Source organism: Ottowia sp. (assembly GCF_016703145.1).
Lineage (GTDB): Bacteria > Pseudomonadota > Gammaproteobacteria > Burkholderiales > Burkholderiaceae_C > Ottowia.
Genome location: NZ_JADJCO010000005.1, coordinates 668,996 through 784,338 on the forward strand (window position 1 = coordinate 668,996; position 115,343 = coordinate 784,338).

At 66.4% G+C, this 115,343-nt stretch carries 91 protein-coding genes and 9 pseudogenes (1 of these 100 cut by a window edge); 47 read left to right on the forward strand and 53 right to left on the reverse strand.

Annotated features, from left to right (window positions below; translation table 11 throughout):
- Nucleotides 1-146 precede the first annotated feature (146 nt).
- The 14 genes and pseudogenes from IPG65_RS16270 to IPG65_RS16335 all read left to right on the forward strand — a co-directional run.
- Nucleotides 147-473 (forward strand): annotated as a pseudogene (locus tag IPG65_RS16270) (type IV secretory system conjugative DNA transfer family protein); the annotation flags it as partial.
- Nucleotides 474-696: 223 nt separating this feature from the next.
- Nucleotides 697-1,779 carry a type IV secretory system conjugative DNA transfer family protein gene (locus IPG65_RS16275; protein ID WP_293191807.1) on the forward strand — a complete coding sequence of 361 codons (1,083 nt, stop codon included), beginning with the start codon at nt 697-699 and terminating at the stop codon, nt 1,777-1,779.
- An 18-nt stretch (nt 1,780-1,797) separates the two neighbouring features.
- Nucleotides 1,798-2,442, forward strand: a complete 645-nt coding sequence (locus tag IPG65_RS16280) for an OmpA family protein (protein WP_293191810.1) — start codon at nt 1,798-1,800, stop codon at nt 2,440-2,442.
- Nucleotides 2,443-2,473: 31 nt separating this feature from the next.
- A complete protein-coding gene (locus tag IPG65_RS16285; RefSeq protein WP_293191813.1) occupies nt 2,474-3,616 on the forward strand; it encodes an LPD7 domain-containing protein in 1,143 nt (380 codons plus the stop codon).
- Nucleotides 3,617-3,626: 10 nt separating this feature from the next.
- Nucleotides 3,627-4,931 (forward strand): DUF1173 domain-containing protein, encoded by a 1,305-nt coding sequence (locus tag IPG65_RS16290; RefSeq protein WP_293191816.1) that lies wholly within the window; start codon nt 3,627-3,629, stop codon nt 4,929-4,931.
- A 46-nt stretch (nt 4,932-4,977) separates the two neighbouring features.
- Nucleotides 4,978-5,586, forward strand: coding sequence for a type IV toxin-antitoxin system AbiEi family antitoxin domain-containing protein (locus IPG65_RS16295; RefSeq protein WP_293191818.1), 609 nt, complete (start codon nt 4,978-4,980; stop codon nt 5,584-5,586).
- Nucleotides 5,583-6,485 carry a nucleotidyl transferase AbiEii/AbiGii toxin family protein gene (locus tag IPG65_RS16300; protein ID WP_293191820.1) on the forward strand — a complete coding sequence of 301 codons (903 nt, stop codon included), beginning with the start codon at nt 5,583-5,585 and terminating at the stop codon, nt 6,483-6,485. Before IPG65_RS16295 ends, IPG65_RS16300 begins: the two co-directional genes overlap by 4 nt.
- A 264-nt stretch (nt 6,486-6,749) precedes the next feature.
- Nucleotides 6,750-7,097 (forward strand): type II toxin-antitoxin system Phd/YefM family antitoxin, encoded by a 348-nt coding sequence (locus IPG65_RS16305; protein WP_293191822.1) that lies wholly within the window; start codon nt 6,750-6,752, stop codon nt 7,095-7,097.
- Complete coding sequence (locus tag IPG65_RS16310; protein WP_293191825.1) at nt 7,090-7,491, forward strand: type II toxin-antitoxin system RelE/ParE family toxin; 402 nt, start codon at nt 7,090-7,092, stop codon at nt 7,489-7,491. The genes IPG65_RS16305 and IPG65_RS16310 overlap by 8 nt, the downstream gene beginning before the upstream one ends.
- A complete protein-coding gene (locus tag IPG65_RS16315) occupies nt 7,488-8,135 on the forward strand; it encodes an SAM-dependent DNA methyltransferase (protein ID WP_293191827.1) in 648 nt (215 codons plus the stop codon). The genes IPG65_RS16310 and IPG65_RS16315 overlap by 4 nt, the downstream gene beginning before the upstream one ends.
- Entirely contained in the window at nt 8,132-9,739 is a 1,608-nt protein-coding gene (locus IPG65_RS16320) for an Eco57I restriction-modification methylase domain-containing protein (RefSeq protein WP_293191830.1), read from the forward strand. The genes IPG65_RS16315 and IPG65_RS16320 overlap by 4 nt, the downstream gene beginning before the upstream one ends.
- Nucleotides 9,732-12,293 (forward strand): DEAD/DEAH box helicase family protein, encoded by a 2,562-nt coding sequence (locus tag IPG65_RS16325; RefSeq protein ID WP_293191832.1) that lies wholly within the window; start codon nt 9,732-9,734, stop codon nt 12,291-12,293. Before IPG65_RS16320 ends, IPG65_RS16325 begins: the two co-directional genes overlap by 8 nt.
- 237 nt (nt 12,294-12,530) lie before the next feature.
- Complete coding sequence (locus tag IPG65_RS16330) at nt 12,531-14,465, forward strand: AAA family ATPase (protein WP_293191835.1); 1,935 nt, start codon at nt 12,531-12,533, stop codon at nt 14,463-14,465.
- Nucleotides 14,466-14,469: 4 nt separating this feature from the next.
- Complete coding sequence (locus tag IPG65_RS16335; protein WP_293191837.1) at nt 14,470-15,798, forward strand: restriction endonuclease; 1,329 nt, start codon at nt 14,470-14,472, stop codon at nt 15,796-15,798.
- Between the two features lie 113 nt (nt 15,799-15,911).
- Here IPG65_RS16335 and IPG65_RS16340 read toward each other — a convergent pair whose 3' ends face one another.
- The 10 genes from IPG65_RS16340 to IPG65_RS16385 form a co-directional block, all read right to left on the reverse strand.
- Nucleotides 15,912-16,877 (reverse strand): relaxase/mobilization nuclease domain-containing protein, encoded by a 966-nt coding sequence (locus IPG65_RS16340; protein ID WP_293191839.1) that lies wholly within the window; start codon nt 16,875-16,877, stop codon nt 15,912-15,914.
- Entirely contained in the window at nt 16,874-17,467 is a 594-nt protein-coding gene (locus IPG65_RS16345) for a hypothetical protein (RefSeq protein ID WP_293191841.1), read from the reverse strand. The genes IPG65_RS16340 and IPG65_RS16345 overlap by 4 nt, the downstream gene beginning before the upstream one ends.
- Before the next feature lie 316 nt (nt 17,468-17,783).
- Entirely contained in the window at nt 17,784-18,029 is a 246-nt protein-coding gene (locus IPG65_RS16350; protein ID WP_293191843.1) for a YlcI/YnfO family protein, read from the reverse strand.
- 146 nt (nt 18,030-18,175) lie between these two features.
- On the reverse strand, nt 18,176-19,159 hold the full coding sequence (locus tag IPG65_RS16355) for a ParB/RepB/Spo0J family partition protein (RefSeq protein WP_293191846.1): 984 nt from the start codon (nt 19,157-19,159) through the stop codon (nt 18,176-18,178).
- Complete coding sequence (locus tag IPG65_RS16360; RefSeq protein WP_293191849.1) at nt 19,143-19,973, reverse strand: ParA family protein; 831 nt, start codon at nt 19,971-19,973, stop codon at nt 19,143-19,145. Before IPG65_RS16360 ends, IPG65_RS16355 begins: the two co-directional genes overlap by 17 nt.
- Nucleotides 19,974-20,257: 284 nt before the next feature.
- Nucleotides 20,258-20,611 carry a hypothetical protein gene (locus IPG65_RS16365; RefSeq protein WP_293191851.1) on the reverse strand — a complete coding sequence of 118 codons (354 nt, stop codon included), beginning with the start codon at nt 20,609-20,611 and terminating at the stop codon, nt 20,258-20,260.
- A 100-nt stretch (nt 20,612-20,711) separates the two neighbouring features.
- Entirely contained in the window at nt 20,712-21,575 is an 864-nt protein-coding gene (locus tag IPG65_RS16370; protein WP_293191853.1) for a DUF932 domain-containing protein, read from the reverse strand.
- Nucleotides 21,576-21,652: 77 nt separating this feature from the next.
- Nucleotides 21,653-22,117 (reverse strand): single-stranded DNA-binding protein, encoded by a 465-nt coding sequence (locus IPG65_RS16375; RefSeq protein WP_293191855.1) that lies wholly within the window; start codon nt 22,115-22,117, stop codon nt 21,653-21,655.
- Between the two features lie 490 nt (nt 22,118-22,607).
- Nucleotides 22,608-23,846 carry a hypothetical protein gene (locus IPG65_RS16380; RefSeq protein ID WP_293191858.1) on the reverse strand — a complete coding sequence of 413 codons (1,239 nt, stop codon included), beginning with the start codon at nt 23,844-23,846 and terminating at the stop codon, nt 22,608-22,610.
- 465 nt (nt 23,847-24,311) lie between these two features.
- Nucleotides 24,312-25,541, reverse strand: coding sequence for a nucleotide pyrophosphohydrolase (locus tag IPG65_RS16385; RefSeq protein WP_366932142.1), 1,230 nt, complete (start codon nt 25,539-25,541; stop codon nt 24,312-24,314).
- A gap of 69 nt (nt 25,542-25,610) precedes the next feature.
- On the opposite strand from IPG65_RS16385, the gene IPG65_RS16395 reads away from it, so the two are divergent.
- Nucleotides 25,611-26,120, forward strand: coding sequence for a CIA30 family protein (locus IPG65_RS16395; protein WP_293191861.1), 510 nt, complete (start codon nt 25,611-25,613; stop codon nt 26,118-26,120).
- Nucleotides 26,121-26,159: 39 nt separating this feature from the next.
- On the opposite strand, the gene radC is transcribed toward IPG65_RS16395, so the two are convergent.
- The 10 genes and pseudogenes from radC to IPG65_RS16445 form a co-directional block, all read right to left on the reverse strand.
- Nucleotides 26,160-26,669, reverse strand: a complete 510-nt coding sequence (radC, locus tag IPG65_RS16400; RefSeq protein ID WP_293191863.1) for a DNA repair protein RadC — start codon at nt 26,667-26,669, stop codon at nt 26,160-26,162.
- Between the two features lie 215 nt (nt 26,670-26,884).
- Nucleotides 26,885-27,982, reverse strand: coding sequence for a Wadjet anti-phage system protein JetD domain-containing protein (locus IPG65_RS16405; RefSeq protein WP_293191865.1), 1,098 nt, complete (start codon nt 27,980-27,982; stop codon nt 26,885-26,887).
- 41 nt (nt 27,983-28,023) lie between these two features.
- Complete coding sequence (locus IPG65_RS16410) at nt 28,024-31,668, reverse strand: SbcC/MukB-like Walker B domain-containing protein (RefSeq protein WP_293191867.1); 3,645 nt, start codon at nt 31,666-31,668, stop codon at nt 28,024-28,026.
- Nucleotides 31,665-32,333: a DUF4194 domain-containing protein gene (locus tag IPG65_RS16415; protein WP_293191869.1), complete on the reverse strand. Its 669-nt coding sequence runs from the start codon at nt 32,331-32,333 to the stop codon at nt 31,665-31,667. Before IPG65_RS16415 ends, IPG65_RS16410 begins: the two co-directional genes overlap by 4 nt.
- Nucleotides 32,330-33,790, reverse strand: coding sequence for a Wadjet anti-phage system protein JetA family protein (locus IPG65_RS16420; RefSeq protein ID WP_293191871.1), 1,461 nt, complete (start codon nt 33,788-33,790; stop codon nt 32,330-32,332). Before IPG65_RS16420 ends, IPG65_RS16415 begins: the two co-directional genes overlap by 4 nt.
- 123 nt (nt 33,791-33,913) lie before the next feature.
- Nucleotides 33,914-39,865, reverse strand: coding sequence for a DEAD/DEAH box helicase (locus IPG65_RS16425; RefSeq protein ID WP_293191873.1), 5,952 nt, complete (start codon nt 39,863-39,865; stop codon nt 33,914-33,916).
- The gene (locus tag IPG65_RS16430) at nt 39,858-43,283 is read right to left on the reverse strand and encodes a hypothetical protein (RefSeq protein ID WP_293191875.1); all 3,426 of its coding nucleotides are present in this window, start codon (nt 43,281-43,283) and stop codon (nt 39,858-39,860) included. The genes IPG65_RS16425 and IPG65_RS16430 overlap by 8 nt, the downstream gene beginning before the upstream one ends.
- Nucleotides 43,284-43,314: 31 nt before the next feature.
- The gene (locus tag IPG65_RS16435) at nt 43,315-43,578 is read right to left on the reverse strand and encodes a hypothetical protein (protein WP_293193092.1); all 264 of its coding nucleotides are present in this window, start codon (nt 43,576-43,578) and stop codon (nt 43,315-43,317) included.
- A 60-nt stretch (nt 43,579-43,638) separates the two neighbouring features.
- Nucleotides 43,639-43,755, reverse strand: a pseudogene (locus IPG65_RS16440) (WYL domain-containing protein); the annotation flags it as partial.
- Nucleotides 43,700-44,221: a hypothetical protein gene (locus IPG65_RS16445; protein ID WP_293193094.1), complete on the reverse strand. Its 522-nt coding sequence runs from the start codon at nt 44,219-44,221 to the stop codon at nt 43,700-43,702. The gene IPG65_RS16445 and the pseudogene IPG65_RS16440, both read right to left, overlap by 56 nt.
- Before the next feature lie 125 nt (nt 44,222-44,346).
- Between IPG65_RS16445 and IPG65_RS16450 the strand changes: the two genes are divergently transcribed.
- The 3 genes from IPG65_RS16450 to IPG65_RS16460 all read left to right on the forward strand — a co-directional run bounded on the left by IPG65_RS16450 (nt 44,347) and on the right by IPG65_RS16460 (nt 48,208).
- On the forward strand, nt 44,347-45,108 hold the full coding sequence (locus IPG65_RS16450) for a hypothetical protein (protein ID WP_293191877.1): 762 nt from the start codon (nt 44,347-44,349) through the stop codon (nt 45,106-45,108).
- A gap of 193 nt (nt 45,109-45,301) precedes the next feature.
- Nucleotides 45,302-46,933 carry a hypothetical protein gene (locus IPG65_RS16455; RefSeq protein WP_293191879.1) on the forward strand — a complete coding sequence of 544 codons (1,632 nt, stop codon included), beginning with the start codon at nt 45,302-45,304 and terminating at the stop codon, nt 46,931-46,933.
- Nucleotides 46,934-47,569: 636 nt separating this feature from the next.
- Nucleotides 47,570-48,208 (forward strand): hypothetical protein, encoded by a 639-nt coding sequence (locus IPG65_RS16460; protein WP_293191881.1) that lies wholly within the window; start codon nt 47,570-47,572, stop codon nt 48,206-48,208.
- A gap of 156 nt (nt 48,209-48,364) precedes the next feature.
- Here IPG65_RS16460 and IPG65_RS16465 read toward each other — a convergent pair whose 3' ends face one another.
- A complete protein-coding gene (locus IPG65_RS16465; protein ID WP_293191883.1) occupies nt 48,365-49,246 on the reverse strand; it encodes a hypothetical protein in 882 nt (293 codons plus the stop codon).
- A gap of 1,362 nt (nt 49,247-50,608) precedes the next feature.
- Between IPG65_RS16465 and IPG65_RS16470 the strand changes: the two genes are divergently transcribed.
- On the forward strand, nt 50,609-51,955 hold the full coding sequence (locus IPG65_RS16470) for a hypothetical protein (protein WP_293191886.1): 1,347 nt from the start codon (nt 50,609-50,611) through the stop codon (nt 51,953-51,955).
- 283 nt (nt 51,956-52,238) lie between these two features.
- Here IPG65_RS16470 and IPG65_RS16475 read toward each other — a convergent pair whose 3' ends face one another.
- The 5 genes from IPG65_RS16475 to surE form a co-directional block, all read right to left on the reverse strand.
- Nucleotides 52,239-53,549, reverse strand: a complete 1,311-nt coding sequence (locus IPG65_RS16475; RefSeq protein ID WP_293191888.1) for an integrase — start codon at nt 53,547-53,549, stop codon at nt 52,239-52,241.
- A 266-nt stretch (nt 53,550-53,815) separates the two neighbouring features.
- Nucleotides 53,816-55,261, reverse strand: coding sequence for a 23S rRNA (uracil(1939)-C(5))-methyltransferase RlmD (rlmD, locus tag IPG65_RS16480; protein WP_293191891.1), 1,446 nt, complete (start codon nt 55,259-55,261; stop codon nt 53,816-53,818).
- 137 nt (nt 55,262-55,398) lie between these two features.
- A complete protein-coding gene (locus tag IPG65_RS16485; RefSeq protein ID WP_366819608.1) occupies nt 55,399-56,277 on the reverse strand; it encodes a peptidoglycan DD-metalloendopeptidase family protein in 879 nt (292 codons plus the stop codon).
- Nucleotides 56,278-56,295: 18 nt separating this feature from the next.
- Nucleotides 56,296-56,964 carry a protein-L-isoaspartate(D-aspartate) O-methyltransferase gene (locus IPG65_RS16490; RefSeq protein WP_293193041.1) on the reverse strand — a complete coding sequence of 223 codons (669 nt, stop codon included), beginning with the start codon at nt 56,962-56,964 and terminating at the stop codon, nt 56,296-56,298.
- Between the two features lie 133 nt (nt 56,965-57,097).
- On the reverse strand, nt 57,098-57,868 hold the full coding sequence (gene surE, locus IPG65_RS16495; protein ID WP_293191897.1) for a 5'/3'-nucleotidase SurE: 771 nt from the start codon (nt 57,866-57,868) through the stop codon (nt 57,098-57,100).
- Nucleotides 57,869-58,022: 154 nt separating this feature from the next.
- Here surE and IPG65_RS16500 point away from each other — a divergent pair, with 154 nt between their 5' ends.
- Nucleotides 58,023-59,000, forward strand: a complete 978-nt coding sequence (locus IPG65_RS16500; RefSeq protein ID WP_293191900.1) for an NADPH:quinone oxidoreductase family protein — start codon at nt 58,023-58,025, stop codon at nt 58,998-59,000.
- Between the two features lie 23 nt (nt 59,001-59,023).
- Here the strand turns inward: IPG65_RS16500 and IPG65_RS16505 are convergent, their stop codons facing one another.
- From IPG65_RS16505 to IPG65_RS16520, 4 genes and pseudogenes are all read right to left on the reverse strand, one after another.
- Nucleotides 59,024-59,209, reverse strand: a complete 186-nt coding sequence (locus tag IPG65_RS16505; RefSeq protein ID WP_293191903.1) for a hypothetical protein — start codon at nt 59,207-59,209, stop codon at nt 59,024-59,026.
- Nucleotides 59,210-59,444: 235 nt separating this feature from the next.
- Nucleotides 59,445-61,838 (reverse strand): annotated as a pseudogene (parC, locus tag IPG65_RS16510) (DNA topoisomerase IV subunit A).
- Nucleotides 61,839-61,863: 25 nt separating this feature from the next.
- Entirely contained in the window at nt 61,864-62,736 is an 873-nt protein-coding gene (locus IPG65_RS16515) for a lytic transglycosylase domain-containing protein (protein ID WP_293191906.1), read from the reverse strand.
- 5 nt (nt 62,737-62,741) lie between these two features.
- Nucleotides 62,742-64,718, reverse strand: a complete 1,977-nt coding sequence (locus IPG65_RS16520; RefSeq protein WP_293191908.1) for a DNA topoisomerase IV subunit B — start codon at nt 64,716-64,718, stop codon at nt 62,742-62,744.
- Between the two features lie 132 nt (nt 64,719-64,850).
- On the opposite strand from IPG65_RS16520, the gene IPG65_RS16525 reads away from it, so the two are divergent.
- On the forward strand, nt 64,851-65,099 hold the full coding sequence (locus IPG65_RS16525) for a Uma2 family endonuclease (protein WP_293191910.1): 249 nt from the start codon (nt 64,851-64,853) through the stop codon (nt 65,097-65,099).
- A 7-nt stretch (nt 65,100-65,106) separates the two neighbouring features.
- On the forward strand, nt 65,107-65,322 hold the full coding sequence (locus IPG65_RS16530) for a hypothetical protein (protein ID WP_293191912.1): 216 nt from the start codon (nt 65,107-65,109) through the stop codon (nt 65,320-65,322).
- Nucleotides 65,323-65,501: 179 nt separating this feature from the next.
- Here IPG65_RS16530 and tcuB read toward each other — a convergent pair.
- From tcuB to IPG65_RS16545, 3 genes and pseudogenes are all read right to left on the reverse strand, one after another.
- Nucleotides 65,502-66,699, reverse strand: a pseudogene (gene tcuB / locus IPG65_RS16535) (tricarballylate utilization 4Fe-4S protein TcuB).
- Nucleotides 66,686-68,155, reverse strand: coding sequence for an FAD-dependent tricarballylate dehydrogenase TcuA (gene tcuA, locus IPG65_RS16540; RefSeq protein ID WP_293191915.1), 1,470 nt, complete (start codon nt 68,153-68,155; stop codon nt 66,686-66,688). The pseudogene tcuB and the gene tcuA overlap by 14 nt, the downstream one beginning before the upstream one ends.
- A 53-nt stretch (nt 68,156-68,208) precedes the next feature.
- Nucleotides 68,209-68,732: pseudogene (locus tag IPG65_RS16545) on the reverse strand (LysR family transcriptional regulator); the annotation flags it as partial.
- Nucleotides 68,733-68,923: 191 nt separating this feature from the next.
- Between IPG65_RS16545 and IPG65_RS16550 the strand changes: the two are divergent.
- The 5 genes from IPG65_RS16550 to IPG65_RS16570 all read left to right on the forward strand — a co-directional run bounded on the left by IPG65_RS16550 (nt 68,924) and on the right by IPG65_RS16570 (nt 72,986).
- The gene (locus IPG65_RS16550) at nt 68,924-69,514 is read left to right on the forward strand and encodes a bifunctional 2-polyprenyl-6-hydroxyphenol methylase/3-demethylubiquinol 3-O-methyltransferase UbiG (RefSeq protein WP_293191918.1); all 591 of its coding nucleotides are present in this window, start codon (nt 68,924-68,926) and stop codon (nt 69,512-69,514) included.
- A 53-nt stretch (nt 69,515-69,567) separates the two neighbouring features.
- Complete coding sequence (dapA, locus tag IPG65_RS16555) at nt 69,568-70,452, forward strand: 4-hydroxy-tetrahydrodipicolinate synthase (protein ID WP_293191921.1); 885 nt, start codon at nt 69,568-69,570, stop codon at nt 70,450-70,452.
- Nucleotides 70,453-70,529: 77 nt separating this feature from the next.
- A complete protein-coding gene (gene bamC / locus IPG65_RS16560) occupies nt 70,530-71,645 on the forward strand; it encodes an outer membrane protein assembly factor BamC (RefSeq protein ID WP_293191924.1) in 1,116 nt (371 codons plus the stop codon).
- A 97-nt stretch (nt 71,646-71,742) separates the two neighbouring features.
- Nucleotides 71,743-72,516: an MBL fold metallo-hydrolase gene (locus tag IPG65_RS16565; protein ID WP_293191926.1), complete on the forward strand. Its 774-nt coding sequence runs from the start codon at nt 71,743-71,745 to the stop codon at nt 72,514-72,516.
- 155 nt (nt 72,517-72,671) lie between these two features.
- The gene (locus IPG65_RS16570) at nt 72,672-72,986 is read left to right on the forward strand and encodes an SWIB/MDM2 domain-containing protein (RefSeq protein WP_293191928.1); all 315 of its coding nucleotides are present in this window, start codon (nt 72,672-72,674) and stop codon (nt 72,984-72,986) included.
- 129 nt (nt 72,987-73,115) lie between these two features.
- On the opposite strand, the gene IPG65_RS16575 is transcribed toward IPG65_RS16570, so the two are convergent.
- Nucleotides 73,116-74,360, reverse strand: coding sequence for an MFS transporter (locus IPG65_RS16575; RefSeq protein WP_293191930.1), 1,245 nt, complete (start codon nt 74,358-74,360; stop codon nt 73,116-73,118).
- 127 nt (nt 74,361-74,487) lie between these two features.
- On the opposite strand from IPG65_RS16575, the gene IPG65_RS16580 reads away from it, so the two are divergent.
- Nucleotides 74,488-75,360, forward strand: coding sequence for a helix-turn-helix transcriptional regulator (locus tag IPG65_RS16580; protein WP_293191932.1), 873 nt, complete (start codon nt 74,488-74,490; stop codon nt 75,358-75,360).
- Nucleotides 75,361-75,433: 73 nt separating this feature from the next.
- Here IPG65_RS16580 and IPG65_RS16585 read toward each other — a convergent pair whose 3' ends face one another.
- The gene (locus IPG65_RS16585; protein ID WP_293191934.1) at nt 75,434-76,891 is read right to left on the reverse strand and encodes a coniferyl aldehyde dehydrogenase; all 1,458 of its coding nucleotides are present in this window, start codon (nt 76,889-76,891) and stop codon (nt 75,434-75,436) included.
- A complete protein-coding gene (locus IPG65_RS16590) occupies nt 76,888-77,850 on the reverse strand; it encodes a LysR family transcriptional regulator (RefSeq protein WP_293191936.1) in 963 nt (320 codons plus the stop codon). Before IPG65_RS16590 ends, IPG65_RS16585 begins: the two co-directional genes overlap by 4 nt.
- A gap of 111 nt (nt 77,851-77,961) precedes the next feature.
- On the opposite strand from IPG65_RS16590, the gene IPG65_RS16595 reads away from it, so the two are divergent.
- From IPG65_RS16595 to IPG65_RS16605, 3 genes are read left to right on the forward strand one after another with little or no spacing between them, the layout of a single operon-like run.
- Complete coding sequence (locus IPG65_RS16595) at nt 77,962-78,735, forward strand: SDR family oxidoreductase (protein ID WP_293191938.1); 774 nt, start codon at nt 77,962-77,964, stop codon at nt 78,733-78,735.
- Nucleotides 78,736-78,762: 27 nt separating this feature from the next.
- Entirely contained in the window at nt 78,763-79,032 is a 270-nt protein-coding gene (locus IPG65_RS16600) for a hypothetical protein (RefSeq protein WP_293191940.1), read from the forward strand.
- Nucleotides 79,033-79,037: 5 nt separating this feature from the next.
- Nucleotides 79,038-79,619, forward strand: a complete 582-nt coding sequence (locus IPG65_RS16605) for a DUF924 family protein (protein WP_293191943.1) — start codon at nt 79,038-79,040, stop codon at nt 79,617-79,619.
- A 72-nt stretch (nt 79,620-79,691) separates the two neighbouring features.
- On the opposite strand, the gene clpB is transcribed toward IPG65_RS16605, so the two are convergent.
- Entirely contained in the window at nt 79,692-82,295 is a 2,604-nt protein-coding gene (gene clpB / locus IPG65_RS16610) for an ATP-dependent chaperone ClpB (protein WP_293191946.1), read from the reverse strand.
- A 185-nt stretch (nt 82,296-82,480) separates the two neighbouring features.
- On the opposite strand from clpB, the gene IPG65_RS16615 reads away from it, so the two are divergent.
- Entirely contained in the window at nt 82,481-83,332 is an 852-nt protein-coding gene (locus tag IPG65_RS16615; protein ID WP_293191948.1) for a phosphatase PAP2 family protein, read from the forward strand.
- 8 nt (nt 83,333-83,340) lie between these two features.
- On the opposite strand, the gene IPG65_RS16620 is transcribed toward IPG65_RS16615, so the two are convergent.
- From IPG65_RS16620 to IPG65_RS16660, 9 genes and pseudogenes are all read right to left on the reverse strand, one after another.
- Complete coding sequence (locus IPG65_RS16620) at nt 83,341-83,820, reverse strand: molybdenum cofactor biosynthesis protein MoaE (protein WP_293191950.1); 480 nt, start codon at nt 83,818-83,820, stop codon at nt 83,341-83,343.
- Nucleotides 83,821-83,929: 109 nt separating this feature from the next.
- The gene (locus IPG65_RS16625; protein WP_293191953.1) at nt 83,930-84,184 is read right to left on the reverse strand and encodes a MoaD/ThiS family protein; all 255 of its coding nucleotides are present in this window, start codon (nt 84,182-84,184) and stop codon (nt 83,930-83,932) included.
- Complete coding sequence (gene glp, locus IPG65_RS16630; RefSeq protein WP_293193817.1) at nt 84,181-85,404, reverse strand: gephyrin-like molybdotransferase Glp; 1,224 nt, start codon at nt 85,402-85,404, stop codon at nt 84,181-84,183. Before glp ends, IPG65_RS16625 begins: the two co-directional genes overlap by 4 nt.
- A gap of 41 nt (nt 85,405-85,445) precedes the next feature.
- Nucleotides 85,446-88,631 (reverse strand): cytochrome P450, encoded by a 3,186-nt coding sequence (locus tag IPG65_RS16635; RefSeq protein WP_293191958.1) that lies wholly within the window; start codon nt 88,629-88,631, stop codon nt 85,446-85,448.
- Between the two features lie 187 nt (nt 88,632-88,818).
- A pseudogene (mobB, locus tag IPG65_RS16640) lies at nt 88,819-89,358 on the reverse strand (molybdopterin-guanine dinucleotide biosynthesis protein B); the annotation flags it as partial.
- 67 nt (nt 89,359-89,425) lie between these two features.
- A complete protein-coding gene (gene thrC / locus IPG65_RS16645) occupies nt 89,426-90,853 on the reverse strand; it encodes a threonine synthase (RefSeq protein WP_293191960.1) in 1,428 nt (475 codons plus the stop codon).
- A 7-nt stretch (nt 90,854-90,860) separates the two neighbouring features.
- A complete protein-coding gene (locus IPG65_RS16650; protein WP_293191962.1) occupies nt 90,861-91,508 on the reverse strand; it encodes an SGNH/GDSL hydrolase family protein in 648 nt (215 codons plus the stop codon).
- Nucleotides 91,509-91,533: 25 nt separating this feature from the next.
- Complete coding sequence (locus IPG65_RS16655) at nt 91,534-92,859, reverse strand: homoserine dehydrogenase (protein ID WP_293191964.1); 1,326 nt, start codon at nt 92,857-92,859, stop codon at nt 91,534-91,536.
- A 38-nt stretch (nt 92,860-92,897) separates the two neighbouring features.
- On the reverse strand, nt 92,898-94,172 hold the full coding sequence (locus IPG65_RS16660) for a pyridoxal phosphate-dependent aminotransferase (protein ID WP_293191966.1): 1,275 nt from the start codon (nt 94,170-94,172) through the stop codon (nt 92,898-92,900).
- An 81-nt stretch (nt 94,173-94,253) separates the two neighbouring features.
- On the opposite strand from IPG65_RS16660, the gene IPG65_RS16665 reads away from it, so the two are divergent.
- The 3 genes from IPG65_RS16665 (at nt 94,254) to IPG65_RS16675 (ending at nt 97,072) form a co-directional block, all read left to right on the forward strand.
- Nucleotides 94,254-94,649 carry an Mth938-like domain-containing protein gene (locus tag IPG65_RS16665; RefSeq protein WP_293191968.1) on the forward strand — a complete coding sequence of 132 codons (396 nt, stop codon included), beginning with the start codon at nt 94,254-94,256 and terminating at the stop codon, nt 94,647-94,649.
- Nucleotides 94,650-94,775: 126 nt separating this feature from the next.
- Nucleotides 94,776-95,252 (forward strand): peroxiredoxin, encoded by a 477-nt coding sequence (locus tag IPG65_RS16670; RefSeq protein ID WP_293191970.1) that lies wholly within the window; start codon nt 94,776-94,778, stop codon nt 95,250-95,252.
- A gap of 146 nt (nt 95,253-95,398) precedes the next feature.
- Entirely contained in the window at nt 95,399-97,072 is a 1,674-nt protein-coding gene (locus IPG65_RS16675) for a PhoH family protein (protein WP_293191972.1), read from the forward strand.
- A gap of 71 nt (nt 97,073-97,143) precedes the next feature.
- Here the strand turns inward: IPG65_RS16675 and IPG65_RS16680 are convergent, their stop codons facing one another.
- The gene (locus IPG65_RS16680; RefSeq protein WP_293191974.1) at nt 97,144-97,356 is read right to left on the reverse strand and encodes a dodecin family protein; all 213 of its coding nucleotides are present in this window, start codon (nt 97,354-97,356) and stop codon (nt 97,144-97,146) included.
- A gap of 237 nt (nt 97,357-97,593) precedes the next feature.
- Here IPG65_RS16680 and IPG65_RS16685 point away from each other — a divergent pair.
- From IPG65_RS16685 to IPG65_RS16715, 7 genes and pseudogenes are all read left to right on the forward strand, one after another.
- Nucleotides 97,594-99,402: pseudogene (locus IPG65_RS16685) on the forward strand (nitrite/sulfite reductase).
- 23 nt (nt 99,403-99,425) lie between these two features.
- Nucleotides 99,426-99,833, forward strand: a complete 408-nt coding sequence (locus tag IPG65_RS16690) for a DUF934 domain-containing protein (RefSeq protein WP_293191976.1) — start codon at nt 99,426-99,428, stop codon at nt 99,831-99,833.
- 101 nt (nt 99,834-99,934) lie between these two features.
- Nucleotides 99,935-100,708, forward strand: coding sequence for a phosphoadenylyl-sulfate reductase (locus IPG65_RS16695; protein ID WP_293193043.1), 774 nt, complete (start codon nt 99,935-99,937; stop codon nt 100,706-100,708).
- Nucleotides 100,705-101,661, forward strand: coding sequence for a sulfate adenylyltransferase subunit CysD (gene cysD / locus IPG65_RS16700; protein WP_293191978.1), 957 nt, complete (start codon nt 100,705-100,707; stop codon nt 101,659-101,661). The genes IPG65_RS16695 and cysD overlap by 4 nt, the downstream gene beginning before the upstream one ends.
- 2 nt (nt 101,662-101,663) lie before the next feature.
- Entirely contained in the window at nt 101,664-103,052 is a 1,389-nt protein-coding gene (locus tag IPG65_RS16705) for a GTP-binding protein (RefSeq protein ID WP_293191980.1), read from the forward strand.
- A 147-nt stretch (nt 103,053-103,199) separates the two neighbouring features.
- The gene (fdxA, locus tag IPG65_RS16710; RefSeq protein WP_293191982.1) at nt 103,200-103,529 is read left to right on the forward strand and encodes a ferredoxin FdxA; all 330 of its coding nucleotides are present in this window, start codon (nt 103,200-103,202) and stop codon (nt 103,527-103,529) included.
- Nucleotides 103,487-104,593, forward strand: a complete 1,107-nt coding sequence (locus IPG65_RS16715) for an NAD(P)/FAD-dependent oxidoreductase (RefSeq protein ID WP_293191984.1) — start codon at nt 103,487-103,489, stop codon at nt 104,591-104,593. Before fdxA ends, IPG65_RS16715 begins: the two co-directional genes overlap by 43 nt.
- Before the next feature lie 129 nt (nt 104,594-104,722).
- Here IPG65_RS16715 and IPG65_RS16720 read toward each other — a convergent pair whose 3' ends face one another.
- The gene (locus IPG65_RS16720) at nt 104,723-105,421 is read right to left on the reverse strand and encodes a GntR family transcriptional regulator (protein WP_293191986.1); all 699 of its coding nucleotides are present in this window, start codon (nt 105,419-105,421) and stop codon (nt 104,723-104,725) included.
- A 38-nt stretch (nt 105,422-105,459) separates the two neighbouring features.
- Here IPG65_RS16720 and araD point away from each other — a divergent pair, with 38 nt between their 5' ends.
- Together araD and IPG65_RS16730 are read left to right on the forward strand one after the other, a co-directional pair.
- Nucleotides 105,460-107,187: an L-arabinonate dehydratase gene (gene araD / locus IPG65_RS16725; RefSeq protein WP_293193044.1), complete on the forward strand. Its 1,728-nt coding sequence runs from the start codon at nt 105,460-105,462 to the stop codon at nt 107,185-107,187.
- Nucleotides 107,188-107,198: 11 nt separating this feature from the next.
- Nucleotides 107,199-107,909, forward strand: a complete 711-nt coding sequence (locus IPG65_RS16730) for a ribonuclease activity regulator RraA (protein ID WP_293191988.1) — start codon at nt 107,199-107,201, stop codon at nt 107,907-107,909.
- Nucleotides 107,910-107,961: 52 nt separating this feature from the next.
- On the opposite strand, the pseudogene IPG65_RS16735 reads toward IPG65_RS16730, so the two are convergent.
- Nucleotides 107,962-108,911: pseudogene (locus IPG65_RS16735) on the reverse strand (IS110 family transposase).
- Between the two features lie 228 nt (nt 108,912-109,139).
- On the opposite strand from IPG65_RS16735, the gene IPG65_RS16740 reads away from it, so the two are divergent.
- Together IPG65_RS16740 and IPG65_RS16745 are read left to right on the forward strand one after the other, a co-directional pair.
- The gene (locus IPG65_RS16740; protein WP_293191990.1) at nt 109,140-110,117 is read left to right on the forward strand and encodes a tripartite tricarboxylate transporter substrate binding protein; all 978 of its coding nucleotides are present in this window, start codon (nt 109,140-109,142) and stop codon (nt 110,115-110,117) included.
- An 80-nt stretch (nt 110,118-110,197) separates the two neighbouring features.
- Nucleotides 110,198-111,654: pseudogene (locus IPG65_RS16745) on the forward strand (aldehyde dehydrogenase family protein).
- A gap of 21 nt (nt 111,655-111,675) precedes the next feature.
- On the opposite strand, the gene IPG65_RS16750 reads toward IPG65_RS16745, so the two are convergent.
- From IPG65_RS16750 to IPG65_RS16765, 4 genes are all read right to left on the reverse strand, one after another.
- On the reverse strand, nt 111,676-112,575 hold the full coding sequence (locus IPG65_RS16750; RefSeq protein ID WP_293191992.1) for an SMP-30/gluconolactonase/LRE family protein: 900 nt from the start codon (nt 112,573-112,575) through the stop codon (nt 111,676-111,678).
- Between the two features lie 167 nt (nt 112,576-112,742).
- Complete coding sequence (locus IPG65_RS16755) at nt 112,743-113,186, reverse strand: hypothetical protein (protein ID WP_293191993.1); 444 nt, start codon at nt 113,184-113,186, stop codon at nt 112,743-112,745.
- Nucleotides 113,156-113,479, reverse strand: a complete 324-nt coding sequence (locus tag IPG65_RS16760; RefSeq protein ID WP_293191994.1) for a hypothetical protein — start codon at nt 113,477-113,479, stop codon at nt 113,156-113,158. The genes IPG65_RS16755 and IPG65_RS16760 overlap by 31 nt, the downstream gene beginning before the upstream one ends.
- Nucleotides 113,480-113,578: 99 nt before the next feature.
- Entirely contained in the window at nt 113,579-114,493 is a 915-nt protein-coding gene (locus IPG65_RS16765; RefSeq protein WP_293191996.1) for a LysR family transcriptional regulator, read from the reverse strand.
- 149 nt (nt 114,494-114,642) lie between these two features.
- On the opposite strand from IPG65_RS16765, the gene metC reads away from it, so the two are divergent.
- A protein-coding gene (metC, locus tag IPG65_RS16770) for a cystathionine beta-lyase (protein WP_293191998.1) crosses the window boundary here: on the forward strand, nt 114,643-115,343 show its 5' portion. It continues 487 nt past the right edge of the window; the window shows 701 of its 1,188 coding nt (coding positions 1-701); its start codon is at nt 114,643-114,645; its stop codon lies off the right edge, out of view.

A 115,343-nucleotide genomic window follows, 5' to 3' on the forward strand; every position in this document is an offset into this window, starting at 1 on the left:
CGCGGCGGGCGCTGCATGGCGATGCCAGGTTCGCCAGCCCGGCCGAGGTTGATCGCGCGGGCCTCACGGGCGGCGACGGGCAGCCGGGCATCCTCATCGGCCGCCACCGGGGCAAGTTCCTGTCGCTGCCGGGTCAGCTCTCGGTGATGCTGTCCGCGCCGACTCGCAGCGGCAAGGGCGTGGGTGTCGTCATCCCCAACCTGCTGAACTGGCCCGACTCGGTCGTGGTGCTCGACATCAAGGGCGAGAACTACGACATCACGGCCGGCTACCGCGCTGCGCACGGCCAGGCGGTCTATGCCTTCTCGCCCTTCGACGAGGACGCGCGCAGCCATCGCTGGAACCCGCTGACCGCCGTGCGCTCCAGCCCGCTGCACCGCGTGGGCGACCTGCTCACCATCGGCCAGGTCTTCTTCCCCAACGACGGCGGCGGCACCTCGTCGGAAGCCTTCTTCAACGACCAGGCGCGCAACCTGTTCCTGGGCCTGGGCCTCGTCCTCCTCGAAACCCCCTCACTCCCCCGCACCATCGGCGAGATGCTGCGCCAGTCCTCGGGCAAGGGCCGGTCGCTCAAGGACCACCTGAGCGGCCTGATCACCCAGCGCCGCGAGGAAGCTTCATCCAAACCCGCTGTCGGACGAGTGCACCGACGCCCTGCAGCGCCTGCTGTCGAACTCGGAGAACACGCTGTCCAGCGTGGTCGCCACCTTCAACGCGCCGCTGACGATCTTTGCGGACGCGGTGGTCGATGCGGCAACCAGCGCCGACGACTTCAAGCTCGACGACGTGCGTCGCCGCCGCATGTCGGTCTATGTGCGCATCCCGCCGAACCGGCTGGCCAACGCCCGCCCGCTGCTGAACCTGTTCTTCTCGCAGCTCGTCAGCCTCAACACGCAGGCCCTGCCCGAGCAGGAACCGACGCTGAAGGTGCAGTGCCTGCTGGTCAATGACGAGTTCACGGCCATGGGCCGTGTCGGCGTCATCACCAACGCTGCCGCCTTCCTGGCCGGCTACAACCTGCGCCTGCTGACCGTGGTGCAGGCGATGTCGCAGCTCGATGCCGTCTATGGCGACAAGGAAGCCCGCACCTTCGCCACCAACCACGGGCTGCAGATCCTCTACGCGCCGCGCGAACAGCGCGACGCCGACGAGTACAGCGCCATGCTCGGCCACTTCACCGAGCGCGCCACGTCGCGCGGGCGCAGCCGGTCCTTCAGCGGCCACGGGCACAGCACCGTCAGCCGCAACGAGAGCGAGCAGCGCCGCGCGCTGCTGCTGCCGCAGGAGTTCAAGGAACTGGGCAGTGAGCGCCTGGTGGTGATCTTCGAGAACTGCAAGCCGATCCTCGGCGAGAAGATCCGCTACTACCGCGACAAGGCCTTCACCTCGCGCCTGCTGAGAGCGCCGGACGTGCCGCTCATGGACATGGACCTCCACCTGGCGCGGGTCCAGCAACGCTGGCGCTATGCCGACGACGAACTGCCGGCCGGGCAGACCTTGAGCCTGGAGGCGCTGGCCCACGACCACACGCTGTTGCCGGACTCGTTCGAGGGTCCACCGGACAAAGTCGCCGACGAATTGCTGACCTTCTTCGACAAGGGCGCGCCGGGTATCCCGGGCATCGGCGGATCGATCGAGCCCGTTGCCGACGAGGACGGCGTCCTGCTCGCCGATAGCGACGCGACGGTGATGACGCTAGACGTGGCCGCACTCGACGCCGACATCGACGCGCCGCCAGGCGGTGAACCCAGCGTGTCAGAGGCCCAGATCAATCCTTGAGAACACGGGAGAACTGCTGTGCGCAACGCCACCCCATTCGTCCCCTGGCTGCTCGTCCTTGCTTCCTGCAGCTCGCCCCCGAAACCACCGACAGTGGACGAGTCGCAGAAGCGGCCCGTCAACTCCCAGATGGCCGTCGAACTGCAGGTCTGCAAGAACGACCTCCAGAACACGCGCATCCTGGCCACCGAGTCCAGCCGCATCGCGGAGACCACCGCGGCCACGCTGGCGAACCTGGCGGCGCGCCAGCAGCTTCTGGCCGCCATGCAGGCGCCGACCGCCCAGCAGGTCAAGGCCAACAGCGTCTTCACCGTGCGGTTCGACCTCGGCAGCACGCGCGTCGCCATCCCGCCGGACATCGCCGCTGCCCTGGTGGAAGAGGCCAAGGCGTCGCCGCTGGTGCTGCTGCGCGGGCGTACCGATGGGACCAGCGACGCGCCGGCCGAGAGCCGCATTGCGCGGGAACGGGCGGCTGCTGTGCGTGACTACCTGGTGGCGGCGGGCGTGGACCCGGCGCGCATCCGCGCCACCTACCAGCCGGCCGGCGACCACGTGGCTGACAACGCCAGCGCCGGCGGGCGCGGCCTGAACCGCCGCGTCGAGATCGAGCTGTACCGCGCGCTGCCCGTCGCACTGAGCGCCACCGCCGTCGCCCAGCCCTGAGCTTCCACCCACCCATCATCGCGAGGTCGCCATGGATGCAGACAACTCCCCCGTCCGCCAGGCAGCACCAGCCCAGGGCGGCACCGTCGAGCCCGCCAATCGCGCCCCGGTGGCCATCGAGCGATTCCAGACGCCCAGTGACAGCACCGGCGAGCGCTACGAGATGCGCGATCCTTTCGCGGAGGTCACGTACCGCGCGAACACCCTCCCGGAGATGGTGGCCAAGGCCGATCAACTCGGCAGCACGCGCTTCGTCGCGGTGGCCGAAGACGGCAAGCGCACGTCGATCCAGAAGGTCGATGGCGAATGGCAACGCGGGCAACAGCGTCCGGCTGCGCCCGAGCGGCCCCTGGACGCGGGGCCGGCGCGCGACGAGGTGCCCGAGGCCACGAATGTGGTACCGATGCCAGGGGCCGCCACGACGCCCGCGCAGCCAGAGCAAGTTGATGCCCAGGCCATCGCGAAAATCGATGCCCAGGCCGAGCGCGCCGCGCTCGTCGCACGCCTCGAAGCCGCGCTGATGGACCGCAACATCATCAAGCGGGCTCCGGTGACGATGGGTGACGTGACCATCGGCCGCACCGAGTACCGCTTCCGCGGCGACACCTCGCGGGTGGCGTTCACCGAGTCGACCTTCCGCCTGGCCACCGACACCAACAGCCCGTCGGTCGCCCGCTCGATGGTCGACGTGGCCGAAGCGCGCAACTGGAAGGCGCTGCGCGTGTCGGGCAACGAAGACTTCAAGCGCATGGTCTGGCTCGAAGCCTCGGTGCGCGGCGTGAAGACCCTGGGCTACGAGCCGAACCCCGGCGACCTGGAAGTGCTGAAGCGCGAACGCGAGGCGCGCCTGGTCAACCGCATCGAGCCGGCCCGGGACGCGAGCAACAGCGCAGTTGCAGCGCCGGCCGAGAAGGCATCGGCCCGCGGCGGCGGTGGCCGCAAGGCCGTGCTGGCCGCCATCGAGGCGGTGCTGGTCGCCAAGAAGGTGCCCGAGAAGCAGCGCGCGGCCGTGATGGCCGCCGCGACCGAGAAGCTGGCCCAGCGCATCCGCGACGGCCAGGTGCCCAAGGTGAAGGTCTACGACAAGGCGGCGCCGTCGCAGCGCCCGGTCGTCGTCCCCACGCCCGAGATGCAGCGCTCGCGCGAACGCGCCGCGCCGGCGCCCGTGCGGTGAGGCCACGCCGGTGGACACGTCGACCCATAGCATCACGGCGCCATCCGCGATCTACAAGATTGCCGGCCGGCGTTTCGAGATCGGATCGCGTGGGTATGCAGATGCCATTGCCGAAGCCCATGCCTCGCACCAGCGCCCTCGCTGCATGTGCCTGGTGGATGGCGTGGAGATGTACGTCGCCCGCCTCGCGGGTTCGGATCGGGGCTACATCGTCAAGCGCATGCCCGACACGGGCAGCCATCACGCGCCCGACTGCCCGTCCTACGAACCGCCAGCCGAGTTCTCCGGCCTGGGGCAGGTGCTGGGCAGCGCGATCACCGAAGACCCGGCCACCGGCGAGACGACGCTGAAGCTGGACTTCCCGCTGGCCAAGATGCCGGGACGATCGACGATGCCACCGGCCGGCGGCGAGAGTGACAGCGTCTCCTCCTCGGGCACGAAGCTCTCGTTGCGCGGCCTGCTGCACTACCTGTGGGACCAGGCCGAGCTGACACGCTGGCATCCGGGATTCGCGGGCAAGCGGACCTGGGCTACGGTGCGAAGGCATCTACTCCAAGCCGCGGAGCACAAGCTCGCGCGCGGCGACTCGCTGCGCGCCCGGCTCTACGTGCCGGAGCCCTTCTCCATCGACGAGCGCGACGCGATCAACGTCCGGCGGCTTGCTCAGTGGCAGCACGCAGTGGCCGCTCCTGGGAAGGCGCAGCACCTGATGCTGCTGATTGGCGAGGTCAAGGAGATCGTGCCGGCACGCTACGGCTTCAAGGCAATCGTGAAGCACATGCCCGACCAGGCCTTCGCGATCGACGAGCAGCTCTACCGGCGGCTCGGCCGTCGCTTCGAACCCGAACTGGCGCTGTGGGGTGCCAGCGACGACATCCACATGGTGATGATCGCCACCTTCGGCGTGAGCAGTGCCGGCGTTCCGGCGATCCACGAGCTGAGCCTGATGCCGGTGACGCGGCAATGGCTGCCGGTCGAGGACGGGTTCGAAAAGCAGCTCCTGGACCGGCTCGTCGGCGAGAACCGCGCGTTCGTGAAAGGCCTGCACTACAACCTCGGGCGGGATAACGGGATCGCCAGCGCCGTGCTCACCGACTGCGAAGGGTTGGCGCCGATGCTGTTCATCGTTCCCGCAGGCCTCGACGAAGCGACTCCGGGTCGCACGACTGGCGACCCAGGCCCGGCGGTGTGGATGTGGCGTCGAACCGGTGAGCCGATACCTCCCTTCCCGCAGAGGTGCACCCAATCGCCCAGGCCGACGGGGCCCGCGCATGCACAGCGCCCGCCCCAGCCGGCCCATGCTGAACGTCCATAGAATGCATTACTTGCAAATAAGTAGTGCACTTTGCTACCATGCTGGCATGCCTGCCCAAAGCCATGCCGACAAGCTGCTGCGCCTTGCCGCGAAGCAGCCCGCCGTGTCCGCGCGCGAGCTGTCCGCGCACGGTATTCCTGCGCGCACGGTCTCGCGCATGGCTGCGCGTGGCCAAGTCCACCGCGTCGGCCGCGGGCTGTACACCGGCGCCGAGGGATCACCGAGCGCGCACCAGTCGGCGATCGAGGTGACACGGCAGGCTCCCAAGGCCGTGGTGTGCCTTCTCTCTGCCCTGGAGATCCACGGCATCGGTGTGCAGGCTCCATTCGAGGTCTGGATCGCGCTGCCGGCTGGTACGCACGCACCGAAAGGCGCCCAAGTTGCCCTGCGCGTCACCCGCCTGTCTGGCGAGGCTTTCACCGAGGGCATCGAAACCGTCGTGCTCGACGGCGCACCGGTCCGCGTCTACAGCCTGGCCAAGACCATCACCGACTGCTTCAAGCTGCGCAGCAAGGTGGGCCTCGACGTGGCGCTCGAAGCCCTTCGCGAGGCGTGGCGACAGCGCAAGGTGACGATAGACGACCTGTGGCGCTACGCCAAGGTCAACCGGATGACCAACGTGATGCGCCCGTACCTCGAGGCAATGACCGGATGAGCGCAGACCGGTCGGCTTCGGTGCTCGCACGCCTTCTGAATCGATCGCGCAGCACCGGCGAGAACTACAACCTCCTGCTCTCGCGCTTCGCGATCGAGCGGCTGCTGTACCGGCTCTCAGTGTCCCCACATGCCGGCACCTTCGTGCTGAAGGGCGCGCTGCTGTTTGCACTGTGGTTCGACTCGCCGCACCGTCCAACGAAAGACGCCGACCTGCTGGGCTTCGGCGCGGATGACGCGGACACACTGCGCAGCACATTCACCGCGATCTGCGCGATCGACGCCGACGACGGCGTCCGATACGAAACTGCGGGCATGCGGATCGCGCCGATCCGCGAAGACAACGTCTACGGCGGACTGCGCCTGACGATTCCGGCGTTCATCGGCAGCGCGCGCCTGCCGGTGCAGGTGGACATCGGATTTGGCGACGCGATCACGCCCGCGCCAGAGACGGTCACCTACCCCACGTTGCTCGACGACCTGGCAGCGCCTTCGCTGAGGGCGTATCCCGTCTACACGGTCATCGCGGAGAAGCTGCACGCGATGGTCGTGCTGGGGATGAACAATAGTCGCATGAAGGACTTCTTCGACCTCGCGGTGATCGCCAGGACAACGGAACTCGAAGGTCGCACGCTGGTGGACGCCATCCGCGCGACGTTTGCGAGGCGGAACACATCGCTGCCGACGTCAACTCCCACTGCGCTGACCACCGAGTTCTCGTCGAACCCGCTCAAAGCCCAGCAGTGGCGGGCATTCGTGACGAAGGCGGGTCTGCAGCGGACCAGCCTGGAGGAGTTGGTTGACGCGCTCGCCGCGTTCCTCAATCCGGCGATCGCCGCGTGCACCCTCAACAGTGGCTTCCAGTCGAAGTGGAACCCTGCGGCGAGCGAGTGGGAGTAGGTGACTAGCCACGCAATAGATTGCGGGAACGACTAGCTTTCTAGGAGTAGCCGACTCCGGCGTCCTTGGGTGTCGTTGCGGGTTTGGTGCAGCCGGTACCTGCAGCCCTACATTGAACCTCCCGCAGCATGTAGCGGTCAGCAGCGGCAGAGCGGTTTCCTACCTGCGCGCGCCCCTCGCCATCAGGCCACCTAGAGTTCCTAAATCCGCCCAATGGCGTAGACTGCACAGGATTCTGTCATCTACCCCCTTTAGGAGCCGGCCATGGGCTTTTCAGCCAGTGATGTGGTGCCCTTCACCCAGGCACGCGCGAACCTGTCCGAGCTGGCCGATCAAGCAAAGGCCGGCGCCGAAAAGATCATCACCAAGAACGGTGAGAGCTACGTCGCACTGATTGACGCAGAACGGCTGGACTACTACCACCGGCTGGAGCGGGAACGCATCCACCTGCTGCTTATCGACGATGCCAAGCGCGGCCTCGCCGACATCGCAGCCGGCCGCACATTTGAGGCGGACGAAGCCATCGGCCAGCTACAGCAGCGCCGCAAGGCTGCCGCCAAGGCGGCCAGCACGGCGGGCCAGGGCAAGCCTGCGAGCAAGAAGCGTGGCTGACACGTCATACCGGGTCGAGCTGACCGCAAGTTTCCTGGAGCGCCTGGACGCCGTCGAGGCGTTCTTGGTAGAGGCGGACGCCGGTCTTGCATTTGATGACCTGCTGGCAGAGCTGCGCGCCGCTGTCATCCCTAACCTGCGGCGCTTCCCGCGCATCGGTCGGCGCTACCTCGCCAATCCGCCTCAGTCGGCCGAGGCACTGGCGCAACTAGCTGTGCTGCCGGCCGGCGCACCGGATGCGCTTCGTGAATACCTGCATGGCGACTACTTGATGCTTTACACGGTGGTGGATGCTTCCACAGAGGCCAAGTCCTCCATGTACTTGCTGTCCATTCGGCATCACCGCCAACTCTCGTTCGACTTCGCTCGCCTTTGGCCAGCAACGAAACAATGAACCTCGTCAAGTCAAAACAACGTGTCGCCGACCATGGCGAGGTCTTCACTCCCGCATGGATGGTTGAAGCCATGCTGGACCTTGTGAAGGACGAAACTGAGCGCATTGATGCGCGGTTTCTTGAGCCCGCCTGCGGCAGTGGCAATTTCATCAGCCGCATCCTGCAGCGCAAGCTTGCAGCCGTAGAACTCAAATACGGTCGATCTGAATTCGAGCGACAGCACTACGCACTACTCGGTCTGATGTGCATTTATGGCATCGAACTGTTGGCTGACAACGTCGCGGAGTGTCGGGCAAATGCCTTGGACATCTTTGTCGAGTACACGAGTGTTGGAGAGGGCGACGATCTGTACCGGGCGGCCTCGAATGTTCTGATCAGCAACATTCTCCACGGCGATGCGCTGACCATGCGCTCGCGCGCTGGCGAGCCCATCGCCTTCGCCGAATGGGGCTATTTGGGAAAGGGCAAGTACCAGCGTCGCGACTTCCGCCTCGATGTACTCACTGGGTCCTCCAACTTCAGCGCAGAGGGCTCACTGTTTGGCAAGCATGAGATCTTCACACCCATCAGGACCTACCCGCCCATGACGGTGCGCGAACTCGCGGCCAACGGAAACGGCAAGACCCCTATGGAGGTTTCGTGAGCGAGCAAGTTAGTTTCACCCTCCGCGGGCGCAATCCCGATGTTCTGACCTGCATTGCGAACCTGTCGAACGATGAGGTATTCACCCCGCCCGAACTTGCCAACCGCATGCTTGACATGCTGGCGAAGGCATGGGCGGACGACCACGGTGGGGCCAATCTCTGGTCAGACCGATCCGTGAAGTTTCTCGACCCGTTCACCAAGTCGGGCGTCTTTCTTCGCGAAATCACCAGTCGCCTCGTCCAAGGATTGGCTGGGCAAATTCCGGATCTGCAAGAGCGAGTGGATCACGTCTTGATGGAACAAGTCTTCGGTATCGGGATTACCCGTCTAACGAGCCTCCTGGCCCGGCGAAGCTTGTACTGCTCCAAGCGAGCCAACGGACCGCACTCGGTAGCGAAGCGATTCACCAATGAAACTGGAAACGTCTGGTTTGAGCGCACTGAGCACTCCTGGGTCCAAGACAAGTGCTCGTTTTGCGGTGCCAGTCGGGCAACGCTGGACCGCGGCGCCGGCATGGAAACTCATGCCTACGCCTTCATTCACACGGACAACATCAAAACTCGCATCGCCGAGTTGTTTGGAGACGATATGCAGTTCGACGTGATCATCGGCAACCCGCCGTACCAGCTGAGCGATGGTGGCCATGGTGCGAGTGCAGCGCCAATCTATCAGCTGTTCGTAGAAAACGCACTCAACCTGGAGCCGCGCTACGCCGTCTTCGTCACGCCTTCGCGCTGGATGGCTGGGGGCAAAGGTCTTGATGCCTATAGGGCGCGCATGCTAGCGGACAAGCGAATGCGAAACATCGTTGACTACCCGAAGCTATACGAGGGCTTCCCTGGCGTGAAGATTCGGGGCGGCATTTCGTACTTCATGTGGGACCGAGAGCACAACGGACCTTGCTCGGTCCAGACGATCTGGGACGGCCAGCCCACAGGGCCTGCGGTGGCGCGACATCTTGACAGCTACGACGTTCTGATCCGCCGCAATGAAGCGGTCCCGATTCTGGAAAAGGTACGCGCAAAGAGCGAGCCGACGCTGAGCGGCCGGGTATCCAGCCAAAAACCCTTCGGCCTGCGAACGTTCTTCCACGGTAGGCCAAGCCCTAAAGGCCTGAAGGACCCGATCAAACTGTTCGGATCGCAGAAGGTTACTTGGATTGAGCGATCAGATGTTCCAACGAACGCCCCATGGATTGACAAATGGAAAGTCTTGATGACACGAGTTCAGGGAACGAGCGCAGCAGTCGAAACGAAATTTCTCAGCAAACCGATCATTGCTGAACCAGGAACTGCCTGCACTGAAAGCTATATCGTCGCGGGCGGCTTCGATTCAGAAGCTGAGGCGCAGAGCTTGGCCAGTTGCCTGCGCACCCGCTTCGCCCGGTTTCTAGTGTCGCTCCGCAAGCCAACCCAGGATGCTGCGCGAGGGGTCTACGGTTTCATCCCGGAACTGCCACTCGATCGGGAATGGACCGATGCGAAGCTGTACCGGCGCTATGGCCTAACCAAGGACGAAATCGCGTTCATCGAGTCGCAAGTCGCTGACCATGAGGCCACGCTCTTCGACGACGGCGTGCTGGACGAAGCTGAAGATGACTAAGCCAAGTGTCGAGGACATCCTCGCTCCCAAACCCGTCGCCCGCCCCCGCATCTACGCCTATGCCATTTCAGACGCCGCGCACCAAGGCTTGCTGAAGATTGGTCAGTCCACGCGCGTTGTCGCTCAGCGGGTCGCGGAGCAGTTAAGGACCGCGGCCATTAAGAACTACACCATCGTGCTCGACGAGTTGGCCGAGCGCGAAGATGGCTCGATCTTCTCCGACCACGAGGTCCGTGCGGCGTTGATCAGGAAGGGGCTGGAAAAGCATGAACTGGAGTGGGTGCGGTGTACGACCGAGGACGTCAGAACCGTGCTTGCCGAGCTTCGCACGGGTCAGCGTTTCAGCGGTACGCACAACGAAACCTTTGGCATGCGAGCAGAGCAGGCCGATGCGGTGAGCAAGACGTTTGACTATTACCAGTCAATTTGGGCCGAAGATGCCAATGCCGCACCGCGATTCTTGTGGAACGCCAAGATGCGGTTCGGAAAGACCTTCACCGCCTACCAATTGGCCAAGAAGCTGCAGGCCAAGCGGGTGCTGGTGTTGACGTTCAAGCCAGCTGTTGAAGACGCCTGGCAGACCGATCTAGAGAGCCATGTTGACTTTGATGGCTGGCAGTACCTGTCGAGATCCTCGGGCAGCGACCCCACGCAGATCGACAAGGACAAGCCCGTCGTCTACTTCGGGTCATTTCAAGACTTGCTGGGCCGCGACGCCATGGGCAATATCAAGCCCCGCAATACTTGGCTGCACACGGTGAACTGGGACTTGGTAGTGTTCGACGAATACCACTTCGGCGCCTGGCGCGACACCGCCAAAGAGCTGTTCGAGGGTGAAGACGACGCGGTAGCCAAGAAGGAGACCAAGCTCGAATACGCCGGCGATTTGGACGGAATCAACGAAGACCTGACGATGCTGGCCGTCAAGGAAACAGAGTTCTTGCCCATCACGACGCGGGCATACTTGTACCTCTCTGGTACGCCATTCAAAGCTCTCGCGACAGGTGAGTTCATTGAAGAGCAGATCTTCAACTGGACCTACACGGATGAGCAGCGGGCCAAGGCTGCGTACCCCGCTGATCACCCGGGTGAGCGCAACCCCTACGGCGCATTGCCACAGATGCGGCTGTTGACCTACCAGATGCCTGATGAACTTCTGGCAGTGGCCAGCGGCGGCGAGTTCGATGAGTTCGATCTCAATGCATTCTTCGAAGCCGCAGGGTCTGGTGCCGGCGCAACTTTCAAGCACAAGAATGACGTGCAGAAATGGTTGGACATCATCCGCGGCGGGCACACAGCGCAGTCCGCTGAGTTGCTGAAGGCTGGCACACGGCCGCCCTTCCCGTATTCGGATGTACGCCTGTTGCCGTACCTGCAACATTCGTTCTGGTTCTTGCCCAGCGTGGCTGCGTGTTACGCGATGGCCAATCTGCTGTCCGAGAAGCAAAACACGTTCTGGCACGGCTACAAGGTCCTCGTGGCTGCCGGCACCGCTGCAGGCCTTGGGCTGGCAGCGCTGCCGCCTGTGCGCAAGGCCATTGGCAGTGGGTTTGATAGCCAGACCATCACACTGTCGTGCGGCAAGCTGACGACAGGTATCACTGTCGCGCAATGGTCGTCGATCCTGATGCTGCGCAACTTGAAATCGCCAGAGACCTACTTCCAGGCGGCGTTCCGAGTGCAATCACCTTGGTCTATCAAGAACCCCAACGGCGACAACCCGAACGAGGAGGAGATCCTCAAGCCTGTGTGCTTTGTGTTTGACTTCGCACCCACACGGGCACTACGCCAGCTTTGCGAATACGGCATTGGGTTGTCCCCGAACGAAGCTAATCCGGAAGCCGCAGTCAAGGATCTGGTCGCATTCTTGCCAGTCCTCGCTTACGACGGCGCGAACATGACGCAGGTGGACGCGGGCGGCATTCTGGACATCGCCATGGCGGGCACTTCGGCGACGCTCTTAGCACGCAAGTGGGAGAGCGCCCTCTTGGTGAACGTGGACAACGGAACCCTCCAACGCATTCTCAACAACCCCGAGGCCATGGCCGCCATAGAGCAGATCGAAGGCTGGCGCACCTTGGGGGACAACGTCATCGAAACCGTCATCAACAAGAGCGAAAAGGTCAAGGAACTCAAGAACAAGGCCAAGGAGAAGAACCTGACGGCCAAGGAGAAGAAGCAGCTTTCAGACGCGGAGAAGGAATACAAGTCAAAGCGCAAGCTGATACAAGAGAAGCTGATCAAGTTTGCGACACGAATCCCTGCCTTTATGTACCTCACGGACTTCCGCGAGAACACACTGCAGGACGTCATCACGAAGCTGGAATCGGATCTGTTCCTGACGGTGACCGGCCTGACAGTGCAGGACTTTCATCTGCTGGTTCGACTTAAGGTGTTCAACACCGAGCAAATGAACCAGGCTGTATTCGCCTTCAGGCGCTATGAGGATGCATCGCTGCGGTACACGGGGATTGAGAGTCATGTTGGTCTGACGCACTACGGGCTCTACGACACGGTCGTGGCGAAGGAAGCAGACCCCGCGCCATACGTCTGAACTACGGCCAAGCCTCGGGGGGATAGATCGCCGAAATCGCCCGCCGCAGCATCAGCGACGCTATGCACCCGCTGACCAGCCGCTTCGTTCACTTGATTTGTCACGATGGTCAGCCTGGCTCGTTCCGTCTGCCGCCTTCCCATCAGCAAGGAAATGATCGTCCCCTTGGCCACCTAGGCCCCAACGCGCCAGCAGCGGTAGGTCAAGGACACCTGAACTTTCTCCACGGAAGCCGACATGAGCCGATTCAACCCGCACTTCCCTAACTCCGCTCAGGTCTTCGACGCGGCCGACAAGTTCAAGCAACGCTGCCTGCTGAGCCAAGAGTCGCTATTCCTGGACGGCCAGACCCTGTGGACGGCCGAGCACTTTCAGGCCCTGATCGACAACTACGTCAAGCAGCCTGACGTTGGCGACGGTGGTTTCTACGACAAGCTGGCCAGCCAGTTGGCCACCTGCCAGGCGCTGGACGTGGCGCTGATGGCAGAGGTGTTCTGGATCGTGCAGCTTGGCCCCACCAACCTGCGTGCGCCGACGAAGGCGAAGACCCTGGAACGGATCTGGAACATGAAGCCGGCAGCGCCGTTTCCTTCAACCTCGCCGTTCTTGGCAACGCCGGTGTTGTCGGGCTTGGGCAGTGCTGGCCCCGGCTACAACCAGTACTTGTGGATGGAAATCGTCTTCGCCGTGGAGGCGTTCGCCGCCTTCGTTGCCAAGCCACGCAGCGAGCGCGAGGCATTGTTGAACGACGCTCAGGGCTTCGCCTTGTGGCTGGACAGCGTCCCCGCGGGCAAGGGGCGGCAGCTTTACCACACGCTTTGCCATGTGCTGTTCCCCGATGCTTTTGAACGCATCTTCAGCCAGGGCAACAAGTACCAGGTGGCGCGGGCGCACAAGATTTGGACTCCAGCGCTGGGCGAAAGTCGCCCGGCCATGGACACCGTCCTGCTAGACCTGCGCAGGCGCCTGGAGGTACAGCACCCCGGTTCGGTGGACTACTACGAGTTGCCAGTCGGCACGCTCATCAAGCAACAGGGCATCCACCCGGGCAAAGTCTGGGACAAAGCTGCCGGTGGCGATGGCGAGTCGACCAGTGCTGCCCCGCTGTCCGCGCACGAGCCAGACCCGGAGTACGACGTTGAAGCCGCAACCAACGCCAAGCCGACGCTGCGCCTGGCCGACAACCTGATCCTGTACGGTCCGCCCGGCACCGGCAAGACCTATGAGATGCAGGCCCGCATGAAGGCGGCCTTCGACAGGGGCGAGGATTTCGAGTTCGTGGCGTTCCATCCCAGCTACGCCTACGAGGACTTTATCGGCGGCCTGCGGCCGGTGGCCGGCAAGGATGGCTCGGGCGTGGCGGTTGTCTTTCAGAAGGGTCCGTTCCTCACACTCTGTGAAAGGGCCCATGCCAACCCGACACAGCAGTTCACCCTGTTCATAGACGAGATCAACCGCGCCAACGTGGCCAAGGTCTTTGGCGAGCTGATCACGCTGATCGAGCCCACCAAGCGTGTGATTGCCGGAAGCAAGGCCAACGACGCAGGTGCCTGGGTCACGCTGCCAGGCCTGTCGGCACGCTTTGGCGTGCCCGACAATCTGAACCTGGTGGCCACGATGAATACGGCCGACCGATCCATTGCGATGATGGACATCGCTCTTCGGCGGCGCTTCCGCTTCCAGGAATGCCCACCCGAGCCGAAGCACATCGAGCCAGCGATGGTGGGGACCATCGACCTACCTGCGTTGCTCCAGCGTATGAACGACCGGCTTGAGTACCTGCTGGATCGCGACCACGCCATCGGCCATGCCGTTTTCATGGGCATCACGTCGCTGGCCGAGTTGCAACAGGTGCTTGCGCAGCGCGTGATCCCTTTGCTCCAGGAATACTTCTTCGAGGACATGGAAAGGGTGCGCCTCGTCTTGACTGGCAACGGCAAGGAAAGCGTGTTCTTCAAATCCCGGTCGCTCTCGCCATCAGAGCTGTTTCCTGGTGCAAAACAGGCGGTAGGGACCGAGGCGCGGCCGACCTTCTCGGTAGGAGAGCCCAGCACCTGGAGCGAGGCCGACATCATGGGCCTGTACGGCGCGGTGCCGATCGTTGCGCCGCCGCCAGATTCCGCCGGCGATACCCCAGCAGAAGGTGCCGGCACCATGCAGAACGCCGGGTGATTTGATGGGCGGCCTGCGCACCGTCACCGTCCTTGAGCATGAAGTCATCCCCATCATCGATGGTGACCAGGCGCCGGGCATGGTGGCGGACGCCGACCCGTGGCTTTCGGAATCCGAAGCGCAGGCGCTTCTCCGACTGAACGACCTACGCAGGGGTTTTTGCCAACGGCTGTCGGGCGGCATCAAGCTCGCGCAACACTGCGGCATTGTTCGCTTGCCGACCTGCGTGGTTGAGGTGCTGCCCAAAGTCGGCATGGCGGACGCTCGAACGCCCGATGAACTGGAACGCTCGCGCGGTGCCCTACTGGCCATGCTGCACAGTGCCCGGCAGGTCGCCATCACCAAGATCGGCTCGGTACCGCAGCAGGCCGTGCACGCGCCTCTGCTGGACATCTTCATCGAGGCCTTCCTGCATTGCGCGCGCGACCAAGCCAGGCACGGGCTGCTGAGCCGCTATGTGACCCATGCGGACGACCTTCCCGTCATCAAGGGGCGCTTCCAGGCCCACGGACACGTCCGGTGCAACCTCGCTCGACCGCACCTTCTGCACTGCGAATACGACGAGTTCACTGCCGACAACGCCTACAACCGCGCCGTCCGTGCCACGCTGGAAGCGTGCCGCACGTGGGTCAGCAGAGCCAGCACCCAGCGCATGTGGTTCGAGACCCATGCCCGGTACGCCAGCATTTCGGCCTTGAGAATGTCGGCGGCCGATGTGGCACGCTTACCGCGCGACCGCACGACACACCGCTACGGCCCCTTGCTGACTTGGTGCGAGTGGCTGCTGGCCATGGCCAGCCCGGCATTGAGCGCCGGGGCATCGCAGGCGCCAGGGTTGCTGTTCGACATGAACAAGCTCTTCGAGGCCCACGCTGCCAGGCTGGAGGAAGCCAGTGCGGGGATCGACCGCATCGTGCATACCCAGGGGCCGCCCCTGCACCTGGCAACTCACGACCAGGCCGATGCGTTCCTGTTGAAGCCAGACATCACGGTCTGGCACGTCGGCCTCGACGGCGCTGCCGCCGACATAGACCGTGTAGTCGATGCGAAGTGGAAACGGTTGGACCCTCACGCTTCGGATTTCGGCGTGGATGAAGCTGATGTTTACCAACTGCTGGCCTACGCGGCGCGCTACGGGTGCACTTCGCTTGAGCTGGCTTACCCGCAGCCGGTCGGCACCGACGACTTCACGCAACCTCCCGTGTTCAAGCTCCAGGCTGCAGGTCCGCTGGGAACCGTCGCGATCACCATAAAGCTCGTTCCCCTGTGGTCGGCAGCAGCATCGGGCTCCGCCCGTGAAGCCGCCCACTTCACTGACGCGAAGGCCGCGTGACCGGACATCCTTAGCCCAGCTGAGGCCCTGCGTGATGCTGAGTCTGCGGTGGCATCCGATCGCCACTGTGGCATGTTCGCAGGAAGGGTGCGTGAGTTTGTGCTGTCGGTATCTCACCGTTGGGGGCCGATGTCGATCGGCTTGGGTGTTGACGCCCGTTCAGGCGCAACCCGTTGCGGAGCAGCTGCCTGACTGATCGGCATCTCCTTGATGAACGCCGCGATGGCGCCAGCCAATATTCGGTCCGCCGGATCCCCGGACGTAGCCAGCGCCCTGCCCACATGCATCCAGGCTTCGACGGCCTGGGCTCGCGTCGCCTGCGCCGCCGCACTTGCCTTGGACCCCGGGCGCGTGGCTCTCAGGCGGCCATCCTGCCGAGCCTTCAGCCGCCACAGGGTGTCGTAGTTCCTATCGCGCCCGCGCGTCGCCTGACGAGTCGCTTCGGCTTCGATGCCCTGATCGCGCAGCTTCTCGGCGAAGGTCTCGCGCCACCGGTGCAGGTCCGCCTTGCGCGGATTGAGGCGCTTGCCGTGCCGTGATTCGGCCCGCACGCTGATGTGCACGTGCGGGTTGGCCTGGTGGTCGTGCAGCACCATCACGTACTTGTGATCCGCCAGCTCGACCATGGCGAACTCGCGCGCCGCACGCTGTACCGCCAGGGGATCGGTACCCCTCGGCATGGACAGCATGATGTTGTAGGCCTCGCGCCGGTCGCCAATGTCGTTGATGAAGGTGCCTCCATAGCGCCAGTCGTCAGCCAGTCCCTGAAGTACTGCCTTGCCGCGCGAGGTATCGCCGCGGTCGTCTTCGATGTCCAGGCGGCCGTTCTTGCTGATGTAGCGGAAGTGCGCGGCGATGGCCTTCATGCCGCGCCCACCGCCCGTGACCTTCACCATCACCTGGGGCGCCCGGCGCACCACGGTCGCCTCGATGCGCTCGCGCAAAGCGGCGGCCCGCTGCCTCGCGGCGAGCGCGCTGAGCTTGGGTTGCGGGCGGGTGTGCACGATCCGGTTGCCCGGATAGAAGAGCCTGTCTCCCCACTGCAGCAGGACACCGTCGATGTTCTGACCCTGCGTCATGGCAGTGCTCCCGTGCGCGTGGTGCCGGTGCGGTGCTGATGCATGCCACTTCCCCGACGTGGCTGCAGTTCCGCCATCGCCCGAGTGAAGTAGTCCAGGTGCTCGCGCACGTCCGTGCCCAGCGTGGCCAGCATCGGCCTGTACTCCTCGGCCGGCCTGAAGGCACCTTGCCGAAGCAGCAAGACCAGGTGGCTCAGGTTGCGGCTGAAGGTGGCCAGCTCGGCACAGGACGCGATCAGCGCTCTGACAGCTTCGGCGCGGTCGCTGGCCGGCATGGGAGCGGGCTGCCCGGTCAACAGGTCGGCGACGAAGTCGCCCGGAGCTTGGCCTGCCAAACGAGCTGCAGCCAACACCGCTGAAGCATCGTCGCGGGCCATCCGCAGCGTGAGCCGCACGCGGCCCGCAGCGCGGGCTTCGAGCTGCGGAGGAGGTGCGCCGTCGATCGGCCCAGCAGGGCCCCCCAGAGCCACTGCAAGCGTCGCCCGGACCCAACCCGAGGGCGACGTACCAGCCAGCCGGGCGCGCTCGAACAGCGCGGCTTTCAGACCATGCAGATCGACGCTGAGTCGATCACGTGACGAGGGTGCCATACCCGAGCCTCCTGACATGCCGTGCGTGTCAGACAACGGCGCCACCGCGCCTATCTCTGCACTCACCTACGCATTCAGTATTGGCTCGGATAGAGGCTTCAGTGCCGATGATTCCGAAGCCAGAATCATCGCGGGCCGGGCGAAGCGAGGGCCCCGTGTCAATCGGATTGACAAGTCGAAAGGCGAAGCGAGACCAGGCATTCGAGCCGGCCGCGAGACCCGGGGATGAAGACAGGCGGCGGGCGCCCGGTCGACGTTGTCAATCGGATTGACAACTCGGCGCGGGCCAGGCTGCCGCATCAATGCCGGCCGAGGGTCACTCGCGCGTTTTGAGCGGCTTCGACAGGCGGGATCGCGCGTCGTCCAGCTTGCTCTGCAGACCGGCGACGACCACATCGGCATCGACGTAGTCACCCCTGCGCTTGGCCTCGTCTCGCGAGCGCAGGCCACGGGCAATGAAGTCGGCCTGCACTCGCCGACGCTCGACGGCGGCGCGCACCGCAGCCTCGACGAACTCCGACAGGCTCTCGCCGTCGCCGAGCACCGATTCGACCTCGGCCAAGAACTCGGTTCGACAGGAAAGGATGGGATGCTGGCGCTCTTCATGGCTACAAGGTATCGCAGCTACGCCACACGGTCTAGCCAGGAAACGACACGGCGGACCATGCCGATCTTGTCAATCCGATTGACAAGATCGGCGCCCACGCGTCACCCACCGACGAACCCCAGCAGCTTCAGCGAGGCCACGGGAGCTAGCCGTCGGGGGCCGCCCGTCAACGGGCGCACGTACATGCAGCCTGCGTGGTCGGGGACCACCGACACCACCAGCTGGTAGTCATGACCCTCGAACTCCACGTGGACGCGTTGATCGGACCTGATGGGAGCATCGGGGGATACCGGGCGGGTAGAGACGCCGCGAGGGTCAGCCGGTGATGCATGGCCCCTCGGCGGCGCCTGCGTGGCTGCATCTGCCCCTGGAGCGTCGTCGGCCGCGCCGGTCGGCTGCGCGGCGGTGCCCGCAGGCGCAGGCACGAGTGCCGTGCGGCGTTCCAGCGTTGTACGAAACTCTGCCAGCCGGTCTCGGGTGATCGTGGGTTGCTGAGCTGCCCAGGCCTCCACCGCATCGCCATGCTCGCCATGCAGGCGCCGAAGGTCGTAGAGCTCGTTGGTTCCTCGGCACCGGCCCTCTCGGTAGGCCTGGAGCAGCCAGTCCGGCGGCTCGATCAGTGCCGTGGCAAGGGTTACCCACTGCCGGCTCTTGCCGAGCCGCTTGGCGATCTCGGCCTGGTTGTCGCCCAGCGCGATCCGCTTCTGGACGAAGAGCGCCAGCTCGAGCGGCCTTAGGCCTTCGCGCTGCTCGTTCTCGATCACCTGGTCGTAGCTGTCGGCCGTGGTGTCGATGAAGGCCGGGATCTCTGCCATGCCAGCCATCTTCGACGCGCGCAGTCGGCGGGCGCCGAAGTTGAGCATCCAGCGCCCCGGCGCCTGCAGGCTCGGCCGCACTGAGATCGGCTGACGCACACCTCGGGCTCGGATGGTCTCGGCCAGGTCTTCGAGACGGTTGTCCTCGAACTCACGGCGCGGTTGCTCCGGGTCCTCGTCGATCGATGCCACGGGCAACATCAGCGGCTGGCCTGTGTTCTCCAGGGTCGGCGCGTCGAGCGCCGCCAGGTCGTCAAGCTGCAGCGGCATGGTTCGCCTCCGCGGTCTTTGCGGGCGCCATCACGATGTCGCCAATACGCTGCAGGCTCGGCTCGATCTCACGCCAGGCATCACGTGCCGCCGTCTTCTTCATCTCCCACAGCACGGCACCCTCGGCCTGAGCCTCGGCGATGCACGAACGGCGCGGCATCGAGGCGAAGTCGCCCGGCCCGTCGCCAATGCGGATCATCAGCGGGTGGTACTGCTGGACGACCTGCAGGAAGTTCGCCTTCTGGAACGGTGTCGGCTCGACCAGCGTCGGCAACAAGCCGATCAGCACGAGCTTCGAGTTCAGAACCGCCTTGATCTTGCGAAGGCCGACCCGCTCGTGGTTGAGCAGTCCGCTGACGCCGTCCATCGCCTCCTGGTTCAGCTGGATCGGCGAGAGTACGAAGTCAGCCGAGGCCAGCGCCGCGATCACGCGGATGTCGGGGTTTGGGTTGGTGTCGACCACGCACACGTCGAACGCGCCGTCCACAGCCGCGAGAAAACTGCGGAAGTTTCGAGCGAACGGCGTGTGCTGGGCGGGCTGCCGCTCCAGCCCGAGCAGCGCCCGGTCGCCTGGCACCAGCACGAAGGGCTGGGCCGGCACTGCCGGCGCGGTTCCGGTCATCAGCGCATCGGCGCCGAAGGCCGCAGGCGCAGCGCGGCCGGACAGGCGCAGCGGCTTGGTGAAGTTGCCCTGGTGGTCCAGGTCGATGGCCAACACCCGCTGACCACGGTGTGCCAGGTGGTGGGCGAGCAGCGTGGCGACGGCGCTCTTGCCGACACCGCCCTTCTGATTGCACAGCACCAGTGTCTTCATCGGGATACCTCCTGCCCATGCGTTTGGGAATGCGGGCACAGGGCACCGGCCCGCCAGGTGGGCGCGCCTTGGCAGTAGGTGGTGCCAGGTCAGCCCGGCTGCCGGCCCTCGATGGGCCGCCGCCGGGCCGCGCGAGCCGGCCGAAACGAAGTGGAGGCCGGCGAGCGCGCGGCTTGTTGCAGACACGCACCGACGCGAACGCGCCAGGCCCATGGTCGGGCCACTGCAGGGCTGCAGCAGCGATGAATCTCAGCGAAGAATCATCGATCTCGAGCGGCGCTGGATCATTCGCCTTCAGGCCAGTGCAGGCCCCAGCGGTCGATGACGGCGCGCACGCGGGAGTCACCGTCCTGGATCAGCGTGTGCAGGTCGGCACGGCCCCAGCGCAGCGCGTCGAGGCAGCACAGCATGTCGTTGCTGATGGAGATGTCGACGGCGCGCAGTTCGAAGAGGTCGAATTGGAAGGCCTGGCCGTTGTACGTCGCGGCCAGGAAGCGCGCGATGCGCGGGATCTGGCCGGAGTCACGCTCCTCGGCCAGCATCAGCAGGCGCGCGAATGCCTGGGCACCTGCCTGCGTCGCTTGACGCGACAGCGCATCGCACGCGGCAATCTCGGCATCGATGGTGTCGTGGCCCATGTGAGGCTCCTCGGGTGCGTGTGGGACAGCCGGCCCGATCGTCGGGCCGGCCGACGGCGCCGGAGGCGATGACTTTCAAGCAAAAGTCATCACCCGCCGGTCAGCCCTTCAGCTTGCGCATCTCCTCGGCCAGCATCCACAGCGCACGGTTAAGGCTCACGCCGCGGTCGATGCTGCCCACCGGCCGGGTCTGCAGCCGGCGCCCCTGGGCGCTGCGGCCGGGCTGGCCACCACGAATCACGTTCTCCTGCACGCGCTGGAAAGTGGTCCACAGGCTGTGCCCGATGTCCTCGGGCCGGCGCGCTTCGATCAGCTGCTCGGCCGTAACCGGCGCGGGCTTGTGGCCTCCGGTCTCCTCCACGCCACGCTCACCGAAGCGCAGCGCCAGGGCGGCCGTCGCAAAGGCGATCTCCTCGGGCGGCTGGAGCTGCAGCGCCTTCATCGCCTCGGTGTGTTCGTTCACGGCCTCGAACTCGTCGAGCACGCGGAACGCGCCTTCGATCACCTCACCCTGGATGTTGCCCTTGTGCGGGATGCGGATGTCCTCCACGACCTCGCCCACCACCAGGCCGTTGCAGCAGACGAAGCGGAACATACCGGCCAGCATCTGGTACGAGCTCGCGCCGTCGTGGCTGTTGATCAGGATGATCTCGTTGGCTTCAGGCCGGGTCTGCACCTGGCCGGCGTGGCGCATGCGGATCATGTGCTTGGTGAACTCCGCCTTGCCTTCGACGCGGCTGGCGCCCTGGGCGACCATGAAGGGCTCGAAGCCCTCCTTGCGCAGGCCGCGCAGGACATCGATGGTGGGGATGTAGGTGTAGCGCTCGGAGCGGCTCGCGTGCTTGCCCTCGGCGAAGATGGACGGCGCCGCGGCGCGCATCTGGTCTTCGCTCAGGGGTTGATCGCCGCGCATCACGCGGGTGTTGCGGGCAAAGCGGGTCGCCAGGGTCGGGGTCGAGTACATGATGGTTTCCTTCGATCGTTGGGTGTAGGTCGAAGGGCGGGCGCGGCTCGATGGCTTCACGCCCACCCGATGAGGGTTCAGGCGTCGGCGTGCGCCGGCTGGCGCGCGTTGCGGGGCTTGCGGGTGCTGGCGGCCGGTGCCGGGCGCTCGGCGCTGCTGGTGCCGCTATCGACACCGGGGCCACCGTTGCGGCGGGCTTCGCTCTCGGCGCGGCTGTCGAGGTAGTCGATCTCCTCGGCCGTGAACGCCATGCCGTAGACGGTCTCGCCGTCCTTCTCGTAGTTGTTGTTGCGCAGGCGGCCGACGATGTTGACGTGCGAGCCCTTGCCCAAGTACTCGGCCGCGTTCTCGGCCTGCTTTCCCCACAGCGTCCACTGAATCGCGGTGGACTCCTCCTCGCGGGCTTCACCCGAACCGCGCCGCGTGTTGCTGATCGCGGTCAGCACGGCCTTTGCGATCTTGCCTTCGCGGCCGTTGACGAACTCGAGCTTGACGGCCCCGGCCAGGTGCGCGTGGCGCTGGATGACAGAAACGTTTGCCATGAAGATCTCCAATCGAGAGCAACCAGCCGGGTCCCGGGTCCGGGTTCCCTGAAAACTGATCCTCTCGCTCGGACTCCCTTGCTCCCGCCCACGGGCGGGCGGGGGGTGGGCATAGCCCCTTCCCTCACGGGAAGGGGTTGGGGATGGGTGGTGTCATCAGCAGCCGAAGCAGTGAGCCGGTTTCCCGGCCCACCGCTTGAAGATCCCCCCACAAGTCCCCCTCGCAATTCGACGGGGGCGCGTGGGGGGAGCGCGGTGGGACGACTGGCGCACGGGCTGCCCCCTCCTCACGGGCGGCGCAGCGTCGCGGCCGATGTGCCAGCTTGCCTGGCGCAGCGGTTGCAGCGCAGCGGGCCGATGGACCTGAGCCAACGGCGTCTCTGCGGCGGGCGTGCCACCAAGGGAGCGCAGCGGACGACTGGCGCGACGGCCGAGCCGTGGCGATCGATCAGATTTCCGGGATCGCCGGCAGTTGCACCGCGAGGGTCGCCTAAGCGAAGCGCTGTCGCTCTATCCGAAACCGGATGCCGGATGAAACGGAAATGCTAGCTGTCTCGAACTCGCCTTCGGCCGACGACATGGTCCACGCGCTGGTCACGGAACGCCGCCTGGCGATGAGCTTTCCATCCGCCGTCGTCCGGGAAGCGAGAGTGCGGATGTTGACGGTGCGCTCCCGGACGAGTCTTTCGGCGAGCCACGCATCTAGATCTTCGAAGCCCACCGCACCTGTTTGCCCTACAAGGCTTCCCACTCGGCGGACAACATCATCGGGAATGTCGATCACGAGGCGCGTAACGTAGGCCACTCGATCGGCCTCATCCTTGAGATCGGTTTCGAGGGACCGATACTCGATGGTCTTGCGCCACGTCTCTTCTTCCGTCTTGTCGAAGTTGTTGAATCGAAGTTCACCCGATTCGAGATCGCGCACAAAGTCTGCCTCAGCCGGACCAACGCGGCCTGACGCTACGCCGCCTGCCGCAGCCCACAGGCCCGCCGTACCGAGCGCCTTGGCAAAGGACTGCCGCCTTACTGCGCGTTCAATGACCTTCGGGTCCAGGGCTTGAAGACGTTTGAGCGCTGGATCCGGATCGGGATCAATGAAAACAAGCTGTGCTTCCTCGGCGCTGCGGTCTTGGGGCACAAATATCCCACCGACCATGCAAGAGGCAAAGATGGAGCCATTGCTGAGGTTGCTCTTTTGAGCAATGCCCCTGCCGAGTGCATCATCAAGCGCTGCCCTGGATGTCTGGCTTCCCTTGCACTCGAGGACGTGGAGTCGTCCCAGCGAGTCCACGCCGATGAGATCCGGGGTCTTCGACGGCCCGCGCTTCGATCGCGACGCATGCGATACAACGCCTGCCAGCAAGGAGTCGAGGAGATAGGCCGTGTCCGCAAAGTCCTCGAATCCGTGCTGTTCCACTAGGTAGTGGCATGGGAACCCTAATCCGAAGTCGTCGGAAAGGATCGTCTTCTGATGCGGATCGAGCTCATTCCAAATGGGCCGCAGCCTCAGTGACGAACGTCTCGTGGAGATTGCCGCGCCATAGCGCAGCCAAGCCCAGTATGTTGAGAGACTGATGCCACGATAACGAGGTGGGGTCGTCAGGTAGCCGACCACCAAGAGTGCTTGAAGCACGTCGCAGTCCCACTGAGCTGCTGCCGGGAGACCCGGAAGAAGTCCCACAGTCCCATGGCTCATGTCGACCGACATCTGGATTCGCTTCTTCAATCGTCCTCCTCGAGCTTCTTCTTCACCATCTATCGATTCTCAACGAGTTGGCGTTGGGCCTGTTCCATCGCGAGGTCTTCAGCGGCCCGGCTCCGGGCCTGGCGGGTGACCGGGATGGCGTTCGGGACGCGCGAGCACCGAGCGGAGCGCGGCGCAGCGAACTGCGAGCCGGCCCGATCGCCAAGCGGGCGTCGGTCCTGCGCAGCAGGACGGACGATGAAGCCCGCGATCCCCGGGCACGGGAAAGGGCCGCCGCGTGTCTCAGCCGGCTCCGCCGGCCTGACCGTGTTGCGTCAGGGATGGAAGCCCGTACAAGGGGCGAGACGCCGGTACTCCGGTGGCTCGACGCGCAGCGCGACAGCCCGGCCACGCGCAGCGGGGAGACGCCCAGGCCCACAGAGACCTGGCATCAACGGCGCCACTGCACGCATCACCACAGCCCGCAGCATCAACTGCACCAACGATTCAAACCTTGGAAACAGTGGACCCGGTCGCAGCATCAAACATCGGATACGACGCGCCCTTCACCGAATCCACCTTCACCACGCCTGCCTCGATAAGCCGGGCCAACGCCACCTCCGCCGCCTCCTCGGTTGCACCGACCCCCAGGAACGACTTCAGGGACCGCCACAGCGACGCCGGTTTCGTCGGCCGCTTGTCGGCCATCTTCCGCAGGCTGTCCGTCAGCTTCTTGAGGGTGGCGGCAGAGTCCGGCACCAGCACCGCAGGCCTGGCTGCCGCCCCACTCATAACAGGAGGCGGCGCAGCCACCGCCGCCTTGACAGCGGGCACAGGAACCTTGGCAGCAACCTTCTTCGCCGGCGCGGGCGTCTTGACTGGGATCGCCTTCTTGGCAGACGCGGCCTTCGCGGCCACCTTCTTAGCGGCCGGTTGCTTGGCCGCCGCGGGTTTCGCCACCGACTTCTTCGCGGCGACCTTCTTCGCTGGCTCCTTCTTCGCGGCCACCTGCTTCGCCGCGGCCTTCTTTGCCGGCGGCTTCACCTCGCCATGCGACTGCCGGCGTACCACGAAGCCCATCGCCTTCGCATGCTCCAGCATGGGCTCGTAGCCCTTGTCGTTAGCGACCACGACCATCTTCGAGTCGGGGTTGCGCGACGCGATGTAGCCCATGTAGAAGGAGAGATGGAAGTCGAGCGCGTTCTTGCCGCTCTTGCTGATCGGCACGGCGGTGGCACCCGTACCGAACGACGCGAAGCGCTTCTCGACCTCCCGTTGGTGCGGCCCATGGAACACCCACACCTGGCCCACGTCGGGTACCAAAGCCCGCAGCTCGGCATCGCTCGGCTGAACGTTCTCGTAGTCCAGCAGCACATGCGTACCCGGCACTGACGCACGAGTCGGCGACATCCGCGGGATCGCGCGCTTCGCCGGGTACTTGAACGCGTTCTTCACCAGCTTGTCCCGGACTGCCTGAGAGACATCGACCTGGCAGTGGTCCGCCACCTGTAGCAGGTAGAGCAGCACATCAGCCACTTCCTCGCCGATGCGTTGTTTGACTGTGGCATCCCCATGCGCATGCCGAGAATCCTCGGGCGTCTGCCACTGGAAGATTTTCGCCAGCTCGCCCGCCTCGACCATGAGGGCCGTGGTCAGGTTCTTGGGCGTATGAAACGGCTGCCAATCGCGTTCCGCCGCGAAGTGCCGCAACTCAGCCTGTAATTCACCAAGGTTCATCCCTGCCTCCCTTCTTTGAACGCATCTTGCCACCCGCGGCGGCGGCCCCCCACGCCGCATAATCGCGCCATGAGCGACCCGGACACGACATGGCTCCTGTTCGACTTCGGTGACCCGGCAGCGGTCACCGAATGGAATGCGATCGACGACCGCGTCATGGGCGGCGTCTCGGGCAGCCGGCTGCGGCACGACCCGACCGGCCACGCGGTCTTCGAAGGCAGCGTCTCGCTCGAACGCAACGGCGGCTTCGCGTCGATCCGATCAAGGCCCGCCGACCGAGGCAAACCTGGCGCGCAGACCTGCTTCATCGAGGCGCGCGCCACGGGTAGGCGCTTCAAGCTGAACCTCTTGACCGACGACGCCTTCGACAGCATTAACTACCAGGCCAGCTTCGCCCCCGAACCCACCTGGCAGACGCTGCACATCCCCCTGGCCACTTTCCGTGCCACATTCCGCGGCCGTGAGGTCACCGGCGCGCCAGCACTCGACCCTGCACGCATCCGCCAGGTCGGCCTCATGATCGCCGAACGCCAGGCCGGCGCCTTCGCGCTCGAGGTCCGGCGGATCGGTCTGGTGTGACCGGAAAGTAGCGCCGCAGGGCGGCGCTCCGTGCCGGAGCTACACAAGCCCGCGCTCCGCAAACGAGCACACGTCGGCGCCGGCCACCACAAGATGGTCGAGGACCCGGACATCGACCAACGCCAGCGCTGTCTTCAGCGTCTGCGTCAGGAACTCGTCCGCACGGCTCGGTTCGACCGAACCGGAGGGGTGGTTGTGAGCCAGTACGACAGCGGCCGAATTGCAGGCCAGCGCGGCCTTGACCACCTCACGCGGATACACCGAGGTCTGCGTCACCGTACCGCGGAACATCTGCTTCAGCTCGATGATCCGGTGCTGCGCATCCAGGAACAGCACGCAGAACACCTCGTGCTCCAGCACACCGATCTCCAGTAGCAGGTAGTCCTTCACCGCCTGCGGCGACGACATCGTGGCACCGCGTCGCACTTGCTGCGACAGCACGCGCCGCGCCTGCGACAGCACCTCCTCGGCACGCGCCGGACGGTACTGCCCATCGACATCGCGCACCAGCAGCGCATCGACAGCGGAAGAAGTGGAAGACAGCGACATGGCGAACTCCAGTCTGAATCGGGCGGGATTGCCCGAGACCGGAGCACCACGGCGCAGCGCAGCTGTCAGGGTTCGCAGACGGCCGCAGGCCGCAAGCGCTCGCCCCGCGAGCGCGCAGACCTTGACAGCGAGAACGGCGTGGTAGCGTGGGTCGACACCGCAAGCCCCCCGCACTCCGCAACGCCCACTGTTGACATGCGGCGAGTTGACGCCGACTAGAGCGCGAACAGCTCCTGGTCAACGTACCGCCCTGTCATCGCCAGAGCCGGGATGAGATGGGCATCTGCGAAGGCGCAACCCGTCGCGGCGAGCGGGCGCTGCCCTTGCTTGTCCGCGGCTTCCGGCGAGTGCCCTTGGCCGGCAAGCAGCACCGAAAGCATCGGGGCGTAACCCGGCTCCCACGCTGCCAAGCTGGGGAAGTTGGATCGCAAGGCGGCAAGGATCCGCATGCCCGCGTAGTCCAAGTCGCCCCAGAAATACACAGGTGCGACACCACGGCCGAACAACCACGCCTCGAAGGCATCTTTGATGCCGCCACCGAGGGCGCCCGTACTGCCGTAGAAGAGCGAGCACCCCTCAGGACTACGAAGCCGCTGAGCACTACCTTTGAATCCTGACGCGTATACGAGAGCCAAGCCGTCGAAGGCGCCGCTGGTTGAGCGCAGCGCCCGCTCAAAGCTCATTAGGTTTTCGATGAACAGCACCTCGCGGTAGCCTGCTGGCGGCAGGTGTACCTGCAGCTGAATCGGCGACTCGAGGAATGGGCACTCGTCCAGACCCAAGATGGCCGCGACCAGTCCTTGGCGCTTGTCCAAAACCTTCGACATGCCCCAGAAGAGCTGCGCCGACACCTCGCGCAGCAGCATGGGCTTGCTTGCCAGCGAAGGCAGCAAATTGAGCTGCTCGACGACCTCAGCCATCGTGTGATCCGGCGTGTCGATGCAGTAGTCACCTACAGCCCGTTTGACCTCATCGGAGGCCGTCAGACCCTGGGCCACCGCCTCGCGCCAGCGTTCGACCGAGCTCTTCACCCGCTCGGGACGGCCCGCAGCCGCCCGAAGCGCAGCCTCGTCGACAACCGTGACCCGCGGCGACTGGTCGTAGCCGGAGCGTGCCCGGGCCGCTCCGTCAGGCCTGATCTGAATCCGGCCCAAGCGGCACATCTCGCCGAGTTGCTCCCACAGCGCTTCCTTGCGGGACTCGAAGGCTGCCGTGTAGAGCGCCGGCCAGGTCTTCTCGGTGAGTGCGACCGACTGAGGCCTGGTGCCGCGCAGGTCGGCGGCGTCCAGCCGGTCGACCAATAGTCCCAGCAACTGCAGAACCTCAGGTGACTCGAGCCACAGCGGTCTCGCTGTCACTGCTTGACCTCAACGACATGGGTGGGCTCTTCCGGAGGCTCGCGTGCCTCGAATTCGAGGCGTGCCTGCTCGCGTGCCAGGGCCCGCTCGGCCTCCCAGAGGTCACGCATCTTGTCCTTGCGGAAGATGCGGTCGTCGGGTTCGAGAATGAAGTCCAGCTCGCCGTTGCCGTCGACGCCCACACGGCTGAAGCTGTACTCGCGGTCGAATTCAGGCCGAAGTGCGCCGGCGTTGCGGGTGGGCATCGCGCTGACCAACTGCAGGTCCAGGTTGTCGCGCAAATAGCGCAGCACGGCACGAGCGCGGGTCTCGTCCATCTTTGAGAACGACTCGTCGCTCATCAGCAGCCGAAGGCTCGCTCCCTTGTCGAACAACTTCATCCGGTTGGTCACGACTGCGGCGCGGACGATGTAGGCCGGTGTCTCGAGCTGGCCACCGGAGCCGGTGCCCCACGTCGACAGCGCGATGCGGCCGCCACTGTCCGATTCGTTCCAGATTTCGTACCGGCGGTAGTTGCGATAGTCGGCGATGCGCAAGAGATCGCGACCCGCACGCTCCTGGTCCTTGTCCAGCAGCAGCGCTGCCAGCCGGTCGCGCACTTGGACGTGCTTCGTCGACAGCTCGGTCTCACCAAACAGATCCACAGTTTCCGGAGAGTCCGCCATCTCTGCGACGGCCCTGAAGAACCCGTAGTACTCCTCAAACTCCGGCTCCCACTTCGACCAGTCAATGGAAAAGCGGTCCGTGCCGAACTTCAGGTTCTGCAGCTCGCCGTTGAGCTGGCGCAGCGTGCGAACACCGTCATCGACCTTGGTCTTGATTTCGACGCAGAACTGTTTGGTGAACACGTCATGGAACGAACGCTCTGCCTTCTCGACCTCGTTGCGGTTGTTGTAGAGGCCGATGCCCTCGAAGTCGGCATGCAGCGTACTGACGAACCGGCCTAGCAAGACCAGGGGGCCGTAGCAGGCGTCGAAGGCTTGGTCATCGTATAGGTGCGGCAACGCTGACTGGAAGCGTTCCTCGGGCTTCGCCTTCGAGTTGTAGTCGGCCAGCAGCTCACGTACCGCGCCTAAGCGGTTTGCCGGCAAGGTCTTCAGCTTGTCACGGCGGCTCGCGACGTCGGTTGCCGTCAGCGTGCCGGAACCCAGCAAGTCGTCGACCTGCTCGGACATCACCGTGTACGTGCGCTCAGCGTTCACCTCGCACAGCCTTTTCAAGCGCTGAATCTGCGACTCAAGCTCAAGTAGACGGTCCCCGCGCTTGGCCTCGACGCCCTTGATGACTTTCTCGGATTCCTCCGTGCGTTTGTCCGCAAGCGCGATGGCCTTGGCAGCCGACTCGATGTTGGCGTCATGCTCGACCAGCTGTTTCTTGAGTTGCTCGAGCCGCGCCTCGAGCGCACGGACCTCTGTCAGATCAAGTTGGTCCAACGAACGACGCGCGTGGTCAATATCAGTCGCGGCGGCTTGCAGCGGCTGAGCGTTGAAGCTCGGTTCGTGCAACTGCGTCAAGCCGCCACGCAGGGTCTCCAGCGCCTTCTTCAGCTCGCGCAAGCGGCCGAACGAAGCTTCCGCAGCTTCGAGCTGCGCCGTCACCTCCCTCAGCGCCCTTTCTCGGGCCGCGCGACCGAACACGAGCTCACGCTTCTCGCCGACGAACATCGTCCGCGAGCCACTGCCCTTGCCATCCTTGGTCAGTCCCCGGGCGGTCGTTCGGAGCTGCTGCGAGTTCTCCACCTTGATCACGGTGCCGTACTGCTCGATAAGGTAGGCCTTGGCAATCGGGTGGTCGGTATGCAGTTCATGAATGATGGATTCACGCGGCACACGACTCGCGTCGGCTCGATCCAGGCACTGCTTCCCCTGGATGACCTTGGCCCGCGAGCTCGCGCGGTGAAGAAGATCGATGGTGGCAGCCTCCCACTCCGGCTTCACGATGAGATTGAAGCGGGCGTTGTCGAGGTAGCCCTCAATGGCCTGCTGCCATTCCTCCGAGCGAGGTTCGACCAGGTCACACAATACCTGGACGTTGGCTTCGGGCAGTTCCTCCCGGATGCGATCGACGGCAAGGGCCGTGTCGCGGCTGTAGTTGCCACCGCCAGCTGCCAGGCGTCGCTTCCGTTCGGCCAGCTCGCTGACTGCTCGCTGCTCGGCCAGCAGTCGGTCGTCCAGCGTAGATTGCTCAGCGGCGATGGCCATCGAGACGCTGTCTGTGGGGCCTATGAGTGCGGCATGCAGCTCGGCCAACCCGATATGGGCGCCCTCGAACGCCGGCACCAGCTGCAACAGCTTGGTAGGTACCAATTCGTGGCCGCTTGAGGCGTCAACCACTGCGGTGTGAAGCCGTCCAAGTCGCTCAAGCTCCGTGGCTGTGAGAGCCTGAGCAAGCATCTGCACCGACTTCTTCAGACGCGGAAACTGCTCAGGAACCGGCTTCCCGATGAAAGTCCGCGCAGCGTTCTCCAGCCGGCCTGCAGCCAGCAGCCCGAGGAGGAGCGCTTCCAAAGTTCCTTTGGCAGTGGAAGTCGCCGACCTGAGCTTGTCCTCCAGACGCTCCTTCACGCCGTGGGCTTCGATACCACTCAGCTTGGCGGCCAGCTCAATTCGGCTGCGATCAACCCCCTCCCGCAGGGCCTTCTCGGTGTTGCGCAGCGCGGTGTTGCGCTCGACGATGTCGGTGTCGTCGGCAATCTTCTGACGCTCGCCGGCAATCCTGGCAGCGTCATCGCGCAGGTGCATTCGCGCTGCCAGCAAGTCGTACTGCACCTGTTCCTCGAATGCCGTGGTCGTGTCCGTGATCGCCGACTTCAAGGTGCGCAGCCGCTCCACGGTGGCGGCGATTCGGGCACCTTCCTCGCGCAGATTGGTCACTTGCCGCATCAGGTCGCTGATGCGCGTGATGCTCTCTTGCAGTTGCTTGCCGTCAAACTCCAGAATGTCGTCGCGCACCAGGTCGTTAACGGAGCCGATGGGCTTGTAGGCGATCGACTGGCTCCACGCCTTGGCGGCGTTCTGGGTCTCATCCCAATTCACACTCGTTCGGCCACGAAACCGACCGTACAGGGCGCACAGGTAGTCCTTCTTGTGGCTCTCATAGCTGGTGACCTTGCGGTACTTCGCCTTCAGGCGTTTGACAATGTCCTCGACGGCGACCCACTCGCTGTTGGCCGCGTCCTTGAGGAAGTCACCGAGAGTCAGCGCATCCTCATCGACGATGATGAGCTCTAGACGTTCCAGCTTGGCCATGCGCCGTTCGCCGGAGCCGTCCACGCGGGCTGCGGCGGCGACCACAGCAGTGAATGGTTTTGCCGGGCCCTCATTGGGACCCGGTCGGAACACCGCGGCCACGTAGCCATGAGCACCGTCAGGGCGCGAGAACATGGCGTACTCGGCGCCGCAGACAAACGACTCGAGTGTTCGTTTGGACTTGCCGCGCCGCTGGCCGGCCTGCACTTCTTCCTGGCCAGGGTTGTAGGCAACGATACCTTGGTAGGCCGCCGTCATGATCGTCTGAAGACCGTCAAGCATCGTGGACTTACCGGCGCCCGTCGGGCCGGTCAGCACGGTCATGTTGCTGAATTCGTAGTCACCTGGGGGCAACTGCCCCCAGTTCGCAAGCACAAGCTTGTCCAGCTTCATTGGTCGGCCCCAACCGTGGCTTCTTGCTCGATGACACCGTCCGCGTCGAGCGCAGCAGCCAGAGCATCATTGCTCACGATGCCCAGGATGGTCGGCCGGATGGCGAGCAGGGCATCCTCATCTGCGATCGTGAAGCCTGCGGCGTAGCGCAGCAGACGGTGGCGCTTGAGCTCAGCCAGGAGTGCCATCTTGTCGGTGGAGCCGACGGGCAACGAGCGCTTGAGCTGGGTCTGCATGGTCGCTGCAAGTTCCTCGAAGCTGATGAGCGCCTCGCCCTGCGACTGAATGTCACCATTGTTGAGCTTGTTCTGGTACAGAAATCGCAACGCCAGCGCGGTCGCCACGAAGTCGGGCGAGACACGAGCGCGCAGGGACGGCACGGGCTCCAGGGTGTCTTGCGGAAGACCGTCGACCGCCGCACCCGGCGCGTAGAGCCGGTAGAACTGGTTCGTCGAGTCGTGGTGCAGCAGAAAGCCTGCGACTTCGAAGTAGTCCTCCAGGAGGGCTTCGACACGCCGGGCGTCGTCGTATAGAAGCTGTTCCGTGCGGTCTTCGTCCCGCACGATGACCCCGTATGAAAGCAGCCGGACGACGACTTCTCGGAAGCGGTCGGTCTTAATGTTGGCGACGGCAAGCTGGTCGCGCACTGCAGCAGAGATGCTCATTTTTTGAGGTCGATTTCGTAGTCGTTTCCGCTGTAGACCATGTTGTCCATGCGAGTGGTCAACTTGCGGACTGTGAGATCGCTGCCGGCGGCGCCACGCGCAGCTTCGACGGCTTGCATTGCACGCAGGACATCCCGCGCACTTTCAGCGGGCAGCGCTGAAAGGCGGATGGGATGACGGAAGAGCCGCAGGTCGGATCGCAGCTTCTCAGCGACCATCTCGTTTGGAATAGAGAACACTTCGGATTCGGCGCGCGCCATCGCCGCTGCCAGGCGCTCTTCACGAGTTGCCCGTGGCCGAATGGTCACCGTCACCGCCTTGCGACGTTGTGTGGCGGAGCGCAGCTTGAAACTCGACGGATCGAGGACACGAACTTCGGAAGTGGCCAGCTGTTCCCCGATTCGCGCCAGCAGCGCTTCCTGTTCCGTATCGGACGACTCGGCCAGCTTCTGGATGGCCGCGAGGTACGAGTGCCGCGTCTGGCCGGAACGCAGCATCATCGATTGCAGCGCCAGGCCTGTGAGGCGCTTGAGGTAGCTCTCCATCGCCTTCAAGAAACCGGGCTGCTTGGACTCGCATGCCGCGTCGACGATGTCTTCGATGCGCCCGAGCAGCCAGTCATAGACCGACGGACCGGTGAACTCCTTGACGGCCCAATGGGCGACATCGTGAAGCTGCTCGTCGATCCGCTTGAACTTCTGCTCGGTGACGGCGCGCAACTTCTCGAGGTTCTGCCGGATGGCCTGCCGGTTCAGGTTGGCGTCGTCCGCCGTGAGCTGCTTGGAGTACTCGCGTTGAAAGCGATCCAGGAATTCGACGAACTCGCTCCACTGCGTGTGCACTGACGCGTTCTGCATGAGGTGGCGCACTAGCTGCTGGAAGTAGTCGATGCCTTCTGTCAGGTCCTCGATGACCTTTTCGGCGTACTCATAGGCGTCCATCAGGTCGTGCGCGTCGCCACGCGCCGAGAGCGCCGCATCCAAGGCGTTGCGGCAGCCGCGCATGTTTCGCTGACGGCTCCGGCTAGGGCGGTCCAGAGCCCACAGAGCTTCTGAAAACAGCTTTCCCGGGCGCGAGAACCGGAAGGCGGTGACAAGGCCGTGACGGTCAGCGAACTGCTCCAGCCAGCCATCGGCCAGCAGCGTGCGCATGAGCAGCGACGTGAGTTGCTGCGGGTCGTTGGCTTCAGGCTCGTTGAACTCGTCCTGTTCGGCCTCCGGAGCAGCGCGGTCGAGGTAGTCGCGCACGACCGGGAACAGAAGCTCCCGCAACGCATCGCGGGTCATGTTGTGCGAGTAATCGGCGGTCGGCCCATGCAGTCGCTCATAGAGCGCGCGCAGGCACGCGACCACCAGCTCACGACGCGTGCCGTTCAGTGGCCGAAAGAACCGACTGCGGTCGCCTTCAAAGAAGACGCTCGCACTCATTCGTCTACCGCCCTTGAGTTCGAGCTGCATTCGGTCGGGATGCGAAGCTTCTTGGCATCGGTGCAGACCATGACCTCCAAACTTTTGGTCACCCTTAAGCCGCCACTTGAGTTCACGATCCCTCCAGCACAGAGCCTGTACCTCATTCGCGGCTCAGTTCGTGACGACGGCATGGAAGACGCGCGTATCGCTGCGCTCATCAAGCAGATAGTCGATGCCTCCTGTCAGGAAGTAGCGGTGCGTTGTCCCGCACCCGCTCTGGTCAACAGCGTCAAATGTGAGCTCGCGGTCATGGAATGTGCGGTTGCGACCCAGCTCCTTGACGAACGCCTCCCCCTTGAGGACTCCTGATTCGTCTAAGACTCGCTCGATTTGGTATGCGACCTCCAGGCGATTCGCCACGTAGTCTGTGCCGTCGCGCTGCCGCTCCTTGACCTCCGAGCAATAAACGTCGGCGCGCTCCATCTCTGACAGGTGACCCTTGAGGAACGTCAGCAGTTGCTTGAGACGTTGGCGATTTCGCTCAGTGCCGCAGTAGGGGTCCCGAACGACCAGACTCTTGACATGCAGTCCCTTGATGGCCGCAAAGACATCATCCAAGGGGCGTGGCGCACCCACGGCAAACTCCCACATACCCATCTTCTGCCCCTCAGCGAAATGCTCGGGGGCATAGGGGACTGCCGAGGCAAGCGAAGTCTTCAGCAGCTCGCGCGTACCGGCATCCATGGCTCCAAGCTCGGCAGGCGAACTGACCAGCCCGTCGAGCAGTGCTTGCACGGGGAAGGCTTGCCTCACCAGCAACGAGCCGTCTTCAATCCCGGCAAACACCCGCGGAATCTGACCTGCGATACGGCCATCAAGCTCTGCCAGCTCATGGATGCGCAGCTTGCCGGCCTGCATCCAGGGATACAGGTGCCGATAGAGCATCAAGGTCTGGTAGTCCGAGGGATGCCGGATGAGCTTGTTGACGATGTACAGCTCCATCTCTTTCCCGGACTGCAACCACGTCAGCAGCTGATTGAGCTCCGTCTCACGGTAACCAGCGGCCCCGGAGAGCGAGGTAGCGATGATGGAGATTGACGACGATGGCGCGAGGCGCTCAGAAAGTCCACTCAAGCTCGGCTTGGGCCAAGGCACGTAGTTTCCCGGTCCATCGGCGGTCGGACGTCCATCGAGCAGCGCCTTTAACCAGGTCAGGGTCTCCTTCCGGCGAAAGCTGTCCCAGTGCCGCTGGTTGCCGTAGTCGCAGAGGCATGCTCTGCATGCAGACTCGCAGTCTTGGGGGCAATCTAGTCGGCGCAACGCGCCCGCCATGAGCTCTCGGAAGCTGAACTGAGGCGTACCCAATCGGGCGCTGTATCCAGCCCCCCCAGGAACGCCGTCATAGAGGACGACCTCCGCGATACAGCCTGCGTTGGCGTACAAGCGATAGGTCGAGCGCAGCTCTCCGGCGTAGAGATGGAGCATGTCCGAAGCCGCCAGGCGGCATGCCTCGGCAACCGTTCGGGCTACATGCTCTTGAAAGCGCCGCTCGCCGGAAACGTCCTCCGAAGCCTCAGGCAGCGGCGCGAGGAACCGCAGGAGCCGTACGTCGGTGTTGAACATGTGCGCAAAGTCGACGCCCATCTTTGGCATGACTTCGGACTTACATGTCGATCCGGTGCTCGGATCTTTGTGAACAAACTTCCGGGTCGCAGCATCGCCAGACTTGGGGCCTTTCTTTGCCGCGTCCTTGGTCTTCTTCGGCTTGGATGCCGGCTGGCAGTAGTTGCAAAAGAGGCATCTGTAGTACCCCTCCCCGTAGGTTCCGCGGTTGGTCACAAACAGGCTGCCCCGGAGGTCGTTGTCTTCCGAGCCGCGAGCCAACAAAAGGGCCGTGCTCAAGAACGGAAGATCTGTCTCTTGGAAGCTCTCCGGCCTGGGAGCTGCAATCAGCCTCGCTTCGTCGGCAGGCTTCACCCGGCGACGCGACGTCCCGGGGTCCTTGCCCTTGCTATCCGCGACGCTGGTGACGAATCCCTTTGGCTCCAAGAACATGCGCTTTCGCCGTGTCGGCTCAGCGTAGCCACAGTTGCTGCAGCCGTCCGGGAGATCCTGATGGGCATCGGCGACGTCAACGTGGAAGCACTCCGGGCATGCGGCATACCAGCGAGTTGGCATAAAGGCCTTGGGGTAGCTGGCCAACCCAGCACTCTCCCAGATTCGGCCGTTGGCCACCACTTCTGCGCCAGGCGCGTACTCGCTGATGCCAAGGCTCGCGTCTCGGTTCAACGAGACTTCTGCTTGGTTCTGGAAGCGGTTGAACGTGCTGCCGTCTTGCACTTCCAGCGTTAAGGAGTGCACCGGAAAACTGTATGTCGGGATGAGGCCGCGTCGAGAGAGCTCGTTGACCAGGAACTGGTCCATGTACTTCTCAAGCTGTTCCTTCCAGTAGAGAGCCTTCTTCAGCTCATCGCTTTCCGCAGCTGAAGTCTTCTTGGCGACGTAGGACTTGCAACGCTCACTGACGTCCTCAGCGAACTCCTTCAGCCGGCCGACGATCGAACTCCTCAGGTAGGGCCCGCGACAAACGATCGAGCGGAAGTCGGCCGGCAGCGTGTCTCCCAGCGCCTCTGCCTCTGCGAACGCCTTCGAGCCAGACTCTCCCTCGACCCATGCGTTCAGCTTGTCGTAGAACTCCTCCTTGGCTTTGTCATGCAACACTTCGCCGAAGAGGTGTTTCAGCGACGGGGCATTCACATCAGTCTTGCTAAGGGCATGCCGCAAGAATGAAGACAGGACGACGGACATTTGATGCCGAAGGAACAACTCCGCATTGCCAAGGTTGATGAATGGCGTCGTAGGCGAAGAAGTCAGGTACTCCTTCAGCTCTCGGAAGACAATCTGGTCGTAGTTCGTGTTCCTAGCGACAGTGACACAGAACGGTGCAGCCTGAGCCCGGCGTCCGGCGCGGCCGGTTCGCTGCTGGTAGTTGGCGATGCCGGGCGGGACGTTCAGGTTCACAACCGCCTCAAGGTCTCCAAGGTCGACCCCCATCTCCATGGTGGTGGTGCAACTCAGCAGGTTGATGCGTCGCTCTGCAAACTCACGCTCAATTTCTTCGCGGAGCTCGGTCGACAGGGAAGCTGTGTGCTCTCTCGCACGCAGCGTCAAGTGGTTGGTCTCCTCGTAGGAAGCTAGGTCGTGGTTCTCGCGTTGAAGCCTCGCGCGCTGGTCGCCATCCAGCATTAAGACGTCGCCCCGGCATCCGAAAGCGGTGCACTTGTCGGCGACGACGTGCCTCTGCAGGAGGCCACAGCTCTTGCATTGGTACAGAGTTACATTCAGTCCACTGCGGACACGGATGAGACCGCCATCCATAGCGAAGCCAGGTGGAAACTTCTTTAGGATGGTCGAAGGCGGCTTCGTCATCGCGCCCCAGAAGTTGCGCAGGAAGTCAGCCGCCTCGCCCTTGCTGAGACCGAGCCGCTCTACGAGGTACCAAGACCGGCGGTTGTGGCGGTTGACCTGCTGGCTGGGCAGCCACTTAAAGCGAACGCCGGTATCGCCGGTTTCGATGTCGAAGGTCCGATGCTGGTTGTAGTCGCCCCAGACCGCCTGATCGTTCATCGCGAGACCGGACAAGCTCTCCAGCGCACGCTCTCGGCGCACTGTCTCCAGAAGGATGTGGCAAAGCGCCTCAACCGCCGCCGGTTCGTTCGGCAACTGCGGAGGCCAGAAGTTCTTGACCTGCTGGTGCAGCGCCCTGAGCTTGGCCTCGTCATAGGTGACCAGGGCTACACCCAGACTCTCCAGAGAGTTTCGGCGACCTCCCGGAGTACAGAACTCATAGCCCAGGGCACCAAGGAGCAGCTGAGACACATCCTGCTTGTCGGTCCGAATCTCACCAGCCTCGTTGAGGAGCAGCGGCTGACCTCCATTTCGTCGCCAGTGCTCGAAGACGCGCTCGGCGAGTTGGGTCATACCCATCGGCGCCGAGGACTCAACCAGTACAGCGCGAACAGCCGCTCGTAGGGCAACGTTCGCGGAAGTGCGCTCGAAGTACGGGGCGAAGAATGCGGCGTCTTGTCGGTTGTCGGAAAAGGTCAGCAGATTGCGACCATAAGATGGCCGCGGGTCAGAGTGGTCAATGACACCTGGGGGCAGTGCCTCCAGGACCCGCTGAGCAACGACGGCGCCGAGCGCCTCGTTGCCGGGGTGCATGCGGGTCACAACTTCAGCGTCGGCACCAGTCGACCGGCCACCGCACGCCGGACAGCGCTTGACATAGCGAGCCCTCTCCACGTCGTCCTGCTCTGTGTGAACTGGATACAGCGGAACGGCATCCTCGGAGGCAACGATCTCGCCAGTCTTTAGCTGGACAAAGATGCGTTCGTGCGCGGACTGCCCCGCATCGCCGTCGCCACCCTCGTCCTCTTCGTCCTCGGTTCCAACAAATGGAGTCCCGAGCCAAAACACGACTCGCTCAGCCCCGTTCTCACCAGTATCAGGGCGGTGCGGATGTACATGCGACTGGTCCTTCCATCCCTCCAGGAAGGGCTGACCGCACTTACGGCACGTCAGCAAGGGGTAGTAGTGGCCGGCGTCATCCTTAAAGCTGCGACCGACTTTGACCCTCGCCCAACCCTCGTCGCTGGTATCTGGCCGGACAACAACGCCTTCGATGCTGTTCACAGCAAGGTGGTACCGACCTGGCAACAGTGGGAAGTCACCGTGCCCTCGACGGGCCACCATCCCACACTGAATCACAGTGCTCAAGGCGCCCAGCGCCTCCACCGGCGCAAGCTCGTAGGTTTCGAAGACCTGTTGCGCCAGCTGAGCGTATCCCACCACACGCCCCCCCTCGAGCGCCTCGGCGACTCGGCGCACCTGGGTGCTGCGAGCAAAGGTTTCGACCAAGGCCTCGCTCGCCGGGCTATCCGGCTTGCCCTGGAGGACGAGCTCTGGGTGCAGGCCGTCCTGGGACTGCACGAAGCGATTCCAGCAGTCAACCGTCTGCTCGTCACGGTCAAGCTGGAGGAGTTCACGGAGCATTCCCCCGAGAGTGACCCACTGGCCTGGATTCATGGAGAAGGTCTTGCTGACCGGTCGCGACAATGCCCCGTGGGGAATTCGCTTGCCTCGGATGACTCGGTTTACGGGCTCACCCAAGAGGTCGGTGGCGAACTTCTTGAGCTCATCGTCGGCCGTCTCGGAGTCCGATAGGCTCGCGCTCGTCCCAAAGACTCGGAGTCCACTTTCGACACCAAGGCGAGTCTTCAGCTTGCGAAGGAGGAATGCAACCTCGGTGGCTTGGGCACCGTGATACGTATGGATCTCATCGAGGACGATGAAGCGCAAAGAGTTGGTGGCAAACAAGCCGGCGTTGCGCGGTAGCAGGAGCATGTGCTCCAGCATGGCGTAGTTGGTGATGAGTACCTTCGGCGGGTCAGCCAGCATCTCATCGCGCGTGAGCAGCCAGTTCTTCGGGATGCTTGAAGGGTTCCCCAGAGCCTCCATCAACTTGGGGTTGTTCCAGATGCGAGCTTCTTCTTCGTCTCGCTTGGCTGTGGACTTCACCTGTCCGGTGTATCGCCCAAAGGTGATGCCGTAGTCCTTCAGGTAGCGAGCAAACAGCGGCGCCACTCGGTAGTAGAGCTGGTCATTGGCCAGCGCGTTCATTGGGTACACCAGCAGCGCTCGAACGCCTGGTCGCTTGGGGTCAGGATCGGACAGAAGGTCGTGAGCGATAGGGAACAGGAAAGTCTCGGTCTTGCCGCTGCCGGTGCCCGTCGCGGTCAGAAAGCTCTCTTGGTCGACGATGGCATGACGAAGCGCCATCTCTTGATGAAGGTGCAACGGCCGATTGGCAGTCGGCAGCAAGCCGAGTCCGTCGTGCAGAAAGCCACCAGCCTTCTTGAGCAGTTGAGCGAGGGGCTTGCCCTTCTCGAAGTCGGGAAGCGCCTCGACATAGGGTCCCTGGACCAACTGCTCCTGCTCCAGAAGGAGACGGAACTCACGACCAAGCTTGGAGTACCGACGCGAGATGGGCAGCGTAGTCGCGATATACCTGGCGAGGACCGCCTTAAGGTCCTGTGAGAAGGAAATCGGGTTCGTGTCAGGCATGCTGGACCACCGGGTCAAGTTCTACGGTCTGTACCAACTCCCACAGGAGCAGGTAGAAGGCAAACATCGCGGGGGCCACCTGGAGGTAGTAGGCGATGCAGTCGGCGATGGTTCCTCCAGGGACTTCAACCTGCTTGCGCAAATTCCCGAGCAGACCGTGGAAGCCACTCAGTACCCCGGGCTGACGATGCTCAAGGCGACAGAACCAGGCAAGCCAGGCACTCGCGAGCGCGACGTGCTCCATGTGCTCCCACTTGAGCTGCTCGCTATCGTCCAGCTGGTCGTCAATAGGCTTCCCGAGCCGTAGAAGCAGGGGCTGGCCCCTCAAGCCGTTGAAGGCGGTTTGGTCAAAATCACTTCGATGGAGTGCAAGCTTCTTGGCAAGCGCCAAGGCAGCGCTCTTGCGGTTGTTCGGCATGAGTTGGCTGGATACAAAACCACGCTCAAGGTCTCTCCAGCAGTGCGCCAGGTGCAGCGGCCCGAGTAGCTCGCCCTCTTTCGGCAGGAACAGTTCGTCCTCAAGCTGATACGCCCCTTCAAGCTTGGTTTGCTGCAGTGCCGCCCGATAAGTAGCAAGGTTGAAGCCTTTGGGGCGTCGGCCCTGCATGACCTCCGCAATGTTCGCGAATGGCATCGCAGCACTCGGATGCAGGACGGTCCCAAATGCAGGGGAAACCGCGCCCTTCAGCTCGACCGTTGCCCGAAGGGCAATCGACAAGGGATGTGGCTTGACGTTGACCCGCTTGTAGGTCGACCGCTGTTGACTGAAGGCGTGATTGAGCCAGGCAGGTGCGAACTGCATCGACAGGTAGCCAGGCCGCCCATCTTCCGGCGGCCGGCACATGGCCATATCGACGAGCTCGGTCACGTAGTCAGTTTCCTTGTCCCTGAGCCTGTCAACCAGCGCTGAAAAGTAGGGCGTCAGCCACTGCTGCTGCTCCCAACAGACAGGCGACCAGCATTGACGGAAGTGCTCGTTCAGTCGAACCAGCTGCGCGGCGACTTCGGGTAGCGGTAGTGCGTCAGTCGCAGCGACGACCTCTTTCCCGGGAATCTCCTTGCCCAAGACGTCGACTGCAAACGCAACTGCGATGCGTCCTTCGTCTCCGTCCTGCAGGCGGCCCCACACGCCCCCAATGCGCGCACCGAATCCGAGAAGCCATGTGCCCGGCTTCAGTGTCTCGACGTCAATGAGGACATGAACCACATGGCTGTTGCCTGCAGGGGCAGCGTAGACCTGCATACGCGCAAGATCGTTGGTGTGCCAAGTCCCGGCCATCAGTTCATGTTCAGCACGCGCCTCGCGGCCCGATGACAGCTCACGTCCTGTCACAGCGACTTCAGTCGGTTCGCCACTGACCACCACCCGAACCTCGAACAGGTTTGCCAGCCGTTCTGTCTTGACCTGAGTTGCCACATGGGGCTGAGAGAGAACCAGCAGGTCGACGGCGGCTTTGCCAGAGGCCGTCTCGTACTTCAGAGTTCGCGCCCCGGGCTCGAGGCGGCTTGCCAAGAAGCTCGCTGGGAACGCCTTGCTGGCCTTCTGTGAGAAGTCGACGAAGGTCCGCATGCTCCCCAAGGAGATGTACCCGGGCTCGGATGCGCTGACCACAATCGTCTTTGGGCTGGTCAGCGACACCGTCTCGGCTACACCCAGTGGGCGAGCGATGGAGGCAGTCGAGCCGTCGGCTCCTGGCACTTGGACCTCGACAAACACTCCGGGCCTATGCCAGCTGAAGTGGACGAGCCTACCGCCACCCACGTCAAAGGCCATCCGGATGAGACGGCTGTGATCATCTGTCGGGTCCATCTGGATCGCACCCAACTTGAGGCCCGCGCAGGATGATGCAATCAGGTTCTTAGGTGGGCTGTCGTACGAGAACTTGAGCCCATAGGAAACACTCTTCAGTCCGCTCCAGTAAAGAACGGATTGCCGCTGTGCTGCCCGAGCGTCGCCGGCGCGTCCGAGTTCCAGAACCAACCGCCAGAGCCCGCTCCCCAGGCCGAGGTGTGCGATAGCTTCCGAGAGCATCTGAACCGCGCGACGGTTCTCGTCAAGATTCACTGAGAGCGCGGCTCTTCGGTCACCGTGAACCACCCGAACCTCAAACTGGCCCGTGGTGTTCTGGAGCCAGTCGGCTGGCACCTCGATGTGGGCCTCAACGTCGCCGTACCAGAACTCCAGTCCCTCGAGACTGCCCTTGGAAGGCCCAATGAGCGACAGTGATGGTTGGTTCTGTCCTACCAAGGCAACGGCTGCCGGCCCATTCTTGATGAGCACCTCGGCGCCTGGCCTGATCTCCAGTGGCACCTCTACCAGCAGAGGCGACTCATTGACCTCATACCAGTCTTCGAGATTGCTCGGCTCGAATCGACAGAGCGCAAGGTATCGGCCGGGGGCGAGCTCGACCGGGTCCTCCTGCGCTAGCTGCGCAGACGCTCGTAGACGCCCTTCAGCGTTGAAGATCAACAGTCTGTTGGACAGCGAGTCAGGCCAAAGACGCACAGAGAGAACTCGCTCCCCGTCATCACGTTGGACTACAAGCTCACGATGAAGACCGCCAGGCAGGGGCCGGAAGCCCCCCGCTGCATCGAGGCGCAGTGACGCAACATGCCCTCCACACTCAACCTTGTAGCCGATCGCTCTATCGGCGGGCGGGAAGAGAACCCCAAGCGCGCCATCGCGGTAGAGCAGCTGCGGTATCGCAGCCCTCCGGAGATGTGACGAGCCACCAGCTGCGAACGCCTTTGCGAGAGCCTGCTCTAGCGGGTCCTTGCCAGCAGCCTGACCTCCATTCAGATGAACGCGCACAAAGGCGCGCGTGTAGTAGCCGAGGGAGTCGCGCTCCACCGCTTTGCGTGCCGTCACGCTGAACGGCGGTACGAGCTTGTTCAGGAGGGTGGACTGCCATGTGAGCAACCCCTCCTGGTCGTCCTCATCAGGTAGACCAACCCGCTTGGCCGCCTGGAGCATTCGTAGCGCAAGGTCGTCGGCGAAGGCAATTGGCACGCCAGCTTGCCGGACGTACTCGTCCGCCATGAAGTGAGAGCCGGAGACCCGGGATAGCGGCTGGATGCCAAGCTTGAACATCGCGCGGCGGAACGCCCTCCAAAGGAGTTCCTTCTCCCCCGGTGTCAGCTCAGTCGATACGCCGATGGCCTTTAGAAGATGCGGGTACAGGCTGAAGTGCCCGTCTTGACCGAGACCCAGCATGACGTGCTCGGCGAGCCAAACCCCGAACAATGCGGGGTACTTCTCAAGCCGCTGGGAATATGCCTTGGCACTGGGCATGACGGCCAAGTCCATGCGAATGGCCTCTCGCGCGTCCGCCGGCAGCAGAGTTCCGAGAAGGCCGAGCACAGGCGTCTCGGCGCGCTTCACTCGCGCCTGCAGGCGCTCTTCGTGTGCTTCGAACATGGGTCTCCCTGCTTCATCTTGTTCTTCTCTTTTAGTCATAGCTCTTAGCCAGCCCCTCCAAGATTGCTTTGACCTCGGATGCGTTCTTGAGCTGGATTTGCTGCGCCTCTGGGCGGACTTCGCCGTCCCGGCTAAGGCCTAGACGCTGCAGCACGTAGTAAAGCATTGCTTGCCTAGTCTCAAGAGTGACCTGACCGTTGGTCATGGCGTAATCCAGCTCAACGACCTTTCTCTTCGACGCGCTCAAGCCGGTGTTGGGCTCCAGAATCAATTCGACCGGGGTGTGCCACGCCACGTCGTTCTCGGATTGAACAGTCGTTGGACCTGCCTCGCGCACCTCCAAGGCCCTAGCGAAGACGAAGTCACGAAAGGCGCCTCGCGCGTGGCAGAACGCTCGAACGTGCCAGCGGAAGCCGTCATGACCCAAAGCGTGCGGCGAAACCTCTCGCCACGATGACTCCGGTCTCGACATGGACTGGTAGAGGAGCTGAACCGCACTGCGCCCACGTATCGCCCGCACGACGCTCACCAGGATTGAAGGAGGAACGGACCTCGCAGGAGACACCGCCATCGCGACCGACGGCGCCCAACCAACGAAGCTCCTCCGGTGGCAGAACCTTGGCGTTCAGGGCCAGCAGGTCGTTGAGATAGTGCTCCGCAGTGGTTGTGGGGAACACGGCCGCGAAGCCCGACGAGGCCACGTACACGCGGGCGCTGCGGTCATAGACCAGGTTGTCAGGTGCCAGTTCGGCATAGGCAGCTATGTCCGCTGACGCTTGGGGCACCGAGATGCCGAAGTGCTCCATCAAGTCTGACCGGTTCAGCCGACCGTCCCACTGGAGCCGGAAATCTATGAACTCCAATCGGCGCTCTGGACCCCACGGACCAGAACCGCGACGGCGCTCGCTGGCCGTTGGCTTGAGGGAGTCGCGGGTCATGGGCTTGGTCTCGATTTCATGCGTACAGAAAGTTTACTAGAATAGTTTATAGACGCGCAAGCCCCCCAACCGCAGCATTCGAAAACGCGCGGCGGTGTCCAACCAAACGCTCCAGGAGTGCCTCTTTGACGAGTTCAACCTTCACCAAGTACCAGTCCGCCATCAAGTCGTATGCGGGGGACCCCTGCGCGACAGACCTCCTGATGGCCAAGGACGGCACCGTGTCGGTCTACTACGCGCCCTTCGAATGGGTCAACCCGCAAGCTCGGGTCGTTCTGGTCGGCATCACACCAGGGAGAACCCAGGCGGCGAACGCACTCGGCGAGGCGAAGCGCGCCATGCTCGATGGCGCTGCGGACTCGGAGGTGCTCAGGCGAGCGAAGGCGACTGGCGCTTTCTCCGGCGCCATGCGCCCGAACTTGGTCTCTCTGCTCGATGCGGTGGGACTTCAGAAGTGGCTTGGGCTTGCGTCTTGCGGCGAGCTCTTCGGTAGCGCGTCGGCACTACTTCAGACGGCCTCCGTCCTACAGTTCCCGGTCTTCGTGAACGGCGAAAACTACAACGGGACACCTGAACCGACGAAGCACCCATTGCTTCGGGACATGGTTCTTGAGCACTTCGGAAAGACGTGCGCGCAAGTTCAAGATGCTGCCTTCGTTCCGCTCGGACCCGTTCCCTCAAAGGTCTTGGCGTGGTTGTCTACCCAAGGGGCTGTCGACCAAGGTCGGGTTCTTGAGGGGCTGCCGCATCCCAGTGGCGCGAATGCCGAGCGCATCAAGTACTTTCTCGGCCAGAAGCGGCGCTCTGAGCTGTCCGTCAAGACTGACCCAAACAAGCTCGACGCAGCAAGGGCAGCACTCACTGAAGCTGTGGAAAGACTGGGGTAAACGCCTTCGGGGCACTCCGCGGGTTCTTGAAGCGCTTGCAACGGGCAAGAGGCCGGCCACTGAGGCTCCCGAGAGTTGACCTTCATCGTAGTGCACCACAATCACTCATACAGTCGCCTTGAAGGCTCTAGCGGCGGCCCCGGCTAGTCCACGCCTACCTTTCGTGACGGAGGTCGCCGCTCACCGCTTGCATATGCTGAAGCATTATCACGACTCGTCCAATGGGGATTGGGAGGCATCTGTGACAGGCACATTGTTCTTTGGGCTACGGCTGCTGGCTATCGTGTCGGTGTGTGTAGGCTGCGCAGACATCGGAACTCCAGTGCAATCGCGCCGCGAAGACAAGGAGTCTATTCTCCGAGCTGCACAGTTCATCCGCGCGGGGCTCGAATCGAATCTACGGGAATGGATCGAAGTCGAGTTGCCATTCCGCCCGCAGGCGGAAGCAGACTCCAATGTGCAATACGTGACCGCAAGCAGAGTACTGGCAATCGCGCAGTCGTCCCAAACATCACCCGACGAGAAACGCGAAATTGAACTCTTTCTGCAGAATTCTCTCCTGGAATTGGACGCCGGCCTATATGAACTCCAGCGCTTCGAACTGCTACAACTCTACCTATTTCCTGGCGAAACCGAGGAAAGGTTGGTTCGAATGAACCGGAACACCACACCCGATCCCTGGGAGATCTCAACGCGCATTAGGTGGGACAAGCTTGCTACTTACGCCAGGGCCCAGTCACTTGCCAAGCAAAGAGGGCTACCTTCGCTTAACGAGTTGAAGAAGCGCTTGGGTGATCTCGACAAGGCCGTTGCTCTTAAAGTCCCAGTCCTTACACTCCCGCAAGCAAGGTTCTGCGAAGCCCTCGGACTTGGACCGGTAAGTCGCGTACCCTCGCATTTACGTCCGGGAACCAAAGTTGAACTGGAGTGGCGAACGAAGTGTTTCGATCACTCGGCAATGGTAGGCGCTCGCGAGATGACGTTCGGTCGAAATCAAATAGAACTAATGAGCGGCCCGGATGTTGTGGCTCGAGTTGATTCCGCGCTGTACAAAGCCGAATCTCGTCGTTTGAGTCCAACTGACGTTGCAAGAGACGAAGCCGACCGCCTCGCCGATCTTCTGCAACGCCTGATCAAAACGCTTCCAGCACACGAACAAGCGAAGGTTGCAAAAGCGAAGCTGGTAATTGCGGCAGATGCTTTCGATCCAAAAATCACTGTCAACACTCCGAGAACGCTTGGAATGGTGACAATGAATGATTGGACGATTCAAGTTTCTGCAACTCTCGTTCGGGCGGGGTTCGCGAGTTGCGCCAATCTGGCGTACCTTGTATCAATGATGCATGCTTCACTCGAAGGTAGGAATCGGGGTTCAGACCCTTTCGAAGGCTTCGACACTCAAGCCCGCCAGGCAAAGGAATCCCAACGTTCGGCCGCCCCCGCTCCCACGGTCCTCGCGAGCAGACCGCCCTTGATCACCCCCAATGCAAGGAACGTTCAGCTAGACGAGCTACAGAGCTTCATCCACGACTACTCGAAGTGCATTGAGAACACCTTTGCATTTGGGCTGGCTCATGAACTCGCGCACATGTACAAGGGCCAAGATCAGGGCAGCTATGCAACGCTGTTCTTGGACGAGCTTGCGTGCGATTGCGCGGCGTATAGACACTTAGCATCGTTCGGACTGAACCCTCTCAACGACACACTCTTTGAAGGTACGTTGGCGGCTGCGATCGAGCAGGGACATCGAGACTATCTACGTAGCGACTTCAACGCGAGCGACTTCCGACGCCGAATCGACGTTGTCAAGAACGGTGGTTGTTGACGGGATCCTTGACGAAAGCCTGCTGTCCTCCGGCGGGATGTCGCGAGCCGTGCTTCGAGGCTTCATGCGCAAGTGGCCGAAAGCGGTGCATCGCGTTGGTGCGAAGCCCGTGCGAAACTGGTAGCTTGGCTTTTGACTCGCCCGACGCATTCCGCCAACACTTGCGCTCGCATATCGGGGACTGCTCCGAAACGCTTCGGTGGGACAGCCACCATCAACTCCCACGGCGTCGATCGGCCGACGCACGTCTAGAGATGGAGTCCTGGGTGCAAGAACTTCGGGCCGGTCTGGCCCGCCTGGCGTTGTCCTCGCGTAGGAGGTGTGCGGAATCGGTACGGCTGTTTCGGCATTTCAATCCCCAACTCACCGACCGGGGAAAACCAGTACATCAACTTTGTGGACCAAGGGATTCTCGCGGTCCGTGCTAGCCAGTAACATCGAAAGCAAGAGGTCCAGACTATGACACCACTTGATTTGACGGGGCAGACGATGACACTACCGAGCCTTGGCCTAGTTCGTTGGAGGTTCTGCCCCCGAAGGAGCGTATGGGCCGTCGCAGTGTTGACTCTCATGTCTGGCTGTTCGTGGCTTCAGCCGTCTCCCCCAGCGCCCCCACCGATTGCTGGTTTTCAGTGCTTGCCAACCCCCTCCGAATGGAACGCCGCAGGCAGCGTGTTTGGCATCGATCGAAATGGAACGCCATTCCAACTTGGGGCTGTTCCCAACGTTGTCCCGCAGTACGGGGCGGGGGTGATCGGGGCATACACCAAGGACTCGAAGGTCGAGGCTGGCTTTGTGCTCAAGACCCTAGAAGACTTCACAGAGCGAAAGGGCTGGTCTGGGAACGTCGGGGCCAACCTCAAGTCCGTGGTGACGATCGGCACATCCTATGGTGGTGAAACGCGCATGGCCATAACTGTTGGCCAGCCAGAAGACGCGGCTCAAGTTTGGTTCAAGACATCGGGCTTTCGAGTTGAGGATGGGTTCAAGTATTTCTTGGTGCGAGAGGCCTACCAAGCCAAGGAAGTCATCTTTGAGGTGAAGCGAGACGACCTTGCGAAGCTTGGAGGAGACGCCGTCGTCAAGGCTGTAGAAGGCAAGTTCAACATATTCGACGGTTCAAACAAGGACAGCTATCTCCTCAAGGCCAAACTTCCAACGTTCGTTAACGTGTGCATCAAGCCGCGTGAGATTGTCGTCACCGGCGCCGGCGCCACTGGGCAGCAAACTTTTGGGTTTAGGGACCCAATCGGGCCTATCTTGCCGGTGAAGTAGCGTGCTGGCGGACCGTTCTCAGGCACTGCCGCAGAAGGTTCTCTGTTGGCCTTTCGCCGAACACAGAGGGCGGCGGAGAAGGACTTGGTTTCTTGAACTTGATGCCAGACCGCTCTGATTCACTCAAGGTCGAAAATGCATGGCCGGTCGTGTCATCTATGGCACTTGGCGGCCGGGCCAAAGCACGAGTCCAAACGCATTCATCAAGTCTTCGTACTTAGAACACTGATCGATGGTTCCAAGTGCGGTGAACCGCGCCAGAAGCAACTTGGATGTCTGAGATCCTTCAGGAAGGATCTTCTCTGGGAAGAAGACAACAGCGTCGGCGAATGTCTTTGCGAAGAGCTTGTAGTAGTCATTAGCTCTCCAGCCCACACGCCCTACGCGAATGGTTTCCACGTGCGCTGCCGCGGCACAGTCGCAGCCTCGCTCATCCAAGTAGAGTTGGATTCGGTCATCGGACTGGCGGCCCAAGTAGACGTGCGCCAGTTCGTGCGCCATCGGCATGGCAAAAACCATCACGACACACTCATCGTACGCAGCGATAGCGTCGCGAAGATTCTTCTTGACATATTCCTTTGTCATGGTCGGCTCGAAGCTCGTAGACCAAGCCCGAACTCTTGCGATCCGTTCAGCCCGCACCACCAGCTCGTGGTTGCGTCGGAGGGTGTCTGCGACCCTAGTACTTGCTACGCGCTCATCGCCAGAAGTGGCGAGGAGGGTTTCGCTCATACTCGAGATCTGAGCCGCAAGAGACGAACAGTAGGAGTACCCGGCGCGCAAAACCATTGGACTAACGATGATATGACCTGCATCGTTGGTCGCCATCATGATTCGATGAGCTGACCTTCCACCCTCCAGCAGAGACGGGTCTCCTACCGAAATGGTGGTACGCATCGCAAGATTTCTGTACTTGGCAGGCAGTCGAGAAACGAGCAACTCGTGGACCCTGTTGAGCCTTTCAATCTGAGTTGGAGAAGGATCAATGGCCGAGAAGAATACCGACTGAAGTTGTGCCTCAACCTTGCCCTCAGCCAAGTTACCAAGTTCTCTTCTGAACGAAGAGTCTTCTACGTCAAAGGGTTCTGGCTGCCTGCATGCCTGATATTCAGCCAAACGTCGGCTCTCAAGAACGTCTTCACCAGCGAGGAGGTCGTCAGTCCACCTTTTTCGGATCTCGGCGCATCGCATCGCTTCCTTTCTAGTACGGTTCCGGAAACCGGACGTGAACTCGATGCATAAGTGGCTGCCACGCTAGGACGTTCGTCGCGCCGTCGGAACTTAGCCGCATTCTTCGTGAGACATAATCTAGTAGTTGAAGTGTCTCGGCAGAATTGAGTCTTGGAAATGCAGGTTTGTGCGATGAATCCTCGAGGGAACTGGAGATCGCAGCTCTTGTTTCGGCAGGAAAATCATAAAGCTGCGTCAACTGCCTTGAGTTAAGATCAAAAAGGCCAAGCTCCCCTTCTGTGATGATTTCGCGAATGAGAGATTTCAAGTCGTCGCGCTCATTCTCCGGTAGATCAGTAGCCTCACTGAGCGCCGCGATCTGCTGTAGATTTAATACTTCGGTACGAGAATCCAGTGACTTCGTATCTGGTCGAAACGGTGAAATAATCTCGTAGGTTCTACCAAACGTCCCGAGATAGTCTTCTCGAATCTTTACTGCCTGAGATTCGAAATCAGTTTCAAGTATGATTTTTTCGTTCTGTCGCCAAGGAATCTGCTCGGTAGTGGAGCAAGCGCACAAAAGGATTGCCAAGCTGATTGAGGCACTGCAATGCTTCATTGGCTCTTGACGTAGTGGGTTCGGGGAAGGCCTGAATGCAAGCACTCAGCTGAAGTGGGGCGAACAGTCGTGGAAAGGAGATTGACGAAACTTCACGACGGACTTCTACCGCTCGGCCAGAGTAGTCGAGCATTGCCCCGCCCCCGGCATGGCCATCCTAGCCTCAGTTTGACGAGGTCACTATGGCAAGATTCGACGAGGCGACGAGTGCACCATCTCCGACAACGGCTGCAGAAACCGCGAAGATGGGGCTCAACCGGCGGCTCCAGGCGCGCTCCTCCAAGCGGTGTTGGCGCGAAGACCTCGCCGACCGGGGCCAAGCTAGTTGCGGTGCCCGAGAGGCAGCGCGCTCCAAGTGCAGCCCCCCCCCGGATGGACGCAAAGGAGCGAGCAAACCGCGACAAGACTGCAAGAACTTCAACGCGACATGAGCGTTGCCAGTCACTATCCCCACCTCGCCTAAGAGGCTCTTCGCCTGGCGCTCCTCCGCGCTGGGTCAACCATTCCTCAGCATCGTGGAATTGCGCGCGCTGATCACTGATGACGGAAGCTTGAAGCCTGCGACATCGCGTCGCGTGGCATGTGATCGCCTGCGATGGATATGGCCTCTGGTGATGACACTTGCCCTCGGGGCTTGTGCTTCCGAGAGGACTAAGCCATCCGACGGTGAAGCGTACGACGCCGCAGTCGCGGACTTCGAGGCGATGCTTGACAAGGTGGAGCGCTTAGCCGGCACCCTGAATGCAGTTCTCGTCCGGCGCACCCACGTCATTCAAGTTCAAGGCACACCCGACTGGGGAATGAGTGCGTCCAAGCCAGTCCGACCGTCCGAGCTCTACGCCAAATTGGCGGGTACGGGCCCCGCTCGGGAGAGCAGGGCCTTTGCGTCCCTGCTTGATCGAGCCGCCGCGCGAGAGGCGACAGGAACGCTAAGTAGTCTTGACTGCGTCGAAGATGCGTTCTCGGACTCTCACCCGTCAATACAACTTGAGCCATCGCCATTGCGTGAACGTACAGCGCGCCGTCTCGATGCGGTGCTACGAGTCAAGATCGCACGTTGTCCACCAAAGGGCATTCAAATCAACAGTCCCGCGGCAAACCAACCATCTCGTACCGACTCGGTCGCGATGAAGGCCGAAACGGATCTGCGCGCACTGCAATCGCTCGACGAGCCGCTAACATTGGGGCTCTCCGACGTCCCCGCCGTGCTGCTGGGGCAAGCGTACTACTTTGACCAAACAGAGGACGGCAGGGTCCCACTTGGCACATTCCTCCAACGCGCGGTTGAACAAGCCTTCGGTCAGGTTAATGCTGCCTTTGACAGAGCCGAACTCCCCAGGGGGCCGTCAACCATCGTGTTTGACCGCGTTAAGACCAGCGTTGGGTCGAGTTTGAATTCGGATCGGCGTGGGTGGTTTAACGCTGTTGCTTCTGAGTCCGAAATCTATGTATCACCGACGATTGCCCGAGCGGCCGTTGTAACGTGCGCGAAGCGCATCTCGATCACGCCTTCGTATGCACTTCGACTCAAGGAGATGCACCGGGATCTAAAGCGTCGCTACTTGACACCTAGTGATGTGCGCAAGCAAGTGGCGCTTGGCGTTTCCCTGTACGAATCAGCTCTGCTCTGCGTAGCAGAGCAACTGACCTTCCTCCTTGCACACGAAGTGGCGCACCGACGACTGCCCACGACATCCGAGTCGGTGGCGGACTGCGTGGGGGCTGCGATCACTGCCAGCCTACAGAGGCCAGTCCCGGGGCTGTTTGGGACGCTCATCTTCAACTTGGTCGAAACTGAAGATGAGGAATTGCTCGGTGCCGGGCGTCCCGCGTTGACAGAACTCGCCTGCCGCAGGTCGGCCCCATGGATCGTCCGAGGAGTAGACCAGCAAGATCTGCGTGCACAGATTGCAGCCTGTCGCGCGGAAGTCCAGCGTTGCGGTGCCGTAGGTAAATAAGGGCGACTCAACCCGAGCAGTTCTCGGGTTGTCGACTGGCACGATCGCCACAGTGCCGTTATGCCGTCCAACTTGGTTCCGAGTCGCCTCGCATACTGCGACCGCGGACAGCCTACGCTTCAGTGCCTTGTCCGCGCACCACCAGAACGAATGGACTTGGCGACATCACCTAGCCCATGACTCTTCCACCGTGTTTGGTGGGCGAGAGAGGGCTTGACCCTCCGACCCCACCATGTCAAGGTGGTGTAGGCGTGGCTTCGACGGGGACGACTGGTGACCCCGCTCAAGGCAAAGTAGAGTCGTCGCGGCAAACTCCCCCAATGAGGATCTCGAGAGCCCTGCGCTTCTCATGCATGTAGTCATGCCCATCATAGTGTCGAGCCTGAACACCGGTCAGACCGTGTGACTGGAGATGCCCTCGCACCTCTCGGCTGACGCCGTGCGCTGCGAGTAGAGTCTCGATGCCCGACCGAATACGCTTCAGCTGGAAACCATCGATCTTGTCGCCGACAACATCACGGGCCCAACCCGCAAGTGTCCGCACGCTGATGTGCTTCTTGCCGCCGGTCGTCGAAACCGCGAACTCGCCCTGTCGCTTGAGCTGCGCGAGGTCCGCGCGGGCCAGCGTCACCAAGGGAATCTGATGCGGCCGAGGCCCTTGGCTCGGTCTTCCCTTGGCATCGAAGATCGTCGCCGCGTCGTCGCTCACGTCTGACCACTTCAAGCGAACGAACTGCTCGATGCGCTGACCACCCGTCAGAAGGTGCAGCCGCAGGGTCGCCGCCTCGGGACCTGGCCGATCGGCAAGCAGCTTCCAATAGGCCTGCAGTTCGGCCTTGGAGAACGGCCGCTTGTCGGCCCGATCGAACTGCGGGGAGCGACGGGTTTGCGCCGCCGGGTTGAAGACCACCTCGAAGGACTTGAAGACCACCGGGATGGAAGCAGTGGTCCGCACGTCAAGCGCGCACTGGTAGGCCGCACGCAGGTAGGACCGCAGCTTGTTGGCAGTACGCCCTTTGCCGGCCTCGATCAGCCTGCGCAGCATGTCAAGCACCTGGTCGGGCGTGAGGTCAACCGCGGGTGCCGCCGCAACGGTCGGCCAGGCTTCAGTGATGTGGCGCTTGAAGATCTGGTCGGCATCGACGTGGCTGCGGCGTTCCTGCGTCTTCAGGTGCGCCACGTAGGCATCAAGAAGCTTTTGCAGCGTGCGCTCAGACTTCGCAGCCTCGGCCACCTTCTGCGCGATGAAGGTCTTGCGCTTCTCGGCATTCGCCTCCCGAAGCCCGCCCGTCTGCGCACGCTCTGCATGCACGTCGGCGAGTTCACGACACCTCTCGAGCGCAGCAGCAAGGCCATAGCCGCGAGGCGTCGGCTGCAGCTTCTTCGGTGGGGCCGAAGGGTCGTAGACGCCGATCGGCTCGCGGCTCGTCTTGCCGCCGAGCGAATAGCGCCAGTAGAGCTGGACCGCGCCATTCGCGAGCTTGCGAGCCTGCAGTGCACCACCTCGATCGAGTCGACTGTGCAGCGTCACGAATGCGCCGCTGTCGAGCGTTCGGATGGCCGCGGTGGCCGCTGAAACTTGATCTCTTGCCATAGTCCGTAGCTGATCTGGTGCCAGTCTGGTGCCAGTCTTGGCGGGAATGGTCCGAGACGACCTGAAACGACTATGGACGTAAGCTGTTGATCTGTAAAGGGTATTCGGAAGGCGACTTGTATCAGGAGATCCCAGGAAATCCCATCCCCAGGGACTGTTAATCCGTAGGTCCCTGGTTCGAGCCCAGGTCGGGGAGCCAAAATCGAAAGCCCTGCACATCGCGAGATGTGCAGGGCTTTTTCGTGCCGCTGCTGCTGCGGCGCTCGTCAGGCCTCCAGGTCGAACACCGCCAGGCTTTCCACGTGCGCCGTGTGCGGGAACATGTTGACCACGCCGGCCGCCGTGCAACGGTAGCCGGCCTGGTGCACCAGCAGCCCGGCGTCGCGGGCCAGGGTGGCGGGGTTGCAGCTGACGTAGACGATGCGGCGTGGCGGGCGCCAGCCGTCGCTGCCGGCGGGCAACGCTTCGGCACCCTCGGCGCCGATGCGGGTCTGGTGGATGGCGGCCAGGGCCTTGACCAGGGCGAAGGCGCCCTCGCGCGGCGGATCGACCAGCCAGCAGTCGGCGCTGCCGTCGGCCACCAGTTGCGCGGCGCTCATGTCGAATAGGTTTCTTGCTGCGAATTCAGTAGCTGCCAGCGCTTGTCCGGCGCGAGCTGAAGCCTGATTTCGTTCAAAATTCTGGCGCGCGCGCGCGACCAGGGCCGCGCTGCCTTCCACGCCCAGCACCTGCCCGGCCTGGGTGGCGATGGGCAGGGTGAAGTTGCCCAGGCCGCAGAACCAGTCGATGACGCGCTCGTGCGGCCGGGCCTGCAGCAGGCGCAGCGCGCGCGTGACGAGGACGCGGTTGATGTGCGGGTTGACCTGGGTGAAGTCGGTCGGCCGGAAGGGCATGGTGATGCCGAACTCGGGCAGCGCGTAGGCCAGCTCCGGCCCGCCCTCGTCCAGCCGGTGCACGGTGTCGGGGCCCTTGGGCTGCAGCCACCACTGCACGCCGTGCGCGGCGGCGAAGTCGCGCAGCTTCTGCTGGTCGCCGCCCGACAGCGGCTCCAGGTGGCGCAGCACCAGGGCGGTCACGTCGTCGCCGCAGGCCAGCTCGATCTGCGGGCAGGTCTCGCGCGCCTGCAGGCCGAAGACCAGCGCGCGCAGCGGCAGCAGCAGGCGGCTGACGTGCGGCGGCAGCACGGTGCATTCGCGCATGTCGGCGACGTAGCGGCTCTTGCGCTCGTGAAAGCCGATGAGCACCTCCCCCTTCTTGTGCACGTGGCGCACCGACAGGCGCGCGCGGTAGCGGTAGCCCCAAGCGGGGCCTTCGATGGGGCGCAGGACGATGTCGGGCCTGACCTTGGCCAGGTGCCATAGGCCGTCCTCCAGCGCGCGCTGCTTCACGGCGACCTGGGCGGCGGGGTCCAGGTGCTGCATCTTGCAGCCGCCGCAGGCGCCGGCGTGCAGGCCGAAGTGCGGGCAGCGCGGGCGCACGCGCAGGCTGGAGGGGCGGTGCACCTCGGTCAGCGTGGCGGCTTCCCAGTTGTTCTTGCGGCGGTGGACGCTGGCGCTGACCAGTTCGCCGGGCAGCGCGCCGTCGATGAACACCACCTTGCCGTCGGGCCGGCGGGCGATGCCCTGCGCATCGATGTCGAGCGCATCGACGTGCAGCCAGCCGTCGGGCAGCGGCGCGGCGGGCATCGTCGGGTCTGCAAGGTCGTCATTCATGGTCAAAACAGGCAAATGCTGGCGTCCCATCTTCGCTGCCAGCTGTCAAAACAGTAGTCATCGCCCCGCTCTCCCCAGCGCCGAAAGCACAACGGGCGCTGCGAGAGCGCCCGTTGCCGGCCCGTGCGGCGCCGCCGTCAGCGCGACGGCAGGTAGCGCGCCGGATCGACCGGCTTGCCGGAGCGGCGGATCTCGAAATGCAGCTTGACGCGGTCGGCGTCGGTGGAGCCCATCTCGGCGATCTTCTGGCCCTTCTTGACGTTCTGGTCTTCCTTGACCAGCAGCGTGCGGTTGTGCGCGTAGGCCGTCAGGAAGGTGTTGTTGTGCTTCAGGATGACCAGGTTGCCGTAGCCGCGCAGGCCCGCGCCGGCATAGACCACGCGGCCGTCGGCGGCGGCCAGCACCGGGTCGCCCGCCTTGCCGGCGATGCCCAGGCCCTTGTTCTTGGCCTCGTCGAAGCCGGCGATCAGCGCGCCGCTGGCGGGCCAGATGAAATCGACGTCGTCGGCGCCAGCCGTAGGCGGCGGCGGTGGCGAAGCCGGCAATGGCGCCGGCGCCGGCGAGGCAGCGCCCCCCGGCGTGGTCTGCGTGGCCACGGGCACGGGCGGCTTGTTGCCGGGCGCGGGAGCCGCCGGCGTGCCAGGAGCGCGCCCGTCGGTAATGATGGCCGGCGCCGCGGCCACGGCGCCCGTCGGCGGCACCACGCGCAGCACCTGGCCCACCTCGATCACGTTGGGGTTGTCCAGGGTGTTCCAGCGCACGATCTCGCGCCAAGGCTGGTTCACCTCGGTGGCGATCTTCATGATCGTGTCGCCCGCCCGGACGGTGTAGTAGCCCGGCTTGCCCGCGTTCTCGGCGCCGGGCAGCGTGGCAGGGTCCACGGTGCCGACGATGGCGGGGGTGCCCAGGCCTCGGTCCTCGACCGGCGCGCGCGTGACGGACGTGGAGGAACACCCAGCCAGCACGGCGGCCGCCAGGGTCATCGAAATCCAAGTCTTGCGACCTGACAACTGCATAGATACCTTCCTTTTGCCCTAGGCAATACCGGATTTTAGTGGCACGAAGTTGACGGTCTCCAGAATGGTCTGCTGAATCCCCTGGCGCGACTTGTCCACCACCACCAGCGCCTGCTGCGACGGCCCGTGGACGATGGGCGCCACGATGCGTCCGCCGTAGGCCAGTTGCTCGATCCATGCCTCGGGCACGGCCTCCCCGCCCGCGGCGGCGATGATGCCGGCGTAGGGCGCGCCTTTGGCGAAGCCGGCCATGCCGTCGCCCAGGATCAGGTGCACGTTGGCCACGCGCAGCGGGCGCAGGTTGGCGCGGGCCTTCTCGTGCAGCTCGCGCAGGCGCTCGATGCTGTAGACCTCGCTGGCGAGCTGGCCCAGCACCAGCGCCTGGTAGCCGCAGCCGGTGCCGATGTCGAGCACGCGGCCCAGCCGGCCACCTTCGCCGCGCAAGCCGCCCTGCATCAGCAGCTCGGCCATGCGTGCCACCACGCTGGGCTTGGAGATGGTCTGGCCCAGGCCGATCGGCAGCGCGGTGTCTTCGTAGGCCTGCGGCACCAGCGCGCCGTCGACGAAGTGGTGCCGGTCCACCGCGCCCATGGCGCCCAGCACCTGCGCATCGCGGATGCCCTCGGCCGCCAGCAGCTGCACCATGCGCGCGCGCGCCGGGATGGGGTCGCGCGACTGCGAGGGCAGCGGCGCGGCGGCGCCCGGGCCGGATGCGGACGCGGGCGGTGGCGGCGGACGGACAGCGGCGCCGACGGGCGGCTTGGCGCCCGATCCCAGGTCGATGCGGGCCGGAAGCCCGGGCGCGGCGGCGGCGCGGCCATCAGCCCTGCCCTCCGGCCAGCATGTGGTTCAGGCCCTGCGCCCAGTAGGCCAGCGCGTCGTGGTCGGTCAAGTCCACCTTGAGCGGCGTGATGGCCACGTGTCCCTGCGCGGTGGCGTGGAAGTCCGTGCCCTCGCTGGCGTCCAGCGCCGCGCCGGCGCCGCCGATCCAGTACATCGTGTCGCCGCGCGGGCTGGGCATGGTGATCACCTTCTCGGCCGCGTGGCGGCGGCCCAAGCGGCAGACCTTGGGCGGCTTGACCTGATCGACCGGCAGGTTCGGGATGTTCACGTTCAGCAGCCACGGCCTGCCGCCTTCGAGCTGGTGGGCGCCGATGCGCCGCACCAGGTCGGCCGCGACGGCGGCGCAGGCGTCGATGTGGGCCCAGCCCTTGTCGATCTGCGAGAACGCGATCGCCGGGATGCCGAACAGGTAGCCTTCCATCGCCGCGCCCACGGTGCCCGAGTAGATGGTGTCGTCGCCCATGTTGGCGCCGTTGTTGATGCCGGAGACCACCAGGTCGGGCCGGTAATCCAGCAGGCCGGTGAGCGCGATGTGCACGCAGTCGGCCGGGGTGCCGTTGACGTAGCGAAAGCCATTGGCCGCGCGGTGCACGTACAGCGGCGAGTGCAGCGTGAGCGCATTGGACTTGGCGCTGTTGTTGTGCTCGGGCGCGACGACCTCGACCTCGGCGAAGGTCCGCAGCGCATCGTGCAGAGCCACGATGCCCTGGGCCTGGAAGCCATCGTCGTTGCAGAGAAGAATCTTCATCGTTGGGCGGCTGACATGCAACCGATTGTAGGGGGGCATCCCGGGGCGTCGGCCACCGTCGCTCGCGTGACGCTCGGAAGGGTTCGGAGGGAATGACAAGCCTCTATGATCGGCGCGGACACCCCCACCGGACAACCCCCAAGGAGATTCCCGCATGCACGCATGGCTCTGCGAAAACCCCGTCGGCGTCGACGCCCTGACCTGGAAGGAGCTGCCCACGCCGAAGCCCGGCAAGGGCCAGGTGCTGATTCGCATCCAGGCGGCCAGCCTGAACTTCCCCGACCTGCTGATCGTGCAGAACAAGTACCAGACGAAGCCCGAGCTGCCCTTCGTGCCCGGCTCCGAGTACGCCGGCGTGATCGAGGCCGTGGGCGAAAACGTGACCAACCTGAAGGTCGGCCAGACCGTGGCCTGCCTGTCGGGCACGGGCGGCTTCGGCACCCACACGCTGGCGCCGGCCAATCTGTGCATGCCGCTGCCGCCGGGCTTTCCGCCGGTGGACGCGGCGGCCTTCATCATGATCTACGCCACCAGCCACCACGCGCTGATCGATCGCGGCCAGCTCAAGGCCGGCGAGACCGTGCTGGTGCTGGGCGCGGCCGGCGGCGTCGGCATGTCGGCGATCCAGATCGCCAAGATCGCCGGCGCCAAGGTGATCGCCGCCGCCTCCACCGACGAGAAATGCGCGTTCTGCAAGTCGCTGGGCGCCGACGAAACCATCAACTACACCACGCAGGACCTGCGCGAGCGCCTGAAGGAGCTGACCGGCGGCAAGGGCCCCGACTTGATCTACGACCCGGTCGGCGGCGACTTCACCGAGCCGGCCTTCCGCTCGATTGCCTGGCGCGGGCGGCACCTGATCATCGGCTTCGCCGCCGGGGACATTCCGGCGCTCAAGATCAACCTGCCGCTGATCAAGGGCGCCAGCTTGGTGGGCGTGTTCTGGGGCGAGTTCGCGCGCCGCGAGCCGCGGGCCAACGCGGCCATGATGGAGGAACTGGCCACCTGGTACGCGCAAGGCAGGATCAAGCCGCAGATCGACCGCCAGATGCCGATGAGCGAGCTGAAGGCCGCCTACGCCCGCATGGGCTCGCGCGAGGTGCGGGGCAAGCTGGTGCTGGTCAACGAGTGAGCCCGCGGCCACGGCGCGCTGCTTCAGCGCCGCTGCCGCCGCTCCCGCGCGCGCCGGGCCTGGCGGCTTTCCTGGGCGCGCGCGGCGGCCTCCTGCTTGGCGCGGCGCTTGGCGCGCCAGCCGTTCGACAGGCGCCGGCCGAGCCAGGCGCTGCACAGCCCGGTGACGATCGCCACCAGCAGGCCGACGGTGGACAGGTCGAGGTTCATCCTAGAAACGGCAGTTGAACGCGCCCGCCAGTGCCGTGATCGGCGTGGCAGGCAAGGCGGGAGGACGCGGCAGGCTGATGCCTGCAAGGACGAGCAACGCCGCATGGCGCGGCGAGCGCGGTGCTGGCGGGCGCGTAGCGCTGCTCCCTCTCCGGTGAGCGTCGGCGAAGCAGCCAAAATCAATGGTCATGCGGCCTTCCTGAAGATGACGAGCGGTCAACTGCCGTTTCTAGGATCATTCGACCCTCGCGATGCCGCTGGGCTTGAAGCCCAGGTCCGCCGCCCTGCCCTTGCGCGCGCGGGCGGCGCGGGCGTTGTTCAGGCTGCGGATCTCCAGTTGCTCCTCGCGCGGCTTGCCGCCGCGCCGACGCCGTGGATGCGCACGCTGCGCGTGTAGGCCGCCGCGCCGGCCAGGCTGTCCTTGGCCTCCAGGTCGATCAGCTTGAGGCCGCGCCCACCCTTCTCCATGATTTTCAGCTCGCCAATCTCGAAAGTCAGGATGCGCCCGCCGGTGGAGGCGCAGGCCACGTGCGTGGCCGCTACCATTTGGATAGCTATCGGCGCAGCATTGGTGCTGGCTGAGGGCGGTTTTACTTCAAAATCTTTGGCCGCGAGCGAAGGGCGGCAAATCTGCTCGCCATCGCCCACCGTGATGAAGGATTTGCCGCCGCGCTGGCGCGAGAGCATGTGCTCCACCCGCGCCAGGAAGCCGTAGCCGCCCGAGCCGGACAGCAGCAGTGTCGCCTCTTCCGGCCCGGCGAAATAGTGCAGCGGCTGCGTGCCGGCCTCCAGGTCGATCTGGGTGGTGATGGGCTGGCCGTCGCCGCGCGCGCCGGGCAGGCTGGCCACGGGCACGGTGTAGACGCGCCCGTTGCTGCCGAACACCAGCAGCGGGTCCACCGTGCGGCACTCGAAGGTGCCGTACAGGCTGTCGCCAGCCTTGAAGGCGAAGGCCGCCGCGTCGTGGCCGTGGCCCTGGCGGGCGCGCACCCAGCCCTTGTCGCTGACGACCACCGTCACCGGCTCGTCCAGCACCCGGACCTCGGCCACCGCCTTCTTCTCGGCCTGGATCAGGGTGCGGCGCGGGTCGGCGAACTGCTTGGCGTCGGCCTCGATCTCCTTGATCATCAGGCGGCGCAGCGCGGCGGGGCTGCCGAGGATGTCCTCCAGGCCGCCCTGTTGCTCGCGCAGCGCCTTCAGCTCCTGCTCGATCTTGATGGCCTCCAGCCGGGCGAGCTGGCGCAGGCGGATGTCGAGGATGTCGTCGGCCTGCCGCTCCGTCAGCGCGAAGCGCGCGATCAGCGCCGCCTTGGGCTCGTCGCTGGCGCGGATGATGGCGATGACCTCGTCGATGTTCAGCAGCACGAGCTGCCGGCCTTCGAGGATGTGGATGCGGTCCAGCACCTTCTGGAGCCGGTGCCGGCTGCGGCGGGTGATGGTCTGCTGGCGGAAGGCGATCCATTCCTCCAGCATGCGGCGCAGAGGCTTCTGCACCGGCCTGCCGTCGAGGCCGACGCTGGTCAGGTTGATGGAGCTGGACGATTCCAGGCTGGTGTGCGCCAGCAGCGCGCGCGCCAGCTCGTCCTGGCCCACGGTGCGGCTCTTGGGCTCGAACACCAGGCGCACCGGCGCCTCGCGGCTGGACTCGTCGCGCACGCCGTCCAGCACGGCCAGCACCGTGGCCTTGAGCTGGTTCTGCTCTTGCGTGACGGCCTTCTTGCCGGCCTTGACCTTGGGGTTGGTGATCTCCTCGATCTCCTCCAGCACCTTCTGCGCCGAGGTGCCGGGCGGCAATTCGGTGACGACCAGCTGCCACTGGCCGCGTGCCAGGTCCTCGATCTTCCAGCGCGCGCACCTTCAGGCTGCCGCGGCCCGAGCGGTAGGCGTCCTGGATGTCGGCGGCGCTGCTGATGATCTGGCCGCCGCCGGGGTAGTCGGGGCCGGGCAGCAGGCCGAACAGCTCGTCGTCGCTCAGTTGCGCGTTCCTGACCAGCGCCACGCAGGCGTCGGCCACCTCGCGCAGGTTGTGGCTGGGGATCTCGGTGGCCAGGCCCACGGCGATGCCGCTGGCGCCGTTGAGCAAGGCGAAGGGCAGGCGCGCGGGCAACTGACGCGGCTCCTCGGTGCTGCCGTCGTAGTTGGGCACGAAGTCGACCGTGCCCTCGTCGATCTCGCCCAGCAGCAGCTGCGTGATGCGCGCCAGCCGCGCCTCGGTGTAGCGCATGGCGGCGGCGCCGTCGCCATCGCGGCTGCCGAAGTTGCCCTGGCCGTCGATCAGCGGGTAGCGCTGGCTGAAGTCCTGCGCCATGCGCACCAGCGCGTCGTAAGCGGCGGTGTCGCCGTGCGGGTGGAAGCGCCCCAGCACGTCGCCCACCACGCGGGCGCTCTTGACCGGCTTGGCCGGCGTGGCGCCATTGGGGCCGCTGTAGCCGAGGCCCATGCGCTCCATGGCGTACAGGATGCGGCGCTGCACCGGCTTCTGGCCGTCGGCCACGTCGGGCAGCGCGCGGCCCTTGACGACGGACAGCGCGTATTCGAGGTAGGCCCGCTGGGCGTAGGTGGCCAGCGCCAGGTCGCTGTCCGACCCGTCGCCGGCCCCGGTCAGGTCGAGGACCGCTTGATCGTTCATGGAAAGAGGAAGTGGAAAAAAGGAGTCACTCGGCCGCGGGCAGGGTGTAGCGCACGGGCACCAGCGGGCTGGCCGCCTCGGGCGCCGGCCCGGGCGCGGGCGCGCCGCCCAGCTCCACCCGCACGCGGCCCTTGACGCGAGAGACGATGGAGGCCACCGGCGGCGTGCCGGCGGGGGCCGGCGCCGGCTTGAAGGCGGCGTACAGGCCCATCACCGTCCGCACGTAGCCCCGCGTCTCCTTGTAGTTGGGCACCTGACGGCCGGCGCGCTGCACCGCGCCCTCGCCCGCGTTGTACGCGGCCACGGCCAGCTCGGTGTCACCCTGGAAAAGTTTCAGCAGGTACGCCAGGTAGCGGGTGCCGGCGAGGATGTTGGTGCGGGGGTCGGTCAGCTTCTGCACCACCGACCGCCCGGCCCCCGGGCGCCCGGGCGGGTCGGCGGCGACGCCGTACTGCGCCGCCGTGGTGGGCAGCAACTGCATCAGCCCGACGGCCCCTTTGGGCGAAATGGCCGCGGGATCGAACCCCGATTCGGCGGCGATCACGGCTTTGATCAGTCCGTAGTCCACCGCGTGCGTCCGGGCCGCCGCCTGGATGTGCTCTCGCACCGCCTTGTAGCCCCGCGACTCGTCCAGGCCGGCAAAGCGCCGCGGCACCGCCTGCGACGGCGCGCGGGCGGGCGCCGCCGGCCGCGCGCCCAGGTCGAGCCGGGTCAGGTCGTTGCCCTTGAAGAACAGCGTGTAGCGCGCATCGACCTGTTCAGCGGCGAAGTGCGTCACGCCCTGCGCGTCCACCAAGGCCCACAGGCCGGCGCGCGCCGGAACACTCAAAAACAATAGCGCGACAGACAATGCCAGTGCTGGCCAGCGCCTGAAAACACTCAAGAAATGGGGGTGCATGAAGGTCAAATGTCAATGTCCACGGCGTCGCCGTGCAGTTCCATCAGCTCGCGGCGCGCGGCGGCCTCGCCCTTGCCCATGAGCTTGGTCATCTCCGCCGCCGTGCGGCTGGCGTCGAATGCCCCCAGCCGCACCGGCAGCAAGCGGCGGGTGTCGGGGTTGAGCGTGGTTTCCCACAACTGTTCCGCGTTCATCTCGCCCAGGCCCTTGAAGCGGCTGATGGTCCATTTTCCTTCAGGCACGCCATCCTTGCGCAGCTTGTCCAGGATGGCGGTCAGCTCGCCCTCGTCCAGCGCGTACAGCTTGGCGGCCGGCTTCCTGCCGCGCGCCGGCGCATCGACGCGGAACAGCGGCGGGCGCGCCACGAACACGTGCCCGGTATCGATCAGGCGCGGGAAGTGGCGGAAGAACAGCGTCAGCAGCAGCACCTGGATGTGCGCGCCGTCCACGTCGGCGTCCGACAGGATGCAGATTTTGCCGTAGCGCAGCGCCGACAGATCGGGCTCGTCCTGCGGCCCGTGCGGGTCGACGCCGATGGCCACCGAGATGTCGTGGATCTCGGTGTTGGCGAACAGCCGGTCGCGCTCGACCTCCCAGGTGTTCAGCACCTTGCCGCGCAGCGGCAGCACCGCCTGCGTCTCCTTGTCGCGGCCCATCTTGGCGCTGCCGCCGGCCGAGTCGCCCTCGACCAGGAAGACCTCGTTCAGCGCGAGGTCGCGGCTTTCGCAATCCGTCAGCTTGCCGGGCAACACGGCCACGCCGCTGCCCTTGCGCTTCTCGACCTTCTGGCCGGCGCGCTGGCGGCTCTGCGCGGCCTTGATGGCCAGCTCGGCCAGGCGCTTGCCGTGCTCCACGTGCTGGTTCAGCCACAACTCCAGCGCGGGCCGGACGTAGCCCGACACCAGCCGCACCGCGTCGCGCGAGTTCAGGCGCTCCTTGATCTGGCCCTGGAACTGCGGGTCGAGCACCTTGGCCGACAGCACGTAGCTGGCGCGCGCGAACACGTCCTCGGGCATCAGCTTGACGCCCTTCGGCAGCAGCGCGTGCAGCTCGATGAAGCCCTTGACGGCCTGGAACAGCCCGTCGCGCAGCCCGCTGTCGTGCGTGCCGCCCGCCGTGGTGGGGATCAGGTTGACGTAGCTCTCACGCACCGGCGCGCCGTCCTCGGTGAAGGCCACGGCCCACTGCGCGCCCTCGCCCTCGGCGAAGCTCTCGGCGTCCTTGCCGGCCCAGCCCTCGCCCTCGAAGACGGGGATCACGGGCTCGGCCGGCAGCGTCTGCTCCAGGTAGTCGCGCAGGCCGCCCTTGTACTGCCAGCTCCGCGTGTCCTTCTTCTTCTCGTCGATGAGCTGCACCGTCACGCCGGGCATCAGCACCGCCTTGCTGCGCAGCAGGTGCGTCAGCTCGGCCAGGGGCAGGTGGGGCGATTCGAAGTATTTCGGGTCGGGCCACACGCGCACCGTGGTGCCTTGCTTGCGGTCGCCCTCGGCCTGCTTGCGCAGGTGCAGCTTCTCGACCACATCGCCGCCCTCGAAGGCCAGGGTGGCGACCATGCCCTCGCGATGGCTGGCCACCTCCATGCGCTTGCCCAGCGCGTTGGTGACCGACACGCCCACGCCGTGCAGCCCGCCGGAGAAGCTGTAGGCGCCGCCCTTGCCCTTGTCGAACTTGCCGCCGGCGTGCAGGCGGGTGAAGACCAGTTCCAGCACCGGCGCCTGCTCCTCGGGGTGCAGGCCGTAGGGAATGCCGCGGCCGTCGTCTTCGACGCCGACCGAGCCGTCAGCGTGCAGCGCGACCTTGATCTTCTTGCCGAAGCCGGCCAGCGCCTCGTCGGCGGCGTTGTCGATCACCTCCTGGATGACGTGCAGCGGGTTGTCGGTGCGGGTGTACATGCCCGGCCGCTGCTTGACGGGCTCCAGGCCCTTGAGGACGCGGATCGAACCTTCCGAGTAGGCCGGGACAGTCGTGGGGGAAGTTGCCATGGCGATGGATTGTAGTCAGCCGCCCCGCAAGACTGTATATAAATCCATATTTCACCCCAGCCCACGAGGACGCATGGCTGCGGTCGGCGGGATAATGGCCGCTCCTTCACTCTGTCCTGCGCGAGGCACGCGATGGCCGGGGCAGAGGACCGGCACGTGACGGTGGCCGGCAACCTGTTCGTGGCCCTGCGCCAGCACTTGCGCGGCACGCCCTGCCACACCTTCATCAGCGACCTGAGGCTGCACGTGGCGGAATCGAACGCCTATTTCTATCCCGACCTGATGGTGACCTGCCATGCGCAGGACCATGCCTCGCGCCAGTCCAAATCGCAGCCGGCGCTGATCGCCGAAGTGCTCTCCGCCCAGCACCGGCAGCCATGACCGGGGCGTGAAGTTCGCGCACTACCGCCGCATCGCCAGCCCGCGCAAGTGCGCGCTGGTGGACAGCGATCCGCGCAGCGCCGACGTCTACCGCAAGGGCGCCGATGGCCTATGGGTGCTGCACCCCTTCGCCATGGGCGAGACGGTGGAACTGGCCAGCGTCGAGTTGCGAATCCCGGCCGCCGACCTGTTCGCCGACATCGATCCGCCTGCCGCCGCTTGAGCGGCGCCGCCACGGGTTTCTTCGGCGGGAAGTCGAGCGCCTGAGCACCGGCTGGCGCCGGCATCGCCGCGAGAAGCGCGGCGCAAGCCGCGCCCGCCGCCAGAAGGCGTCGCTGGAATTTCATCGTGGATCTCCTTGTGTGTGATAGATCAGGTGGGAAGGCGATCACGCGGCCCTGATCAATCCGCGTCCAGCCCGATGGGGCTGGGCCGGCGCTTTTCCACCGCATGCCGCAGCAGCGCGGCGGCGCGGAAGATGCCGTGGGCGAACTTGCCGTAGGGCAGCGTGGCGAACAGCGCCATCACCGCACCCAGGTGCAGGCACAGCAGCAGCGCCATGGCCGGCGTGCCGCGCGCGACCCACAGGCCCAGGCCGCTGGCGCTGACCAGGAACAGCAACGCGATGAAGCCCAGGTCCATGGGTTTCTGCGCCGCGTCGCCGTGCAGCGGATGGCGGTGCAGGTTGAGCCAGCCCAGGCCTGCCGTGCCCGCCACCAGCATCACGCCCCCCACCGCGCCCAGCAGCTTGGGCAGGCTGGGCAGCTCGTAGGGCGCGGGCTGGCCCAGCAGGTAGTGGTAGAGCGTGGCCACCGAGGTGGCGGCGAAGCACAGCAGAAAGCCGTAGAAGGTCAGGTGGTGGAAGCGCCGGCGCGAGAGGGTGTAGGCGTCGTCGTCGTTGTGGCAGCCCTCGCCATGGCCGCCGTCCAGGTACTTCAGGCGCAGCACGTCGTGCGTGGCTTCGAACGTGGCCGGCGCGCTCAGGCGGGGCGCCGCTGGTCACGGGCGTGATCTCGCGCCAGAAGCGGCGCACACCCAGCGCCAGGGCCAGCACCGCGAACAGGAACACGGGCGCGAACAGCCCCACCATGAGGTTGTGCGGGAACAGGTCGTAGAAGCTGCCGCCCGCGGGAGTGGCCGACCACAGTCCGTCCGGCCCGCCCTTGAGCAGCACCGCCAGCAGCAGGAACAACGCCAGCCCCGCGGCCAGCGCGAGCGACAGCGTCAGGCCGTTGCGCTCGTACAGCCGCCCCAGGGTGGGCGGCCAGGCGTAGTCGTGATACGTCTGGCCACGCACGCGCGCCATGGCCTGTGGGATGTTGACGGCGAATTCATGCGGCGGCGCGTACTGGCAGGCATGCAGGCAGGCGCCGCAGTTGTGGCACAGGTTGGCCAGGAAATGCACGTCCGCGGACGGAAATTCGAGCCGCCGCGTCATGGCCGGGAACACGGCGCAGAAGCCTTCGCAGTAGCGGCAGGCATTGCAGATCCGCAATTGCCGCGCCGCCTCGGCCTCGATGTCCGTCGGCGCGGACATCGGCACCACCTCCCCCATCGCCAGCGCGTGGGCATCGCGCACCAGGGCGTCAAGCGACTGCATGGCGTTCTCCCGGCGCTTGCGCCTTGGCCAGCTCGGCGCCGATCAGCGCCGCCAGCGCCTGGGGCGGCCGCTGCGCCGCCGCGTGCGCCGCATTCACGCCCGCGATGCGGCCGAAGGCGGTGCCGATGCTCATGCCCACGCCCGCCGTGTAGCCCTGGCCCAGCACGTTGCCGGCCATCATCTCGCCCGCGACGAAGAGGTTGGGGCTCGCCGCGCCGCCGAATCGCACGGCGGCCGTGTCGTCGGTCTTCAGCCCCAGGTAGGTGAAGGTGACGCCGGGCTTGAGCGCATAGCCATGGAAGGGTGCGATGACGATGGGCCGGGCCCAGTGCGTCTTGGGCGGGGCCAGGCCCTCGGTATGGCAGTCGTCCAGTGCCGTGTGGTCGAAGGTGCCCGCGCGGCAGGCCGCGTTGTAGGCGTCCAGCGTGCGCATGAAGGCGTCCACGGGCAGGCCGAGTCTGCCCGCCAGCGCGGGCAGACTGTCGGCCTTGCCCCCCGGGAACACGGTCGGCATGAAGCGCCCGATGGCCTGGCTGTCGATGACGCAATAGCCGACCTGCCCCGGCTGCTGTGCCACCAGCCGGCCCCAGATCGCATAACGCTTGGGCCAGAAATCCTCGCCCTCGTCGTGGAAGCGCGCGCCCTCGCGGTTCACGACCACGCCCAGCGACACACAGTCGATGCGCGTGCAGATGCCGCCGTCGTACAGCGGCGCGCGCGCGTCGATGGCCACCATGTGCGCCTGCGTGGGGTCGCCAATGCGCTCGGCGCCGTGCTCATCGAGCAGGTGGCGCAGCAGAACGCCCTGGTTGTAGGCCGTGCCGCGGATCAGGAAGTTGTCCGACGGCCATTCGCCGCGTGCGTTGCGGCCCCAGGCCTCGCGCAGCCAGTCGCGGTTGGACTCGAAACCGCCGGCGGCCAGCACGCAGCTCCTGGCGGCGATGCGCTCGCCCTTCACCCAGGCGGCCTTGAATTCGCCGTCGCCTATTTCCAGCCGATCCACGGGCGATTCGTAGCGCACCTGCACGCCCATCGCCTCGGCGCTGCGGTAGTAGGCATTGACCAGCGCCTTGCCACCGCCCATGAAGAAGGCGTTGGTGCGCGCCACGTGCAGCGCGCCCGACAGCGGCGGCTGGAAGTGCACGCCATGGCGGCGCATCCAGGGCCGGCACGCCGCGGAATGGCGGATCACCAGCCGCGCCAGCGGCTCGTCGGTGAGGCCGCCGGTCACCTTGAGCAAGTCCTGCCAGAACTCCTCCTCGGGATAGGCCTCGACCAGCACGTCCTGCGGCGCGTCATGCATGCAGCGCAGGTTGCGGGTGTGGCTGGAATTGCCGCCGCGCCAATCGCGCGGCGCGGCTTCGAGCAGCAGCACGCTGGCGCCGGCCTCGCGCGCCATGAGCGCGGCGCACAGCGCGGCGTTGCCGCCGCCAATGACGAGCACGTCGGGGTTCATCGGGAATTTGCCTCTTTTTTTTGCGGGACCGGCGCGGGAGCGTCGGGCGCCTCCAGCCGTGCCCAGCGAAAGCGCGACGCCGCGTCCGGGTAACGGCCCAGCGCCGCCCAGGGCTGCAGCGTGCCTCCCAGCCCCGCATCGACGGCGGCCATCACCATGGCCAGCGAATCGACCTCCAGCACCACGCGAGGCGTGAAGCGGGCGCGGGCAAAGACAGCATCCAGCGTCCAGCGCAGCCCATGCGGGCCGGTGGGCAAGATCAACGGTTCGTTGGCCAGGGCCTCGACGCCCTGCGTGGCCGGCAGCGGCGCGGCCCCGGCGCCGCGGATGAGGAAAAGCTCCTCTTCCATCAGCGGCCGCACCTGCCAGCCCCGGCCAGCGCCGGCAGCGGGCTGCCGCAAATCGGCCACGTCACGCCTTGCGGCGTGCGCTGCAACAGGCGGGTCGCCAACTCACCCTCCAGCCGGCCGATCTGCTGACTCAGGGCCGACTGCACCATGTCCAGTTCCAGCGCGGCGCGGCTCATCGAGCCGGCCTCGACGATGCGCACGAAGTAGCGAAGCTGACGCAGTTCCACGGACGGCATTGTGTGGCCTCGCGGGCGGCCGGCATACGCTGGCCAAAGCACCGACAATCGCCGTTCAGCCTGGTGCCCGGCGCGCCTAAACGACTGCTCTCCTGAGACAGGGTTCAGGCCAAATCAGCCTTTTGCCCGCATCTGCATTGCGCCATCAGCTATACACTCGATAGCAAAAAAATTACCGTGCCATGACCTGCACCAACCCTCTTGCATCACCTCTGCCCTCGCCCTGGGTGGTGCGCTTCACGCCGCTGGTGGCCGCCTGCGCGCCGGTGCTGGACGTGGCCTGCGGCCAGGGGCGGCACCTGCGCTGGTTCGCCGGGCGCGGCCACCCGGTCACCGGCGTGGACCGCGACGCCGCCGCCATCGCCGCCGCGCAAACGCTGGGCGAGGCCGTGCAGGCCGACATCGAAGGCGGGCCGTGGCCGCTGGCGGGCCGGCGCTTCGGCGCGGTGGTCGTCACCCACTACCTGTGGCGGCCGCTGCTGCCCACCCTGCTGGACAGCGTGGCCGACGGCGGCGTGCTGATCTACGAGACCTTCGCCGCCGGCAACGAGACGGTGGGCAAGCCGTCGCGCGCCGACTTCCTGCTGCGGCCGGCCGAGCTGCTGCGCCTGTGCGGCGGCCCCGGCTGGCGCGTGGTGGCCTTCGAGGACGGCTTCCTGCCTCGGCCGGACCGCTTCATCCAGCGCATCGCGGCGGTGCGCGCCGGCCCGCGCGCGCCAGGGGCGCAGGCGCCGGAACGTTATCCGCTGCAGGGGCTCCAACCAGCGCCTTGATGCCGACCGCCGGCACTAGAATGCGCTTTTCCCGTCGAGACCACACGGACTTCATGACACCCATCACAGGCAGCATCGTCGCCATCGTCACGCCGATGCACGAGGACGGCAGCGTCGACTACCCGGCCCTGCGCAAGCTGATCGACTGGCACATCGCCGAGGGCACGGACTGCATCGGGGTGGTCGGCACCACGGGCGAATCGCCCACCGTGGACGTCGAGGAGCACGAGGAGATCATCCGCGTCGCCGTCGAGCAGGCCGCCGGCCGCGTGCCCATCATGGCCGGCTGCGGCGCCAACTCCACCGCCGAGGCGATCGAGCTGGCGCGCTACGCCCAGCAGGTCGGCGCCGACTGCCAGCTTCAGGTCGTGCCCTATTACAACAAGCCCACGCAAGAGGGCCAGTACCGGCACTTCAGATCAATCGCCGAGGCCGTGGGCGACCTGCCCATGGTGCTGTACAACGTGCCCGGCCGCACGGTGGCCGACATGCAGCACGACACCGTGCTGCGCCTGGCCCAGGTGCCTGGCATCGTCGGCATCAAGGAAGCCACCGGCAACCTCGAGCGCGCGCAGTGGCTGATCCGCGACGTGTCCCCCGGCTTCGCCATCTACTCGGGCGACGACCCCACCGCCGTGGCGCTGATGCTGTGCGGCGGCCAGGGCAACATCAGCGTCACCGCCAACGTCGCGCCGCGCCTGATGCACGAGTTGTGCGTGGCCGCCATCGCCGGCGACCGCCACAAGGCGATGGAGATCCAGTTCAGGCTCATGCCCCTGCACAAGCATCTGTTCGTCGAGGCCAACCCCATCCCCGTGAAGTGGGCCATGGCCCGCCTGGGCCTGTGCGGCCCCACGCTGCGCCTGCCCATGACGCCGCTGGACAGCGCCCACGAAGCCGTGGTGGAGCGTGCCCTGCAAAGCGCCGGCCTGCTCTGACTTACTTCTGTTTTCATAGCTGCCGGCGTATGCTGCATCTGGACAAAAGCCCCATTTCATTCAAAGGAACGCCGAACGTGAAGTCCGCCCAACGTCCCCGCCTCGCGCTGCTCGGCGCCACGCTGCTGCTGGCCGCGGGCGGCTGCTCCGTGCTCGAAGCCGACAAGATCGACTACAAGAGCGCCGGCCGCGGCACCTCCCTCGAAGTGCCGCCCGACCTGACCCAACTGCCCGGCCAGTCGCGCTACAGCGCTGCTGGCGGCGCCGTCACCGCCAGCGGCTACCAGGCCGGCCAGGCCGCGGCCGCCGGCGCCGCGTCGCCCACCGCCTCCAACGCCATGGCCGACGTGCGGTTCCTGCGCGAGGGCGGCGAGCGCTGGCTGCGCGTGGACCGCCCCGCCGACAAGCTGTGGGGGCCGGTGCGCGAGTTCTGGCTGGACAGCGGCTTCCTGCTGGCCATCGACCAGGCCAACCTGGGGCTGATGGAGACCGACTGGGCCGAGAACCGCGCCAAGATCCCGCAGGACTTCATCCGCAGCACCATCGGCAAGGTGTTCGACTCGCTCTACTCCACCGGCGAGCGCGACAAGTTCCGCACCCGGTTCGAGCGCAACGCCGCCGGCGGCACCGACATCTTCGTCACCCACCGCGGCATGGAAGAGGTCTACTCCTCCACGCAGCGCGACAACACCACCTGGCAGCCGCGCGCGCGCGACCCCGAGCTGGAGGCCGAGTTCCTGCGCCGCTTGATGGTCAAGCTCGGCATCTCGCAAGAGCAGTCGCGGGCCGTGATGGCCAGCGCCTCCGCCGCTGGCCCGGCGGCCGCGCCCAACGCGCGCGCGGTCACCGAGGGCGGCGCGCCCGCCGTGCAGATGGGCGACGACTTCGACCGCGCCTGGCGCCGCGTCGGCCTGGCGCTGGACCGCACCGGCTTCACCGTCGAGGACCGCGACCGCAGCAAGGGCGTGTACTTCGTGCGCTACGTCGACCCCACGCTGGAAAAGCAGGAGCCCGGCTTCTTCGGCAAGATGTTCGGGCGCGGCAGTGCCCAGCTCCCCACCAGCAAGTACCAGGTCACGGTGCGCTCGCAGGGGCAGACCAGCCTGGTTTCGGTGCAGGACGGCAGCGGCGCGCCTGCGCCCGCCAAGGACGCGCAGCGCATCGTGCAAGTGCTGGTCGACGAGCTGAAATGAGCCACCTCCAGGCTCCCCCTTGCGGTGGCACCGCCACTGGGGCCGTCGGGTTTCATGCGATGCGGACAGTGCGCAGCGCGACGCATAGGTAGGTTCGATGCTGCGGCTGCGCAGCCTGGCCAGCGGCAGCGCGGGCAACGCCACGCTGGTCGAGGCCACCGACGGCACGCAGCGCACGCGCGTGCTCATCGACTGCGGACTGGGCTGGCGTCAGCTCGCCGCCAGCCTGGCCGGCGCCGGCCTGTCCGTGGACGAGCTGGACGCCATCTTCATCACCCACGAGCACGGCGACCACGTCGGCTGCGCGCCGCTGGTGGCCGCGCGCCACGGCGTGCCGCTGTGGGCCAGCGCGGGCACCCGCCAGGCCCTGCGCCAGGCCGGCTGCGAGTTGCCTATCGCGCTGACGGCCGACGGTGAGACGGTGGCCATCGGCGCCCTGCAGATCCGCCCCTTCACCGTGCCGCACGACGCGCGCGAGCCGCTGCAGCTCACCTGCACGGATGGCGACCGCACGCTCGGCGTGCTGACCGACCTGGGCCACGTCACGCCGCACGTGCTGGGCCGTCTGGCCGGCTGCCACGCGCTGATGCTGGAGAGCAACCACGACCCGGACATGCTGGCGCGCTCGCGCTACCCCGACTTCCTCAAGCGCCGCGTCGGCGGCCCGCACGGCCACCTGAGCAACGCGCAGGCCGCGCACGCCCTGCGCGCCCTGCGCCACGACCGCCTGGGCACCGTGGTGGCCGCCCACCTCAGCGAGCGCAACAACCTGCCCCAGCTCGTGCGCGACGCTTTCGCCGACGCCCTGGGCTGCGCCAGCGGCGACGTGCTGGTGACCAGCCGCCACGGGCTGGACTGGCTGCGGGCCTGAGCGCCCCGCGGCAAAAAAAGCAACACCCCAAGGGGCCGCAACCCACATTCCGCTTGGAAACGTGCTCCTTATCCAGTAGCATCCTGACCAGCCAGGAGGATGCGGGCATCTACGCTGGCAAAGTTTCCCCCAATCCACAACGAGGATCTCCAACCATGGCAACTGCAAAAAAAGCACCTGCGAAGGCAGCGCCGGCCAAGAAGGCAGCTCCGGCCAAGAAGCGCGCGCCCAATGCCGCCTTCGCCAAACCCATGACGCCCAGCCCCGCGCTGGCCGCCGTGATCGGCGCCACGCCCCTGCCCCGCTTCGAAGTCACCAAGAAGGTGTGGGACTACATCAAGGCCAACAAGCTGCAGGACAGCGTGAACAAGCGCAACATCAACGCCGACGCCAAGCTGAAGGAGATCTTCCAGAAGCCCCAGGTGACGATGTTCGAGATGACCAAGCTGGTCAACGCGCACCTGTCCTGATCGCGGCGGCGTGCGCCGCCCTCAGGCCAAAGCCGGCTCGACGAGCCGGCTTTTTATTCTTCGAATGGAATACGACGCAAGCCCGCGTGGGTATTGCGCCATCAGCTGTCAATTCAGGATCGATCAACCTCAAGGCCGAGCCGTGCGTCGCCCCACACCCAGCGCCGCGCCCACCGACAGCAGCAGCACCAGAGCCGCCGCCAGCAGCGTGGCCGAGTACCAGCCCCGGTCCATGAAGACGCCGAAGATCAGCGGCGAGACCGCGAAGCCCAGGTCCAGCCCCGAGTACACCGTGCCGTACACGCGCCCGGTGGCGCCCTTGGGCGTGGCCTTCTTGATCATCATGTCGCGGCTCGGGCCGCCCACGCCGACGGCGAAGCCGGTGACCGCCAGCACCGCCATGGTGCCCGCGCCGCCCAGCCAGCCGGTGGCCGCCAGCGCCATCAGCGCCGCGCCGGCCGTCATGCACCAGGCCACCACGCGGTCGCTGTGCATGGGCGTGCGCGTGGCCACCACGCCGCCGATGAACATGCCCACCGCGCCGGCCACCATGTAGGCCGTCAGCGTGGCGGTGGCGGCCTCGAAACTCGCCCCGTGCACCGCCTGCAGGATGGAGGCCGAGAAGTTCTGCACCACCGCCAGCGTCATGGTCGAGAGGAAGAAGAAGCCGAAGCACCACCACACCACCGGCAGCTTCATGAAAGCCAGGTCGTTGCCGCGCGTGGCGTCGGGCGCGCGGACAACGACCTCGCTGCGCAACTGGGCGCGGTTGAGCACCAGCACCGCCAGGACCAGCACGTACAGCACGGCGGCGGCCAGGTAGCCATGGCGCCAGTGACCGAAGGCGCTGCCGAAGCCCATCAGGAACACCGGCGCCAGCGCCCAGCCCAGGTTGCCCGTCAGCCCGTGCACGCTGAAGGCGTAGCCCAGGCGCGGCGCCGAGACGCGCTGGTTGAGGATGGTGAAGTCCACCGGATGGAAGGGCGCGTTGCCCACGCCCGCGAACACCGCCACCAGCATCAGCCCCGCGTAGCCGTGCGCGAAAAAGCCCGACAGCGCCGCCAGCATGAAGCACACGATGGAGCCGAACAGCACCGGCCGCGCACCCACCCGGTCCACCACGAAGCCGGCGCAGGCCTGCCCGATGCCGGAGATGGCGAAGAACACCGTGGTCAGGAAACCCATCTGCGCGAAGCTGAGGCCGAACTCCTTCATGAAGATGGGGAACAGCGGCGCCAGCAGCAGGTGCGAGAAATGCGAGCTGGCGTGCGCCAGGCCCACCAGGCCGATGACCGTGGCGTCCTGCCGGAGGGGCGCGGCCGGCGCGGCGGACAGCCCGCCCGAGGGCAGCGCGGTGGATGTGGCGGTGTTCATGCGAAGCGAGGGTTGGAGGGGGGGACCCCGGATGGTAGGCGCGCCCACCGAACGCTGCCAGTTGCAGAAATGCGATTGTTTGACAACAATCATCGCAAACAAGCCAAACCAGCGTTTACCCTCATTCATGCCCTCCATCGCCCTGCCCCGCGCCCCGCTGCGCCCCGTGCCGACCACGTCCACGGGCGACCCCCTGTCGTACCGGCCCTCGCCCGGGCGGCCGGTGCGCGGCAAGCGCTCGCACGAGATGGGGCCGGACACGCATTTCGAGCCGCACGCCCACGCCTGGGCGCAGATCGCCTACTGCGCCAGCGGGGTGATCCAGGTCAGCGTGCAGCAGCGGCCGCGCGGCGGCGGCGAGCCGGCGCACACCGACGGCGCCGGCCCCGAGGTGAGCTACATCGTGCCGCCCTCGCGCGCGGTGTGGATCGCCGCCGGCTCGCCGCACGCCGTGACGGTGCAGCAGACGGCCGAGCTGCACACGCTCTACGTCGAACCCAGCGCCATGCCCGCCGGCTGGGACGGCGGCAGCCGCGTCATCGCCGTCTCACCGCTGCTGCGCGAGCTGTTCCTGGCGCTGGAGGACGCCCCGCCCGGCGAGCGCGAACGCTTGCTGGGCGGGCTGGCCATCGACGAGATCGTGCGCGCGCCCACCCAGAGCCTGGGCGTGCCGCTGCCGCACCCGCAGCAGGGCGACAAGCGCCTGCGCGCGCTGTGCCAGGCGGTGCTGCGCGAGCCGGCGCGCGTCGCCACGCTGGCCGAGCGCGCCGCCGACGCCGGCGCCAGCGAGCGCACCGCCGCGCGCCTGTTCCAGGGCGAGCTGGGCACCACCTACCAGCAGTGGCGCCAGCAGGTGGTGCTGGCGCACGCCCTGCCCCTGCTGGCCAGCGGCCAGCCCATCGGCCAGGTGGCCACCGCCTGCGGCTACGCCAGCGAGAGCGCCTTCAGCGCCATGTTCCGCGCCGCGCTGGGGCAGCCGCCGAGCAGCTTCAGGGCTTGAGATTTCAATGAATTCAGGCCGCAGCCCGCATGCAGCAAGCGCGGACAGCTACTGATAAAAGAGCATTCCGAGGCTACAGCAGCCGCCGGATCAGCCCCATCACCCGCTCGAAGCGCGCGCCGTAGGGCGGGTACAGCAGGTGCCCCATGCCCCAGCGCGACTGCACGAACACGCTCTTCTGGTGCGTGAAGCGCAAAAAGCCCGTCTCGCCATGGTAGGCGCCCAGGCCGCTGTCGCCCACGCCGCCGAACGGCAGGCCGTCGTGGGCGATGTGCATCAATGTGTCGTTCACCGTCACGCCGCCGCTCACGGTGCCCTGCAGCACGCGCTGCCGGGCGGCGGCGTCGTCGCCGAACCAGTACAGCGCCAGCGGGCGCGGCCGGGCGTTGATGTGGGCGATGGCGTCCTCCAGCCGGTCGTAGGCCAGCACGGGCAGGACGGGGCCGAAGATTTCGTCCTGCATCAGGCGCGCGGCCGGCGGCGCATCCCACACCAGCAGCGGCGCCATCTGGCGCGCGGCCGGGCCAGATGCGGGCGCCACCCAATCCGATGGGCTGGCGTCCTCCACGCGCGCGCCCAGCGCCCGCGCCTCGGCCACCAGCACCCGCAGGCGCTCGTGCTGCCGCGCGTTGACGATGGCCGCGTAGTCCGGGTTGCCCGCCAGGTGCGGAAACAGCCGTGCCACCGCGCGCCGGTAGGCGTCGGCGAAAGCCGCCTCGCGTCCGCGCGGCAGCAGCAGGTAGTCGGGTGCGATGCAGGTCTGGCCACCGTTGAGCAGCTTGCCGTGCGCGATCTTCAGCGCCGCGCCAGCCAGGTCGGCGCACGAGGCATCGACGATGCAGGGCGACTTGCCGCCCAGCTCCAGCGTGACGGGCGTGAGGTGGCGCGCCGCCGCCGCGGCCACCTGCCGGCCCACCGCCGTGGAGCCGGTGAAGAACAGGTGGTCGAACGGCAGGTCGGCAAAGGCCACCGCCACGTCCACGCCGCCGGTGACCACCGCGAATTCATCGGGCGCGAAATGCCGAGCCACCAATTCGGCCAGCAGCGCCGACGTGCGCGGCGTGTGCTCGCTGGGCTTGAGCAGCACCCGGTTGCCCGCCGCCAGCGCGGTGGCGGCCGGCCCCAGCGTGAGCTGCAGCGGGTAGTTCCAGGGCCCGATGACGCCCACCACGCCCAGCGGCTGGCGCGCGATGAAGGCGTGCGCGGGCTGCAGGTGCAGCGGGGTGCGCACGCGCCGCGGGCGGCTCCAGCGCGGCAGGTGGCGCCGCAGGTCGGCCAGCAGGCCGGCCAGCACCAGGCCGTCGGCCACCTGCGTCAGCCGCTCGCCGCGCAGGCCGAAGTCGGCGTTGACGGCTTCGGCCAGCCGCGCTTGGTGGTCTTGCCAGAGCCGGGCCACGCGCCGCAGGCGGTCCTGGCGCAGGGCCAGCGGCACGTCCACCTCGCGCCGCGACAACTGGTGCTGCGCGGCGAACAGCTGCGTCAGCGCCGGTGCCGCCGCCACGGGCAGGTTTTGATGAAGATTGGCGTTCATGCCGGCGTCCCTGTTGGTGTTGCAGCTGTTAACTTGATAGTTCCTGGCCGATGCGTCAAGCTGCCCAGGTGCGGCGCCAGCAGCTGCGCCAGCCAGTCGCCGAAAGCCTGCACGCGCCGAGACAGATGGCGCCGGTGCGGATAGACCCATTGCACCGGCATGGCGGGCGGCGGCCAGGCCGGCAGCACCACCACCAGTTCGCCGGCGGCCAGGTGCTCGCGCACGTCGAACGCCGGGATCTGGATCAGCCCGAGCCCGGCCAGGCAGCAGGCGACGTACGCCTCGGCATTGTTCACGGTCACGGCGCCCGGCATCGGCAGCGCGCGCAACTGGCCGTCCTCGGTCCATTCCCACGCCGCGACGTGGCCGCTGCCGGGGGAGGCGTAGTTCACCGCGCGGTGCCGCGCCAAGTCGGCCGGCACGGCGGGCGTGCCGTGGCGCGCCAGGTAGGCCGGGCTGGCGCAGTTGATCAGCTTCAGCAGGCCGAGCGGCCGCGCCACCAGGCTGCTGGCCGGCATCTCGCCCACGCGCAGGGCACCGTCGATGCCCTCGTGCACCAGATCGACCGCGCGGTCGCTGGAGCCCAGCTCCAGCTCGACGGCGGGGTGGCGCTCGAAGAACCCCGGCAGGGCCGGCGCCACCAGCCGGCGCGCGATGCGGCTGGGCAGATCCACCCGCAGCCGCCCGCTCAGCGCCTCGCCCGGCGGGCGGAACTGCTGCACCAGCTCCTCGGCGTCGGCCACCAGCACGCGGGCGCGCTCGTGCAGCGCCTGGCCGTCCGCCGTCAGGCTGACCCGCCGCGTCGTGCGGTGCAGCAGGCGCGCACCCAGGCGCTCTTCCAGTTGCTGCACCGCCAGCGACACCGTGGGCCGCGGCAAGTCCAGTTGATCGGCCGCCGACGTGAAGCCCCCGCTGTCGGCCACGCGGAGGAACACGCGCAGTTGATCGATGAGATCCATCGCCTTTATTGGTAATGATTACTGGATAGTCAATCCATTTATTTTGAGTTTAACCAATATAACAAGACGAATAAAGTCGGCACCGTTCATTCACTGACCCGGGAACCCTGCATGTCCAAGCACAGCATTCAAGACAAAGTCGTTCTGGTCGCCGGCGGCGCCAAGAACCTGGGCGGCCTGCTGGCCGCCGACCTGGCCCGGCACGGCGCCAAGGCCGTCGCCATCCACTACCACGGCGCGGCCACCCAGGCCGAGGCCGAGCAGACGGCGGCGACCGTGCGGGCGCTCGGCGCCAAGGCCGTGGCCCTGCAAGGCAACCTGACCACCGGCGCCGCGATGGAAAAGCTGTTCGCCGACGCCAGCGCCGCCATCGGCCGGCCCGACATCGCGATCAACACGGTGGGCAAGGTGCTGAAGAAGCCGTTCGCCGAGATCACCGAGGCCGAGTTCGACGACATGGACGCGATCAACAACAAGTCGGCCTTCCTGTTCCTCAAGGAAGCCGGCAGGCACGTCAACGACCACGGCAAGATCGTCACGCTGGTGACCTCGCTGCTGGGCGCCTTCACGCCCTTCTACGCGTCGTATGCCGGCACCAAGGCGCCGGTGGAGCACTACACGCGCGCGGCGGCCAAGGAGTTCGGCGCGCGCGGCATCTCGGTGACCGCCGTCGGCCCGGGGCCGATGGACACGCCCTTCTTCTACGGCCAGGAAGGCGCCGACGCGCAGGCGTACCACCAGAGCGCCGCCGCCCTCTCGCCCTTCAGCAAGACCGGCCTGACGGACATCGAGGACGTGGTACCTTTCATCCGCCACTTGGTCAGCGACGGCTGGTGGATCACCGGCCAGACCATCCTGATCAACGGTGGCTACACCACCAAGTGACACGCCCTCTATCGAAAGCCCGAACCCATGCACATGCTTCTGGTCATCGTTGGCGGCGCCGGGCTGCTGGCGCTGTTCGTCCTGTTCGGCTGGCTCTGGGGCGCCAGCACCGCCGGCATGGCGCTGGCCGCCAAGGCGTTCATTCCGGTGTGGCTGCTGGTGGCCACCGCCAATCTGTGGGTAGGCGTGGCGCACGCGGGCTACAGCGTGCGCGAGGAACTGCCCATCCTGATCGTCGTGTTCGCCGTGCCGGCCGCCGTGGCCGCGGTCACGGTGTGGTGGCTCTCGCGCGCCTGAGCCCGATGGTCCAAGCCAGCGCCCCGCGCGCGTGCCGCGGCGCCGCCGACACGCCCGCGCAAGCCCAGGCGGTGGTGGACTACTGGCACGCCAACAGCGCCCACTGGTTCAACAAGAGCCCGGCCTTCGACCGGCGCTTTCGCGAGCGGTTTCTGCCGCTGCACGAGGCGGCCGCGCGCGGCGGCCTGCACGCCTGGCAGGACACGCCCATCGGCGCCCTCGCCCTGCTCATCCTGCTGGACCAATACCCGCGCAACGCCTTTCGCGGCACGCCGCGGATGTACGCCACGGACGCGCAAGCGCGCCAGGTGGCCCGCCATGCCCTGGCACGCCAGCACATGCAGGCCGTGGCAGCGCCGTTGCGCCTGTTCTTCTGCCTGCCCTTCGCCCACTCCGAAGAGCTGGCCGACCAGGATTTGTCGGTGCAACTGAACGCCCAGTTGGGCGCCGCGTGGCAATCCCACGCCGAGGGGCACCGCCGCATCATCCGCCGCTTCGGGCGCTTTCCGCACCGCAACGCCATCCAGCGGCGAACGACCACCGCCGAGGAACAGGCGTTTCTGGACCAGGGCGGCTTTGCCGGATAGCGGCTGGCCGCGCCATCGACGAAAAGCCCGTGGCGACACGGGCTTTTTCATGAACGGGACGCCAGCGCGCGCTCAGGCCGCGGGCTTGCCGACGAACCGGAACACCCCCGGCTCCTTGATCGGATCGACGCTGACGTCGATCTCGGTCTTGGGCGGGAACTTGCCCCCCAGCAGATCCCTGGACAGCGGGTTCTCGATGCGCTGCTGGATGGCGCGCTTGAGCGGCCGCGCGCCGAACACCGGGTCGAACCCGACCTTGGACAGCTCGGCCAGCGCCTGGTCCGACACCTTCAGGTGCAACTCCATCTTGGCCAGCCGCTCGGCGAGCACCTTGAGCTGGATCTTGGCGATCTCGCCGATCTGGCTCGCGTCCAGGCCGTGGAACACCACGATCTCGTCGATCCGGTTCAAGAACTCGGGGCGGAAGTGGTTCTTCAGCTCGCCGAACACGGCGTCCTTGACGTCCTCGTACGGCTTGCCGGCCATCGCCTGGATCAGCGGCGAGCCGATGTTGCTGGTCATGATGATCACCGTGTTCTTGAAGTCCACGGTGCGGCCCTGGCCGTCGGTCAGGCGGCCATCGTCCAGCACCTGCAGCAACACGTTGAACACGTCGGGATGGGCCTTCTCGATCTCGTCGAACAGGATCACGCTGTAGGGCTTGCGGCGCACCGCCTCGGTCAGGTAGCCGCCCTCGTCGTAGCCCACGTAGCCGGGCGGCGCGCCGATCAGGCGGGCCACCGAATGCTTCTCCATGAACTCGCTCATATCGATGCGGATCATGTGCTCGGGGCTGTCGAACAGAAAGGTCGCCAGCGCCTTGGTCAGCTCGGTCTTGCCCACGCCGGTGGGGCCGAGGAACAGGAACGAGCCCAGCGGCCGGTTCGGGTCCGACAGGCCCGAGCGCGAGCGGCGGATGGCGTTGGCCACGGCAACAATAGCCTCGTCCTGCCCCACCACGCGCTGGTGCAGGGCGTCTTCCATCTGCAGCAGCTTCTCGCGCTCGCCCTGCATCATCTTGCTGACGGGGATGCCGGTGGCGCGGCTCACCACTTCGGCGATCTCCTCGGCGCCGACCTGGGTGCGCAGCAGCTTGTGGCCGGACTTGGCCTCGGCGCCGGCCTCCTGGGCCTGCGCCTCCTTGAGCTGCTTCTCCAGCGCCGGCAGGCGGCCGTACTGCAGCTCGGCGACCTTGTTGAAGTCGCCCTTGCGGGTGGATTCCTCGATCTGGAACTTGATCTGGTCCATCTCCTTGCGGATCTGCTCGCTGCCCTGGGCGCTGGCCTTCTCGGCCCGCCACACCTCGTCGAGGTCGGCGTACTCCTTCTCCAGCTTGGCCAGGTCGTCCTCGATCAGCGCCAGGCGCTTCTGCGAGGCCTCGTCCTTCTCCTTCTTCATGGCCTCGCGCTCGATCTTGAGCTGGATCATGCGGCGCTCCAGCTTGTCCATGACCTCGGGCTTGGAGTCGATCTCGATCTTGATCTTGGCCGCCGCCTCGTCGATCAGGTCGATGGCCTTGTCGGGCAGGAAACGGTCGGTGATGTAGCGGTGGCTCAACTCGGCGGCGGCCACGATGGCCGGGTCGGTGATGTCCACGCCGTGGTGCACCTCGTACTTCTCCTGCAGGCCGCGCAGGATGGCGATGGTGTCCTCCACGCTGGGCTCGTCGACCAGCACCTTCTGGAAGCGCCGCTCCAGCGCGGCGTCCTTCTCGATGTACTTGCGGTACTCGTCCAGCGTTGTGGCGCCGATGCAGTGCAGCTCGCCGCGCGCGAGGGCGGGCTTGAGCATGTTGCCGGCATCGATCGCTCCTTCAGCCTTGCCGGCGCCGACCATGGTGTGGATCTCGTCGATGAAGAGGATGATGCGGCCTTCCTCGGCCGCCACTTCCTTCAGCACCGACTTCAGGCGTTCCTCGAACTCGCCGCGGTACTTGGCGCCGGCCAGGAGGCCCGCCATGTCCAGCACCAGCACGCGCTTGTCGCGCAGGGTGTCGGGCACCTCGCCGGCCACGATGCGCTGGGCCAGCCCCTCGACGATGGCGGTCTTGCCCACGCCGGGCTCGCCGATCAGCACCGGGTTGTTCTTGCTGCGCCGCTGCAGCACCTGGATGGCACGGCGGATCTCGTCGTCGCGGCCGATCACCGGATCGAGCTTGCCCAGGCGGGCGCGCTCGGTCAGATCGAGCGTGTACTTCTTCAGCGCCTCGCGCTGGCTCTCGCCCTCGGCCGAGTCCATGGTCTGGCCGCCGCGCACGGCGTCGATGGCGGCCTCCAGGCTCTTGCGGGACAGGCCGTTCTCCTTGGCGATGCGGCCGGCCTCGCCCTTGGCGTCGCCGAGGGCCAGCAGGAACATCTCGCCGGGCACGAACTGGTCGCCGCGCTTGATGCTCTCCTTCTCGGTGGCCTGCAGCAGCCGGATGAGGTCGGGGCCGGGCTGCACCTGCTCCTGGCCCTGCACGGTGGGCAGGCGCTTGACGGCGGCCTCGGCGTCCTGGGCCAGCTTGGCCACGTTGACGCCGGCACGCGCCAGCAGCGCGCGCGGGCCGTCCTCCTGGCGCAGCAGGGCAGCCAGCAGGTGCACGGGCTCGATGTAGGCGTGGTCGTTGCCCAGCGCGAGCGATTGGGCGTCGCCCAGGGCTTCCTGGAATTTGGTGGTGAGTTTGTCGAGGCGCATGGTGGTGAATATCTCCTGAAACTGGTGCGGATATGGGGTTCACCCTGAGTGATTCAACTCCCCGGCCCGCCTCAGTCATGCAGTGGACAGATTCCGGCTGGGCACGCACCCATACGCACCTATACGCACCTATACTAAATTCCGGAAGCAAAAGCTTCCAGAAATCAATCAGGAGACATACCTTCATGCGTTCAGTATCCTTTTCCACGGCCGGCGTCCTCGCCGCCGCCCTGCTGGCCAGCGCCTGCACCACCGCGCCCAAGCCTCCCACCACGATGGCGGAAGTCGGCGAACTCCGCGCCGGCTCGGGCTACGTCAACGGCTACCTCACGCGCGCCGACATGGCCGACAGCCTGGCCCTGGTGCCCCCGCCGCCCGCCGAAAAGTCGGCGAGGCTGGCCGACGATGTCGAAGCCTACCGCGCCCTGACCGCCCTGCGCAACGGACCGCGCGGCGCCCAGGCCGCCAAGGACGCCGTACTCAAGTTCCCCGCCGCCGCCGACCACTTCGCCTGCGCGCTGGGCGTGCAGATTTCCGAGCAGAACACGCCGCACCTGAACATGCTGCTGCGCCGCACCCTGGCCGATGCCGGCGGCGCCACCTACAAAGCCAAGGACAAATACCAGCGCGCCCGCCCCTTCATGGTGTTCAACGAGCCCACCTGCACGCCCGGGGAGGAAGCCCACCTCAGAAAGGATGGCTCCTACCCCTCCGGCCACTCGGCACTGGGCTGGGCCTGGGCGCTGGTGCTGACGCAGGTCGCGCCCGAGCGCACCGACGCGCTGGCGCAGCGCGGCCGCGCCTACGCGCAGAGCCGGGGCGTGTGCGGCGTGCACTGGAAGAGCGACATCGAGGCCGGCCGCTTCGTCGGCTCGGCCGCCGTGGCCCGGCTGCAATCCAACGCCGTCTTCCAGGCGCAACTGGCCGAGGCCAAGAAGGAAGTCGCCAAGGCCCGCGCCGCCGGCTGGGTGCCGCCGGGCCCCACCTGCGCCGCCGAGGCCGCCGCCCTGGGCCTCTCGACCCAGCTCGCGCCCTGATATCGCCTTCAGCCCGGCGCGTTGGCGGCCGCGATGCCCCAGCGCGCCAGCGCCGCGTCATCCTGCACGCGGGCATCCACCCAGCGCACGCCATCCGGCGTGCGTTCCTTTTTCCAGAACGGCGCCTGGGTCTTGAGGTAATCCATCAGGAACTCGCAGGCCTGGAAGCTCTCGCCCCGGTGCGCCGAGGCCACCGCCACCAGCACGATCTGGTCCTGCGGCGACAGCAGCCCCACGCGGTGGACCACCCGCACGCCCAGCAGGTCGAAGCGGCGCAGCGCCTCGTCGATCATGGCCTCGACGGCCTTCTCGGTCATGCCGGGGTAGTGCTCCAGTTCCATCGCGCTCACCGGCTCGGCGCCGTTGCGGTCCCTCATGGTGCCGACGAAGGCGCATACCGCGCCCACGCGCCCGTCTCGCGCGCGCAAGGCGGCCAGTTCGGCCGAGACGTCGAAATCCTGGGTCTGGATGGAAACACGGGGGCTCATGGCAAGGGCATGGGTTCTGGCGCTGGGCGACCCCGCCAACTGTACCCCCCGACGACCCGGTTCGTCCGACCGTGCCGCGGGCGGCGGCGCCGCCGCGCGGGCGACCTGCTCAGCCGCCTGTGACCGGCGGGAAGAACGCGACTTCGGCGCCGTCGGCCAGCGGCGCCGACTCGTCGCTCATCACCTGGTCGAGCGCCACGCGCACCGCCCGCCCGCGCGCCAGCGCCTGGGCGTGCGCGCCGCCGCGAGCGATCAACTCGTCGCGCAGCGCCGCCAGGGTGGGCGCGGCGGTGGCCACGCGCTCGCTGCCGGCGTCCAGCGCCTCGCGGATCGAGGCGAAGTAGCGCACCGTGACCTGCTTCATGCGAGCAGCTCGGAAAAGGGAATGAAGCGCACGGTGTCGCCCTGGGCGATGGTCGCGCCCGCCGGGTGGTCGATCAGTCCGTCGGCCCAGTGCACCGAGGTGAGCACGCCCGAGCCTTGGTTGGGAAACAGGTCCAGCCCGCCGGAGGCATTGCGCCGCGCGCGCAGGAATTCACGGCGTTTATCGGCCTTGGCCAGCGTGAAATCCGCGCGGGCAGCTATCGATGGCATAGCAACATCGACAGCGCCCTGCAGCCTGAGCAGGAACGGCCGCACCAGCATCAGGAAGGTGACGAAGCTCGACACGGGGTTGCCGGGCAGTCCGATGAAGTGCGCCTGCCCGCCCTCGGCGCGCCGCAGCCGGCCGTAGGCGAACGGCTTGCCGGGCTTCATGGCGACCTGCCAGAGGTCGAGCGTGCCGAGGCTCTCGACGGCGGGTTTGACGTGGTCTTCCTCGCCGACCGACACGCCGCCGCTGGTCAGCACCAGGTCGTGCTCGCGCGCGGCGGCCTGCAGCGCCTGCCGCGTGGCGTCGGCGCGATCGGGCACCACGCCCAGGTCCGTCACCACGCAGCCCGCGCGGCGCAGCAGCGCGTTCAGGAAATAGCGGTTGGAGTTGTAGATGGCCCCCGGCGGCAGGTCCTCGGGCGCCACGGCGCCGGGGGTGGCCAGTTCGTCGCCGGTGGCCATCAGGGCCACCCGGGGGCGGCGCGACACGGTCAGATCGTTCAGGCCGATTCCGGCGACCAGCCCAATGCTGGCGGGCGATAGCCGCTCCCCTTTTTGAAGCACCACGGCGCCCAGGGCGACATCCTCTCCGGCCAGGCGGACCGACCGCCCCGACGCCGGCGGGGCGTCGATGCGCACGCGCGCGCCGCCGTCGAGGGCCTGGGTGTCTTCCTGCATGACGACGGCATTGGCGCCCGCCGGCATCGGCGCGCCGGTGAAGATGCGCGCCGCGCTGCCCGGCGCCAGCGGCGCGCCGATGCCGCCGGCGGCGATGCGCTGCGTGACGTCCAGCACCGTCCCCGGCGCCGCGCAGTCGGCCGCGCGCACCGCGTAGCCATCCATCGCGCTGTTGTCGCAAGGCGGCACGGCAAGCCCGGACACCACGTCCCGCGCCAGCACGCGGCCGTCGGCATCGAAGGTGGGCACGGTCTCCGCGCCCAGCGTGGGCGCAGCCTGGGCGAGCAGGCGTTCGAGCGCTTCGTCCAGCGGCATCAAGGGCGGACGGCCAGGCGGCGGTGCCACATCCGCGCCCGTCATGCAAACACGTCGGACACGTAGCGCCCGGTCTCGCGCTCCACGCGCTCGGCCCAGGCTTCGGCCTCCTCGGCGCTCTTGTTCATCGCCTCCTGGTAGATGCGCATGAAGGTCTCGCGCACGGCGGGGGCCATGCGGCGGCCGTCGCCGCACACATAGACCGTGGCACCCTGGCGGAACAACTCGGCCACGTCGGCGCGGTCCTGCCACAGGCGGTGCTGCACGAAGGCCACGTCGCCTTGCGGCTGCTTGAAGAAGGCGGGGCGCACGCTGACGACGCCCGCCGCCGCCCACGCATCGAGTTCGTCCTTGTAGATGTAATCCACGTCGGGGTGGTCGCAGCCGAAGAACAGCAGCGACTTGCCCACGCTGCGCCCGCTTTGCGCCTGCCGTGCGCGCTCCTGCAAGAAGCCGTGGAACGGGGCCAGGCCGGTGCCGGCGCAGACCATGATCATGGGCGTTTCGGGGTTGCCAGGCGGGTGGAACAGGTCGTTGGACGGCCGCACCGCCAACGCCACGCGCGTGCCGGGCGCGGCGTTGGCCAGGAAGGTGGAGGCCATGCCCTGAAAACGCCCCTGGCCGGACAGCGCGGGCGCATCGACCACCGCCACGGTCAGCGTGCAGCGCTCGGCGTTCCACAGCGGCGAGGACGAGATGGAGTACTGCCGCGCGCGCGCTGGCGGCAGCATCTCCAGGAAGGCGGCGAAGCTCAAGCGGCAGGCGGGGTAGCGCTCCAGCAGTTCGAGCAGGCTGACGCGCTTGTCGAGCAGGTCGCGCTGGTAGGTTGTCTCGTCGGCCAGCGCGGCCAGTTCGCCCTGCTGCGGGCCTTCGGTCATGGCGGCCAACTGCGCCACCTGCCCGCGCGTGACGGGCTGGGCCAGCTCGACGTAGTGGAACAGCACCTCGCTGGCGTTCACCGGCAAGTCCACCGGCAGCGAGGTGACGCTGCCCTCGGGCTTGCGGATCACGATCTGGCTGTCGGAGGCGAGGTTGAAGCGCTTGAGCGCGCGCATGGTCACGCCGATGGGGTTGTGCGGCAGCACGGCCAGGTAGTCGCCGGCGCGGTAGCCCATGCCCTCGGGCAGCTTGATGTCGATGTGGCGCTTGGAGCGGCCCAGGGGCGAGGTCAAGTCCACCAGTTCGCGGTTTTCCAGCACTTCGCCGTACTGCAGGTCGGCCAGGCGCAGCAGCGAGGCCCGCGCGTCCTTGACCACCTCGACCTGCAACTGCGCGCCGCTGGGGGCGGCCTGCACCTGCTTGCCCAGCGCCTGGCCGAAGTCGGACCACAGGCCGGCGTACCAGTCGTCGAAGGCACCGAAGAAGTCGCCGCCGGCGTCGGTCTCGCCACGCCCGCGCAGGCGCGTGGCGCCGGCCGCTTCGAGCGCGGCGTCGAAGCGCTTGGGCACGGCCTGGTAGGTGCGCGCCCACTGGCGGTTGCCGCAGCCGAACACGGCGTAGCGCACGCCTGTCAGCTCGTCCGGTTTCAGGCCGTCGAGCCAAGCGGCGAACTGGCGCGCGTTGTCGGGCGGCTGGCCTTCGTAGGAGGCGGTGACGAGGATCACCGGGCCGTCGGTGGGCAGCCTGCCGGTGTACTCGTCCAGCGACGCCATCCGCGCGCCATAGCCCTGGGCGCCGGCCTCGTTGGCGATGCGTTCGGCAAAGGCTTCGGCCGAGCCGGTGTTGGAGCCGTAGAGCACCAGCAGCGGCGTGGTGGGGCCGTCGGGCGCCATGCGGGCGGCGGGCGCGTCGGCCCGCTTGGACGCGGGCGCCGCCGGCGCCAGCACGCTGCGCGGCTTGAAGGAAGTGGTGCCGCGCCGCTTGACGCGGATGCGCAAGCCCTCGGGCTTGAGCGTCAGCGTCTCGGCCACCTTGAGCTGGTAGCCGGGGTCTTCCTCGATCAGATCGAAGCGCTGCAGGATCATGGCCACGAGCAGGATGGCCTCCTGCATGGCGAACGGCCGGCCGATGCAGGCGCGCTGGCCGTTGCCGAAGGGCTTCCAGGCGTTGGGCGGCAGCTTTTCCATGTTTTCGGGCGTGAAGCGCTCGGGGCGGAAGCTCTCCACGTCGTCGCCCCAGACCTGGGTGTCGCGGTGCAGCGTGGGAATGAGCACCATCACCGTGTCGCGCTTGGTGAGGGCGTACTTGCCGCCGATCACCGTCTCGCCCAGCGGCTTGAGCGCGAAGGCCGGCGCCGTGGGCCAGATGCGCAGCGTCTCCAGCAGCACCTGCTCGACGTATTTCAGCTTGCCGATGTGCTCGACGCGCGGCATCTCGTCGCCCATCACGGCATCGACTTCGGCGCGGGCCTTGGCCATCACCTCGGGGTTCTTCATGAGGAAGTAAGTGGCGAACGACAGCATGCCACTGGTCGTCTCGTGCCCGGCGATGAGGAAGGTGATGAGCTGGTGGCGGATGTTTTCGTCCGACAGGCCCTCGCCCGTCACCGGATCACGCCCTTGCAGCATGATGCCCAGCAGGTCCTTCTTGCTGGCGCCATCGGGGTCGCGCTTGCGCTCGGCGACCAGCTCGCCGGCCACCTTGCGCATCAGCTCCAGGTCGTGCTCGTAGGCGCGGCGCTTGCCCACCATCAGCTTGCTGGCGATCTCGGGGCGGCGCGTGCGGGCGCCGGACTCGGCCAGCGCATCGACCATGGCGCCGACGAAGGGGTGCATCTCGCGCTGGTAGAAGCTGTTGAAGCGGTAGTCGAACGCGCACAGGGCGATGGTGTCCAGCGTCATGCGCGTCATGTCCTCGGTCACCTCGATGACGTTGGACGGGCCGAAGCGCTCCCAGCGCAGCAGCATCTGGTCGGCGATTTCGAGCATGCGGTCGAACATGCCGCGAATGCCCAGCGGGCCGAAGGCCGGCATCAGCAGGCGGTGTGCCACGGCCCAGTTGGGCTCGTCGGTCTTGGCTGTGAACAGGCCGTCGCCCGCGAAGTCGCGGATGTTCTTGAGCGCGCCGGACACGCGCTTGTCGAAGCGCGTTTCGTCGCAAACCTCGTTGACCAGCTCCTGCGAGCTGACGATGACCACCGGGGCGCCGAAGAAGTCGAGCTGGTAGATCGGGCCGTAGAGCTGCGCCAGGCGCATGAAGCCCTGGATGGGCGCGTCGCCGTCGACCGAGCGCAGGTTGCCGATGAAGGGGTCGGTCTTGGGTTGCGGAATGGGTTGGGTCTGAGCCATGGGATCTGCCTCTCTGGGGTTGTGAGTGCCGGCGGCTGGCGCGGCCTGCGCGGCAATCATAAGCGAGCCGGGCCAGCGGCAGGCTACCGGAAAACCCGCCACTTTTCATCGCCGGGCCGCCCCAAAGATGAAAAAGCCCCCTCGGGGGGCAGCGCAGCATGCGAAGCAGCGGAGCGTGGGGGCCTTCTCACGCGGCGTGGCGGCCGGCGTCGTACTCGAAGCGGCTGGCGTGGTCCATCAGCCACCGCGCCACGGCCTCGGCGTCGTTCAGATCGAGCACCGGGCGCAGGGTCGGCGCGGGCAGCCGGGCGGGGGAATCGGTGGCGATGGCGGCGATGAAGCCGTCGTCGGGGTAGCACACGGGCTGGGCGGCGGCGGCGCGCCAGACCTCGATCTTGGGCAGGTCGCAGTGCCTGAAGCCCTCCACCAGCACCCAGTCCACGCCGTCGTGCAGCTCGGCGATCAGGTGGTGCACGCTCAGGTCGGCCTCGCGCTCGAACTCGCGCATCAGCGCCAGGCGTCGGCTGGAAGCGATCACCACTTCGAAGGCGCCGGCCTCGCGGTGGCGAAAGCTGTCCTTGCCGGGGTGGTCGATGTCGAAGCGGTGGTGCGCGTGCTTGACCACCGACACGCGCTGGCCGCGCCGCTTGAGCGCCGGGATCACGCGCTCGATGAGCTGCGTCTTGCCGGCGCCGGAAAAGCCGGCGAAACCGACGACCTTCACCGCGCCACCCTCAGGATACTATGAAAATGGTAGCTGCAGGCGTAATATACATGCGGGTTAGAAGCCAATTTCATTCACATTCTCTGGCCACCAGCGCCTTGACGCCGGCGGCGTCGGCCGGCAGCACGCGCACGCGGCGCGGCAGGGCCTCGATGCCCTCGAAGCGGGCCGGACGGTCGGGCGCGCGGCCCAGCGCCTCCTCGATGGTGGCGGCGAACTTGATGGGCAGCGCCGTCTCCAGCACGATCATGGGCACGCCGGGGCGCAGGTGCTGGCGTGCCACTTTCACGCCGTCGGCGGTGTGGGTGTCGATGACGACGCCGTGCCGCTGGTCCACCTCGCGGATGGTGGCCAGGCGGTCGGCGTGGGTGCTCTTGCCACTGATGAAGCCGTAGCGGCCGGCGGCGTCGGCGAAGCGGGCGTCGCTACCCAGGTCGAACCGGCCGTCCGTGCCCAGCGCGTCGTGGAACATCGCGCGCGTGGCGGCCCCGTCGCGGCCCAGCAGGTCGAACACGAAGCGCTCGAAGTTGCTGGCCTTGCTGATGTCCATGCTGGGACTGGAGGTCTCATGCGTGTCGGCCGCGCCGCGCACGCGGTAGACGCCGGTGCGGAAGAACTCGTCGAGCACGTCGTTCTCGTTGGTGGCCACCACCAGCCGGTCGATGGGCAGGCCCATCATGCGCGCCACGTGGCCGGCGCAGACATTGCCGAAGTTGCCGCTGGGGACGGCAAAGCTCACGCGCTCGCCGTCGGACTGGGTGGCCTGGAAGTAGCCGGCGAAGTAGTACACCACCTGAGCCAGCAGGCGCGCCCAGTTGATGGAGTTGACGGTGCCGATCTTGTAGCGGGCCTTGAAGGCGAGGTCGTTGCTGACGGCCTTGACGATGTCCTGGCAGTCGTCGAACACGCCTTCGACGGCGATGTTGTGGATGTTGGGGTCTTGCAGGCTGAACATCTGCGCCTGCTGGAATGGGCTCATGCGCCCATGGGGGCTGAGCATGAACACGCGGATGCCGCGCTTGCCGCGCATGGCGTATTCGGCCGCGCTGCCGGTGTCGCCGCTGGTGGCGCCGAGGATGTTGAGCTGCTCGCCGCGCCGGGCCAGCTCGTACTCGAACAGGTGGCCCAGCAGTTGCATGGCCATGTCCTTGAAGGCCAGCGTGGGGCCGTTGGACAGGGCCTCCAGGTACAGCCCGTCCTCCAGTTTTTTGAGCGGCACGATCTCGCGCGTGCCGAACACCTCGGCCGTGTAGGTCTTGTCGCAGATCGTCTTCAAGTCGGCGGCGGGGATGTCGTCGATGTAGAGCGAGAGGATCTCGAACGCCAGCGCGGCGTAGCCCTGGCCGGCGTGCACGCGGCGCAACTCGGCCAGGCGGGCGGCGTCGATGCGCGGGTAGTGGTCGGGCAGGTACAGGCCGCCGTCGGGCGCCAGGCCCTCCAGCAGGATGTCGCAGAACTTGCGGGGGGTGGCGTCGCCACGGGTGGAGAGGTAGTTCATTCTTTCTTCAGCTCGAGAGCGCAAGCAACGGGATGGCGGCGGTCGCCATCGCTCGCCCCAGCACGGCATGCTGCGGCGCATCCAGATGCACGCCGTCCACCGCGCTGGTGGGCGTGACGCTCCCGGCGTCGAAGAAGGCGCAGCCTTCGGCTTCGCACAGGGCGCGCAAGGCATCGGCCAGACCGGCGCACCTGGCTTCGGCACCCTCGAATTTAGGAGCAATGGGCCCGCGTGCCACCTGGGCGGGAGGCGGGGCGACCACCAGGATGGGCGGCACGGGCATGCTGGGCTCGATGGGCGCGGTGCGGATGGCGTGGATCAGCGCGGCGGTGCCCTGGGCGCTGCCCCAGGTGTTGTTGGCGTGCATGACCTGGAAGTCGTTGGTGCCCAGCATCAGCACCACCAGCGCCAGCGGCGACTGGGCCTCGATGCGCTGCGCCAGCCCTTGCAGCCCGTTGCGGCCCGGCTTGAAGGGGTCGTCCCACACGGTGCGGCGGCCGTTGAGGCAGTCCTCGATCACGCGCACGCGCCGGCCCTGCGCGGCGAGCGCGCCTTCCATCACGCCGGGCCAGCGCGCATCGAACGCCAGCCGCTGGCGCGTGCCCGGCACGATGCCCCAGGACAACGAGTCGCCATAGACCAGGATGTGCTGCATGCCAAGCCGCGCGTTCAAGCCACGTTCAGCTCAGCTCTTCCTTGCGGATGCGCACGATGGGCGCCAGCACGCTGGGCAGGCCCTGCAACTGGGCCAGCGCCGCGTTCATGGCACCCTCGCGGGCCTCGTGCGTCAGGATGATCAGGTCGGTCTGGGTGCTGCCCTCGCCGCCCACTTCGTCGGCCTCGCGCTGCAGCAGGGCGTCGATGCTGATGCCGGCGTCGGCCAGGATGGCGGCCACGCGCGCCAGCACGCCGGCCTGGTCGGCCACGCGCAGGCGCAGGTAGTAGCTGGTGACGACGCGCTCCATCGGCAGCACGTCCACGGCGCTCATGGCGCCGGGATGGAAGGCCAGGTGCGGCACGCGGTGCCGCGGGTCGCTGGTCGCCAGGCGCGTCACGTCCACCAGGTCGGCGATCACGGCGCTGGCGGTGGGCTCGGCGCCGGCGCCCTTGCCGTAGTACAGCGTGGTGCCGACCGCGTCGCCGTGGACCACGACGGCGTTCATCGCGCCCTCGACGTTGGCGATCAGCCGCTTGGCCGGCACCAGCGTGGGGTGCACGCGCAGCTCGATGCCCTCACCCTCGCGCCGCTTGGTGATGCCCAGCAGCTTGATGCGGTAGCCCAGCTGCTCGGCGTAGCGGATGTCGGTGGCGGCCAGCCGGGTGATGCCTTCGACGTAGGCCTTGTCGAACTGCACCGGGATGCCGAAGGCGATGGCGCTCATGATGGCGGCCTTGTGCGCGGCGTCCACGCCCTCGATGTCGAAGGTGGGGTCGGCCTCGGCGTAGCCCAGGCGCTGGGCTTCCTTGAGCACGGCGTCGAAGTCCAGCCCCTTGTCGCGCATCTCCGACAAGATGAAGTTGGTGGTGCCGTTGATGATGCCGGCGATCCACTGGATGCGGTTGGCCGTGAGGCCCTCGCGCAGCGCCTTGATGATGGGGATGCCGCCGGCCACGGCGGCCTCGAAGGCCACCATCACGCCCTTGTCGGCGGCGGCCTTGAAGATCTCGGTGCCGTGCACGGCCAGCAACGCCTTGTTGGCGGTGACCACATGCTTGCCGGCGGCGATGGCCTCCAGCACCAGTTGCCGGGCGATGCCGTAGCCGCCGATCAGCTCGACCACCACGTCGATGTCGGGGTTGGCGATGACGGCGCGGGCGTCGCCCACCACCTGCACCTGGTCGCCCACGAGGGCTTTGGCGCGCGCGGTGTCGAGGTCGGCCACCATGGTGATCTCGATGCCGCGGCCGGCGCGGCGGAGGATTTCTTCCTGGTTGCGCCGCAGCACGCCGAAAGTGCCGCTGCCGACGGTGCCGATGCCCAGCAGGCCTACTTGGATAGCTTTCATGTCAAATTCTGAAGAAAAACCGTGGATGCCCTCACCATTCATGCGCGAGCAGCTCCTTTTTTGGTAGCAATCTCGACCACCGGCGCCCCTTTGGCGTGGCGTTGGCGGTACTGCTCGAGGAACTTCGCCAGGCGCCCGATGGCCTCGCGCAGGTCGTCCTCGTGCGGCAGGAACACGATGCGGAAGTGCTGGTTGTCCGGGTAGTTGAAGCCCGAGCCCTGCACCAGCATCACGCGCGTGGCGCGCAGCACCTCCATGAAGAACTGGCGGTCGTCCGCGATCGGGTAGACCCGGGGATCGAGGCGCGGGAACATGTACAGCGCCGCCTGCGGCTTGACGCAGCTGACGCCGGGGATGGCGGTGATCAGCTCGTAGGCCAGGTCGCGCTGGCGGCGCAGGCGGCCGCCCTCGCGGATCAGGTCGTTGATGCTCTGGTAGCCGCCCAGCGCCGTCTGGATCGCCCACTGGCCCGGCACGTTGGAGCCGAGCTTGAGGTTGGCCAGCATGTTCAGGCCTTCGATGAAGTCCTTGGCTATCTCTTTCGGACCCGAAATCACCATCCAGCCGGCGCGGTAGCCGCAGGAACGGTAGGCCTTGGACAGCGAGTTGAAGGTGAGCGTGAGCACGTCGGTGGACAGCGACGCCATCGCGGTGTGCCGCACCCCTTCGTACAGCACCTTGTCGTACACCTCGTCCACCAGCAGCACCAGGTCATGCTCGCGCGCCAGTTGCACGATGCCGCGCAAGAACTCGTCGCTGTAGAGCGCGCCGGTGGGGTTGTTGGGGTTGATCACCGCGATGGCGCGCGTGCGCGGCGTGATCTTGGCGCGCATGTCGGCCAGGTCGGGCATCCAGCCGTTGGCCTCGTCGCACACGTAGTGCACCGGCACGCCGCCCGAGAGGCTGGTCGCGGCCGTCCACAGCGGATAGTCGGGCGAGGGCAGCAGCAGCTCGTCGCCGTCGTTCAGCAACGCGTTGGTGGCCATCACGATCAGCTCGCTGGCGCCATTGCCCAGGTAGATGTCGTCCAGCGTCACGCCGGCGATGCCCTGCTGCTGCGTGTAGTGCATCACGGCCTTGCGCGCCGCGAAGATGCCCTTGCTGTCCGAGTAGCCGGCCGAATCCGGCAGGTTGCGGATCATGTCCTGCATGACCTCCTCGGGCGGATCGAAGCCGAACGGGGCCATGTTGCCAATGTTCAGCTTGATGATCTTCTGGCCCTCGTCCTCCATCTGCCGGGCTGCGTCCACGATCGGTCCGCGCACGTCGTACAGCACGTTGGCCAGCTTGGCTGATTTGGAGATCGTCTTCATGATGCAAAACCTCTTGGACGGCTTGCCCCGCAGGGAAACATAGAATTGGAACACATCCGCCGCACCAGGACATCTCCCCGCATGAAGTTCCAGTCCGACCAGTTCGGCGCCGCCATCACCGCCTACGGACCCGGCTGGGTCGCCGTCGGCAGCGAGCGCATCGAACGCAGCCTGCTGCTGCACAGCACCGGCGAGCGTGCCCCGTGGCCGTGCGCCCGATTCGACGAGCTGACGGCCGAGCACTTCGCCCCGCTGGCGGCCAGCCGGCCGGAGCTGGTGGTGTTCGGCAGCGGCGAGCGGCTGCGCTTTCCGCGCCCGGCGTGGATCCGGCCGCTCGTCGAGGCCGGCATCGGCATCGAAACCATGGACACGGCGGCGGCCTGCCGCACCTACAACATCCTGGCCAGCGAAGGCCGGCGCGTGGTCGCCGCGCTGCTGCTAGAGTCCGGCGCGCCGCGGGCGGATGGGTTAAAATAACGGGCTGGCAACTGTTGTCCGTGGCATCCGAGATCGTGGCGGATCGACGCTGCGGCCCGAAGATGCGGCGGCGCAGCCTGCGTGCCCCCGCTGCCCATCCCAAAACGTCCGGAGATTGAAGTTCATATGGCGATCGTTGTCAACAAACCCCTTCCCGAATTCGAAGCGATGGCCACCGGCGGCGTCAAAGTCACCAACACCACGCACGTCGGCCAAGCCCTGATCCTGTACTTCTACCCCAAGGACAACACGCCCGGCTGCACCACCGAGGCCATGCAGTTCCGCGACAAATACAGGGATTTCGTCAAGGCCGGCGCCGTGGTGTTCGGCGTCAGCCGCGACAACATGAAGTCGCACGAGGACTTCAAGTCCAAGCTGGAACTGCCCTTCGAGCTGATCGCCGACACCGAGGAGAAGATGTGCCACATGTTCGGCGTGGTCAAGAACAAGATCATGTACGGCAAGAAGGTCAAGGGCATCGAGCGCAGCACCTTCCTGCTCAACCCCGAGGGCATCCTCGTGCAAGAGTGGCGCGGCCTGAAGGTTCCCGGCCACGTGGAAGAAGTCCTGAAGGCCGTGAAGATCCTCAAGAAAGCCGCGTGAGCCCGGGCTGGGCGCTCATCCGGGCTCATGCATAATGGGCCGCGATGTGGTTGCAGCCGTTTCGACTTCCCTCTCATGAAAGAGCCGCCCGGGCTGACCGAGCGGCTTTTTCTTTGGGCTCTCACTGACCCTTCCCGCGCACGCCCATGCCCTTGCCTCCCCCGCCCGCCAAGCGCGGCGCCCAGTTGTCCACCGAGGTCATCGACCTGTCCGCCCGCCGCGCCAAGGTCCGTCCCGCGCGCGCCGCCCAGCCCGAGGCGACGCCGGCGCCCCAAGGCGACGCCCCCACCCCGCCCGCTGCCCGCGCGCCCGCGCGACTGCTGGCGCGCGCGCCGGAGCCCACGCCGCCAGCGCCCGTCCTGACACCTCCAGCGCGCAGGGCCCCGCCGTCCGAACGCCCGGCCCCCCGGCGCAAGGCCAGGTCCGAAGGCCCCACGCGCCTGTTCGTGCTCGACACCAACGTGCTGCTGCACGACCCGATGGCGCTGTTCCGTTTCGACGAGCACGACATTTACCTGCCCATGATCACGCTCGAAGAGCTGGACGGGCACAAGAAGGGCATGACCGAAGTGGCCCGCAACGCCCGCCAGACCAGCCGCCTGCTGGACGCGCTGGCCGGCGTGAAGGGCGCCGACATGGCGCACGGCCTGAGGCTCGACTCCGCCGGCCACGTGGACGCCAACGGCAAGCTGTACTTCCAGACCACGCCGCTCGAAGCCACCATGCCCGCCGCCCTGCCCCAGGGCAAGGCCGACAACCAGATCCTCGGCGTCGTCGCCGCGCTGGAGAAGCAGTACGCCCCGCGCGAGGTCATCCTGGTGTCCAAGGACATCAACATGCGCGTCAAGGCACGCGCGCTGGGCCTGGCCGCCGAGGACTACGAGAACGACAAGACGCTGGAGGACGGCGACCTGCTGTACGCCGGCAGCCTGCAACTGCCCCCCGACTTCTGGACCCGGCAGAGCAAGACCATCGAGAGCTGGCAGAGCGGCAGCGCCACCTACTACCGCATCGGCGGCCCGGTGGTGGCCGGCCTGCAGATCAACCAGTTCGTCTACTTCGAATCGCCCGGCGAGCCCAGCCTGTACGCCCGCGTCACCGAGATCCGCGACAAGACGGCGGTGCTGCGCACGCTGAAGGACTACACGCACCTGAAGAACGGCGTGTGGGGCGTGACGGCGCGCAACCGCGAGCAGAACTTCGCCCTCAACCTGCTGATGGACCCGGAGATCGACTTCGTCACCCTGGCCGGCACGGCCGGCACCGGCAAGACGCTGCTGGCGCTGGCCTCGGGCCTGACGCAGGTGCTGGACGAGCGCCGCTACACCGAGATCATCATGACCCGCGCCACCGTCAGCGTGGGCGAGGACATCGGCTTCCTGCCCGGCACCGAGGAGGAGAAGATGGGCCCCTGGATGGGCGCGCTGGACGACAACCTCGAATTCCTGGCCAAGGGCGACGGCGGCAATGCCGGCGAATGGGGACGCGCGGCCACCAACGAGCTGATCCGCAGCCGCATCAAGATCAAAAGCATGAACTTCATGCGCGGGCGCACCTTCATGAACAAGTGGATCATCATCGACGAGGCGCAGAACCTCACGCCCAAGCAGATGAAGACCCTGATCACCCGCGCCGGCCCGGGCACCAAGATCATCTGCATGGGCAACCTGGCGCAGATCGACACGCCCTACCTCACCGAGGGCTCCTCGGGCCTGACCTTCGCGGTGGACCGCTTCAAGGGCTGGCCGCACGGCGGGCACATCACCCTGGCGCGCGGCGAGCGCTCGCGGCTGGCGGATTTCGCCAGCGAGGTGCTGTAGCCCTCGCGCCGTTGCCTCAACGAGAAACCGGCCTTCTGGCCGGTTTCTTCTTGGCGGTCCGGCGCCCAGCCTTACTCGTCCACCTCGCCGACCACGAAGGTCACGCTCATGTTCACGCGGTACACCTTGATCCGGCCGCCTTCGATGACGACCTTCTGCTCCTTGATCCACGCGCCGCGCACGTTGTCGATGGTGTCGGTGGCGCGGCCCACGCCGGCGAGGATGGCATCCTCGAAGCTCTCGGTGCTGGAAGCGCTGATTTCGATGACTTTGGCGACGCTCATGGGTTTTCTCCTGAGGGAATTTCATGGGGTTGACGACGCTTCACCTTAATCGGCAGGTCACCGCCCGCCTGTGGGACGCGGCCTGCTCAGCCCGTCAGCCGCACGGCCGACCCGCTTATGCGGGATCGGCATATATCAACAACAAAGTATTCGTTTGATTCCACATAAGACGCCGGTACATTGGCGCCCATCTGAGGTGGCCCCGTGGCCGCTTCGTGGACTTCTTCTCACGCCGCGATGTACCAATACACCGACTTCGACCGCCAATTCGTCCAGTTGCGCGCCCAGCAGTTCCGCGACCAGCTCGAGCGCTGGCAGCGCGGCGAGCTGACCGACGAGCAGCTTCTTCCCCTGCGCCTGCAGAACGGCTGGTACATCCAGCGCTACGCGCCCATGGCCCGCATCGCCGTGCCCTATGGCGAGATCAGCAGCGCCCAGCTGCGCATGCTGGCGCGCATCGCCCGCGACCACGACAAGCCGGCGCCCGAGCTGCTGGCCCACGCGCAGGCCACGCAGGACGAGCTGCAGGCCGCCCAGCCGGGCCTGACCCTGGCCGCGGCGCCGCTCAAGTACGGCTACGGCCACTTCACCACGCGCACCAACGTCCAGTTCAACTGGATTCCCATCACCCAGGCCGCCGACGTGATGGACCTGCTGGCCAGCGTGCACATGCACGGCATCCAGACCAGCGGCAACGACATCCGCAACATCACCTGCGAGGCCTACGAGGGCATTGCGCAGGACGAGATCGTCGACACGCGCCCGTTCGCCGAGATCGCGCGCCAGTGGAGCTCGCTGCACCCCGAATTCACCTTCCTGCCGCGCAAGTTCAAGATCGCCTTCAACGGCTCGGAAGAAGACCGCGCCGCCACCGGCTGGTACGACATCGGCGTGCAGGCGCGCCGCGCCGACGACGGCGCCGTGGGCTTCACCGTCAAGGTCGGCGGTGGCATGGGCCGCACGCCGGTCATCGGCAGCGTGGTGCGCGAATTCCTGCCGTGGGACCAGCTGCTGAACTACATCGAGGCCGTGATCCGCGTCTACAACGGCTACGGCCGGCGCGACAACAAGTGGAAGGCGCGCATCAAGATCCTCGTCAAGGCCGAGGGCCAGAAGTTCATCGACGCGGTGGAGGCCTAATACAAGGCCATCGTCGAGCAGGACGGCGCCCCGCACACCATCACCCAGGCCGAGCTGAACCGCGTCACCGCCAACTTCGTGGTGCCCGAGCTGAAAGCCGCCAACCTGCCCTCCACCGTCAAGACCGAGGGCCAGATGTACCAGCGCTGGCTGCGACAGAACGTGCGCGGCCACCGCCAGCCGCATCTGCGCGCCGTCACCCTGTCGTTCAAGCGCGTGGGCTTCGCGCCCGGCGACGCCGACGCAGACACCCTGGACGCGCTGGCCCGTCTGGCCGACCAGTTCTCCGCCGGCGAGGCGCGCCTGACGCACGAGCAGAACCTGATGCTGCCCTGGGTGTTCGAGAGCGACCTGCCCGCCCTGTACGAGGCAGCGCGCGTCCTGGGCCTGGCCCAGCCCAACATCGGCCTGATCAGCGACATGATCGTGTGCCCCGGCGGCGACTTCTGCTCGCTGGCCAACGCGCGTTCGCTGCCCATCGCCGCCGCGCTGACCGAGCTGTTCCAGGACATCGACGAGATCACCGACCTCGGCCCCATCGACCTGCACATGAGCGGCTGCATCAACTCCTGCGGCCACCACCACAGCGGCCACATCGGCATCCTGGGCGTCGACAAGGACGGCAAGGAGTGGTACCAGGTCACGCTGGGCGGCTCCGACGGCACCCACCTGTCGGGCCCAGCCATCGGCGGCAAGGTGGTCGGCCCCTCGTTCTCGGCCGCCGAGGTGCCGGACGTGGTCGAAGCGGTGCTGACCACCTACCGCGACCTGCGCACGAGCGCCGCCGAACACTTCATCGACACGTTGCGGCGCGTCGGCCACGAGCCCTTCAAGCAAGCGGCCAACGCGGCGCGCCACGACCCCGGCCACCGCGCCTCGCGCGCGGCCGCGGAAGCCGCGGCCTGAAGACGTCCAGAGATCAGATTACTATGAAAATAATAGCTAATGGCTCAGAACCGGTGCCGACTGACAGCCAAAAAGTCTTGAAAATCGACAACGACGCCGACCTGGCCGCCCTGGCGGCGGGCGGCGCGTTGCAGGACGTCGATCGCATCGAACTCGCCTTTCCCAAGTTCACCGACGGCCGCGCCTACAGCCAGGCCGTGCTGCTGCGCCGCCGCCACGGCTTCAAGGGCGACATCCGGGCCACCGGCGACGTGCTGATCGACCTGCTGGTGCACATGCAGCGCAGCGGCTTCACCAGCGCCGTGCTGGCCGAGGGCGTGAACGCCGACGCGGCCCAGCGCCAGTTCGACCGCTACGCCGCCTTCTACCAGGGCGACGTGCTGGAGCCGCGCCCGCACTTCGCGCGTGGGCCGGTGCGGGAGGCGGCATGAGCGCCGCCCGACCGTCCGAAGGCGCGAAGGCCCCCCTGGGGGGCAGCGGACCACGCGCAGCGGGGGAGCAGCGTGGGGACGACTTGAACGCGGCCGTCAGCATGCTTCCCGGCGCCGATGTACCCACCGCCTCGGCCGTCGATCTGCACGCCCGCGCCTCCGCCAACTTCGAGGCCAAGCTCCACGAGACCGTGGTGACCCTGCTCAAGGCCGCCGCCACTGGCCCGGTGACGCAGGCCAGTAGCCTGGGTGCCGAGGACATGGTCATCACCCACCTCATCAACCAGCACGCGCTGCCCGTCCCCGTCTTCGTGCTCGACACCGGCGCGCTGCACGCCGAGACGCTGGCCCTGCTCGACCAGCTCGCCGCGCAGCAGGCACGCCACCCACACGCGCCGCTGACCGTGTACCGGCCGGTGCGGGAATCGGTGGTGCAGTTCGTCGCCCGCGAAGGCCGCGATGCCATGTACAAGAGCATCGACCTGCGCAAGGCCTGCTGCGGCGTGCGCAAGATGGAGCCGCTGGCGCGTGCCCTGCACGGCCAGGCCGGCTGGGTCACCGGCCTGCGGCGCGAGCAGTCCGGCGCGCGCGCCGAGGTGCCGCTGATCGACCGCGCCGAGGAAGAGAGCAAGCGGCTCCTCAAGTACAACCCCCTGGCCGATTGGACCTGGGGCGACGTGTGGCACTACATCGGCCGGCACAAGGTGCCCTACAACCCGCTGCACGACCAGTTCTACCCCAGCATCGGCTGCGCGCCCTGCACCCGCGCCATCACGCTCGGCGAGGACTTCCGCGCCGGCCGCTGGTGGTGGGAGGATGAACAGGCCAAGGAATGCGGCCTGCACGTGAAAACCCCTGAAGGAATCGCCGCATGAACGCGCTCACCGAACCCGCCCTGCTGGCATCGGCCGCGCCCGCCGACGCTCCCCGCCTGAGCAACGCCCACCTCGACGCGCTGGAAGAAGAAACCATCTTCGTCCTGCGCGAGGTGGCCGCCGCCTTCGAGCGCCCCGCCCTGCTGTTCTCGGGCGGCAAGGATTCGCTGGTCATGCTGCGCTGCGCCGAGAAGGCCTTCGGCCGCGGGCGCATCCCGTACCCGCTGCTGATGATCGACACCGGCCACAACTTCCCCGAGGTGACCGACTTCCGCGACTTCCGCGCCCAGGAGCTGGGCGCCCAGCTCATCGTGCGCAGCGTCGAGGATTCGATGGCGCGCGGCACCGTGCGCCTGGCCCATCCCGGCGAGTCGCGCAATGTGCACCAGTCGGTGACGCTGCTGGAAGCCATCGACGAGTTCCGCTTCGACGCGCTGATCGGCGGCGCCCGCCGCGACGAGGAGAAGGCCCGCGCCAAGGAGCGCATCTTCAGCCACCGCGACAGCTTCGGCCAATGGCAGCCCAAGGCGCAGCGGCCCGAGCTGTGGACACTGTTCAACACGCGACTGGCGCCCGGCGAACACTTCCGCGTGTTCCCCATCAGCAACTGGACCGAGCTGGACGTGTGGCAGTACATCGAGCGCGAGCGCATCGAGCTGCCCAGCCTCTACTACGCCCACCCGCGCGAGGTGGTCGAGCGCCGCGGCCTGCTGGTGCCCGTCACCCCGCTCACGCCCGTGCGCGAGGGCGAGGCCGCCGAGACGCGCACCGTGCGCTTTCGCACTGTTGGCGACATCACCTGCACCTGCCCGGTGGAAAGCCCCGCCGCCACGCCGGCCGAGATCGTGATCGAAACCCTGGCCGCCGAGGTGAGCGAGCGCGGCGCCACCCGCATGGACGACAAGACCAGCGAAGCGTCGATGGAAAAGCGCAAGAAAGACGGGTACTTCTGATCATGGAAACTATCAATTCAATAGCTTCTACCGCAGAAGGCACGCGGGCTGAAGGCACTTTTGGCACTGAAACCGGTGCCCCGGGCGACACCCGCACCGCCCTGCGCTTCATCACCTGCGGCAGCGTGGACGATGGCAAGAGCACGCTGATCGGCCGCCTGCTGGTGGACAGCCAGGCCGTGCTGCGCGACCACCTGGCCGGCGTCACGCGCGGTGGCGAGGCCGACCTGGCCCTGCTCACCGACGGCCTGCAGGCCGAGCGCGAGCAGGGCATCACCATCGACGTGGCCTACCGCTACTTCAGCACCGAGACGCGCAAGTTCATCATCGGCGACGCGCCGGGCCACGAGCAGTACACGCGCAACATGGTCACCGCCGCCTCGCAAGCCGACGTGGCCGTGGTGCTGGTCGACGCCACCAAGCTCGACTGGCGCGATGCGCGGCTCAAGCTGCTGCCGCAGACGCGCCGCCACAGCCTGCTGGCGCACCTGCTGCGCGTGCCCTCGCTGGTGTTCGCCGTCAACAAGCTCGACGCGGTGGACGACCCGCGGCTCGCCTTCGCCCACATCCGCCAGCAGCTCGCCGCCTTCGCGCACGCCGCCGGCATCGTGGTGGAGGCGACGATTCCCGTGTCCGCCCTCAAGGGCTGGAACGTGGTGGATGCGCAGCCCGACTGGGCCGGCTACAGCGGCCCGAGCCTGCTGCAATTGCTGGAGACCCTGCCCGCCACGCCGCCGGAGCGCGCGCTGCCGCTGGCCTTCCCGGTGCAGTGGGTCGAGAAGTTTTCATCGTCATCCGACACCAGCCAGGGCCGCCGCGTGTTCTGGGGCCGCGTGGCCGCCGGTGAGGTGGCGCCCGGCACTCCGGTGCAGGTGCTGCCCGGCGGCCAGCAGGCCGTGGTGGCCCAGGTGCTGGACCACGCGCGGGTGCCGCGCGGCATCGCCGCCGGCCACAGCGCCGGCATCGTGCTGGACCGCGAGGTGGACATCTCGCGCGGCGACTGGATCGTGGCCGCGCCCGCGCCGTCCGCGGCGGCCGAGGACGACTTCGACACCCCCGCCGCCACGCCTGCCTGGCCCACCACGCGCGAGCTGTCGGCCACCATCGCCTGGATGGACGACGAACCCCTCGTCGCCGGCCGCGTGTACTGGGCGCTGCACGGCCACCGCTGGATCAAGGCCAAGGTGCGCCGCGTGGTCGAGCGCCTGGACATCCACACCCTGGCGAGCGAGGAAGCCACGCAGCTGGAGCCCAACGCCATCGGCCACGTCGAGCTGCTGCTGCAGGAGGCCATCCCGGCCGCCCCGTTCACACGCAGCCGCGTGCTGGGATCGCTGATCCTGGTGGACACCGCCAGCCACAAGACCTCGGGAGCGGCGCTGGTGCGTTGACGCGCATCAAGTCCGCCCCGATCCCCGCACGCCGAGCAAGGCGATGGCCGCGGGGGCGGCGCGCAAGCCCTAAAATTACGGGCTTTCCCTGAGAGCGGGCCGCCCTGGCGCCACGCCGCACCCTCACCCGAATCCGCACCCCACAACATGACCCACGTCGTCACCGAAGCCTGCATCCGCTGCAAATACACCGATTGCGTGGACGTTTGCCCCGTCGACTGCTTCAAGGAAGGCCCCAACTTCCTCACCATCGACCCCGATGAATGCATCGACTGCGCCGTCTGCATCCCCGAGTGCCCCGTCAACGCCATCTACGCCGAGGAAGACGTGCCCAGGGACCAGCAGCACATGACGGAAATCAACGCCGAGCTGGCCCGCTCGCCCAACTACAAGACCATCACCAAGCGCAAGGACCCACTGCCCGACGCCGACGAGTGGAAGGACCGCACCGACAAGCTGGCGGAACTCAAGCGTTGACGGCCACCCCGCCCATCGAAGCCGACGCCGCCATCATCGGCGCCGGGCCGGTGGGCCTGTTCCAGGTGTTCGAGCTGGGCCTGCTCGAAGTCCGGGCGCACGTCATCGACGCCCTGCCCCACGTCGGCGGCCAGCCGGCCGAGCTGTACCCGGGCAAGCCCATCTACGATATCCCCGCCATCCCCGTGTGCAGCGGGCAGGAGCTGGTCGATGCGCTGATGAAGCAGATCGCCCCCTTCGCGCCCACCTTCCACCTGGGACACGAGGTCAGCGTGGTGCAGCGCCAGGACGATGGGCGCTTTCTCGTCGAAACCGCGCGCGGCCTGCGCCTGCTGGCCAAGGCGGTGTTCATCGCCGCCGGCGTGGGCGCCTTCCAGCCCCGGCCGCTGAAGGTGCCGGGCATCGAGGCGTTCGAGGACACGCAGCTTTTCTACCGCGTGCACGACCCGGCGCGGCTGGTCGGCCGGCACCTGCTGGTCGCCGGCGGCGGCGATTCGGCGCTGGACTGGGCCATCCACTTCGCCACCCACCCCGAGCACCGCGCCGCCAGCGTGGTACTGCTGCACCGACGCGACGGCTTCCAGGCAGCGCCGGCGGTGGTGGCGCGCATGCGCGCGCTGTGCGAGGCGCAGCAGATGCAGTTCATGGTGGGCCAGGTCACCGGCTTCGAGGAAGCAGCCGGCCGCATGACGGCGGCCCTGGTCACCGGCCCCGACGGCGTCACGCGCCGCGTCGCGTTGGATGCCCTGCTCGCCTTCTTCGGCATGAGCCCCAAGCTCGGCCCCATCGCCCACTGGCAGCTCGCCATCGAGCGCAAGCAGCTCGTGGTGGACACCGAGCGCTTTGCCACCAGCGAGCCGGGCATCTTCGCCGTGGGCGACATCAACACCTACCCCGGCAAGAAGAAGCTCATCCTGTGCGGCTTTCACGAAGCCACGCTGGCCGCCTACGGCGCCCTGCCGCACATCTTTCCGGGCAAGGACGTGTTCTTCCAGTACACCACCAGCAGCACGCAACTGCACAAGGTGTTGGGCGTGGCGCCGCCACCGCCGGACGAGCACTGATCCGCACCAGAAAATCAAGCCAAATTGGCCTGTATCCCGTGTGGATACTGCGCAGGCAGCTATCTATTCAGGAGCTAATCGGCACCTGTCGCCGATCGATCGGCCAGAAGGCTGCCGCGGCGGCTGGCCTTAGGTGGTCACGTATTCGGGATAGCGCGCGCAGATCTCGTCGAGCGCACTCAGCGTGCCCGACAGGTGCGCGCGCAGCGTCGCCTGCGCGCCTTCCGAGTCCTGGCGCGCGATGGCCTCCACGATGGCCTGGTGGCCGCGCAGGACGGCTTCGGCCTTGCCGGCCGTGGGCAGATGCAACCGGCGCAGGCGGTCGACGTGGCCCGACATGCGCCACACCAGGTTCCACAGGCCCAGCACACCGGCCGCCTCGTACATGAGGCGGTGGAATTCCTGGTCGGCCGCCACGAAGTCGCGGTAGTTCTGCGCTTCGGCCAGCGTGGTTTGCAGCACGATCTGCGCCTGCAGCCGGGCAATCAGCCCTTCGGGCACCTGCCGCGCCAGCCCCCGCACGATTTCCAGTTCGATCGAACGGCGCAGGAAATGCGCCTCGCGCGCCGCCGGCACGTCGATGCGGCTCACGACGGTGGCGTGCTGGGGAAAGATGTCCACCAGCCCCTCCTCGCCCAGCCGCATGAGCGCGTCCCGGATGGGCGTCTGGCTGATGCCGAACTGCTCGGCCAGCACATGGCGCGCGAGCACCGTACCGGGCGCCAGTTCCAGCGACACGATGGCATCGCGCAGCCTGTCGAAGACTTGGGGAGCGGCATGCCGCAGACGATCGAGGCGGATTTTTTCGAGCACACGGCATTTTCCCATTGACGCACTAATGTATTAGTGTTTTAATATTTTACATGATACGACGAACTCCCGACTCCCTGCGCAGCGCACGCTGGTTTGCCCCTGACGACTTCCGCTCCTTCGGCCACCGCTCGCGCGTGCTGCAGATGGGCTATGGCCATGACGACTGGATGGGCAAGCCCGTGATCGCCATCGTCAACACCTGGAGCGATGCCAACCAGTGCCACGCGCACTTCAAGCACCGGGTCGAAGACGTCAAACGCGGCATCCTGCAGGCCGGCGGCTTCCCACTGGAGCTGCCAGCCATCTCCTTGAGCGAGAGCATGGTCAAGCCGACCACCATGCTCTACCGCAACTTCCTGGCGATGGAGACGGAGGAGCTGCTGCGCAGCCACCCGGTGGACGGCGCGGTGCTGATGGGCGGCTGCGACAAGACCACACCCGGCCTGACCATGGGCGCGCTATCCATGGGCCTGCCCTTCATCTACCTGCCCGCCGGCCCCATGCTGCGCGGCAACTGGCGTGGCCAGGTCCTGGGCTCGGGCTCGGACGCCTTCAAGTACTGGGACGAACGGCGCGCCGGGCGCCTGAGCGACCAGGCCTGGAGCGAGATGGAAGCCGGCATCGCCCGCAGCCACGGCACCTGCATGACCATGGGCACGGCCGCCACCATGATGGGCATCGCCGAGGCCGTGGGCCTGGCGCTGCCAGGCGCGTCGTCGATTCCCGCCGCCGACGCCAACCACATCCGCATGAGCGCCGAGTGCGGTCGCCGCATCGTCGAGATGGTGTGGGAAGACCTCACGCCCGCACGCATGCTCACGCGCGCCAACTTCGAGAACGGCATCGCCTGCGCCATGGCGATGGGCTGCTCGACCAACGCCATCATCCATCTGATCGCCATGTCGCGCCGCGCCGGGCATCCGGTGAGCCTGGAGGATTTCGACGCCTTCAGCCGCCGCGTGCCGGTGATCGCCAACATCCGGCCGAGCGGCGACGCCTACCTGATGGAGGATTTCTTCTACGCTGGCGGCCTGCGCGCCCTGCTGGAGCGTATCCGTGGCCACCTGAAGACCGAGGCGCTGACCGTCAACGGCAAGACGATTGGCGAGAACATCGCGGACGCCGAGGTCTACCACGACGACGTGATCCGTCCGCTGGACAACCCCATCTACGCCGAAGGCGCCCTCGCCGTGCTCCGGGGCAACCTGGCGCCCGACGGCGTGGTCATCAAGCCCAGCGCCTGCGCGCCGCATCTGCTGCGGCACACCGGCCGCGCGCTGGTATACGACGACTACCCTAGCCTGAAGAAGGCGGTGGACGATCCCGACCTGGATGTGACGGGCGACGACATCCTGGTGCTGCGCAACGCCGGCCCCAAGGGCGCCGGCATGCCCGAGTGGGGCATGCTGCCGATCCCCACCAAGCTGCTCAAGCTGGGCGTCAAGGACATGCTGCGCCTGTCGGACGCGCGCATGAGCGGCACCAGCTACGGCGGCTGCCTGCTGCATTGCTCGCCTGAAGCGGCCATCGGCGGCCCGCTGGCGCTGGTCAAAACCGGCGACCGCATCACCGTGGATGTGCCCGCGCGCACGATCCATCTGGAAGTGAGCGACGAGGAACTCGCCGCCCGTCGCCAGGCCTGGACGCCGCCGCCCGCGCGCTACGAGCGCGGCTACGGCTGGATGTTCGGCCGCCACATCAAGCAGGCCGACGAGGGCTGCGACTTCGACTTTCTTGAAACCACCTTCGGCCCGCCCGTGCCCGAGCCCGACATTTTTTGACAGGAGACCCCATGAACCCGACCACCCGCGACCAGCTGATGAAGGTCAGCACCGCCACGCTCGCCACCGCGCTGTTCAAGCGCGGCCTGCGCGGCCAAATGATTCAGGACGTGCGCCCGCTCAACCCCGGCCTGCCCAACATGGTGGGCGAGGCCTTCACGCTGCGCTACATGCCGGCGCGCGAGGACCGCAACGGCATCGCCGTGTTCCAGAACCGCGACCACCCGCAGCGCGTGGCGGTGGAGCGGTGCCCGCCCGGCGCCGTGATGGTGATCGACAGCCGCAAGGACGCGCGCGCCGCCTCGGCCGGCGGCATCCTGGTGGCGCGGCTGATGCAGCGCGGCGCGGCCGGCGTGGTGACGGACGGAGGCTTTCGCGACAGCCCCGACATCGCCAAATACGCCATGCCCGCGTACCACAGCCGCCCCAGCGCGCCCACCAACCTGACGCTGCACGAGGCCATCGAGATCAACGGCCCCATCGGCTGCGGCGACGCGCCCGTGTTCCCGGGCGACGTGGTCGTCGGCGATGCCGAGGGCGTGATCGTGATCCCCGCGCACCTGGCCGACGAGATCGCGGCCGAGGCCACCGAGATGACCGTGTTCGAAGACTTCGTGCAGGAAAAGGTGATGGAAGGCCGCTCCGTCCTGGGCCTGTACCCGCCCACCGACGAACAAAGCCGCACCGATTTCGCCGCCTGGCGCCAGGCCCGCGGACGCTGACCCGCCTCGATTCACCCACCCAAGACCCCAGCAACCATCTTGAATGACTAACTCAAGCTATCCCTGCGATCTCGTTGCGCCAAGGCGACTTGGTGCGAGCGATGGCGTTCAGGATGATCAGCAGTTTGTGCATGCAGGCCACGAGGGCGACCTTCTTGGGTTTGCCCGCCACCAGCAGCTTTGCGTAGAAGGCTTTGAGCACTGGATTGAAGCGTGTACCGACGAGCGCGGCCACGTAGAGCACGCGACGCACGTCGGAGCGCCCGCCGAAGATATGACGCTGCCCGCGCAAGGTGCCCGAGTCGCGGTTCATCGGGGCCAGCCCACCAGCGAGGTGATCTGCCTGCGGTTGAGGTGACCGAGTTCAGGCAGCTGCGCCAGGAGCGTGCTGGCTGTCGTGGGGCCAACGCCTTTGACGGAGGTCAGCAGTTTGGCCAGGTCAGCGTGGTGAGCCCGCACGTGTTCGCGCAGCTGCCCGTCCACGTCGTGGAGCTGGGCGGCGATCGCATCCATGATCGCCAGGATGCTGGCCTTGGCCTTCGGATGGGCCAGCGCCAGGCGCTGGCGCTCGGCCACCAGCATGGCGACCAACTGACGTCGGCGCGTCACCAGCGCGGTGAGTTCGCGCTGCTGCGCATCGAGCAGCGCACGCGGCTCATGACCCTGCGCGTCCAGCAAGGCGGCGAAGCCGCGCAACACCTGCGCGTCGATGCGATCGGTCTTGGCCAGCTTGCCCGTGCAGCGGGCGAAGTCGCGTGCCTGGCGCGGGTTGATGACCGAAACGCGCAGGCCCGCCGCAGCCAGCGCAAGCGCCAGCAGTCGCTCATGGCCGCCCGTGGCCTCCAGCAGGATCAGGCGCGGTGCCAGCGGTACCAGCACCTGGCACAACTCGGCGTGGCCCGCCTCGTCGTTGCCCAGACTCAAGGTTTGCGCCTCGCCGCTGGCAGCCACCTCGAAGCTGGCCTTGGCGACATCGATACCCACGTAGACAGGTGCACTCATAGCAGTTCTCCGGCTCCCAGCCTTATGAATACGAAATGTGTTCGATCAACCATTCGGGATGCAGCAGAACAAAAGACCACCACCGCGCGCCCTGTGCTGTGGTTCGAGCTCGGGCTCGCAGGAGACCCAGGCTGCGCAATGGCGAGTCAACCCGTTCACTGATCGACGTGCTTGCCTGCACTTCGACCACTGAAGTTTGAATTATTTGAAAGATATAAGGAGACCACCATGCCACTGACCCGCCGCGCCGCCACCCTGCTGGCCGCCCTGCTGCCGCTGATCGGCAGCGCCCAGGCCCAGGAATGGCCCACCGCCAAGCCCATCACCTACGTGGTGCCCTTCACTGCCGGCGGCTCCACCGACATCGTGGGCCGCACCATCGCCCATAAGCTGCAGGAGAGCCTCAAGCAATCCGTGGTGGTGGAGAACAAGCCCGGCCAGGCCGGCGGTATCGGCGCCGCCTACGTGGCCAAGGCCACGCCCGACGGCTACACGCTGTTCGGCGGCACCATCAGCACACACGCCATCAATGCCAGCCTCTACAAGAAGCTGACCTACGACCCGATGAAGGACTTCGAGCCCATCACCCTGGTGGCGCGCCTGCCCAACGTGCTCATCGTCAACGCCCAGCTTGGCGTGAACTCGGTGCAGGAACTCATCGCGCTCATCAAGAAGGACCCCGACAAGCGCACCTTCGCCTCCTCCGGCGCCGGCACCTCCACGCACCTGGCGGGCGAGATGCTGTCCGACCTGATCGGCGTGAAGCTGACGCACGTGCCCTACAAGGGTACGCCCCCGGCCATGACCGACGTGGCCGCCGGCCTGGTGCCCTTCATGTTCGACCAGCTCACCGCCGCGCTGCCGCTGGTGAAGTCTGGCCGGCTCAAGCTGCTGGCCGTCACCACGGGCCAGCGCATCGCGCTCGCGCCCGAACTGCCGACGATGATCGAGTCGGGCATTCCGGGCTTCGAGATGTCGTCCTGGCAAGCCATCTACGCCCCCAAGGGCACGCCCAAGCCCATCGTGCAGCGGCTGAACGCCGAGATCGTGAAGGCGCTCCAGCAGCCCGACGTGAAGGCCAAGCTCACCGACCAGCTCGGCATGGAGATCGTGGGCAGCACGCCCGAGGAACTGCGCGAGCACATGGCCCGCGAGATCCCGCGCTGGGCCGCGCTGGTGAAGAAATCCGGCGCCTCGGCGGACTAGCGCGCTCCCGCGCCCTCCGCCCCCCAACGGCGCCGTGCGCGGCGCCCTTCTTCGCAACGACCCGAACCCGAGACCCGCCCATGTCCGCCTCCCAAGTCCACTCCCTGCTCATCAACGGCGAGTGGGTGTCCACCGGCCACACCGCCCCCAACCTCAACCCCAGCGACCTGTCCGATGTCGTGGGCGAATACGTCCAGGGCGATGCTGCCGACGTGGATGCCGCCGTGGCCGCCGCGAAGGCCGCTTTCCCTGCGTGGAGCACCTCCGGCATCCAGGCGCGCGCCGATGCGCTGGACAAGATCGGCACCGAAATCCTGGCTCGCAGGGAGGAACTCGGGGAGCTGCTGGCGCGTGAAGAAGGCAAGGTGCGCGCCGAGGCCATTGGCGAAGTCATGCGCGCCGGGCAGATCTTCAAGTTCTTCGCCGGCGAATGCCTGCGCCTGGCGGGCGAGACGGTTCCGTCGGTACGCCCCGGCATCGGCGTGGAGGTCACGCGCGAGCCCATCGGCGTGGTGGGCCTGATCACGCCCTGGAACTTCCCATCGCCATTCCAGCCTGGAAGATCGCCCCGGCGCTGGCCTTCGGCAACTGCGTGGTCATCAAGCCGGCCGACCTGGTGCCGGGCAGCGCCTGGGCGCTGGCGGACATCATCCACCGCAGCGGGATCCCTGCCGGCGTGTTCAACCTGGTCATGGGCCGGGGGCGTGTGATCGGCGAAGCGCTGGTCAACCACCCCCGGCGTGGCGGCGATCAGCTTCACCGGCTCGGTGGGTGTGGGCCGGAGATTGCTGCGGCCTGCGTGGCATCGGGCAAGAAGGTGCAGTTGGAGATGGGCGGCAAGAACCCGCAGGTGGTGCTGGACGATGCCGATTTGAAGCAGGCCGTGGAACTGAGCGCGCAAAGCTGCTTCTATTCCACGGGCCAGCGCTGCACGGCGTCGAGCCGCATCATCGTCACCGACAAGATCTATCCCGCATTCGTCGAAGCGCTGAAGGTTCGCATCGAGGCCATCAAGGTCGGGGCGGCGCTGGCCGCTGGCACGGACATGGGGCCGGTGGTCAGCCAGGGGCAACTGGAGCAAGACCTCTCTTATGTGGAGATCGGCAAGGCCGAGGGTGGCAACCTGGTCAGCGGCGGCAGCCGCATCGCCTGCCACACGGGCAGCGGCCATGAGGGTTACTTCATGGCGCCGGCGCTGTTTGCCGATACCGTGCCGGCCATGCGCATCAACCGCGAGGAGATCTTCGGGCCGGTGGCCAGCGTGATCCGCGTGAAGGACTACGAGGAGGCGCTGCACGTGGCCAATGACACGGAGTTCGGCCTCTCCGCGGGCATTGCCACGACGAGCCTGAAGTACGCCACGCACTTCAAGCGCCATGCGCAGGCGGGCATGGTGATGGTGAACCTGCCGACGGCGGGGGTGGACTACCACGTGCCTTTTGGGGGGCGCAAGGGCTCCAGCTACGGGCCGCGCGAGCAGGGACGCTATGCCCAGGAGTTCTTCACCACCGTCAAGACAGCCTACACGCTGGCCTGATCGCGCACCGGCCGCCGACCGTCACGGGCAGCCAGCGCCCGGCACGGCCACGTCGGTCGCCCAAAGGACGGCTTCGCGCGCCGGCGTGCGCTTGTGTTCCATGGAATCGGGCGCCACGCAGACGTAGAGCGTCCGGCGCCCGGGACCGCCCAGCGTGCAGGCGAAGGCACCCATCGGCCCGGTCGGCAGCTCCTGCAGGATGCGCCCGCCTTCGGCCACGCGGACGACGCGGCGGCCGAGGGCGTCCGCGAACCACACCGCGCCTTCGGCGTCCAGCACCGCGCCGTCGGGCGCCACCACCAGCGCGGCCGTGGCGCCGCGCACGTCCGCGGCCTGGGGCACGGGGCCGAACACGGCCCAGTCGCGCCGCGGCCCGAGCCCGCCGCCAGGCTGGATGTCGAAGGCGGAGATGCGGTTGCCGAAGGTCTCGCACACGATCAAGGTCCGGCCATCGGGGGTGACCATGGACCCGTTGGGAAAGTACAGGCCCTCGGCGGCCACGCTGGCCTGGCCGTCGGGCTGCACCAGGGCCAGCCGCGCCAGGGTCATGGGCGCGTCGCTCCGCATGTCGAGGCCGAAGTTGCCGACGTAGGCGCGTCCCTGCGCATCGACGACCATGTCGTTGACGTGGCCGCCGGCGATGTGCGAGAGATCGGCGTGCACCACCAGCCGGCCATCGGGCTCCAGCCGCATGACGCGGCGGTCGCGCATCGAGCAGATCAGCAGCCGGCCATCCGGCAGCCAGCCCAGGCCGGACGGCTGCTGCGGCACCGTGGCGATCACCTGCGTCCTGCCGTCGTCACCGACGGTGAACACCTGGTGCGTGTAAAAGTCCGACAGCCACAGACGGCCGTCGTGCCAGCGGGGGCCTTCGAGAAAGCTGAAACCGGCGGCCACGGGGCGGAACGGGGAAGGGGTCACGGCGTCTCCTGTTCGGGTGCGATGGAGCCGCATCATGCGGCATGGCCCGGGGAGAGCGTCGTCCGGCGTGGCTCGCCGGGGCGGATCAGCCGTCTTTTCGCTATGTTTTATATAGCTATTGGCGAAATAACCATGCCGGCCAGTGCCACTTTTTTATATGAATTTTCTCAGCGGCCGGCGCCCGCCTCCGACAGGGCCTCGCGGGCCTGCGCGCCCGAGGGCGGCACGCGGTCGCAGTCGCCGCCGGTGAGGCGGCACTGGCCCTCGTCGCCGCGCCACGGGTGGGCATGGCCGGCGCAGCCGGTCTGGCAGATCACCTGCCGGGCGTCGCGCCACGGCCCGCCGGCCGGCGCCACCGCTGTCGGCCGGGGCGGCGCGGCGCCGGGCCAGCCCAGGCCCCACAGCATTTGCGTGGTCGCCAGCACCCAGCGCGCGCGGCAGTGCATCAGTTCGGCCTCCAGCGCGGCGCAGCGGCGGGCTTGCTCCTGAGCCTGCCGGCTCACGCGCTCCTGCAGGCCGGCCCAGTGGCGCAGCAGCGCGGCGTGCTCGACCACCACCTGGGGCGCCGCCACGCCCTGAGTCACTGCACGGTGGCAGGGCTGCGCAGCCATAGTGCCTTCTCGGGCAGGGCCAACTCGCCCGCCAGAGCGGACCGCGCGACCGGCTCCCAGCGCGCGATGAGGCGCGCCAGCATCTGGCGCATGGGTTCGCTCAACTGGGGGTGGTCGGCCAGCACGCCGAGGTTGCAGACGATCTTGGCGGCCATGGAGCCGACGTGCGGACAGCCCGGCGCGGCCTGCGCCACCCCGGTCATCAGCGCCAGCGTGCCCGCCAGCACGGCCTCGACGCAGGGCAAGGCGTATTCCTCGGTGGCGAAGTCGCTGCCAGGGGAAGAACGGGACATGGACACCTCTTTTCCAGTGATCGGGATGGTCGATGAGGCCAGTATATGAGAACAATTCTCATTTGCAAACAACAACCCTGCTGTCTGCCGAGCGTCCCTTCACCGGGCGTCCCAATAGGGAAGTTCCGAGAACGATTCCCGCAGCAGATCGAGAAAGCAGTGGACCTTGGCCGTCATGTACCGATTGGGCAGGTACAGGGCGTACAGCGCACTGTTGACGGTCGGCTGGTAGCCCGTCAGCAGCGGCACCAGGTGGCCCGACCTGAGGTGATCGCCGACGAGGTAGGTCGGCAGCAGTGCGATGCCCATGCCCGCCAGGGCGTGGTCCGCGATGATCTGGCTGCTGTTGACGCGCAGGCGGCCGCTGATCGGCACGGTGTGCTCCACGTCCCCCTTGGTGAAACTCCACCGCCCCTGCTTGATGACGCTGGGGTAGTGGTAGCACTCGTGCTCCTTCAGGTCGGCCGGCGCGGCGGGCGCACCATGCAGGGCCAGGTAGGCGGGGCTGGCGCACACGACCCAATGGATGGGCGCGAGCCGCCGCGCGATGACGGTGTCGTCCAGGTGGTTGGTGATGCGGATGGCGATGTCGAAATCGCCGCCGCTCAGGCTCTCCAGATGGTCCGATATCTTGAGCTGCACCTCCACGCGCGGGTAGCGCTCGGTGAAGCGCGAAATCACCGGCCCCAGGTGCTGGATGCTGAACAGCATGGGCGCCGTGAGGCGCAGCGTCCCGCGCGGCTCCACGTTCAGCTCCTGGATCGTGGACATCGATTCTTCGGCCAGCAGGAGGATGTGGCTGCTGCGCTCGTAGAACGCCTTGCCAATCTCCGTCAGCCCCACGTTGCGGGTGCTGCGCTCGAGCAGTTGCACGCCCATCTGGCGCTCCAGCTTCGCGATCTGCCGGCTCACGGTGCCCGTCGAGATGCCCAGCTCCGCCGCGGCGCCCGAGAAACTGGAGCACCGGGCGACGCGGACGAACACGGCGATCAGGGAGAGGTGGTCGGGTTCCATGGTTTGATTGTTGCGTATAGGAAATGATGTTTTGATTTTTATACTATTGCCAACATAAATCGCGTCAATATACTGGACCTCGCTGCGTGCCCGAAAGAGGCGGTTTCCGCCAAAAACCAGCGGCCATTTCACACAAGGATGAGGTTTCCATGAGCGAAGATCCGACGGACTCCAAGGCGCAGTTCGAGACGCGCGTGACCCGGGTGGGCCGGGACGAGGCCCTGTCCCAGGGGTTGGTGAGCATTCCGCCCTACCGGGGCTCCACCGTGCTCTTCAACACGGTGGCCGACCTGCAGAAGGCCAGCGGTCACCGCGCCTATGGCCGCTGGGGCACGCCCACCAACCGCGCCCTGGAGGCCGCGCTGGCCGACCTGGAGGACGGCGCCAACGCCATGCTCACGCCCTCGGGGCTGTCGGCCATCACCATCGCCCTGCTGGCCAGCGTCAAGCCGGGCGACCACATCCTGGTCACCGACAGCGTCTATCCGCCGACCCGCTCGTTCTGCGAGACGGTGCTCAAGGCCTTGGGCGTCACGACCACGTACTACCCGCCGCTGATCGGCGCGGGCATCCAGGATTTGCTGCAGCCCAACACCTCGGTGGTGTTCACCGAGTCGCCCGGCTCGGGCACCTTCGAGGTGCAGGACATCCCGGCCATCTGCGCCGCGGCGCATGCGGCGGGCGCGCGCGTGCTGATGGACAACACCTGGGGCACGGCGCTGAACTTCCCGGCCCTGCGCCACGGCGTGGACCTGTCGATCCATTCGCTGACGAAGTACGTGGTGGGCCACTCCGACGCCCTGCTCGGCGTGATCGTGGCCCGCGACCGGGACGTCTATCGCCAGGTGCG

Coding starts and splice junctions, on each gene's coding strand:
- IPG65_RS16455 (WP_293191879.1), top strand. CDS start 45,302: ATGCTGAAGCATTATCACGACTCGTCCAATGGGGATTGGGAGGCATCT.
- IPG65_RS16300 (WP_293191820.1), top strand. CDS start 5,583: ATGAGCGCAGACCGGTCGGCTTCGGTGCTCGCACGCCTTCTGAATCGA.
- IPG65_RS16335 (WP_293191837.1), top strand. CDS start 14,470: ATGGGCGGCCTGCGCACCGTCACCGTCCTTGAGCATGAAGTCATCCCC.
- glp (WP_293193817.1), bottom strand. CDS start 85,404: ATGCCGCTGGACGAAGCGCTCGAACGCCTGCTCGCCCAGGCTGCGCCC.
- IPG65_RS16590 (WP_293191936.1), bottom strand. CDS start 77,850: ATGGATCTCATCGATCAACTGCGCGTGTTCCTCCGCGTGGCCGACAGC.
- IPG65_RS16475 (WP_293191888.1), bottom strand. CDS start 53,549: ATGGCAAGAGATCAAGTTTCAGCGGCCACCGCGGCCATCCGAACGCTC.
- radC (WP_293191863.1), bottom strand. CDS start 26,669: ATGTCGCTGTCTTCCACTTCTTCCGCTGTCGATGCGCTGCTGGTGCGC.
- IPG65_RS16670 (WP_293191970.1), top strand. CDS start 94,776: ATGGCGATCGTTGTCAACAAACCCCTTCCCGAATTCGAAGCGATGGCC.
- IPG65_RS16425 (WP_293191873.1), bottom strand. CDS start 39,865: ATGCCTGACACGAACCCGATTTCCTTCTCACAGGACCTTAAGGCGGTC.
- IPG65_RS16695 (WP_293193043.1), top strand. CDS start 99,935: ATGCTTCCCGGCGCCGATGTACCCACCGCCTCGGCCGTCGATCTGCAC.
- IPG65_RS16635 (WP_293191958.1), bottom strand. CDS start 88,631: ATGGCTCAGACCCAACCCATTCCGCAACCCAAGACCGACCCCTTCATC.
- IPG65_RS16485 (WP_366819608.1), bottom strand. CDS start 56,277: ATGCAGTTGTCAGGTCGCAAGACTTGGATTTCGATGACCCTGGCGGCC.
- IPG65_RS16410 (WP_293191867.1), bottom strand. CDS start 31,668: ATGAAGCTGGACAAGCTTGTGCTTGCGAACTGGGGGCAGTTGCCCCCA.
- IPG65_RS16505 (WP_293191903.1), bottom strand. CDS start 59,209: ATGAACCTCGACCTGTCCACCGTCGGCCTGCTGGTGGCGATCGTCACC.
- IPG65_RS16650 (WP_293191962.1), bottom strand. CDS start 91,508: ATGCAGCACATCCTGGTCTATGGCGACTCGTTGTCCTGGGGCATCGTG.
- IPG65_RS16720 (WP_293191986.1), bottom strand. CDS start 105,421: ATGGGAAAATGCCGTGTGCTCGAAAAAATCCGCCTCGATCGTCTGCGG.
- IPG65_RS16365 (WP_293191851.1), bottom strand. CDS start 20,611: ATGGGCCACGACACCATCGATGCCGAGATTGCCGCGTGCGATGCGCTG.
- IPG65_RS16345 (WP_293191841.1), bottom strand. CDS start 17,467: ATGGCACCCTCGTCACGTGATCGACTCAGCGTCGATCTGCATGGTCTG.
- cysD (WP_293191978.1), top strand. CDS start 100,705: ATGAACGCGCTCACCGAACCCGCCCTGCTGGCATCGGCCGCGCCCGCC.
- rlmD (WP_293191891.1), bottom strand. CDS start 55,261: ATGAATGACGACCTTGCAGACCCGACGATGCCCGCCGCGCCGCTGCCC.
- IPG65_RS16705 (WP_293191980.1), top strand. CDS start 101,664: ATGGAAACTATCAATTCAATAGCTTCTACCGCAGAAGGCACGCGGGCT.
- IPG65_RS16375 (WP_293191855.1), bottom strand. CDS start 22,117: ATGGCAAACGTTTCTGTCATCCAGCGCCACGCGCACCTGGCCGGGGCC.
- IPG65_RS16330 (WP_293191835.1), top strand. CDS start 12,531: ATGAGCCGATTCAACCCGCACTTCCCTAACTCCGCTCAGGTCTTCGAC.
- surE (WP_293191897.1), bottom strand. CDS start 57,868: ATGAAGATTCTTCTCTGCAACGACGATGGCTTCCAGGCCCAGGGCATC.
- IPG65_RS16385 (WP_366932142.1), bottom strand. CDS start 25,541: ATGAACCTTGGTGAATTACAGGCTGAGTTGCGGCACTTCGCGGCGGAA.
- IPG65_RS16580 (WP_293191932.1), top strand. CDS start 74,488: ATGCCCTCCATCGCCCTGCCCCGCGCCCCGCTGCGCCCCGTGCCGACC.
- IPG65_RS16595 (WP_293191938.1), top strand. CDS start 77,962: ATGTCCAAGCACAGCATTCAAGACAAAGTCGTTCTGGTCGCCGGCGGC.
- IPG65_RS16570 (WP_293191928.1), top strand. CDS start 72,672: ATGGCAACTGCAAAAAAAGCACCTGCGAAGGCAGCGCCGGCCAAGAAG.
- IPG65_RS16755 (WP_293191993.1), bottom strand. CDS start 113,186: ATGGCTGCGCAGCCCTGCCACCGTGCAGTGACTCAGGGCGTGGCGGCG.
- fdxA (WP_293191982.1), top strand. CDS start 103,200: ATGACCCACGTCGTCACCGAAGCCTGCATCCGCTGCAAATACACCGAT.
- IPG65_RS16515 (WP_293191906.1), bottom strand. CDS start 62,736: ATGCACCCCCATTTCTTGAGTGTTTTCAGGCGCTGGCCAGCACTGGCA.
- IPG65_RS16655 (WP_293191964.1), bottom strand. CDS start 92,859: ATGAAAGCTATCCAAGTAGGCCTGCTGGGCATCGGCACCGTCGGCAGC.
- clpB (WP_293191946.1), bottom strand. CDS start 82,295: ATGCGCCTCGACAAACTCACCACCAAATTCCAGGAAGCCCTGGGCGAC.
- IPG65_RS16765 (WP_293191996.1), bottom strand. CDS start 114,493: ATGGAACCCGACCACCTCTCCCTGATCGCCGTGTTCGTCCGCGTCGCC.
- IPG65_RS16395 (WP_293191861.1), top strand. CDS start 25,611: ATGAGCGACCCGGACACGACATGGCTCCTGTTCGACTTCGGTGACCCG.
- IPG65_RS16675 (WP_293191972.1), top strand. CDS start 95,399: ATGCCCTTGCCTCCCCCGCCCGCCAAGCGCGGCGCCCAGTTGTCCACC.
- IPG65_RS16730 (WP_293191988.1), top strand. CDS start 107,199: ATGAACCCGACCACCCGCGACCAGCTGATGAAGGTCAGCACCGCCACG.
- IPG65_RS16325 (WP_293191832.1), top strand. CDS start 9,732: ATGACTAAGCCAAGTGTCGAGGACATCCTCGCTCCCAAACCCGTCGCC.
- IPG65_RS16615 (WP_293191948.1), top strand. CDS start 82,481: ATGCGTTCAGTATCCTTTTCCACGGCCGGCGTCCTCGCCGCCGCCCTG.
- IPG65_RS16420 (WP_293191871.1), bottom strand. CDS start 33,790: ATGCAGCTCGAACTCAAGGGCGGTAGACGAATGAGTGCGAGCGTCTTC.
- IPG65_RS16660 (WP_293191966.1), bottom strand. CDS start 94,172: ATGAAGACGATCTCCAAATCAGCCAAGCTGGCCAACGTGCTGTACGAC.
- IPG65_RS16285 (WP_293191813.1), top strand. CDS start 2,474: ATGGATGCAGACAACTCCCCCGTCCGCCAGGCAGCACCAGCCCAGGGC.
- IPG65_RS16585 (WP_293191934.1), bottom strand. CDS start 76,891: ATGAACGCCAATCTTCATCAAAACCTGCCCGTGGCGGCGGCACCGGCG.
- dapA (WP_293191921.1), top strand. CDS start 69,568: ATGACACCCATCACAGGCAGCATCGTCGCCATCGTCACGCCGATGCAC.
- IPG65_RS16430 (WP_293191875.1), bottom strand. CDS start 43,283: ATGTTCGAAGCACACGAAGAGCGCCTGCAGGCGCGAGTGAAGCGCGCC.
- IPG65_RS16665 (WP_293191968.1), top strand. CDS start 94,254: ATGAAGTTCCAGTCCGACCAGTTCGGCGCCGCCATCACCGCCTACGGA.
- IPG65_RS16360 (WP_293191849.1), bottom strand. CDS start 19,973: ATGAAGACACTGGTGCTGTGCAATCAGAAGGGCGGTGTCGGCAAGAGC.
- IPG65_RS16445 (WP_293193094.1), bottom strand. CDS start 44,221: ATGACCCGCGACTCCCTCAAGCCAACGGCCAGCGAGCGCCGTCGCGGT.
- IPG65_RS16760 (WP_293191994.1), bottom strand. CDS start 113,479: ATGTCCCGTTCTTCCCCTGGCAGCGACTTCGCCACCGAGGAATACGCC.
- IPG65_RS16355 (WP_293191846.1), bottom strand. CDS start 19,159: ATGCCGCTGCAGCTTGACGACCTGGCGGCGCTCGACGCGCCGACCCTG.
- IPG65_RS16525 (WP_293191910.1), top strand. CDS start 64,851: ATGGCCGGGGCAGAGGACCGGCACGTGACGGTGGCCGGCAACCTGTTC.
- IPG65_RS16575 (WP_293191930.1), bottom strand. CDS start 74,360: ATGAACACCGCCACATCCACCGCGCTGCCCTCGGGCGGGCTGTCCGCC.
- IPG65_RS16295 (WP_293191818.1), top strand. CDS start 4,978: ATGCCTGCCCAAAGCCATGCCGACAAGCTGCTGCGCCTTGCCGCGAAG.
- IPG65_RS16500 (WP_293191900.1), top strand. CDS start 58,023: ATGCACGCATGGCTCTGCGAAAACCCCGTCGGCGTCGACGCCCTGACC.
- IPG65_RS16550 (WP_293191918.1), top strand. CDS start 68,924: ATGACCTGCACCAACCCTCTTGCATCACCTCTGCCCTCGCCCTGGGTG.
- IPG65_RS16370 (WP_293191853.1), bottom strand. CDS start 21,575: ATGTACTCGACCCCGACCCTGGCGACCCGCTTTGCCCGCAACACCCGC.
- IPG65_RS16520 (WP_293191908.1), bottom strand. CDS start 64,718: ATGGCAACTTCCCCCACGACTGTCCCGGCCTACTCGGAAGGTTCGATC.
- IPG65_RS16690 (WP_293191976.1), top strand. CDS start 99,426: ATGAAAATAATAGCTAATGGCTCAGAACCGGTGCCGACTGACAGCCAA.
- IPG65_RS16680 (WP_293191974.1), bottom strand. CDS start 97,356: ATGAGCGTCGCCAAAGTCATCGAAATCAGCGCTTCCAGCACCGAGAGC.
- IPG65_RS16315 (WP_293191827.1), top strand. CDS start 7,488: ATGAACCTCGTCAAGTCAAAACAACGTGTCGCCGACCATGGCGAGGTC.
- IPG65_RS16740 (WP_293191990.1), top strand. CDS start 109,140: ATGCCACTGACCCGCCGCGCCGCCACCCTGCTGGCCGCCCTGCTGCCG.
- tcuA (WP_293191915.1), bottom strand. CDS start 68,155: ATGAACCCCGACGTGCTCGTCATTGGCGGCGGCAACGCCGCGCTGTGC.
- thrC (WP_293191960.1), bottom strand. CDS start 90,853: ATGAACTACCTCTCCACCCGTGGCGACGCCACCCCCCGCAAGTTCTGC.
- IPG65_RS16625 (WP_293191953.1), bottom strand. CDS start 84,184: ATGAAGCAGGTCACGGTGCGCTACTTCGCCTCGATCCGCGAGGCGCTG.
- IPG65_RS16340 (WP_293191839.1), bottom strand. CDS start 16,877: ATGACGCAGGGTCAGAACATCGACGGTGTCCTGCTGCAGTGGGGAGAC.
- IPG65_RS16605 (WP_293191943.1), top strand. CDS start 79,038: ATGGTCCAAGCCAGCGCCCCGCGCGCGTGCCGCGGCGCCGCCGACACG.
- IPG65_RS16565 (WP_293191926.1), top strand. CDS start 71,743: ATGCTGCGGCTGCGCAGCCTGGCCAGCGGCAGCGCGGGCAACGCCACG.
- IPG65_RS16600 (WP_293191940.1), top strand. CDS start 78,763: ATGCACATGCTTCTGGTCATCGTTGGCGGCGCCGGGCTGCTGGCGCTG.
- IPG65_RS16620 (WP_293191950.1), bottom strand. CDS start 83,820: ATGAGCCCCCGTGTTTCCATCCAGACCCAGGATTTCGACGTCTCGGCC.
- IPG65_RS16415 (WP_293191869.1), bottom strand. CDS start 32,333: ATGAGCATCTCTGCTGCAGTGCGCGACCAGCTTGCCGTCGCCAACATT.
- IPG65_RS16305 (WP_293191822.1), top strand. CDS start 6,750: ATGGGCTTTTCAGCCAGTGATGTGGTGCCCTTCACCCAGGCACGCGCG.